A 112640-nucleotide genomic window follows, 5' to 3' on the forward strand; every position below is an offset into this window, starting at 1 on the left:
CTGGCCGCGTTCCACGACGCCTCCGAAATGCTGGTGCTGACCCTGTTCGGCGCCTATGCGCTGTTCATTGGCGGCGCCCAGGTGCTGCAACTGGTCTACCCCAACGAACTGTTCCCCACCGAGATTCGCGCCTGCGCCGTCGGCGTCGGGACTTCGCTGTCGCGCGTCGGTGCGGCCATCGGCACCTGGCTGGTACCCATGACCCTGGACAGCTACGGCATCGGTTTCACCATGTACGCCGCCGCCGCCGTGACCCTGGTCGGCCTGCTGTTCTCCCTGGCGCTGGCGCCGGAAACCCGCTCGCTCAACCTGCAGCAGGCGTCCTCGCTTACCTGAAAACAACCCGCCGCGCCTATGAGCGCGGCGTCTCAACCTGTGGAGGTTAACCCCGTGAAATTCGAAGGCATCTATACGCCCGCTGTCACCCCGCTCAAGGCCGACGGTTCGATCGACTCGTCGGCCTTTGCCGAGGTCCTGGAATACCTGATTGCCCAGAAGGTGCATGGCATCATCATCGGCGGCTCCACCGGTGAGTACTACGCGCACACCGCCCAGGAGCGTTTCGACCTGGCGGCCAAGGCCAGGGACGTGATCGGCGGCCGCCTGCCGCTGATCGTCGGCACCGGCGCGATCCGTACCGAAGACTCGGTGGCCTTCGCCGCCCATGCCAAGGACATCAAGGCCGACGCCCTGCTGGTCGGCACGCCGCCCTACGCGCTGCCCACCCAGCAGGAGATCGCCATCCACGTCAAGGCGGTGGACCGCGCTGCCGGGCTGCCGATCATGCTCTACAACTACCCGGGCCGCATGAGCGTGGCGATGGACGACGAGTTCTTCGATGCCGTGGCTGACGTGCAGAACATCGTGGCCATCAAGGAAAGCTCGGGCGACATGAACCGCCTGCACCGCACCGCGGTGAAGTACCCGAAGATCGCGCTGTCCTGCGGCTGGGATGACCAGGCCCTGGAGTTCTTCGCCTGGGGCGCGCAGAGCTGGGTGTGCGCCGGCTCCAACTTCATCCCGCGCGAACACGTGGCGCTCTACGAGGCCTGTGTGGTCGAGAAAGACTTCGACAAGGGCCGTCGCATCATGGCCGAACTCATGCCGCTGATGGATTTCCTGGAAGGTGGCAAGTTCGTTCAGTCGATCAAGCACGGCGTCGAACTCAACGGCCTGTCCACCGGTGGCGTTCGTGCACCGCTGCAAGGCCTGAGCGCAGAAGAACAGGACACCCTCGCCGGCGTCATCGCCACCCTCAAGCGCAACATCGCGCAGATCACCGGAGCTGCCTGACATGGCCGAATTGCTCAGCAAGGAACAGTACAAGGCCCTGGCCGCAGAACTGAAGTTCCCCACCCAGGCATTCATCGACGGTGAGTTCCGCGACGCGTTGTCCGGCGCCACCTTCACCACCACCAATCCGGCCACCGGCCAGGTACTGGCCAACATCGCCGCTGGCAGCAGCGCCGACGTCGACCTGGCGGTGGCCGCAGCCAAGCGTGCCTTCGACGACGGGCGCTGGAGCAAGCTGGCGCCGTCGGCGCGCAAGCACATCCTGCTCGACTTCGCGCAACTGCTGGAAGACCACGCCCACGAGCTGGCGGTGCTGGAAAGCCTGGACAGCGGCAAGCCGATCCAGGAGTGCCAGAACGTCGACGTGCCGGAAACCATCCACACCCTGCGTTGGCACGCCGAGCTGATCGACAAGATCTACGACTTCAGTGCGCCTACCGGTGCCGGTGCGGTGACCATGGTGGTGCGCGAGGCCATCGGTGTGGTCGGCCTGGTGTTGCCGTGGAACTTCCCGCTGCTGATGCTGGCCTGGAAGATCGGCCCGTCGCTGGCCGCCGGCTGCTCCATCGTGGTCAAGCCCGCCAAGGAAACCACCCTGACCGCCCTGCGCGTCGCCGAGCTGGCACACCAGGCCGGTATCCCGGCAGGCGTGTTCAACATCGTGCCGGGCGGTGGCCGTGAAGTCGGCGAGCCGATCGGTCGCCACCCGGACATCGCGGCGGTGAGCTTCACCGGTTCCACCGACACCGGCCGGCTGTTCCTCAAGTACGCGGCAGAATCCAACATCAAGCGCGTGGTGCTGGAACTGGGCGGCAAGAACCCCGCCGTGGTGATGAACGACGTCGAGGACCTCGACGAAGTGGCCCAGTACCTGGTGGCTGGCGCGTTCTGGAACATGGGCGAGAACTGCTCGGCCTCCTCGCGGCTGATCGTCCACGCCGACGTCAAGGACAAGCTGCTCGAACGCATCAAGGTGCATGTTCGCGACTGGCAGCTGGGCGACCCGCTGGACCCGGCCAACCGCCTTGGCGCGATGGTCAGCAAGGCGCACTTCGAGAAGGTGCGCAGCTACCTGGAATACGCCGTGCAACAGCAACTGCCGGTGGTCGAAGGCGGCAGCACCCGTGACGGCGTGTTCATCGAACCGACCATCGTCGATGGCGTGAAGGCCGACAGCAGGCTGTTCGTCGAGGAGATCTTCGGCCCGGTGCTGAGCGTCACCACCTTCCAGACCCTGGACGAAGCCATCGCCCTGGCCAACGACACCGTCTATGGCCTGGCGGCCTCGGCCTACACCAGCAACCTGCGCAACGCGCTGCGCCTGTCGCGCGAGATCCGCGCCGGTATCGTCACGGTGAACTGCTTCGGCGAAGGCGATGCCTCGACGCCGTTCGGGGGCTATGGCGAGTCGGGTTTTGGCGGTCGCGACAAGTCGCAATGGGCGCATGATCAGTACACCGAGCTGAAGACCATCTGGATCAACGCTCAATAAGGTTTCGGGCCTTCCGGCCCGATTCTGCCGCCCCCAGGCACCACGCGGCCCGAGGGCGGCAATGGCCGGTGTACTTCGGTACGCCGGCCAGCAATATTCTGGCGAACTTGCATCAAAGCTCAGGGAAGAGCCTTTCAATGTTGCGGCGCCATGGCACCAGGCTGTATCGGCTGCCAGACCAGCTTCCGAATGATTGAAATTAACCAGTGCGCAAGCTGGCACAGACCGGCTGCGTTCGCCTTTTATCTGAGTTGACTGCCATGATCGCTTCTTCCAATGTCGCGCAGCCCGCCTGCGCGTCAGTGCATCGCAACGCCCTCGTTTCGGCCCATGTCGCGGCCATCCTGTTCGGCCTCACCGGCATTCTCGGTGCCTTGATCCAGGCCGACTCCAGCATCATCACCTTTGCTCGTGCAGCCTTCGCCGTACTGGCCCTGGGCGCCTTCGCGCAGTTGCAGGGGCGTCCGGTGTTTCGCGGTCTGGACGGGCGCCGGCTCGCTGTGCTGGTCGCTTCCGGCGTGTTCCTGACCTCGCACTGGATCAGCTTCTTCATTGCCGTGAAGGTCGGCGGCGTGGCAGTGGCCACCCTCGGTTTCGCCAGCTTCCCGGCATTCATCGCGCTGATCGACCGGCTGGTGTTCCGCGAGCGCATCGCGTTCGGCGAGGCGTTGCTGGTGGCCATGGTCACCTTTGGCCTGGTGTTGGTGGTGCCGTCCTTCGACTTCGCCAACCAGGGCACCAAGGGCCTGCTGTGGGGCCTGGCCTCGGGCTTCTCCTTCGCCGTACTGGCGGTCATCAACCGCCGCTACATCAAGGGCCTGGACTCGATGCAGGTGGCCTTCTGGCAGAACCTCACGGTGTCACTGCTGGTCGCGCCGTTCGTGGTCAACAGCTTGGGTCAGCATGTACTGAGCACCCTGGACTGGATCTACCTGGCGGTCCTCGGGGTGTTGTGCACCGGGCTGTCGCAGTACCTGTTCGTGCGCAGCCTCAAGGTGCTCGACGCCCGCAGTGCCGGGCTGATCATCGCCCTGGAGCCGGTCTATGCCATCGCCTGTGCCTGGGCGCTGTTCAGTGAAGAGCCGTCGCTGCGCATGCTGCTGGGCGCGGCGATCATCATCTTCGCCACGGTGATTTCGGCGCGCGGCAAAAAGGCGGTGGAGGCAAGCACCCACTGATACGCACTGGATTGGTGCCAGCGCTGCGCAGTCGAGGTGCGTGGCGCGCTTATGTGTTGCAAGAAATATCGCGTGCCAGCCTGGGCAAGGATTCGCTCAAGGTGTCTGGCGCGCGCCTTGCATCTGTTCAGAGCCGCCACCCGGCAGATTTTGCGTGCAGGCAAGAGCCGGGTGGGGGCGACCTAACACATTGATTTTTATTTCGAACAGATTGTGCTGACACTAAAGCGCCACTATGTTGCGAGGCTGAGTTTTGTCGTCCGGCTAATCAAGGAGAGTGCCGTTGAAAATCGTTCATAAAGTCAGCATGGCTGCTGCCGCTGTATTGTTTCTGACCACCGGGCTGTTATCGGTCTATCAGGTCACCCAAGTGCGCAATTCGCTGGACCGCCAGGTCTCGGCCAGCATCGCCGAGTCGAGCAATGTCCTGGCCCGGCAGATCGAGAACTGGCTGGGCGCCAAGCTCAAGCTGATGGACCTGATGGTGCAGAACCTCGATACCGACTACAGTCCCGCCCAGGTGCAGCGGGTCATTCACAGCCCGATCCTCATCGATGAATTCATCATGATCTTCGGTGCCCTGCAAAGCGACGGAAAGCCCATCGCCAACCTGTCGTCATGGAAGCCCAAGGCCGACTGGGACGGCCGCACGCGACCCTGGTACGCGACCGGCAAGAACGCCGACAAGGCTGTACTGAGCGACCCCTATATCGACTCGACGACTCAGGAGACGCTGATTTCCGCCGTGGTACCGCTGCGTGACAAAGGCCAGTTCCTGGGCGTAATGGGCGGCGACATTCGTCTCAAGGCCATCAGCGACGCGATCAACACCCTGGATTTCAATGGCGCCGGTTACGCGTTCCTGCTCGACAAGAACGGCAACATCATTTCCCACCCTCGAACCGAGCTGAATGCCAAGTCCTACACCGAGCTGTTCGCCGGCCAGCAGCCCGCGCTGAGCGGCGGCCTGCAGTCGGTCAAGGTCGACGGCAAGACTTTGCTGGTGTCCTTCACCCCGTTGACCAACCTGCGCGGCGCCACCTGGTACATCGGCGTGGTGCTCGACGAGGACATCGTGATGGCCGAAGCCAACAGCCTGAGCCTGTGGGCCGCCATCGCCACGATGCTGGGCGTACTCATCAGCCTAGTGCTGCTGAGCACCTTCATGAAGCAGCTGCTCAAGCCTCTGGAACTGCTGCAGCGCTCGATCAAGGAAGTGAACAGCGGCGAGGGTGACCTGACCCGCCGCCTGCCTGCGCAAGGCAACGACGAAGTGGCGAGCGTTTCCCGCGAGTTCAACACCTTTCTGGAAAACCTGCAGGGCCTGATCGGCCAGGTGCTGGGCTCGTCCCGGCAGGTTCGCGAGAGCACCGTGGCGACCTCGCACGAAGCCGCCCAGGCCGACAGCCGACTGCAGCGTCAGTTGCAGGAGCTGGACCAGCTGGCCACCGCCATGCAGGAAATGTCCTCGACCGCCGACGACGTGGCGAGCAACGCCCAGGCCGCCGCCCAGGCCGCGCTGGCGGCCAACCATGAAGCCGAAAGCGGCGAGCACGTGGTACTGCGCTCCACCGAAGCGATCCGCCACCTGGCGGCGGAAATGGAAGAGGCCGGCCAGGCCATCCTCGACCTGGCACGCTTCAGCGACAACATCGAGTCGATCCTGTCGGTGATCACCAGCATTGCTGAACAGACCAACCTGCTGGCCCTCAACGCCGCCATCGAGGCCGCGCGGGCGGGTGAGTCAGGGCGCGGCTTCGCCGTGGTGGCCGACGAAGTACGTACCCTGGCTTCGCGTACCCAACAGTCGACCCAGGAAATCCGCCAGATGATCGACCAGTTGCAGTCCGGTGTGCACCAGGCCGAGACGCGCATGCAGAAGAGCCGTGACAGCGCGAGCAGAACCGCCGAACAGGCTGGTGCGGCCAACGACATGCTGGCGCGCATCCGCGAAGCGATTCTGCGCATCAACGACATGAACACGCAGATCGCCGCTGCCGCCGAGCAGCAGAGCGCGACCACCGAAGAGATCAACCGCAACACTACCAACATCCGCGACCTCAGCCACGAAGTGGCGGCCGGCACCGAGGAGCAGGTGCGTCAGTGCTCGATGATGGTCGAACAGGTTCAGCAGCAGAGCCACCTGTTGGGCCGCTTCAACGTCTGAGGCATCAGGGTCGAGTGCGGCGACGACGTTCCTGGGGACGTCATCGTCGTACATTCCTCGGCCTGCCGCAGGTGTTCGCACCGGGTTAGCCGTTCGGCAATCGTTACCTTGTCCAATCGCAGAGCTTAATTGCAGGCGTTTCCTACACGTTGTGGTGAGGGCGCCTGACATTCGTCTTTTCAGCCATCCCCGATCATAGCGATACCCGACTGTTTATAACCGTTTGTGTCCAGGTGTTCCCGTCTGTAAGCCGGTCAAGCCAGGCAAACGGTTAGGCGCTGTCTGTTTATCCATCGTGTACGAATGACCTGGGCGGTCTTTGCGGGCCGCGTCGCAGGTCAATGATCATTGCTTGGCTGGAACACTATGTCTTCATGCGTAAAGCCTGGTTTCACGCTTTGGCGAGACCTGGTCATCAATCTCGTCTTTAAAGAAATCAGAGTTCGTTACATGGGCGCGACCCTGGGATTCTTATGGTCCCTCGGCAATCCGCTGGCCGTAACCCTGACTTACTACCTGGTCTTCACTTACATCCTGCCCAGCGCTCAGGAGCGCTTCGCGCTGCACCTGATCACCGGTCTGGTGCATTGGATGCTGCTCACGCAGATGCTGTCGCAAAGTGGCGAGTGGCTGACCGGCAACGCCAACCTGATCCGCAAGCTGCGCTTCCCGCGCATCCTGCTGCCAGTGGCCGGTGCGCTGACCATCCTGGTGTTCTGGCTGGGGGTGATGCTGATCTACGCGGCGCTGTTCCCCTTGCTGGGTGGTGTTCCCAGCCTCGCCTTGCTGGTCTATCCACTGATTCTGGCGTCATTCATGGCCTTGCTGATGGGGCTGGGGCTGGCCCTCAGTGTCATCCAGATCACCGTGCGCGATGCCCGGCACCTAGTCGAGGTCTTCGTACCCCTGCTGTTCTGGATGACACCTATCGTCTGGGTCGCCTCGTCTTTGCCGACAGCGGTTGCCAAGTGGATGGCGTTCAATCCGCTGGCCCCTTATTTCAAGAGTTTCAAGGCCATTCTGCATGAAGGGGTGATGCCATCTGCCAGCGATATCGGTCTCTGCGTGATGCTGGGAGTGACCAGTCTGCTGGCCGGGCTGCTGGTGTTCAGAAAAGCCGACAGCCAGGTGGAGTACCTATGAGCCAGAGGGTCATCCAGGCGCGCAACCTGTCCAAGCAGTTTCTGCTACGGCATAACGGTGGTGGGCTCAAGCAGAAGTTCCTCGGGCTGTTCGACAGCCGTCATCGTGAGCGTCATGAACGATTCAACGCCGTGGATGACGTATCGCTGACCCTGAACAGGGGGGAGTCGCTGGCCTTGATCGGCCATAACGGTTCGGGCAAGAGCACCTTGCTGCAACTGTTGTCCGGCATCCTGCTGCCGACCTCGGGCACTGTCGTGATCAGCGGCCGCGTGGCGCCGCTGATCGAACTTGGGGTGGGCTTTCATCCCGAGCTGAGCGGTGCGGAAAACATCTATCTGAACGCCAGTCTGTTCGGCCTGAGCAATCGCCAGACCCGTTCACGCTTCAACGACATCGTCGATTTTTCCGGCCTCGACCGCTTCATCCATACCCCGGTCAAACATTATTCGTCAGGCATGTACATGCGCCTGGGCTTCTCCGTCGCCGTGCATGTGGAACCGCAGGTACTCCTGGCGGATGAGGTCCTGGCCGTGGGCGACGAGGATTTCCGAAACAAGTGCCATGAACGCATTCGGGCCCTGCAGAGCGAAGGCATGGCCCTGATTCTGGTGACCCATGCCATGGAGGAGGGGCGCAGTTTCTGCCAGCGCTACATCACGCTTGAGCACGGTCGGATGGTCGATCAGGGCTCTTTCTGAAACTCAACTTCCACAGGTTGAGCATTTAAAACCGCGCCGCTCAATGAGCGACAAAGAGTAATCCGCATGTTGCAAATCATCGTTCCCATGGCAGGTGCCGGAAGTCGCTTCGCGGCTGCCGGGTATCAGGATCCCAAACCGCTCATTCCCGTGCACGGCGTGCCGATGATCAAGCTGGTGATCGAAAACCTCACGCCCTCACGGCCCCATCGTTTCATCTTCGTCTGTCAGGCCGAACATGTCGCCGCCTATGGTCTTGAGGAACGACTCAAGGTCTGGGCGCCAGATTGCGCGATCGTCGAGCTGCACGGCCTGACCGAAGGGGCTGCGTGCACCGTGCATGCCGCCCGGGACGTGATCGACAGGTCCCAACCGGTGATGATCGCCAACAGTGACCAGTATGTGGACCTGACGATCGACGACTACCTCCAGGCCATGGACGACAAAGGTCTCGATGGCCTGATCATGACCATGCAGGCCGATGACCCGAAATGGTCCTTCGTAGGCTTCGACGGCCAGGGGCTGATCGACCGCGTGGTCGAAAAACAGGTCATTTCCGACGAGGCCACCGTGGGTATCTACAACTTCCGCAGTGGCGCCCAGCTGCTCGATGCCATCGAAGCGATGCTGCGCAAGAACCTGCGGGTCAACGGCGAGTTCTACGTGGCCCCGGTGTACAACGAGATCATCGCTCAGGGCGGACGAGTCAGTCATTACAGCGTGGGCCGTGAGGGCCAGGGCATGCACGGCCTGGGCATACCGGCCGACCTTGACCACTTCCTGAGCCTGCCCGTCAGCCGCCGGGCGACGGCCACGGAGGCGGACTGACATGCAGATCCTCAGCCATCGCGGCTATTGGCGACATCCCGCCGAGCGAAACCAGGCGATGGCCTTCAGACGCTCGTTCGACCTGGGTTTCGGCACCGAGACCGACGTGCGTGACCTGGCAGGCCAGCTGGTGATTGCCCACGACATGCCCGGCGGCGCCGAGATGACCCTTGATGAGCTACTGCAGCTCATGGCCGGCCGCAACCTGCCGCTGGCCATCAACGTCAAGGCCGACGGCCTGGCCGAGGCCCTGCAGGCGACCTTTGCCCGGCATGGTCACGACAACTGGTTCGCATTCGACATGGCCGTGCCCGACATGCGCCGCTACCTGCAGGCGCGCCTGACCACCTTCACGCGCCTGAGCGAGGTGGAACCGTCTCCTGCCTGGCTGGAACAGGCGTGCGGGGTATGGCTGGATGCCTTCGAGGACACATGGTTTTCCAGTGAATTGATCGACGACCTGCTGGCCGCCGACAAGCAGGTCTGCGTGGTGTCTGCGGAACTTCATGGTCGCGACCCGGAGCCGCTGTGGCGGCAACTGCGACCGCTCAACACCAGGGAGGGCCTGATGCTGTGCACTGACCGGCCCGAAGAAGCCAATCGTTTCATCAAGCAGGAGCGACAATGATCAAGGCCATCATCTTCGACATGGACGGCGTGCTGATCGAGGCCAAGGAATGGCACTACGATGCCCTGAACAAGGCCCTCAACCTGTTCGGCTACCACATCAGCCGCCACGAGCACCTGACCGCGTATGACGGGCTGCCGACCTCGCGCAAGCTCGACATGCTCAGCGTCGAGCACGACCTGCCAGTGGCGCTGCATCCTTTCATCAACGAAATGAAGCAGCAGTACACCATGGAAATCGTGCATGCCCAGTGCAAGCCGACCTTCGTGCACCAGTATGCGCTGTCCTCGCTCAAGCGCATGGGCTATCGCCTGGCGGTGGCCTCCAACTCGATCCGCCATACGGTGCAGGTGATGATGGACAAGGCCAACCTGGGCCAGTACCTGGACTTGCAGCTTTCCAACGAGGACGTCGCCAGGGCCAAGCCGGCGCCGGATATCTACCTCAAGGCCATCGAAACACTGGGGCTGACGCCACAGCAATGCCTGATCGTCGAGGACAACGATAACGGCATCAAGGCTGCCAAGGCCTCCGGTGCGCATGTGCTGGTAGTTGGCGAGACGACCGACGTCAACCTCAGCAACATCCTGGGCAAGATTGCCTCCATCGATCCTCAGCCGCTCAGGGAGGGCCGCGCATGAGCGCATTGAACATCGTGCTGTTATCCGCCCTCGCTGGTGAGAGCTGCGAGGAGCATGGTCCGTATCCCGACTACCTGGCCGAACGCAGCGGCAAGCCGCTGATCCAGTCATTGATCGACGACTGCGCCGGGCTGGAGCCAGCGCGGATCATCTGCACCTTCACCGATACCGATATCGCCCGGTTGCATCTGCGCAACATGGTTCAGCAGATGCACCCGGCGGCCAGTGTGCTGCCGGTTCATGGCATTACGCGTGGCGCGGCCTGCACCGTGCTGCTGGCCAGCGAGCAGATCGACAACCAGGATGAGCTGCTGATTCTCAGCACCAGCGACCGGGTGGAGATCGATCTCGAGGACGTACTGGGCGGGTTGCGTGGCAATGGCAACGACGCTGGCGTGGTGATCTTCCGCTCCCTGCACCCGCGCTACTCTTTCGTGCGCCTCGATGCCGACGACCGAGTCGTCGAAGCGGCCGAGAAGAACCCGATCAGCCCGCATGCGATAGCCGGTGTCTACTGGTTCCGCCACGGCGCGGCCTTCGTGGCGGCTGCCAAGGAAATGATCCGCAAGGATGCGCGGGTCAACGACAGCTTTTTCATCGCTCCGGTACTCAACGAGCTGGTGTTGCAGCATCGTCGTATCGGCGTCTATCGCATCGAGTCCGCTCGCTACCATCCGCTGAAGACCGCCAGCCAGCTTCAGGCTTTCGAAGCCGGGAGTGCCCGATGAAAACTGCCCATTTGCACGACATGGTAAAGGGCTGGTTCGTGGGTGATTTTCACCCCGTGGCCCTGCGTTCCAGTGCCTGCGAGGTCGCCATCAAGCACTACCAGGCCGGTGATCGCGAGGCGGCCCACTACCACAAGGTGGCGACCGAGGTGACGGCGGTGGTGTCAGGCTCGGTGCGCATGGCTGACCGCGTATGGACGGCGGGTGACATCATCGTGCTTGAACCTGGGGATGTCACGGCGTTCGAGGCGTTGGTCGATACCGTGACCGTGGTGGTCAAGGTGCCGGGCGTGCTCGATGACAAGTATGGGGTCTGACCGATGAAGACCATCCATCTCCACCATCATCGGCGTCTGGGATACCTGTCGACAGGGCAGTTGCGCGCTCTGCCGCAGCCCCTGTCACTGGAGCCTCCCTGTGCCCGGCTGGTGTCTTTTCGTCGGCCTGCTGCGGGCAAGCCCGATCAGGTCATCCGCAATGTCCATGCGGCCATGCGTGTGCAGATTCCTGGCGCCGGCAGTGTCTGCTTTCACAATGTGCAAAGCGACTCGCCACTGGCGCCCTTGCTGCTTTGGGATGCCGCGCATTTCCTGGCCGTTGGGGAACACATCACGCTCGTCGAAGACACCCCGACCGGGCATTACCTCGATCGCGCGTATTTCGCCGAGGGCCTCGAGCCGGTGGCGCGCTCGGCGTCGTCAGTGACCTACCGCAAGGTTGCCAGGCTGCTGGCCGAAGGCGACGATGACCTGGATCACTGGACCTTCGGCATTCCCGTCGGTCCCGAAGACGCGACCATCCTCAATGCGGTGGTCAGGCGCATCCTGGAGCTCGACATTCCTCACAAGGAAATCCTGCTCTGCGGCACCCCGGGCAGCAATTTTGCCTACCCTGACCAGGTGCGTCTCGTTGGGCAGGACATCGCCGCGCCACCTGTACAGATCTGCAAGAAGAAAAACCTCCTCGCTCGAGAGGCGCGCTACGGCAACCTGGTCATTCTGCACGACCGGGTATTCCTGCCACGGCACTTCGGCGACATGGTTCGCCGATTCGGTCCGCGCTATCCGCTCATGACCCTGCAGAGCCTGTTTTTCGACAATCCCTGGAGCCTGTATCCGCGACGCTATTCGGACCTTTGTGTGGGGATGGGGGATGTGGCTGGCGGCTTGCAAGGCTTGCCACGCCGTGGCAAGAGCACCGCCACTATCGTCCCAGCGCTGTTCGGTGAGGTCGAGAGAACGGGCTTTCCATACGCCAACCCGATGCGCTACAGCAAGGACCAGAGCTACCCCACCGGCAGCCTGTACATCTGCCGCAAGGACGTCTGGAATGCCTGCCCCCTGGATGAGGACCTGCACTGGACAGAGTTCGAGGATGTCGAACATGGGATTCGTGCTTCACGCATGGGCATCCCGAACCGGATCAATCCTTATGGGATCAGCCAATCGATAACTTCTCGTGCCTTGCTGGGTGGGGAAAACCTGGCACAGGGTATCGATGGTGGGTTCAGGAAGGCGGGTCCGTACAATCTTTCGCTGTTGAAGAAGAAACCCTTGCTCAGAGTGGCTACCGACGTGGCGCTGGCCAGGCTGCGTCAGTTCGAGTCGCGTTACACCTTCGATCCCGCCGTGCTGGTGACCCCCACCGGTTTGAAGCGTGTACCTGCCCGGGAGTGGGTCGAGCTGATCAATCGGGTGATCCAGCGTACCGCCTTCAGTAATGACCTGCAGGCCGTGCGGCAATTCATCGCCGATTTCGAGAGGCTGGTGCTGTTCGATCAACTGCCGGAGATTCGCCGGGAGTATCTGACTCAGCGCTTTCTGGAAGACCCCGTACAGGCCAAGCAGAACCTCATCTGCGAAAGCGGTGAAATCCGCAACATGCTCTGCCAGCGTGCCAGGCAGAGCTGGTTCGCCGACGACCTGCAGGATTTCTTCCACCCCCGGTGGCGGGCCTCCCCCGGCATCCTGATATCCGCCTTGCGCCTGTACTTCGATCGCAGCCGATTGTTCTATTTCCCTGGCTTCGGCTCGGCGATCAAGGCGATCTACAACTCCACCCCTTTCAGGTCCTACGGGCGGGAAAAACCGTGAACATTTTCGCTGTCTCGTATCCGGCCCCGGCTGTCCGCGATCTGGAACTGGTCCGCCAGTTGTCAGGTATCCGCTTCTCGCGCCACATCACCACTCCGGTGATCGTGGTCGACGACCGTCACGATCTGGAGAAACTCGAGGCGGACGGACCTGGTGTCAGCCATGTGCGTTTCAGCCTCGACCTGTTCATTTCCCGCCGACATCTGGAAACCGTATCGATGAACAGGATCGCCCGGCTCATGGACCTGGTCGACGTCGACTGGGTGCTGGTGGACCTGGGGCATCACCCTCCGGCAGTCTGCAGCGACTTCGTTCACAAGCTGGCGCGCTACAACTTTCTCAACACCGGCCTGCGCCAATGCAACCTGGTGTTCCTGATGCCGGGGCTGTTGCTCTGTGCCAATGCCCGGTTGCTCAACGAGACCTTCAACAACCGGCCGGGGCGCGGCGACGCAGCGTTCCAGGCGCGCCAGCTGCGTCGGTTGTTTCTGGTGACCGATGTGCAAAGGGTGCCCTGGCTGTCAGCTTGTGTGCGCAGGCTGAAGGCGCGTTGCCCCGGCCTGTTTCGACGTCTGCTTGGAGGTGGCTGATGGCCGCACCGGTCTCTCCTGTCGCGGTCGATTCTGCCCTGATCAGCGTGGTGATCCAGGGCCCCCTATGTCGCGAACTGGGCCAGGAACGCAATATCCTTGCCTGCATCGCCTCGGTGCGTCGGCATCTGCCCCAGGCCCGGATCGTCGTTTCGACCTGGCGGGGGGAGGACACCACGGACCTGGAAGTCGAGCAATTGGTGCTGCTGGACGATCCGGGTGGTTTGCGCGATGTCTCGGGCAACCCGGTGAACACCAATCGGATGATCCTTTCCACACGGGCCGGCATCCAGGCCGCCGACCGGCCCTACGTGATGAAGCTGCGCGCCGACCACAACCTGCGCAGTGCAGACCTGGCGGTGATCGGCCAGCCGATACCGGTCGCAAGCGATGGGCTGAGCCTGTTCGATGCGCCCATTACCCTGACCAACCTCTACATGCGTGACCCCGAGCGGGTACCCATGCTGTTCCACCTCTCCGACCTTGTGCAGTTCGGCACCCGGGAAGCGATGCTCGCCTTGTGGAACCAGCCGCTGTTCGCCGAGCACGAGCTGCTTCACCCCGGCCCGTCACGCAACCCGTTCGGCAACTTCCTGGGTTACTCGGCCCTGCGCATGATTCCCGAACAGGCGCTGCTGCTGGGCTGCTTGCGCCAGCGCGGTATACACCTGACGCTCACGCACCCCTGCCGGGTGCGCCTGGCCCCTTTGAAGTTGTGGGATACGCTACTGACGCGCAATTTCACCGTGCTCGACCATACCCAGGCCGGTGTGGACTTTCCCGAGCGATTCCTGGCCCATGAAGCGGTGCTCAGGACCCTGTACACCCCGCATGCCATCGCCCGGCTGGCCCGGCGCGAGGGCCAGGGCTGTCGGTGGAGGCTGCTGAAAATCTGGTTCAACCAGCACCTGCTCAGCTTCACGCGGCCCGGCTGGTGGGTGGCCCTGGCCTCCATGGTGCTGTTCAACATGTCGCCGGCCTTGGCGCGGCGGCTGCGAGCCGGCTGGCGCAAGGCCAGGGGCACGGGAAGCGACGCTGGATAGCGGGTCATGGGCAACGCGCTGTACAAAACCCAGCACATACCCTGCAAAACCCGGATAATGCCCGCCAAATGTGCTCGTTATTCTGGTAGTCCCGCATGGAAATCAAGGTCAACTTTCTCGACAACCTCCGCCTCGAAGCCAAGTTCGATGACTTCACGGTGATCGCCGACCAGCCGATTCGCTACAAGGGCGATGGCTCGGCACCGGGGCCGTTCGACTACTTCCTGGCGTCTTCGGCGCTGTGCGCGGCCTATTTCGTCAAGCTGTACTGCCAGACCCGCGACATTCCCACCGAGAACATCCGCCTGTCGCAGAACAACATCGTCGACCCGGAGAACCGCTACAACCAGATCTTCAAGATCCAGGTCGAGCTGCCCGCAGACATCTCCGAGAAGGACCGCCAGGGCATCCTGCGCTCCATCGATCGCTGCACAGTGAAGAAGGTGGTGCAGACCGGCCCGGAATTCATCATCGAGGAAGTCGACAACCTCGACGCCGATGCCCAGGCCCTGCTGCTGCCCAGCGGTGACGCTGGCGCCAGCACCTACATCCTCGGCAAGGACCTGCCACTGGAGCAGACCATCGCCAACATGTCCGGGCTGCTGGCCGGGTTGGGCATGAAGATCGAGATCGCCTCGTGGCGCAACATCGTACCCAATGTCTGGTCGCTTCACGTGCGCGACGCGCATTCGCCAATGTGCTTCACCAACGGCAAGGGCTCGACCAAGGAGAGCGCGCTGGCCTCGGCGCTGGGCGAGTTCATCGAGCGTCTGAACTGCAACTTCTTCTACAACGACCAGTTCTGGGGCGAAGACATCGCCAACGCGCCGTTCGTGCATTACCCCAACGAGCGCTGGTTCAAGCCGGGGCGCCAGGACGCCCTGCCCAAGGACATCCTCGACCCGTACTGCCTGGAAATCTACAACCCGGACGGCGAGCTGCGCGGCTCGCACCTGTACGACACCAACTCCGGCAACATCGAACGCGGCATCTGCTGCCTGCCTTATGTGCGCCAGTCCGACGGCGAGACGGTGTACTTCCCTTCCAACCTGGTCGAGAACCTGTTCCTCAGCAACGGCATGAGCGCCGGCAACACCCTGGCCGAAGCCCAGGTGCAGTGCCTGTCGGAAATCTTCGAGCGCGCGGTCAAGCGCGAAATCCTCGAAGGCGAGCTGGCTCTGCCAGACGTTCCGCAGGAGGTGCTGGCGCGCTACCCCGGCATTCTCGCCGGTATCCAGGGCCTGGAAGAGCAGGGCTTCCCGGTGCTGGTCAAGGATGCCTCGCTGGGCGGTGAATTTCCGGTGATGTGCGTGACGCTGATGAACCCGCGCACCGGCGGCGTGTTCGCCTCGTTCGGTGCGCATCCGAGCTTCGAGGTGGCGCTGGAGCGCAGCCTCACCGAACTGCTGCAGGGGCGCAGCTTCGAAGGCCTGAACGACCTGCCGCAGCCGACCTTCGAAAGCCAGGCGCTGATGGAACCGAACAACTTCGTCGAGCACTTCATCGACTCCAGCGGTGTGGTGTCGTGGCGCTTCTTCAGCGCCCGCGCGGACTACGAGTTCGTCGACTGGGACTTCTCCGCCGAAGGCGAAGACGCCAACGCGCAGGAAGCCGCGACGCTGTTCGGCATCCTCGAAGGCATGGGCAAGGAGGTCTACATGGCCGTCTATGAAGATCTCGGCGCCAAGGCCTGCCGCATCCTGGTGCCGGGCTACTCGGAAATCTACCCGGTGGACGACCTGATCTGGGACAACACCAACAAGGCGCTGTTCTTCCGCGAAGACATCCTCAACCTGCACCGCCTGGACGACGAAGCACTCGGCGACCTGCTGCAGCGCCTGGAAGAAAGCGAGCTGGACGAGTACGGCGACATCACCACGCTGATCGGCATCGAATTCGACGACAACGCCGCCTGGGGCCAGCTGACCATCCTGGAGCTGAAACTGCTGATCAACCTGGCCCTGCAGCGCTTCGAAGAGGCCAAGGAGCAAGTGGAGATGTTCCTGCAGTACAACGACAACACCGTCGAGCGCGGGCTGTTCTACCAGGCCTTGAACGTGGTGCTGGAAGTGCAGCTCGACAGCGACCTGGAGCTGGACGACTACGTGGTCAACTTCCGCCGCATGTTCGGCAGCGAGCGCCTGGACGCGGCGCTGGGTTCGGTGGACGGCAGCGTGCGCTTCCACGGCCTGACACCAACCAGTATGGCCCTGGAAGGCCTCGACCGGCATCAGCGGCTGATCGACAGCTACAAGAAATTGCATGCGGCGCGGGCGCGTGCCGCAGGGCTGGCCGGTTGATGGACGTTGCGTGAAGAATTCTTAATGCACCGCAAGGCCTGGTGACGGCTGCGCGTCTTTAGAATCAGGTTCTTTACCCCTAAAGGACCTGATGATCATGCTCAGAACGCTGTCTTGCACAGCCTTGCTGCTGGCTACCTTCACCGTTGCGGCGGCCGAGGCGCCAGCCGCGCAACCTGAAACCCTGACCATTCTCAGCTCCGGCGGCATCATGGGCGCCATCCGTGCCGTCGCCCCGGCCTACGAGAAAAGTCACGGCATCAAGCTGGATATCCAGGCCGCGCCGTCCATGGGCGATACGCCCCAGGCCGTGCCCAACCGCCTGGCGCGTGGCGAGAAGGCCGACCTGGTGCTGATGGTCGGCTCGGCCCTGGACAACCTGGTCGACAAAAACCTGGTCAACAAGGCCAGCCGCGTCGACCTGGGCGAGTCGTACATCGCCATGGCCGTGCGCAAGGGTGAGCCCAAACCGGATATCAGCGACATGAAGGCTCTGCGCAAGACCCTGCTCGACGCCAAGTCTGTGGCCTATTCCGACAGCGCCAGTGGCGTGTACCTGTCCAAGACCCTGTTCCCGAGCATGGACCTGGGCAAGGCCTTCGACGCCAAGGCGCACATGATTCCTGCCGAGCCGGTCGGCGCCGTGGTGGCGCGGGGCGAAGCACAGATCGGCTTCCAGCAACTGAGCGAACTCAAGCCGGTACGCGGCATCGACATCGTCGGCCTGATTCCCGCCAAGGCGCAGAAGATGACCCTGTACTCCGGTGGCGTGGTCAGTAACAGCACTCATCAGAGCCAGGCCCAGGCCCTGTTGGATTACCTGGCCTCGCGCCAGGCCGATGCAGCCATCGAAGGCAGCGGCCTGAAGCCCCTGGTGCACAAGACCGCGCAGTAACCGTCAGCGCGCCCTCTGTGACCTCCCAGCAGCCGGCTTCCCAGCCGGCTGTTTGGTGAGGGCCGTTCGCGTCGATGTATTGCGGCCCAAGGCGGTGTGGGCAAGGTGTATGGCGCGCGTCAGCATGGCTCGCTACAACCTCGTCTCGGCGCACCGGTTGTTAATGCTCAATTAATCCACGCCGGCTACCCTGCCTGTTTTTGACGTCTAGACCTACCGTCGCATTCGCTACGGTGACAGCGCTCCAGGAATTCAGCATGCGTGTACTGCTATGTGAAGACGATGCCTTGATCGCGATCGGCATCACCGAAGGGCTGCGGCTGCAGAGCCTGATCGTCGATCATGTGGAAACGGCTGCGGCGGCCTGGGGGTTGCTGACGACCACGGCATTCGATGTGCTGATCCTCGACCTGGGCCTGCCCGATGAGGATGGCCTGCAACTGCTGTCGCGAATGCGCCGCGAAGGGCATGACCTGCCGGTGCTGATCCTGACCGCCCGCGACAGTGTCAATGACCGGGTGCTGGGCCTTCAGGTCGGTGGCGATGATTACCTGCTCAAACCTTTCGACCTGCGCGAGCTGGCCGCACGCTTGCATACCCTGGTCAGGCGGGCGGCGGGGCGGGCGGCCAACGTCATCGAGCACGGCGCCTTGCGTTTCGATCCGGTTTCCCGTGATACCCGACTGGACGGACAGCCGGTGGAGCTTGCCCGACGCGAGCAGGCTCTTCTGCTGGCGTTGTTGAACAACCCGGGGCGCGTGCTTTCCGGCGACCAGATCAAGGATGCCATGTACGGTTTCGACGACGATGTCGGCAGCAACGCCCTCAACGTGCACATCCATCACCTGCGTCGCAAGCTGGGCAACGACATCGTCGAGACCATCCGCGGGGTCGGCTATCGCCTGGGGCCGCCGCTGGCGACGGCGGAGCGCCAGTCATGAGCATTCGTGCACGCCTTGCGCTGATTCTCAGCACGGTGTTTTTCCTGATGTGGGGGTTCACTGCCTTGTGCATCTCCAAGCAGCTCGACGGTCAGTTGAGCAGCCTGCTGGATCATCGGCTGATCGCCTCCGCGCGCCTGGTCGCGGGGTTGATGGACCATGTGCCGACCGCCGATGGTGCACGTAGCCGCACCGCGTCGCCTGCTCGCAACCTGGCGCTGAACGACCTCATCGCCTGTGAAGTCAGCTCGCTACAAGGCGATGTGATCGCCAGCTCCAACCTGCCCATCGACGCCAACTTCAACCTGAGCCACGAAGGCTTTGCCGACATGACCTATGCGGGCGAGCGATGGCGGACCTACACCACGGTGCATGGCCAATACCGCATCACCACGGCGGATCGGCTGCAAGAGCGTGATGCGCTGATCGGGGCCACGCTGAAGTCTGCCGGTTTGCCGATCATCATCGCCCTGATCGTGTGCCTGGTCATGCTCAGCCTGGCGATCAAGAACGGTCTCAAGCCGCTCAGGCTGATGAGCCACGCGCTCAAGGCCCGGCAGATCGACTCGGTGGAACCGCTGGACATCCACAAGGTGCCCCGGGAGTTGCAGCCATTGCTGAAGGCGCAAAATCAGCTGTTGCTCCGGGTCGCCAATGCCATCGAGCGCGAGCGGCGCTTTACCGGCGACGCGGCGCATGAACTGCGTACCCCGCTGACGGCGGTCAAAACCCATCTGCAATTGGCCGGCTTGTGCAGCGGTGAAGCTCAGGTGCGCGCGCTGCAGCATGCCGAGCAAGGTGCTGACCGGTTGCAGCACACCCTTGAACAATTGCTCATGCTGGCCAAGGTGGAAGGCTGCCTGTCGTTCGACGACGGCAATGACTACACGACCCAGCAGATCGCGACCTTCGCCATTCAGGATGCCGAGAACCCGTCGGCGTCACGGGTGAAATTGACATTGAGTGAGCCGACGCGCGACATCAGGCCAGCCATGCCTTCGGCGCTGGCCATCGTGGCGCTGCGCAATCTGCTGGACAATGCGCTGCGCTACAGCCCACCGGGCAGCCCGGTGGAACTGGACGTGGCGCTGCACGAGGGGCACCTGGTATTCGCTGTGCGCGACTACGGTGACGGGGTGCAGGACGCGGATCTGGTCCATTTGTCCGAACGCTTCTGGCGAAATGCCAGAAGCAAGGGCTGCGGCCTGGGCTTGGCGATCGTCGATGCGATCATCCGCCGCTGCGCTTGTCGGCTGGTCTTTTCCAATGTGCCGAATGGCTTCCTGGCCCGGCTCGAAGTTCCCATCAGAAAAGCGTCATGAGCCTGCATGACGCTCAACGGGCATGAAGTTTTCGGTTTTTCTGCGGGCGTCGAAGAGGAATTGGAGAAACGTTAATTCTGACTTAATTCCAGCTGCTGAAACTTGCCTGGAATCAAGTCGGGCTTCGGCATTGACTTGAGTTCATCAAAAGATGAATCGCCCACGACCCGATGATGGGTCCGGGCACATTCTCATTTCAAGCAGGAGTCCTTTATGAAGTATCTGCCGCAATCCCTCGCCCTGATCCTGGCACTGGCCGTTTCCCATGCTGCGCAAGCTGCCGATGGTGCTGCAGCACTGCAGCGTTTCCACGAGCGTGGCTGGCAGGCCAGCAACACTAAGGGGCAGCACGAGGCCAAGCCGGAAAAGCTGGCGCAGACGCCGGAAGACGCGTCTCGCAGCGCTGAGCAGAAGACCGTGGAGAAGCGTAAGTCCGACAGTTGATTCATCGTGCTGACGGCGGTTTGAAACGGATCGTTTGAATACGGTCGACCCGCGCCCTGCGCAGAACAATGCCAATAATCTGCGGGGCTGCTTTTGTGTCACAGCAGAACAGGTGAAGCATGCAATGGCGTAATACCAAAACCGGTTTTGGCCTGATTTCAAAATTCTTCCATTGGACCAGCGCGGCCGCCTTCATTGGCTGCTACCTCGTTGTTTATTACGTCATCTGGTTCATGAATGACAGCATGCCGACATTATTGCCGGTCCTTAACATTCATTGGGCACTGGGGCTGCTGGTGGGCTTTCTGGTTTTGCCACGCCTGGTCTGGCGCCTGTTGGAAAAGCAACCGGCCGAAGTACCGGCCCCCGTGTTTCAACAGCGTCTGGCCCATGTCGCCCATTGGGGGCTCTACGGGCTTTTACTCATCATGCCGCTGACCGGCTACCTGGGCACCGGGGCGCCGACCCGCTTCGGGCTGTTCAGCGTGCCAGGGTTCAACGAAACAGCGCTGTTCGACAGCATCAGTCGACGCTTCAGCCTCAGCTGGGAAGCCTTCGAGGCCCCGATTGACGTTGTTCATCACTTCATCGGCAAATGGGTGGCCTGGGGCGTTGTCGGCCTGCATGTGGGCGCGGCGCTTTTCCATCACTGGGTGCGTGGTGATGAGGTACTGACACGCATGCTGCCAGGCAAGTCCGGGCGGGCTGTAAGCCGTCGATAACGGCCAGCCCGGCGACTCAAGGCTCACAGTCGCCGCCCGGCCTGTTGGATCTGCAACTGCGCCAATCGGCGAATACCCGTGTGCTTCAGACCGCCAGAGCGACATCCGGGGTCAGCGCGGTTACGCGCCGCCGCAGCTTCGCCAGCGAGTGCTCCAGGCGCTGTTGCAGCTCTTCGGCCAGGCGGTGCCCGAGGTCGCCGTGCTCGATCTGGCGTTCCTCGGCAAACACGCTGTGGACGATTTCCTCGGCCTTGAGGAACGACAGCACCGGTTTGAGTGCGTAATCCACCGCCAGCATGTGCGCGAGACTGCCGCCGGTGGCCAGGGGCAGGACGACCTTGCCTTCCAGGGCGCGCTCGGGCAGCAGATCGAGAAGGGTCTTCAGCGCCCCGGAGATCGAAGCCTTGTACACCGGGGTGCCGATCAGCACGCCATCGGCAGCGGCGATGTCGCTGACCAGGCGTTTGATCTGTGGGCTGTCGAAGCGTGCATGCAGCAGGTCTTCGGCGTCGAAGTCGCGTACGCCGTAGCTGCGTACCTCGATACCGTGGCGTTCAAGCCATTTGCGCGAGTGTTCGAGCAAGGCGCCCGAGCGGGATTTCAGGCTGGGACTGCCAGCCAGTGCAACGATCAACATGACTAAATTCTCGTTCTGGGTGGGAGAGGGCCGAGCCTGTACCCGGCCGCTTCTGCGTCAGCGTGCGGTGATCACCGCCAGCTTGGTGATGCCGGCGCGTTCGATGGCCGCCATGGCGCGCGCCACTTCGCCATAGTTGACGCCGTCGTCGGCCTGCAGCTGCACGCGCAGCCCGGCGTCTTCGGCCTTGGCCTGGCTCAGCCGGGTTTCCAGCAGGTCTGGCTTGATCTCGTCTTTGTTGATGTACAGCTTGCCCTCGCCGTTGATGCTCACCACCAGCGGGTCTTTCTGGTCCGCCGGGGCGACGGCCTCGGTCTTCGGCAGGTTGATCGGGATCGAGTTGGTCAGCAGCGGCGCGGTGACGATGAACACCACCAGCAGCACCAGCATCACGTCGACCAGGGGGGTGACGTTGATTTCGGAAAGGACTTCGTCGTTGTCCTGGGTCGAGAAGGCCATGTCAGACGGCCTCCTTGGTCAGGTGGGCGGCATTGGCGCTCTTGCCAGGGTGCGGGTTGACGATGACCTTGAACGCGCTCTTCTGCGCCAGGCTGTAGAAGTCGTGGGCGAAGTCGTCGAGGTCGGCGGCGGTGAGTTTCAGACGCCGCAGGAAGTAGTTGTAGACCAGCACGGCCGGTACGGCGACGGCGATTCCCACGCCGGTGGCCACCAGCGCGGCACCGATGGGCCCGGCCACGGTTTCCAGGCTGGCGTTGCCGGCGGCGCTGATGCCCTTGAGCGCCTCCATGATGCCCCATACGGTGCCGAACAGGCCGATGAAGGGCGAGGTGGAGCCGATCGAGGCGACCACCGCCAGGCCCGACTCCAGCGAGCGGCGCTCGCGCTGGATCTGCTGGCGCAAAGAGCGCTCCAGACGATCCTGATGATTGATCGAATGGGCCAGGTCAGCGGGTTGGCCCCCTTGTACCTGGATGGCCGCGAAACCGGCCTGGGCCACTCGGGCCACGGCGCCGCTTCGTTCGGCGTTCTGTTCGGCGGCACTGTCGAGGCTGGTGGCAGCCCAGAAGCGTTTCTGGAACAGGCGGTCCTGATGGCGCTGGCGGGTGAACTGGATGACCTTGATCAGGGCCAGGCCCCAGGTGACCACGGAAAAGCCGATCAACAGCCAGATGACGGAGTGTTCGACCGATTGGAAGGGCGAGTCTGCAAGCAGGTTCATGGTGTGTTCCTCGAAGTCAGTCAGTGGGACGGCGTCTGCACCGCCCCTGTGGGCAATCAGTTCAGGCGAAATTCCAGCGGCACCGAGACCCAGCCGGCGATGGCCTCGTTACCCCGCTTGGCCGGTACGAAGCTCCAGCGCTTGACCGCGCTGATCGCGGCGTTGTCCAGCGCGTCGCGACCGCTGCTTCGCTGGATCTGGATATCGCTCGGCTTACCGTCGGCCTGCACATGCACACGCAACAGCACGGTGCCCTCCCAGCCACGGCGCTGGGCCAGGCTCGGGTACTCGGGGGCCGGGTTCTTCAGGTAGCCGGCATTGGCCGAGGGCGGGGTTTCCACCGGTGGCACGGGTGGCGCGGCCGCCGCCGGTGCAGCAGGCGCCGGGGCCGCAGGGGGTGGCGCCTCGACCGGCTTGGGCTGCGGCTTGGCTTCTTGCTTGGGCGGTAGCGGCTTGGGTTTGGGTTTGGGCTGTGGCTTGGGCGGCGGTTTGACGGCCAGCTCGTCCACCACCGGTGGTGGCGGCTCGACCACTGGCGGCGGAGCAGGCACCGGGGGTGGCGGCTCCACGGCGGGCGGCGCGGCGCTGGTGAATTCGATGGTCATCGGTGGGATTTGCACCGGCACCTCGGGCAACACCGGTTCGGGACGGCTGGCCAGCCAGGCAAGGGCGCCAACATGCAGGGCCAGGGCGAAGGCGCCAAGCAGTATCGCCTCACGGCGGCTCAGCGCGGGCTTGCCGGTGACTGGACTCAGACGCTGCAGGCCCAATGCCTGGCGTTGCGAAACGCCGATATCGAGGACGTCGCCTGATCGGCGCGGCTGCGACCAGGCCTCTAGCTGAGGCGCGGAGGATCGAAGACTGTTCATGACCAATACGTACCTGGAAATACCCGCCAAAGGCTGGTTTGAAAATGGGATTTCCAGTTGTCTGGTGCGCTGAGAATGACCGCTGCCAGATATTTCTCAAAATATCTTTTTCTTTGTTTTTTATTCGTTTTGGGGATATGCGAGATGCGGGCTGGGAGGAGAGGCGGGATGGGTAAGGAGGGCGAGTAGCCCGATCTAGAGGATTGTACGGGCTGGGCACTACAAGGAATCGCTGGGCCGATAAGCTGAGCCAGTGGCGCAGAGCGTCACCACGTCCATCGAAATGCCTGCACAAAGCGTGGCTTAGAGTCTTTACCACTCGCATGTAGGCCGTCGTTCAGGACGGCCTTACACGAACTCGTCAACCCTAGCCGCAGTGTTGCCGAGTAGCCGGCAGGTAGTTCTCTACCGTACGTGCCAGCCACTTGGATCGGGCTTCTGATCGCTAAGTTATTGAGCGTTTTTCAGCTTGATAACGTCACCGGAAACAGTCGTCGTGTAGCCGTTCAGAACCCATGCCCAGAACCACTTTTCTTGAACTTGGGTATTAATCAGCGCGTCGCCACCCTTCGCCTGAATCGCAGCGTTTTGCGCGCGAACAAACCGATCGTTCTGACGAATCGGGATCAGGCCAAATAGCATCAAACCGGTAGCTTTCGCTTCGCTATGACCAATGACGGTGTATTGATTGCTTTCGTACTGCTGAGTTTTCATGGGGGTGCCGGTGCAGCCGGCCAAGATCAGAGCACAGGTCGCAGACAGGATGGTTTTGCTGAGGTATTTCAAAGACGGCTCCTTAAAGTTGAGACCCGGATCCAATTCGCGGGCGGCAACACTTTACCGTTTTGAGTCGCATTTGTAATGCCAGCGATAAGCGCGTCACTGATCGCCATTATTTGATCTGACTAGTCTGACGCTCGAAGGATAAGTCCGGCTCGAAACGCTATAGCTGAATCCAGATATGAACTATTCAGCGCCTGCGTCTTGTGTGGCCTCAACCCTATACAGTTCGATTAAGCGCTTTGCGGCCGGTAAGAGCGGCTTCAGCCGCGAGGCGGCCGCCTGTTCACAACAGATGCAGTGAATTTCCTGGCGCTTTCGCGGCTAAAGCCGCTCCCACCGGGTCACATGCCGCTTGAGGGAACAGTATTGGGTCTGAACCAGGCGAGGAGTGAGTCATTGTCCAATTCGTTGGAGGTGTCGCTTGGCTCGACCGCGCTTTGCAGCCTGAATTTCGGACAATTAAAAAGCCGGCTTGTGGCCGGCTTCTCGTCGACGATTCTGACTTATTTTTGGTAAGCCGTAACCGCCTGCAAAAGGTGCATTCGCAAGGAATGCCAGTCTGGAATCCGGCGGGGTCGTGTGGACCCTGCCGAGGGCCGTGGCGCGGGGCGTCGCGGCCTGAAGTGGCGCACAGGATACCGGGATTGAGCGCCGATGCCCAGCCTTGAAATGCTTTGCAACAGGCCGAGATCCATCGATTCAGCGCAGCACGGGCGGGGTCTTGCGCTGGTTGAGGGTCGACCACCAGAACACCCAGCCCAGCACACGTATTGATTGCTGGTGGATCTGTTCGGCGCTGAACGATTCATCCGGGTACTCATGACCATTGTGGCTGCGCAGGCGCAGGCCGCCGTTGGGCAGGCGGTACAGGTAGCGAATGCGCAGCAGGCCGCCGTGTTCCAGGGCGTACATCTCGCCATCGATGACCTGGGTGGTGCGGCGGTCGATGCCCAGCAGCGAGCCGTTCTGCAGGCGCTCGGCCATGCTGTTGCCCTTCATGGTCAGGCAGATCGCGTCTTCCGGTTCGATGTTCATCTCTTCCAGCACCTGGCGCGGCAGGCGGATCTTGCGGCCCGGTACTTCCTGCAACGCGTTGTGGCCGTCCTGCGCTTCCTTGAACACTTGGATTTCCACGTCCGGGTAGTCACCCGTGCCGGCCTGCGAGGCCTGGCCTGAGGTGCGCTCGCCCACGGCATCGTTGGGGTGCTTGGGGCCTTCGCCGGTGCGCAGCCAGCGCGGCGTGACGCTGAGCAGTTCGGCGACCTCTTCGAGGCGCGCCATGGGAATACCGCGTTTGAACCAGTTGTTCACGTGCTGGGGCGTGACCTTGCGGTTGGCGGCGAAGTCGGTTGCGGAGAGATGACACTCGCGCAGGAGGGTACGTAGTCGATCACCTGATGTATTCATGGGCGCCGAGTGTACGAGGGGCTGCGCGGCGTTTAAATGAACGATGCGTTCAAATGTGCGCCATTTCCAGTCGCTGGTGTTTAGCGAGGTTGGTGAGTGATGGGTGGTTTTTGTAGGCGTTTTCCTGCATTTTCAGGAAGGGCATGAAGCGCGGAGGGGCTGCGCGCCGCCTGCGGTTGGCCGTGCGGTGTGTTTAACCGGGGCGGGGGATAAACACATTTTTAAACAGGCCGAACGGCCTCGGGCGGGATGCCGAAGCGCCCAGGCGGGCGCTTGGCAGGATGAAGCGCGATCAGCCCTTGAAGGCCTCGACCGACTTCTTGATCTCGGCGCGGGCGGCGTCTGCGTTGCCCCAGCCTTCGATCTTGACCCACTTGCCTTTCTCGAGATCCTTGTAGTTCTCGAAGAAGTGCTTGATCTGCTCCAGCAGCAGGGCTGGCAGGTCGGTGTATTCCTTCACGTCGACGTACAGCTGGCTCAGCTTGTCGTGAGGCACCGCGATCACCTTGGCATCGCCACCGCCGTCGTCGGTCATGTGCAGGATGCCGACCGGACGGGCACGGATGACCGAGCCTGGCGCGACTGGGTAAGGGGTGACCACCAGCACGTCCAGCGGGTCGCCGTCGTCAGCCAGGGTGTTGGGGATGAAACCGTAGTTGGCCGGGTAGAACATCGGGGTGGCCATGAAACGGTCAACGAACAGGGTGTCGGAGTCCTTGTCGATTTCGTATTTGATCGGCGCGTGGTTGGCCGGGATCTCGATCGCGACGTAGATGTCGTTTGGCACGTCTTTGCCAGCCGGAATCTTGCTGTAGCTCATTGGACAATGTCCCCGTGGTTGAACAGACAGAGTTTGGCGCTCACCGCCAAAAAGTGGCCCGGATTATAGGCATATTCGCTTGGCGTTGCCATGCGCGGGCCTGCAGGCGCCAGGCGGTGCGTGCAGGCGTCATGGTTTACCGGGGCAGTGAGCGCCCTTGGTCGCGAATAGACCTCGGAAAGCTGCGAATGTGCCGTCGCGGTGGCCGTTCAGTCTGCTTGGCCTGCGTTAGCCGCGATACTGGTCAGTTAGTCGTTATGGGGCTCGGTGGGAGCGGCTTTAGCCGCGAAAGCGTCAGGAAATTCACTGCATCTGTTGTGAACAGGCGGTCGCTTCGCGGCTAAAGCCGCTCCTACCCGGCCTGACTGACCCGTATTGGCGTTAGCCGCCGTGCGTCCAGCTCACCAGTGTTGCCGCTGATGTCAGCTGGCAGCCTCTGGCTGGTAGGCCGGGTGGTGGGCCTGCAGGTGGAGCAGGCGGGCCAGTGGGTCCTGGCGGTAGAACAGCTGCAACTGCGCGTAGACCGCCGGGTAGGCCTGGTGCAGCAGGTCCGGTGCGGTGAAGAAATACTCGCTGGTGACGGCGAAGAACTCCGCCGGGTTTTCCGCAGCGTAGGGGTCGATGGCGGTTTCGGCGTCGGGGTCGGCATCGAGCTGGCGGTTCATGTCGTCGAAGGCGCCCTGCATGGCGCTGGCCCAATCGCTGACGCGCATGTCGCGGTGCAGCGGCGGCAGGCCGTTGGCGTCGCCGTTGAGCATGTCGAGCTTGTGCGCCAGCTCGTGGATCACCAGGTTGTAGGCTTCCCAGCCGCCGCCGGCTTCCACGCCGGCCCAGGCAAGGATCACCGGGCCCTGGTACCAGGCTTCGCCGCTGTGCTCGGCATCATACTGATGCTCCACGCCGCTGGCATCGCGGTAGCGCTGCGGGCTGAGGAAGTCGTCGGGGTAGATCACCAGCTCATGGAAACCGCGGTACCAGTCCAGGTCGCCAAGGGCCAGCAACGGCAACTGCGCCTGGGCGGCCAGCAGCAGGCGCTGCTCGTCATCCAGCACCACGCCGGGCAGGGTGGTCAGGTGCTTGGCCTGCAGGAACAGCACGCTGGCGTCGCGCAGCCAGGCCAGTTGCGCATCATCCAGCCCATCGAGCAGCGGCAGGCGTTCCAGCACCCGCTGCCAGAGGCCGTCGGGTACCGGGTTGCGGCGCAGGGTGCGTTGCCGACGCCAGTTGGCGAACCACCCCATCGCTCAGCGGGCGTCCGCCGAGCGCGTGAAGCGGGTGCGCAGCAGGCCGATGATCATCGGCAGCAGCGACAGCAGGATGATCACCAGCACGCCGAGGGTCAGGTGTTTCTTGATGAACGGCACGTTGCCGAAGTAGTAGCCCAGGGTCACCAGGCTGCCGACCCAGACCACCGAGCCCAGCACGCTGAAACCGAAGAAGCGCAGATAGGGCATGTGCGCGATACCGGCGACGAAGGGCGCGAAGGTACGGAAGATCGGCAGGAAACGCGCCATGGTCACGGTCTTGCCGCCATGCCGCTCGTAGAACAGGTGGGTCTTGGCCAGGTAGTCGCGGCGGAAGACTTTCGAGTTCGGGTTGGTGAACAGCTTCTCGCCCATGGTTCGGCCGATCACGTAATTGGTGCTGTCACCCATGATCGCCGCGAGCATCAGCAGCCCCCCCAGCAGCACCGGGTCCATGCCGCCACCGGCAGCCACCGCGCCGGCGATGAACAGCAGCGAGTCGCCGGGCAGGAAGGGGAAGATCACCAGCCCCGTTTCGCAGAAGATTACCGCGAAGAGGATCGCGTAGATCCAGACGCCGTAGTTGGCTACCAGTACTTCCAGGTAGGCATCGAGGTGCAGAATGAGGTCGAACGGGTTGAAATCCATTGAGGTACCTGAACTGTCAGCATGGTTTTACAGCCGATCTCTAGGTTTTGTATGAAATGTGTCTGCGCTCGGCCATGCTGCGTTGAAAAACCGGTCGGAATGCTCATTTACTGCAGTAAAGTTGCCCGCGACTCCGACCGTTCCTCGCCTGTTCTGGCCTTGCCTGGCCTTCGCTCGCCGACTTTTCGTACAAAACCCAAGACGCGATCAAAGACAGACGCGCGGCATTATAGAGCCAGAACTGAGCCAGCGGGTGCGAGCAGGTGTGGCGACAGGTTACAGATTGATGCAAAGCGCAGGGCAGGCTGCGACAGCGGGCAGGCGCCGCCACAGCCTGTAGGCTGTCAGCTTTCGCTGATGGGCAGGACGTAGTTCTTGAACTGGCTGTCTTCCTTGAAGCCGATGGACTCGTAGACTTTCTGGGCGACCTCGTTGCTGATGCTGGTCGACACCCGCATGCGCACGGCCTGGGTCTCCTTGGCCATCTTCTTGGCGTGTTTCATCAGGTGGTCGGCGACCAGCTGACGGCGGGCGTCTTCGGCGACGTAGATGTCATTGAGGATCCACACGCGCTTGAGCGACAGCGAAGAGAAGCTGGGGTACAGCTGGCAGAAACCGAGCAGGCGGCCTTCATCGTCGTCCGATACCGCCAGGTAGATGACCGACTCGTCGCGGCGCAGGCGTTTTTCCAGGAAGTCCCGCGAAGAGTCCGGGTAAGGCAGTTCGCCGTAGAACTCGCGATATTTGACGAACAGCGGCGTGAGCTGGTCCAGATGGTCGAGCGTGGCTTTGATGATCCGCATGGTTGGGCCTCAACTTCAGTATGGGCTGGTGCGCACAGACAGGGCCGATGCTGCGGCCCCGGTTTAGAAAGCGCAATCTAAAGCTGGGATTGATGATAGGAGACCCTGGTAACCGGGGCGAGGCGCCGGGCGAAATGCCCCCGCAGCGATAAGTGTGTGGCCGGGGGGCATGCTGCAGGATCGGCTTGAGCCGCGAACGGCTTCATTCCCGGCTCAAACCGGTCCTGCAGGCGGCGCCGGCGTTTAGAAGAAGCCCAGCGGGTTGATGTCGTAGCTCACCAGCAGGTTCTTGGTCTGCTGGTAGTGGTCGAGCATCATCTTGTGGGTTTCACGGCCCACGCCGGACTTCTTGTAGCCGCCGAACGCCGCGTGCGCCGGGTACAGGTGGTAGCAGTTGGTCCACACGCGACCGGCCTTGATGCCGCGCCCCATGCGCCAGGCGCGGTTGATGTCACGGGTCCACACCCCGGCGCCCAGGCCGAACTCGGTGTCGTTGGCGATGGCCAGGGCTTCGGCTTCGTCCTTGAAGGTGGTGATGCTCACGACCGGGCCGAAGATCTCTTCCTGGAACACGCGCATCTTGTTGTGGCCTTTAAGCAGCGTCGGCTGGATGTAGTAGCCGGTCGCCAGGTCGCCTTGCAGGGCTTCCACCTTGCCGCCGGTGAGCAGCTCGGCGCCTTCTTCCTGGGCGATGTCGAGGTACGAAAGGATCTTGTCGAACTGCTGCTGCGAAGCCTGGGCGCCGACCATGGTGTCGGTGTCCAGCGGGTCGCCGCGCTTGATCTGCTGGATCTTCTTCATCACCGCCTGCATGAACTGCGGGTAGATGGATTCCTGCACCAGGGCGCGGGACGGGCAGGTGCATACCTCACCCTGGTTGAAGAACGCCAGCACCAGGCCCTCGGCGGCCTTTTCGATGAACGCCGGCTCGGCGTTCATGATGTCTTCGAAGAAGATGTTCGGGCTCTTGCCGCCCAGCTCCACGGTGCTGGGGATGATGTTCTCGGCGGCCAGTTTCATGATGTGCGAGCCCACCGGCGTAGAGCCGGTGAAGGCGATCTTGGCGATGCGTTTGCTACTGGCCAGGGCCTCACCGGCCTCGCGGCCGAAGCCCTGGACGATGTTCAGCACGCCGGGCGGCAGCAGGTCGCCGATCAGTTCGACCAGTACGGTAATGCCCAGCGGGGTCTGTTCGGCGGGCTTGAGCACGATGGCGTTGCCGGCGGCCAGGGCCGGGGCGAGCTTCCAGGCGGCCATGAGGATCGGGAAGTTCCACGGGATGATCTGCCCGACCACGCCCAGTGGCTCGTGGATGTGATAGGCCACGGTGCCGGCGTCGATCTCGGCGGCGCTGCCTTCCTGGGCGCGCAGGGCACCGGCGAAATAACGGAAGTGGTCGGCGGCCAGCGGAATGTCGGCATTCAAGGTTTCACGAATCGCCTTGCCGTTGTCCCAGGTCTCGGTGAGGGCCAGGGTTTCCAGGTTGGCTTCGATGCGGTCGGCGATCTTCAGCAGCACCAGGGCGCGGGCCTGGGCGCTGGTCTTGCCCCAGTCCTCGGCAGCGGCGTGGGCGGCATCCAGGGCCTTGTCGACGTCTTCGGCCGTGGAGCGGGGGAACTCGGCGATCGGCTTGCCGTTCACCGGCGAAGTGGTGGTGAAGTACTGACCCTTGACCGGCGGCACGAACTCGCCGCCGATGTAGTTACCATAGCGCTCCTTGAAGCTGACGATGGCGCCTTCGGTACCGGGATGAGCGTAACGCATGGTGTTGCCTCCTGAGCGGGTTCTTATTGTGGGTTTCAGTCAATCAGTCCCCAAGCGTAGGCCATAAAGGCGTGCCGGGTGAGCTGAACTTTAGGCGTAGAACCGGTCGAACGTGCCGACAAACACCGGGTGCGGTTTCAGCGTGTGTGGGCTACCCTGCGCGGATGATTTAAGAGGTGGTCATGCATATTCATATTCTTGGTATCTGCGGCACGTTCATGGGCTCGCTGGCGGTCCTCGCCAAGGAGCTGGGGCATCGGGTGACCGGTTCCGACGCCAATGTCTATCCACCGATGAGCACCCAGTTGCAGGCGCAGGGCATCGAACTGACCCAGGGCTACGACCCGGCGCAGCTGGACCCGGCTCCGGACCTGGTGGTGATCGGCAACGCCCTGTCGCGTGGCAACCCGGCGGTGGAGCACGTGCTCAACCGTGGCCTGCCTTATGTGTCCGGTCCGCAGTGGCTGGCCGACCACGTGCTGCAAGGCCGCTGGGTCCTGGCAGTGGCCGGCACCCACGGCAAGACCACCACCAGCAGCATGCTGGCCTGGGTGCTGGAGCACGCCGGCATGGCGCCGGGCTTCCTGATCGGTGGCATTCCGCAGAACTTCACCGTGTCGGCGCGTCTGGGCGGCACACCGTTCTTCGTGGTCGAGGCCGACGAGTACGACAGCGCGTTCTTCGACAAACGCTCGAAGTTCGTCCACTACCGTCCGCGCACGGCCATCCTCAACAACCTCGAATTCGACCACGCCGACATTTTTCCCGACCTGGCGGCCATCGAGCGGCAGTTCCATCACCTGGTGCGTACCATCCCCAGCGAAGGCCTGGTGATTCACCCGACCACCGAGACCGCCCTGCAGCGCGTGCTGGACATGGGCTGCTGGACCCCGGTGCAGACCACCGGTGAAGGCGGCCAGTGGCAGGCGCGGCTGCTGCGTGACGACGGCTCGCGCTTCGAAGTGCTGTTCGACGGCGAGGTGCAAGGCACCGTGGAATGGGCGCTGACCGGCCAGCACAACGTCGCCAACGCCCTGGCGACCCTGGCTGCCGCACGCCATGTGGGTGTGCTGCCGGCCCAGGGCGTGCAGGCGCTGAGCGCGTTCAAGAGCGTCAAGCGGCGCATGGAAGTGGTCGCCGAAGTACAGGGCATCACCCTTTATGACGACTTCGCCCATCACCCCACGGCCATCGCCACCACCCTCGACGGGCTGCGCAAGAAGGTCGGTGATGCCCCGATCATCGCGGTCATCGAGCCGCGCTCCAACTCCATGAAGCTCGGCGCCCACCGTGACGGCCTGCCCGAAAGCGTGCAGCAGGCCGACCAGGTGGTGTGGTACGCGCCGCCGAACCTTGGCTGGGACCTCGGCGCCACGGCGGCGCAATGCCCGGTGCCAGCGGTGGTCTGTGACTCGCTGGAGGCGATCATCGCGCGGGTCAAGAGCCAGGCCCAGCCCGGCACCCATGTAGTGATCATGAGCAATGGCGGCTTCGGCGGCCTGCACGGCAAGCTGGCCGAGGCACTGCAATGAGCGGCCCGGAGCGCATCACTCTGGCGGTGACCGGCGCCTCCGGGGCGCAATACGCCTTGCGCCTGCTCGACTGCCTGGTGCGTGAAGACCGCGAAGTGCACTTCCTGATCTCCAAGGCGGCGCAACTGGTCATGGCCACCGAGACCGACGTGCGCCTGCCGCCCAAGCCGGCGATGATGCAGACCTTCCTCACCGAGTACACCGGTGCCGAAGCCGGGCAGATTCGTGTGTATGGGCGTGACGACTGGATGTCGCCGGTGGCCTCCGGCTCCGGCGCACCCGGTGCCATGGTGGTGGTGCCCTGTTCCACCGGCAGCCTCTCGGCCATCGCCAGCGGCGCCTGCAACAACCTGATCGAACGCGCCGCCGACGTGACCCTCAAGGAACGTCGGCAGTTGATCCTGGTGCCGCGCGAGGCGCCGTACTCCAGCATCCACCTGGAGAACATGCTCAAGCTGTCGAACATGGGCGCGGTGATTCTGCCGGCCTCGCCAGGCTTCTACCACCAGCCGCAGACCATCGACGACCTGGTCGACTTCGTGGTGGCGCGCATCCTCAACCTGCTCAACATCCCGCAGGACATGCTGCCGCGCTGGGGCGAGCACCATATGGTCAGCGATGAATAAGCGCGGGCTGCTGCTGGTACTGCTGCTCAACCTGGGCGGCTGTGCCACGGTCGGCACCTTGAACGCGGCCCAGCCGGGCGCACCGGTGGTCTACGCCGGCACTCGGCTGGACCTCTATGCGCTGCAGGGGGGTTGTTGCCCGGCCGACCACTTCGGCGCCGAAGCGCCGCGCTACCCGGCGCTGGACCTGCCGGCCAGCGCCTTGCTCGACACCCTGCTGTTGCCGTTGTCGCTGCTGACTGCGGCGGGCTTCGGGGTGCAGGCGACTGGCGGGTTGTAGGGCTGGCGGCTGGCCCTAAGAGGCCAGGTGCTGTCAGCGACCTGGGGCATGTTAATCTCCCCGCCACTTCCCTCCCGCCGAGACGTTTTGCATGTCCATTGCCGATAACCTGCTCGCTTTCACCCTTGCCGCTACTCTACTGACCGTCACGCCTGGCCTGGACACTGCGCTGGTGCTGCGCACCGCCGCGGTGGAAGGGCGTGCCCAGGCGTTGCGGGCGGCGCTGGGCATCAATGCCGGGTGTCTGCTGTGGGGCGCGGCGGTGGCGTTCGGCCTGGGTGCGCTGCTGGCCGTATCGGAGCTGGCCTACAACCTGCTCAAGTACTGCGGCGCGGCCTACCTGTGCTGGCTGGGGCTGAACATGCTGTTGCGGCCACGCACGCAGATCGCCGCTTCGGCTGAAGCGGGCGGCAAGACCACCAACTGGTTTCTCAAGGGGCTGCTGGGCAACCTGCTGAATCCCAAGATCGGCGTGTTCTACGTGTCGTTCCTGCCGCAATTCATTCCCCAGGGCGCGCCGCTGGTGAGCTGGACCTTCGGCCTGGTGGGCATTCATGTGGTGCTGGGGCTGAGCTGGTCGCTGGCGCTGATCGGCGCCACCCGGCCGTTGGCCGGCGTGCTGCGGCGCCCGGCGGTGATCCGCTGGATGGACCGTACCACCGGGGTGATCTTCATGGCGTTCGCCGCGCGCCTGGCGCTGAGCCGGCGCTGAGCGCTCAGCGGCGCAGCCAGCGCTGGCGGCTCCAGGCGCTGAAGGCGTCCACCGCCAGTACCAGGCCGAGCATGGCGATGATCACCGTTGCAGCGCGGGCTTCCTGAAACAGGCTGAGGCTGACGTACAGCATCTGCCCCAGCCCGCCCGCGCCGACGAAGCCCAGCACACTGGCCATGCGAATGTTGTTTTCCCAGCGGTACAGGGTGTACGCCAGCAACTGCGGCCAGAGGTTGGGCAGCGTGCCGTAGCAGAACGCCAGCCAGGCACTGGCACCTTGCAGGCGGATTGCCGCAGCGGGCGCCGGTGGGGTGTTTTCCAGTGCTTCGGCGAACAGCCGACCGAGTACGCCGGTGGTATGCAGCGCCAGTGCCAGGGTGCCGGCATTCGGCCCCAGACCCGCAGCCAGGACCATCAGCACCGCCCAGACCAGTTCCGGAATCGCCCGCAGGGCATTGAGCAGCAGGCGGCTGGCGGCGTGCAGGGGCCAGCCCAGGCGCCCGGCGGCCGGGATGGCCAACAACAGACCGGCCAGTGCCGCCAGCAGCGTGCCGAGGGCGGACATCGCCAGGGTTTCCAGCATGCCGCGACCGATGGCTTGCAGGTGAGGCGCGCTGAAGTCTGGCTGCAGGAAACGCTGCGCATAGCTGCCCATCTGCCCCAGGCTGTGCGCGTCTCCCAGATCCAGTTGCAGGTAGGCGAATGACGCCATCACGGCCAGCAGCACGGCCAGCAGGATCAGGCCATTGACCGGGCCTCTCATGTGAACCTGCCGCGCAGCACGCGGCTGAGCTGGTCGGCGAGCAGGACCAGAAGCAGGAAGGTGAGCAGCATGCTGGCCACTTCCGCCCCGGCGAACATGCGCATCGATACGTCGATCTGCTGGCCCAAGCCGCCGGCCCCGACGAAGCCCATCACCACCGAGGCGCGTACAGCGCATTCCCAGCGGTACACCGTGTAGGAGGTCAGCTCGGCGGCAGCGTTGGGCAGAATGCCGTACAGCCAGGCACTGAGCCGTCCGGCCCCGGACTGCATCAGCGCCTGGGCCGGGCGTTGCTCGACCGATTCGTAGATTTCCGCGTAGACCTTGCCGAGCATGCCGGCATAGGTGATGGCGATGGCCAGCACCCCGGCAGTCGGACCCAGCCCGACGCCGCGCACGAACAGCAGGGCCCAGACGATTTCCGGCACGCTGCGCAGGAAGATCAGCAGGCCGCGCACCGGCCAGCGCACCCACTGCCCGCGCATTCGTGGGCGACCCTGGGCGGCGGCTGAAAGCGATAAGGCCCGGCTGGCCAACAGGCTGGCCGGCACTGCCAGCAGTAGCGCGAGGGCCATCCCGGCGGTAGCGATGGCCAGGGTCTGCAAGGTGGCATTGAGCAACAGGGTGAGAAAGTCGCGGTCGTGAGCCGGCGGCCAGAAGTCGCCGACGAAGCCGCCCATGGTGCGCAGGTTGTCCGCTTGCAGCAGCACGGCCGGGTTCAGCTCCGCCAGGCGGATGCCCGGCCAGATCAGCAGCAACGCCAGCAGGGTCAGCAACAGGCGCGGTAGCGCAGCAGGGTCGCGGTGCGGCGTGTTCAGCATCGCGGTGCCCAGATGGGCTGTGGGGCGGCAGGCGCGGCGCTGCCCAGTTGCTCGTTGGCATACAGGGCGTCGAGGCGCTGGCGGTCGACCTGCGCAGCCGGCAGGTCGAACAGCACGCGGCCTTCGCGCACGCCGATGATCCTGGGAAAGTGCGCCAAGGCCAGGTCCACGGCATGCAGGCTGACCACCAGCGTGACCTGCTGCTCGGCGGCATGCCGGCCCAGCAGACCGAGGGTGTGCTCGGCCAGGCGCGGGTCCATGGCGCTCACCGGCTCGTCGGCCAGCAGCAGTTGCGGTGCCTGGTACAGCGCCCGGGCGATGCCGACACGCTGCAACTGGCCGCCAGACAGCTGCTGGCAGCGGTCGAAGAGGCGTTCGCCGAGGCCCAGGCGCGCCAGTTCCCGGCGTGCGCCGGGGATATCCAGTGGGCGCACCAGGTTGAGCAGGCTCTTGGCCAGCCCCCATTGCCCCAGACGTCCGGCCAGCACCGCGGTGACCACGCGCTGGCGCGGCGGCAGGGGCGGGCTCTGGTGAATCAGCCCGATGTGCGCGCGCAGGCGCTGGCGCAAGCGCGGCGACAGCTGCCAGGGGGCGGTATCGAGTACCTGCAACTGGCCCTGGCTGGGCTGCAGCGCGGTGGCCAGCAGGTTGAGCAGGCTGGACTTGCCGGCACCGGACGGGCCGATGATCGCCACCTGCTCGCCGCGCCCGATGACCAGATCGATGTCGCGCAGCGCCTGCGTGCCATTGGCATGGCGCAGGCTGACGGCGGACAGGCGCAGGGTCATTTCAGCAGGTCGGCGGAGCGGGCGGCCTCTTCGAGGCTCTTGTAGTTCTCCGGGCGGGTTTCGATGAAGCGGCTGGCGGCCTGCAGGTCGAGAATGGCCTTGTCTTCCGGCTTGGCCGGGTCGAGGTCGAGGAAGGCCTGTTTGATCTTGGCGGCCAGGGTCGGGTCGAGGGTGCCGCGCACGGTCCAGTTGTAGTCGAAGTAGGTCGGGGTGGTGGCGAATACGTGCACCTTGTTGGTGTCGACCTTGCCGTTGGCCACCAGCTTGTCCCACACGCTGGCGTTCAGCACCCCGGCGTCGACCTTGCCGGCCTGCACCCAGGCGGCGGTGGCGTCATGCGCACCGGAGTAGGCCACGCGGCTGAAATAGGTTTCCGGCTTGATCTGCTCCTGCAGCATGAAATAACGCGGCATCAGGCTGCCGGAGGTGGAGGAGATCGAGCCGAAGGCGAAGGTCTTGCCCTTGAGGTCGGCCAGCGACTTCACGTTGGGGTCGCTGGTGATGAATTTGCTGGTGAAGCGAGCGTCCTGTTCGCGCTGCACCAGCGGTACGGCGTTGCCGGTCTTGAGGTTGAGCTGCACGAAGGTGAAACCGCCCAGCCAGGCCAGGTCCAGGCGGTCGGTGGCCATCGCCTCGACCACCGCCGGGTAGTCGGCCACCGGCACGAACTCGACCTTCATGTTCAGCTTCTGCTCCAGGTAGGCCCCCAGAGGCTTGAACTTGCGCAACAGCTCGGTAGGCGCTTCGTCGGGGATGGCCGAGACCCGCAAGGTGTCGGCGGCGAAGCTGGTGAGGGCGGAACAGGCCAGGGCGATGCCGGCGGCCAGCGCCAGGGTGCGCTTGAACATGGGGTGACGTCTCCGGTGGATGCAGCGGTGCTGCATGAATGCACGAGGCGCGATTATAGGTGAAGTGGCTGGCCCTGTGCCGACCCTTGGCAGCTTCCTGCCAGTGCCTGGCGGCTTTTGCTAGACTCGCCCCCCTGTTTCCTCTCTGTGCGAGAACCTTGCGATGAACGAGCCGATCCGTCTGACCCAATACAGCCATGGTGCCGGCTGCGGCTGCAAGATTTCGCCCAAGGTGCTGGAGGTGATCCTTGCCGGCAGCGGCGCGCAGAACCTCGACCCGCGCTTGTGGGTGGGTAACGCCTCGCGCGATGATGCCGCCGTGTATGCCCTCGACGAACAACGCGGCGTGGTCTCGACCACCGATTTTTTCATGCCTATCGTCGATGACCCGTTCGACTTCGGGCGCATTGCCGCCACCAATGCGATCAGTGACATCTATGCCATGGGCGGCGACCCGTTGATGGCCATCGCCATTCTCGGCTGGCCGGTCAACCTGCTGCCCCCTGAAGTGGCTCGCGAAGTGATTCGTGGCGGCCGGGCGGTGTGCGATGCCGCCGGCATTCCGCTGGCCGGCGGGCATTCCATCGACGCCCCGGAGCCGATTTTCGGCCTGGCGGTGACCGGCGTGGTCGATCGCCAGCACATGAAGCGTAACGACACCGCCCAGGTCGGCGATACCCTGTACCTGACCAAGCCGCTGGGCATCGGCATCCTCACCACCGCCGAGAAAAAGGCCAGGCTGCGCGAACAGGATGTGGGCCTGGCCCGCGACTGGATGTGCACCTTGAACAAGCCCGGTAGCCGCTTTGGCAAGCTGGCCGGGGTCACCGCCATGACCGACGTGACCGGCTTCGGTCTGCTCGGCCACCTGGTGGAGATGGCCGACGGCGCCGGCCTGACCGCGCAGCTCGACTACGCCGCCGTGCCGCGCCTGCCGGGCGTGGAGCACTACCTGGCCGAGGGCTGTGTGCCGGGCGGCACGCAGCGCAACTTCGACAGCTACGGCGAGCGCATCGCCGCGCTCAGCGAGGAACAGCGGCACTTGCTCTGCGACCCACAGACCAGCGGCGGGCTGCTGGTGGCGGTCAGCCCGGCCGGCCAGGCCGAGTTCCTCGCCGTAGCCGCCGAGCTGGGCCTGCACCTGGCGCCCATCGGCACCCTGGGCGAGCGACAGCGTCACGCGGTCGAGGTGCGGTAATGGCAGTCAACTGCAGTGATTACGCAAGCCTGTTCCTCAATGACCTGCCGATGATGGACACCCGCGCCCCGGTTGAATTCACCAAGGGCGCGTTCCCCGGCGTGGTCAACCTGCCACTGATGACCGACAGCGAGCGCCAGCGCGTGGGCACCTGCTACAAGCAGCAGGGCCAGCAGGCGGCCATCGAGCTGGGCCATCGGCTGGTCAGCGGCGTCATCAAGGAACAGCGCCTGGCCGCCTGGGCGGCATTCGCCGAGGCGCATCCCGAGGGCTATCTGTACTGCTTCCGAGGCGGCCTGCGTTCGCAGATCGTCCAGCAGTGGCTCAAGGACGCCGGGGTCGACTACCCGCGAGTGACCGGCGGCTACAAGGCCATGCGTACCTTCCTCATCGACACCCTGCAGGCGGCGGTGCGTGAGTGCGATTTCGTGGTGCTGGGCGGTATGACCGGCACCGGCAAGACCGACGTGCTGGCGCACCTGCCCAACGACCTCGACCTGGAAGGCCACGCCAACCATCGCGGTTCCAGCTTCGGCAAGCGCGCCAGCGGCCAGCCCAGCCAGATCGACTTCGAGAACCGTCTGGCCATCGACCTGCTCAAGAAGCGCCACGCCGGCATCGGCCAGTTCGTGCTGGAAGACGAGGGCCGCATCGTCGGCAGCTGCAACGTGCCGCTGGAGCTGCACCAGGGTATGCAGCAGTACCCGCTGGTGTGGCTGGAGGACCGCTTCGACAGCCGTGTCGAGCGCATCCTGCGCGACTACGTGACCAACCTGTGCGCCGAGTTCGTCGCGCTGCACGGCGAAACAGGCTTCGAGGCCTTTGCCCAGCGCCTGTGCCAGAGCCTGGACAACATTCGCAAGCGCCTGGGCGGCGAGCGCCACCAGCGTCTACTGGCGCTGATGCAGGCGGCGCTCGACGAGCAGCGGCGCAGCGGCGCGGTGGACCTGCACCGGGCCTGGATCGAGGGCCTGCTGCGCGAGTACTACGACCCGATGTACGCCTACCAGCGCGACAGCAAGGCCGAACGCATCGAGTTCGTCGGCGATCAACAGGCAGTGGTGGAATACCTGCTGGCGCGCCGGCCTCAGTAGAAGTCGTAGTACAGGAACCAGTCGCCGGTGGTCTTGTGCTTCCAGAACATCAGGCTGCCGTTGTCCACCACGTTGAGCTGGATCTTGTCATCGGTGGAAATCTGGAAGACGAACTCGTAGTCATCCAGCGGCTCGATGCCGGACTGGCAGAACGACGGGTAGCCGCCGATCTTGTGCTCGTAGCAGTGGGTGGTGAGGTCGTAGTAGCAACTGATAGTGCCGGCGTGCTCCAGCGCCAGTACCGCGTCTTCCACCTCCCGCGGCACGCCGCCGCCGTCCCATAGCGGGTAGTCTTCCTCGACCAGGCTGGCGCTGAGCGGGAAGGGCTTGAGGAAGGCATCCGGGGCCGAGAGGTCCTTTTCCACCAGTTCGTCGAGGTCGCGGTATTCGCGGATCAGCCAGTTTTCGCCCATGTCTTCTTCGGGGCGCGGAAACGGCCAGGCGACGAACAGGGTCAGCACCTTCACGCCGTCGAGCAGCGGGCTGACCCAGGGCAGGGCGGGCAGGTAGAACTGCGCATAGGGGTGCAGGGTCTTGCCCGCCTTGTTCACCGGCAGGCCTTCGTCCGGGCGGTACAGCGACACCCGGCCCAACCAGCTTTCCTCGCGCGCGTAGGTAGGGCGAAAGCCGCCGACGCTGAATCGGGTGGCGGGTCTGGCCAGGCGGCGCTTGATTTCCGGAATGTCCATGAGGCGTCCTGTGGCAGGGAAACGGGAGAATTGAGACAGGCTCGGTCTGCGGATGTTCGCGAGTATGGCCGAACGCGTGTGGCAGCGAGCCTGACTTTCGGGCAGCCTGGGCGTCAGGCGTCCAGGCGATCGAGGGTGTGGTTCAGTAGCGACTGCGCCAGCTCGATCAGGTGGTGGGTGGAAAATGCCAGGTCGCGCTGCTGGCCGTTGAGGCCGTCGGCGCATTCGTAGGCGGTGGCTGCGGCGCTGCGCAGCACGTTGAGGACATGCACCAGGGAGTCTTCGAGGCTGGGTGGATCGGGGACTATCTTCTTCATCGCAAGTTACTCGGTTGGGCCACCGCCTGCCCGCTGCTAAACGAGCAAGGGTGGCGGCTTCGACGCGGGTTAGCAGACCGGGAGAACATGCGAAAGACCGGCGCACCCAAGGGTGCCCCACGCGAAGCCGCCATGACAGGCTGCTTGCGTGTCGCACGTATCTCGCCGGGCTGCTAAACCCGATCGCTGGGTTTTCAGCGACGAACGCAGCCTAGTGTCCGAAATTGGCCCACGCAAGCGCTCGGGATTCTCTCGGAAATACCCCTCGAAATAAAGCGAAGCGACTGTAGGAAACGTCTTGGAACTAGCGTTTTTTGTCAGCCGAAGTAACCACGCCACGCCTGGCTATTGAGCAGCAGGCCACCCTCCCTGCTGAAGCCAATACTGTTCGATTAAGCGTTTTGCGGCCGGGTAGGAGCCAACTGTCTTTCACCGAAGATCGACCAACGGTCAAATTGCACCCTCTCGCCATGGTGCACCATCTCGCACCATGGCGTTTAACCTCACCAGCAGGACTCGCATGCACGCCGTCAGCGCCACCTTCGCGCACTTACCTCGGGCGCGAAGTTGAGCGTATCGGTTCTTGAAGTCCTCGTTGTAACGGACCATCACCAAGGTACTCATGTACATCGCACGGCGTAGCTTCGCGCGTCCGCCGTAAATGTGCCGGTTACCGCGCTTAGTCCCACTGTCGTTGTTGTAAGGCGCCACTCCTGCCAAGGCCGCCACCTGTCCACGACTCAGATCCCCCAGCTCGGGCAGATAGCAAAACAGGCTGGAGATCGACACCGCGCCGATGCCTTTGATCGCTTGCAGGCGGTCCACCAAGGCCCCATCGACCTGTCGAGTCTGTGCAGCAATGCGTCGGTCTGCTGCCTTGATCATCTCTTGGATTTTGGCATTGAGCTCCCGATAGGCCTGCTGCACTTCAGGTTCTTGCGCTTGTTGAATACGGCGACGGTTGTCATCACGCTGCTGAACGAAGGCGTCACGCTGGTTCACCAGTTCGGTCAACTTATCGCGCGCTTCATCGGCCACCACAAACTCTTTCTTTCGCAAGGCATGGGCGAACATGGCCAGCATCTGCGCATCGATCGAGTCGGTTTTGGCTTGCTTGCCCATGGCCAGAGCGAACTGGCGAGCACGCAGCGGATTGATACGCATGACCTTGAATCTGGCCTTGGCCAGGAGTTTGACCGATAACCTTTCATAGCCGCCTGTGGCCTCAACCAGTACCTGCTCGACCCGGTTATCACTCAACCATTGGATAAGCTGGTGGATTCCTTCAGAGGTGTTGGTGGTGCAGAAGCTATTGCTCTGGGGATACAGCGCAATCTGCAGGGTATCTTTGGCGACATCGATTCCGGCGTAGGCGGTCATAAGAAAAACCTCTAGGCTTAAGGGCGAGAGGTCACTCTGAACGGGCTCACGCTTGTTGTTCGAGGTCGGACTCAGTCAACTGTTCGAGCTTGGAGTCAGAGTAAAAGAGTGGATGGCAGTTGGGCTCCTACACGTGCTCCAGGGCACCGCGGCTTAACAGTTGCCATCCACCCCTCTCACCTCTGACTTTACCCTGTCGAAAGACACAAGCGGCTTCAGCCGCGAAGTGACCGCCTGTTCACGACAGATGCAGTGAGTTTCCTGGCGCTTTCGCGGCTAAAGCCGCTCGCACCTGTCATTCTCCGGCAGCGCGTTGATCCGCAGCGGCCAGGGCCTCCACCAGTTGCCGGGCGTAGCCGGGCAGGGCGGCGAAGTCGTTGGCGCACAGCAGCAATTGGCGGTTGGCCCAGGCATCCGCCAGAGGCACGGCTTCGAAGGTCCGTGCTCCCGCCCAGCGTTGCACCGCCGCCTGCGGCACGATGCCCAGCCCGGCGCCGTGGGCGACCATGCGCATCACCCCATCGAAGCCCTCGGCGCGCACGCGGATGCGCAGGCGCTTGCCGCTGTGCAGGGCCTGCTCTTCCAGGTAGATCCCCAGGGCGCTGCTGGCCGCCAGGGCAACGAACTCGTGGTCGAGGGTCTGGCTGAAGCGAAGGCTGGCGTTTGCCTGCAACGGATGCCCTGGAGGAATCAGCAGGGTCAGCGGGTCGGCGCGAAAAGCGCGGGTCTGCAGGTCGCTGGCGTCCACCGCGTCGGTGATGATGCCCAGGTCGGCGCTGCCGTGGCGCAGCGCATGCAGAATGCGCAGGCTGGGTTGCTCCTGCAGGTCGATGTCGACATGCGGGTGCTCGGCGAGAAAGTCCGCCAGTGGCTCGGGCAAGTGCTCGCTGAGGGTCGAGGTGTTGCACAGCAGGCGCACCTGACCCTTGAAGCCTCGGGCGTAGTCGGCCAGGTCGTCCTGCAGGCGCTCGACCTGCTGCAGGATCAGCCGTGCATGCCGGCCCAGTGCCTGGCCCGCTGGCGTTGGTATCACCCCGCGCCGTTCGCGCAGCAGCAACGGGCTGTGCAGCGAGTCTTCCATGGCGCGCACCCGGGCGCTGGCCGAAGCCAGCGACAGGTGGCTGCGCTGCGCGCCGGCGGTGATATTGCCGGTTTCCAGGATGTTGAGGAAAAGCCGCAGGTCGGTGAGGTCGAAATGCATGGTCAGTCGATACCTAGTGGGAGCCAGCCTCTGTCTGTGCCGAAGGCTGCCTGAGTGTATGGCAGATTTTCAATGTCGGCCGACTCGATCATGCTCACCCCCATGAACACACTCATCGATTTCTATCAGCAACTGGGCTGGGGCTTGAGTGCCCTGGTGATCGTCACCTTCCTGCTGGCCGGTACGGTCAAGGGGGTGATCGGCCTGGGCCTGCCCACCGTGGCCATGGGCATGCTGGGCCTGGCCATGGCACCGGCGCAGGCAGCGGCGCTGCTGATCATCCCGTCTACCGTCACCAACATCTGGCAGCTGGCCAACGGCGGTGGCTTGCGAGCCCTGTTGCAGCGCCTGTGGCCGATGCTGCTGATGATTGCCGCGGGGACCCTGCTCGGTGCCTGGTGGCTGGGGGATGTCGGCGGCGCGGCGATGACCCGTGCACTGGGAGCGGCACTGTTGCTCTATGCGTTGAGCGGCCTGGCGATGCCGACGCTGCGGGTGTCGGCGCGTGTCGAGTACTGGCTGGGTCCGCTGTGTGGCTTACTGACCGGCCTGGTGACTTCGGCCACCGGCGTGTTCGTGATTCCGGCGGTGCCTTACCTGCAGGCCCTGGGCCTGGAGCGTAACCAACTGGTGCAGGCGCTGGGCCTGTCGTTCAGCGTCTCGACCCTGGCGCTGGCGGCCGGGCTGGCCGGCAACGGCGCGCTGGGTGGCGCCGAGCTGGGCGCGTCCTGGCTGGCCCTGCTGCCCGCACTGCTGGGCATGCTGGCCGGCCAGTGGCTGCGTCAGCGCATCAGCGCGGCGCTGTTCAAGCGGGTGTTCTTCATCGGTATGGCTGGGTTGGGGCTGCATCTGCTGGTGCAGGGTTGAGTGCGCTGACGAAGCGAAATTCGAAGTCGCGGGTCAGGTAGTCCATGCGCTGTTCGAAGAACGCCTTCATATGCGGCAGCGCCGAGTGCACGTCCAGGTCGGCCTGGCTTGCCCAGGTTTCGAAGAAGATGAACAGGGTCGGGTCTTCCCGGTCGCGCAGCATGTGGTACTGGATACAGCCCGGCTCCTGGCGGCTGGCAGCCAGGTGACCACGGAACAGCGCTTCGAATTCGGCGGATTTTTCCGGGCGGGTGTAGGCGTGGAGGATGAAGCTGACAGGTTCGCTCATGGTGATCTCCAGATCAGGAAAGCCTTGAATGGTAATTCACTAATCAAGCGCTTATTCGTGACTATTGTTCAAAAGTCATTTGCCGCCGCCCCTCTTGGTCCGCCGTGTTCGGCTGTCTACTCTGCGCCCCATTGCTTATCGACGCCCGCAGGCGGGCAGACAGACCGAGGTTATCCAGCATGCAAAAGATCCTGTTCATCAATGGCGGCAAAGCCTTCGCCCATTCCAACGGCCGCTACAACGCCACCCTGCACGAAACCGCCGTGGCGCACATGGACCGCGCCGGTTTCGATGTGAAGGAAACCTTCATCGACGGCGGCTACGACGTGGCCGAGGAAGTGCAGAAGATCCTCTGGGCCGATGTGGTGGTCTGGCAGATGCCCGGCTGGTGGATGGGCGCACCCTGGACGGTGAAGAAGTACATCGACGAAGTGTTCACCGAAGGCCACGGCAGCCTGTACGCCAACGATGGCCGCACCCGCTCCGACGCTTCGCAGAAATACGGCAGTGGCGGCCTGTTGCACGGCAAGCGCTACATGTTGTCGCTGACCTGGAACGCCCCGCAGCAGGCGTTCGACGACCCTACCGATTTCTTCGAAGCCAAGGGCGTGGATGCGGTGTACTTCCCGTTTCACAAGGCCAACCAGTTCCTCGGCATGCAGCCGCTGCCGACCTTCCTGGCGGTGGACGTGATGAAACGCCCGAACATCGAAGCCGACGTGCAGCGTTACGAGCAGCACCTGAACGAAGTGTTTGGCCGCCAGGCCTGATTGCGAACCGGCCACCAGGCGCCTGTAGGGCGCGAGGGGGGCGCTGGCAGGCCGGTATTGCCGCTGAGTCCAATACCGTTCGCTTAAGCGGCATGTGGCGCGGTGGGAGCGGCTTTAGCCGCGAAAGCGCCGGTAAATTCACTGCATCTGTTGTGAACAGGCGGTCGCTTCGCGGCTGAAGCCGCTCCTACCCGGTCTAACTGACCCGCATTGCGGCTAAGCCAGGGTCACGACCTGGGCTACTATCGCGGGTTGTTCACTGAGGCGATGCGATGAAAACCCGCTCTGATGAATTGCAGGTGTTCGTGGCGGTGATCGAGGGCGGCTCGATTTCCGCTGCGGCCGAGCAACTGGGCCTGACGCCGTCCGGCGTCAGCCGCACCCTGTCGCGGCTGGAAAGCCGTCTGCAAACCACCTTGCTCAACCGCACCACGCGGCGCATGGAGCTGACCGAAGAAGGGCGCTTCTTCCTTGACCAGGCCCGCGACATCCTCGAACGCATGGGTGCCCTGGAAGAGCATCTGGTGCAAAGCCGGCAGCGACCGTCCGGGCGCCTGCGGGTCAATGCCGCTTCGCCTTTCATGCTGCACATGGTGGTGCCGCACATCGGCGAGTTCCGCCAGCGCTACCCGGATATCCAGCTGGAGCTGACCAGCAGCGACTGGAACATCGACCTGCTGGAGCAGAACACCGATGTGGCGATTCGTATCGGTGAGCTGAGTGACTCGTCGCTGCGCGCCCGGTCGCTGGGCTGCTGTGCGCTGAACGTGGTCGCCAGCCCGGCCTACCTGACGCGGCACGGCCGCCCCAGTTCGGTGGCTGACCTGGCCGGGCATACCCTGCTGGGTTTCACTCAGGTCGACAGCCTGAATGCCTGGCCATTGCGCCACACCGGCGGCGACCGTCTGCAGATCCGCCCGACCATTGCGGCCTCCAGCGGCGACACCCTGCGTCATCTGGCCCTGGCGGGCGAAGGCATCGCCTGCCTATCGCACTTCATGACCCACGAAGACATTCGTCTCGGGCACTTCGAGGTGCTGCTGGCCGATGCCAACAGCGGCTACCGCCGACCGATCAACGCGGTGTATTACCGCAATTCCCGATTGGCGCTGCGCATCGAATGCTTTCTGGATTTTCTGCAGGAAAAGCTGGAGGCGTATGCCTGTCGCTGAGGCGGGGCTTGATCGCGGCTGAAGCCGCGCCTACCGGTGGGCGGTAGCGGCTGTGACGGGTAGGACCGGCTTCAGCCGGGAAGCCTTGCGCGGCTTGGCCGCGCCTACCGATGGGGTAGGGCGGCGGCCAATGGATGGGATTTAGTGGTGCTCGCGGGTCGCGCGGAATTTCACGTCGGGCCAGCGTTCTTCCATCAGGCTCAGGTTCACGCGGGTCGGGGCGAGGTAGGTCAGGTGACCGCCGCCGTCCACCGCCAGGTTTTCCATGGCCTTGTTCTCGAAGTCTTCGAGCTTCTTCTTGTCATCGCACTCGATCCAGCGGGCCGACCACACGGTGATCGGCTCGTAGGCGCACTCGACCTTGTATTCCTCTTTCAGGCGGCTGGCCACCACATCGAACTGCAGCACACCGACGGCGCCGAGGATGATGTCGTTGCTGCGCTGCGGGAAGAACACCTGGGTGGCGCCTTCTTCGGCCAGCTGTTGCAGGCCCTGACGCAGTTGCTTGGACTTGAGCGGGTCTTTCAGGCGCACGCGGCGGAACAGCTCCGGTGCGAAGTGCGGGATGCCGGTGAAGCCCAGGTTCTCGCCTTCGGTGAAGGTGTCGCCGATCTGGATGGTGCCGTGGTTGTGCAGGCCGATGATGTCGCCGGCCCAGGCTTCCTCGAGCATTTCACGTTCCGAGCTGAAGAAGGTCAGGGCGTCGCCGATGCGCACGTCCTTGCCCAGGCGCACGTGGCGCATCTTCATGCCTTTCTCGTAGCGGCCCGAGCAGATGCGCATGAACGCCACGCGGTCGCGGTGCTTGGGGTCCATGTTCGCCTGGATCTTGAACACGAAGCCGCTGAACTTCTCTTCCACCGGCTCGACGGTGCGCTCGTGGGCGGCGCGGGCCAGCGGGCGCGGCGCCCAGTCGACCACGGCATCGAGCACGTGGTCGACACCGAAGTTGCCCAGTGCGGTACCGAAGAACACCGGAGTCATCTGGCCGTCGATGAAGGCCTGCGGGTCGAACTCGTGGCAGGCGCCCTGCACCAGCTCCAGCTGTTCGACGAAGTCGTCGTACTGGTCGCCCAGGTGCGCGCGGGCTTCGTCCGAGTCCAGCTTCTGGATGATGCGGGCCTCGGTGCGTTCATGGCCGTGGCCGGGGGTGTAGACGATGATGTAGTCGCCTGAAAGGTGGTACACGCCTTTGAAGTCGCGGTAGCAGCCGATCGGCCAGGTGATCGGCGCGGCCTTGATCTTCAGTACCGCTTCGATTTCGTCGAGCAGTTCGATGGGGTCGCGGATGTCGCGGTCGAGCTTGTTGATGAAGCTGACGATGGGCGTGTCGCGCAGGCGGCACACGTCCATCAGCGCGATGGTGCGCGGCTCGACGCCCTTACCGCCGTCCAGGACCATCAGTGCCGAGTCGACGGCGGTCAGGGTGCGGTAGGTGTCTTCCGAGAAGTCTTCGTGGCCCGGGGTGTCGAGCAGGTTGATCATGTGCTCGCGATACGGGAACTGCATGACCGAGGTGGTGATGGAAATGCCGCGTTGCTTTTCCATTTCCATCCAGTCGGAAGTGGCGTGACGGTCGGATTTGCGCGACTTGACCGTACCGGCCACGGAAATGGCCTTGCCCATCAGCAGGAGCTTTTCGGTGATGGTGGTCTTACCGGCGTCCGGGTGGGAAATGATGGCGAAGGTGCGGCGTTTCGCGACTTCGGCGGCCTGTTGGGTCATGGGCAATCGCCTGAAAAGGGAGTCAAAAAAAGGGTGCGGATTATAGCCCAAGTCAAGGGCAAATCCGAACCGCTTGGTCAATTCGGGGTGGCCAAATGATTTCCCACATGGGAACCTTTGCGCCCCCGGAGACGTCCATGCTCTTGTAACAGGCCATGTCAGCCTGGTTTCAAGAGCCTGATTCTTAAGCAATTCGGCTTGACGAAGCTGTGCTCATGGCATGTGTTTTTCGCCTTGACGGCGACCCACCTGCTGCTCTTCGCAAATCTCTGCCGTGACCGTTCGTTCGGTCGCACCAGGCGAGCTTTGCCGACTGAAAACAAGGAGTCCGCCCGTGGCAAATCGCTATGGCAAGGGGCTGTTGGGAGGCGCGGCGATCGTCGTACTCCTCGCCCTGCTGGTCCAGTGGATCGGCACTGAAACGTTCATGAAGTACAAGGGTGACCTGCTGTTCTACCTGCAGGCGCATCTGGTTCTGGTTCTGGTCTCCATGCTGGCGGCCCTGCTGGTCGGTATCCCCGCCGGCATTGTGCTTAGCCGGCCTTCCCTGGCTGGCAGCGCCGAACGCTTCATGCAAGTCTTCAACATTGGCAACACCATTCCCCCTCTCGCGGTCCTGGCCATCGCTCTCGGCATTCTCGGGATCGGCAGCGGCCCCGCCATCTTCGCGCTGTTCCTGGCCTCGTTGCTGCCCATCGTGCGCAACACCTACGAAGGCCTGAAAAACGTTCCCGCCTCGCTCAAGGAAGCCGCCACCGGCATCGGCATGACTCCGCGTCAGGTGCTGTTCAAGGTCGAGCTGCCCAATGCCGTGCCGATCATCGTTGGCGGCGTGCGCGTGTCGCTGGCGCTCAACGTCGGTACGGCGCCGCTGTCGTTCCTGATCGGTGCGAACAGCCTGGGCAGCCTGATCTTCCCCGGTATCGCCCTGAACAACCAGCCGCAACTGGTGCTGGGTGCGGTGTGTACGGCGCTGCTGGCCCTGGTGCTCGATGGCCTGGTCATCGTGACCAGTCGTGTCTGGCTGGAGCGCGGCCTGAGCCGCTGAGAGAAAGGAATTGCCATGAAAAAGCTAGCTTTGTTACTGAGCCTCGGGCTGCTGTTCAGCGGCGTTGCCCAGGCCGCCGAAAAGCCCCTGTTGCGCATTGGCGCACGGGTATTCACCGAGCAGACCGTGCTCTCGGAAATCACCGCGCAATACCTGCGCAGCAAGAACTACGACGTGCAGATCACCGGCGGTCTGGGCAGCAACCTGGCGCGCAGCGCCCAGGAAAGCGGCCAGCTCGACCTGCTGTGGGAGTACACCGGTGTGTCGCTGGTGGCCTACAACCACATCGATGAAAAGCTCGACAGTGAACAGACCTATGCGCGGGTGAAGGAGGTGGATGCCAAGAAAGGCCTGGTCTGGCTTTCGCCGTCGCGTTTCAACAACACCTACGCCCTGGCGTTGCCGAAGAAGGTGGCCGACCAGTACCCGCAGATCAACACCGTGAGCGACCTGACCCAGGTGCTCAAGGATGAAGCCAAAGAGGGTCATGTCGTAGCGCTGGATACCGAGTTCGCCAATCGCTCCGATGGCCTGATCGGCATGGTCAAGCATTACGACATGAATCTCGGCCGCGAGAACATCCGCCAGATGGACGCCGGGCTGGTCTACACCGCCTTGCGCAACGGGCAGGTCTTCGCCGGGCTGGTGTACACCACCGACGGCCGCCTGAACGCCTTCAAGCTCAAGGTCCTGGAAGACGACAAGCACTACTTCCCGGACTACACCGCCGCGCCGGTGATCCGCCAGGCGTACCTGGATGCCCACCCGGACATCGCCACGCTGCTCAAGCCGCTGGCCGACCTGCTGGACACCCAGACCATGATCGAGCTCAACGCTCGCGTCGATGTCGGACATGAAAGCCCGGCTGCGGTCGCCGCCGATTTCCTGCGCCAGCATCCACTCAATTAAGGAAGGAGACGATATGAGTTTCTTTGACGCCTTCTCCCACCTGGACTGGGCTCAGGTCATGCAACTGACCTGGCAGCACGTCATGCTGGTCGGCACTGCCGTGACTCTGGCGATTATCGTCGGTGTGCCCCTGGGCATTCTGATGACCCGCTTCCCGGTGGTCGCCGGGCCACTGCAGGCCAGTGCCACGGTGCTGCTGACCGTGCCGTCCATCGCGCTGTTCGGCCTGCTGCTGCCGTTCTACTCGAAGTTCGGCCAGGGCCTGGGCCCATTGCCGGCGATTACCGCCGTGTTTCTGTATTCGCTGTTGCCGATCATGCGCAACACCTACCTGGCGCTGACCGGCGTCGAGCCTGGCATCCGTGAGGCGGCCAAGGGTATTGGCATGACCTTCGGCCAGCGCCTGCGCATGGTCGAACTGCCGATCGCCGTGCCGGTGATTCTTGCCGGTGTGCGCACCGCCGTGGTGATGAACATCGGTGTGATGACCATCGCCGCCACCATCGGCGCCGGTGGCCTCGGCGTCCTCATCCTGGCCTCCATCAGCCGCAGCGACATGTCGATGCTGATCGTCGGCGCGGTCCTGGTCAGCATCCTGGCCATCATCGCCGACCTGCTTCTGCAGTGGCTGCAACGTTCGCTGACTCCCAAAGGACTCCTGAAATGATCGAACTCCAGAACCTCACCAAGACATTCCAGAGCAACGGTAAAGAAGTGAAGGCGGTCGATTCGGTCAGCCTCACGGTCAACGAAGGCGAAATCTGCGTGTTCCTCGGCCCTTCGGGCTGTGGCAAGAGCACCACGTTGAAGATGATCAACCGCCTGATCGAACCGACCTCCGGCAAGGTGCTGATCAACGGCGAAGACACCACTGCGCTGGACGAAGTGACCCTGCGCCGCAACATCGGCTACGTGATCCAGCAGATCGGCCTGTTTCCCAACATGACCATCGAAGAAAACATCATGGTGGTGCCGCAGTTGCTGGGTTGGGACAAACAGAAGTGCCGCGAGCGGGCTCGCGAGCTGATGAACATGATCAAGCTCGAACCCAAGCAATACCTGCATCGCTACCCACGCGAGCTGTCCGGTGGCCAGCAACAGCGTATCGGGGTGATCCGCGCCCTGGCCGCCGAGGCGCCGCTGCTGCTGATGGACGAGCCGTTCGGTGCGGTCGACCCGATCAACCGCGAGATGATCCAGAACGAGTTCTTCGAGATGCAGAGGGCGCTGAACAAGACTGTGATCATGGTCAGCCACGACATCGACGAAGCCCTCAAGCTGGGCGACAAGATCGCCATTTTCCGTGCTGGCAAGCTGATCCAGATCGACCACCCGGACACCCTGCTGGCCCACCCGGCCGACGAGTTCGTGTCCAACTTCGTCGGCCAGGACAGCACCCTCAAGCGCCTGCTGCTGGTCAAGGCCGAAGACGCCGCCGACAACGCGCCGTCGGTCAGCCCGGACACGCCGGTGGCCGACGCCCTGGAGGTGATGGACGACAACGACCGCCGCTACGTGGTGGTCACCGATGCCGAGAACAAGGCCATGGGCTATGTGCGCCGCCGTGACCTGCACCGCCAGACCGGCACCTGCGCGCAGTACCTGCGCGAGTTCAACGCCACGGCGGTGCATGACGAAAACCTGCGTATCCTGCTGTCGCGCATGTACGAGTTCAACCGCGCCTGGCTGCCGGTGCTGGACGCCGAGCGGGTGTTCCTCGGCGAGGTGACCCAGGAGTCCATCGCCGCCTACCTCAGCTCCGGTCGTTCGCGCGGCGCCAAGACCAGCATCGTCTCGCCCGCGGAGCTGGCGGCGTCCTGAGCCTGGCCGCTTGCCTGCTGCACCCTTGCGGTGTTCTCAGGCAAGCGGGTCGTCCATGGCGCTGGCCTGGATATCCAGGGCCAGGGTGATGGGCACGGTGTTGTAGGCCAGGTTCGGCTCACCTGGCCTGGCGCAGGAAATCCAGGCCCACCAGTCCGTGCCCTGGCGCTGGCGGTTATAGATACCCAGCGCGTTGCCATTCGGCGCGATGATCTTCACACCCTCCACTCGAGTGCCCGTCACCAGGGCTTGAGGGCCTATGGGCTTGTCGTTGTGCAGCACCTGCCACCCGCCGTTGCTGGCCAGTGACTGGTCGGGGCGAATGTACAACGGGATATCGATGAAGCTGCTGGGCGGCAGGCTCACGCGCTGGTTGGTAATCTTCAGATTCCCCAGCCAATGCCGCTTGGCGTTGTCCAAGAACATCGGGTGGCGGGCCTTTAGCTCATAGCTCTCCTTTCCGTCGTCCCAGCGTCGCAACAGAAACCAGAAACGCATGACACTTTCGTTCTCTACGCCCATGCGCGGGCGGGTGGTGGCAGTGAGATAGTCGTACTCCTCGGTGCCCTCGCTCGTACGGGTCTCCGGACCGCCCGTCGGCGCCTTGACGACGATTGAATCCTGAGTGAGTTTCGAAAGATCAAGCTGCGCGTCGTTCGGCGCCATCGAGCGCAGCGAGGCGACGAATGAGCGGTCCTTCATATAGGTGGGCATGACGATTCTCCTCAGTAAGGGGAATTGATCATGCGGGGCTGGGAGCATGGCTGTTACTGGCACAACCTGTAGGTGAGGCGGTGGTGGCCAGCGCATTTGCCCGGCGAGGGGAACATCTGCCTGTCATGTGGGTCGGTTACACAGGTGGGTGTGATGAACCGTCTGGAAATCTCGTGCGAAAACGCGACATTTTTAGTTGATCTAAAGCCCTTCAGGTCCTAAAGTTCGCGCCGAACGTCCATGCTGGAAACGATCCATCCGGCTCAAGTACTGACGACGAGACAGCAAGGCCAAGGGGAGCTGCCCCATGGCCTTTTTGCTTTCGGCGACATGCCTTGGGAAGTAGGCGAACCAAAGTGGGGATACGGAGGGCGTTCATATTCACCCATTTATTCACTTGTTTGCCCCCAGGAGTCCCTGAGCATGTCGATCAAGGTCGAAGACTATTTCGCACCCGAAACCTTCAAGAAGATGAAGTCCTTCGCTGACAAGCAGGAAACCCCCTTCGTGGTCATCGATACCCAGATGATCAGCCAGGCCTACGACGACCTGCGCGCCGGTTTCGAATTCGCCAAGGTCTACTACGCGGTCAAGGCCAACCCTGCGGTGGAAATCATCGAACTGCTGCGTGACAAGGGTTCGAGCTTCGACATCGCCTCCATCTACGAGCTGGACAAAGTGATGGGCACCGGCGTAGGCCCGGAGCGCATCAGCTACGGCAACACCATCAAGAAATCCCGCGACATCCGTTACTTCTACGACAAAGGCGTACGCATGTTCGCCACCGACTCCGAGGCCGACCTGCGCAACATCGCCAAGGCCGCCCCAGGCTCGAAGGTTTACGTGCGCATCCTCACCGAAGGCTCGACCTCGGCAGACTGGCCGCTGTCGCGCAAGTTCGGCTGCAACCCGGACATGGCCCTGGACCTGCTGATCCTGGCCAAGCAACTGGGCCTGGTGCCGTACGGCGTGTCGTTCCACGTGGGCAGCCAGCAGCGCGATATCGACGTCTGGGACGCCGCCATCGCCAAGGTCAAGGTGATCTTCGAGCGCCTCAAGGAAGAAGACGGCATCACCCTGCAGATGATCAACATGGGTGGCGGCTTCCCGGCCAACTACATCACCCGTACCAACAGCCTGGAAACCTACGCAGAAGAGATCATCCGCTTCCTCAAGGAAGACTTCGGTGACGAGCTGCCGGAAATCATTCTGGAGCCTGGCCGTTCGCTGATTGCCAACGCCGGCATCCTGGTCAGTGAAGTGGTGCTGGTGGCGCGCAAGTCGCGTACCGCCGTCGAGCGCTGGATCTACACCGACGTGGGCAAGTTCTCCGGCCTGATCGAAACCATGGACGAAGCCATCAAGTTCCCGATCTGGACCGAGAAGAAGGGTGAGATGGAAGAGGTGGTCATCGCCGGCCCGACCTGCGACAGCGCCGACATCATGTACGAACACTACAAGTACGGCCTGCCACTGAACCTGGCCATCGGTGACCGTCTGTACTGGTTGTCGACCGGTGCCTACACCACCAGCTACAGCGCGGTGGAATTCAACGGCTTCCCGCCGCTGAAGGCGTTCTACCTGTAAAGATTCCAAGCGTTAAAAAGAACCCATGAGCGATCATGGGTTTTTTTATGCGCGTCGATTAAGGGCGGATCCAATAAGGGGGAGGAGCAACTTTTGGGATCCGTTAGTTATAGATTTCATGAGGCTAGTTATTGTTGCACGCTTGCTGTGGCTTATTCCTACAGCGTCGGTCTGTTTCCTTTTCTGTTTATCGGTTTGTTCGTTTGTTAGTTTTTAATGGCCTTGCAAGGAAATGCGTCGGTCTAGATGACCACTTCAATAATAAGGACGTTTAACCATGACAAACGAAGCTTTGGAACAAACCCCCGATACGTCTGGGCACCACCTGGATGATTTGAGTCAGGTCGGCAAGGCATTCATCGATGCGGCCGCCGGGAGGGGCGAAGGTGCTGCCCGTGAGCCGGGCTTGCTGGTGACCAACGAAGATGTCCGGAAGATTCGTCGTTACGTGAACACCGGCCTGGCACTGCCCACCGACCTGGAGCAGATCCGTCAGTTGCTCGGTAATTACGATAGCGGCGTGGCCGGACTCAAGCCTGAAGACATCCAGCATTTGTACATGGATATCCGTGACCACGCCGCCAGCTGGAACGGCCTGGAAAACGACATGCGTGCCGTGGGCAGCGACTTGCATGTTTTTGCCGGCAACCTGATCAGTACCACCGAAAGCACCATCGACTTCATCCAGAGCCTGGACTCCTGGCGGACTTTGGGGCTTGACGACCTGACACCTGAGCAGATCGAGCAAATGCCACCCACCGAACTGGTCGAGGGTGACCGCAAGAAGCTGCCTGGGCTGCTGGCCCTGGTCGGCGAGATGAGGCAATACATCCAGGTGCACAGCGTCAGTACCGTGCGGGTGCGGGATAACGCATCGCAGTTCAAGGGCCGTCTCAGGGAAGAGATCGCCCCCGGTGTGGCCTTGAAGATCCAGCTCGCCAACTCGATGGAGGCCGGCAACGAAGTCGTGGAACTTAGGGAAGACCTGCGACGCCTCAACGAGCGTATCGAACAGAAGGTCAAGGAATACGAGGAGTATGCGAAGTATCGTTGGGTCGGTTTCTGGTGGGGACCTATCGGTGGCGCGATTTCCTTGTCGATCTACGGCCCCAAGGCGGCGGCGGTCCTCAAGGAGAAAGAACAGCTGGTCAAGGAAAGGAACAGCCTGGAAACCAAACTTCGGCGGCTCGACAAATTTCTCGCCGACCTTCATGAGTTCGAGACCCATCTGCAAGACCTGAAGATTCGTATCGACGGCGCCATCAGTGGTGCGGGGAACATCGAAAGTCTCTGGGTATTATTGAAAGACCTGGTGGATTCGTCGTATCGGCAACTTGAAAGTATTAATGACGTCAAGTTGCTGGTGATCTTCGTGTCCCGTTTCAAAATCATGATGACCAACTGGCGTGAAATTAAGGACCAGGCGCTCGATCTGTTGACCGCCTTCAATAAGGCCGTTGAAGACAGTCGACGCTGATGAAACATAATAATCAGAAGGAAGATAAAGCAATGACCGTACATGTTCTGGAAACACGCTTTCAGTTGCCGGAAATTGACCTGAGTGCCGTGAATACTCATCGCGCCCAGCTCCGCCACACGGCCGAGTCGCTCGCCGACATTTACCTGCCCGTCAAACGCGAGATCCTGTTGAGCCTGCTACAGGAGCTGGGTGGTGCGGATCAGGCGGCACTGGACGTGCTCACCGCGCTGCCGGGCACCCTGGATGGCGAAGGGCTCGAGGATCTGTTGACGGCCATCAAGCGGCTCAAAGGTGATCCGCCGGACGCGCCCACCCTGGAAACCATCAGCGCGATCGCGGCCGAGATCCAGACGCAAGTGCAACGGCAATTGGGCAACATCCGAGACAAGGCCGTATCGCTGGATGATGCGCTGGTCAACCTGGCCCATGTCAGCGTCGGTGAGGTCGATCACCTGATGACGGCGGTCGAGGCCGACATCGTCCATATCGATGAGCGGCTGGCGGCCGAGTCGGGGCCGCAGGCCAAGCTGTTGGAGCAAGAGGCTGCCGTCAACAAGCTGATTGCCGAGATCGAGGCCATCAGCTTGTGGGACAAACTCAAGCCGCTGGTCGAGTCGCTGACGGTACTGACCGACATCGACCCCAAGAACCCGTTGATCGGCTCGATCAAGGCCGGCATCGAGGGGCTTTCCAATATTCTCAACCTGGCCAGCAGCCAGCTGAGGTATGAGCACCTGGTCCGCCACCGTGATCGCCTGCAGGCGCAACTGGACGAACTCACCGGCAATGTCCGCGAGTTGCGTCAGCAGCGCCAGGCCGAGAGCCGCAAGCTGGAGCAACTCAAGCAGCTCAAGCTCATCGAGGCTCCGAAACAGGCCTACGGTGAAGAGCTGGGCAAGCTGTTGGATGCCCTGAAGCGCTTTCTCGGTCTTCATCCTGCGCTCCCTGACGACGACATCGAAGCGACTGCTTCGGCCTTCCTGGCTCATGGTCGGCTGTTCAGTGACTACTTGAACGACCTGCGCCGTGCCTGGCGTAACTGAGCCCGACTTGGCCGAAGCCGACATGGGCGTCACTCGCCCCGCGACGGCGCGCCGGTCCGGGGTGTGAGCTTCGGCAGCGCTGGCAAGGCGCAAGCCAGGACTTTTATCGGTTTTCCAGGAGGCCGCCCGTTTGGGCGGCTTTCCTGCTTCTTGCAGACTGTGCTCTTCACACAGGCGGAACATGGAGAAGTGAAAAAAACTTGCAAACGGCAATTCATCTCAATTGCTTGTGGCGCGCGTTTGCAATATGTTTCGCGACCGGCCTGACATGCCTCTGCATGAGGGATTTCGGGTCAGTACCTGCCACCCCAGCGGGCAGGCCGAGGCCCAAGGGGCGGAGGTAAACAGAACCAGTCGCGCAAGGTACCGGGTGCGCGCCATGACGCAAGTGAGGTGTGGTGGTGTTCAAGAAGGTCCTTTTCCAGCTGCACTGGTTCCTGGGTATCAGCGCTGGCCTGGTGCTGGCGGTGATGGGCGTGACCGGTGCGCTGTACGCCTTCGAGGACGAAATTCTCGACGCCCTCAACCCGGACGTGCTGCGGGTGGACAAGCGCGGCGAGACGCTGCCGCCGGCCGAGCTGGCGCGTCGGCTGGAAGCCGCCCAGGGCATGACCGTTGCCATATTGCGCGTAGAGTTGGACAGCGGTCGGGTGGCGACGGCCTATTTCCAGCCCAGGCCGGGTGAGCGACGCGGGCCGCGCGTGAATTTCGACCCGTACACCGCTGAGGTACGACCCGAAGGCGTGGGCGAGGATTTTTTCGGCGTGGTACTGGACCTGCACCGCTTCCTGGCCATCGGCCCCTTCGGCCGGCAAATCACCGGCGCCTGCACCTTGATCCTGATCTTCTTCTGTCTGTCGGGCCTGTACCTGCGCTGGCCACGCAAGGTACTGGACTGGCGGGCCTGGCTGACCCTGGACTGGGCCAGAAAGGGCCGCAGCTTCAACTGGGACCTGCATTCGGTGTTCGGCACCTGGTGCCTGCTGGCTTACCTGTTGTTCGCCTTCACCGGCCTGATGTGGTCCTACTCGTGGTGGAACCAGGGCATGACACGCCTGCTCAGCGATACCCCGCCGACCGGCGAGCCGCGTCGTGGGGGCGCGATGAACGGCAAAGGCGCGCCCCCTGCCGGCCCGTTGGTGGTGGACTACGACGCGGTCTGGCAGAGCATCCGCGAATCCGCCGGCCCGGGGTTGGCCAGCTACAACCTGCGCCTGCCCAACGGCGCCGGCCTGCCGGCCACGGTGTTCTACCTGCTCAAGGATTCGCCGCACCCGCGCGCCTTCAACACCCTCAACCTGGACCCGGCCAGTGGGCGTATCCATGCGCTGGACCGTTATGCCGACAAGTCCCTGGGCGACCAGCTGCTGACCAGCAACTACGCCCTGCACGTGGGCAGCTACTTCGGCTTGCCAGGGCGGATCATCCTGGCCGTGGCCTCGCTGCTGATGCCGCTGTTCTTCATTACCGGCTGGCTGTTGTACCTCGACCGGCGGCGCAAGAAACGCCAGGTTCTGCAGGCGCGCAGCGGGCTGCAGGACACCGGTGCGGACCACGCTTCGGCCTGGCTGGTGGGCTTCGCCAGCCAGAGCGGCTTCGCCGAGCAACTGGCCTGGCAGAGCGCCGGGCAGCTGCAGGCCGCCGGCCTGCCGGTGCGCGTGGAGCGCCTGGCCGACCTGACCGGCGAAGACCTGCAACGCAGCCACAATGCCCTGTTCGTGGTCAGCACCTTCGGCGACGGCGAGGCGCCGGACAGCGCCCGCGCCTTCGAGCGCCAGTGGCTTGGCCAGCCGTTGGCCCTGGAGCACCTCAACTATGCGGTGCTGGCCCTGGGCGACCGGCAGTACACGCAGTTCTGCGGTTTCGCCCGGCGCCTGCATGGTTGGCTGCTGGAGCGAGGCGGGCGCTCGTTGTTCGCGCCGGTGGAGGTGGACAACGCCGATCCGCAGGCCCTGCAGAGCTGGCAGCAGCAGCTGGGCCAGGCCACCGGCAGTCAGCCACTGGCGGCCTGGCAGGCGCCGGCATTCGAAAGCTGGACCCTGAGCCGCCGTGAGTGGCTCAACCCCGGCAGCCAGGGCGCCAAAGTGTTCCTGCTGAGCCTGGCCCCGCCCGAGTCCGTACGCTGGGCGGCCGGTGATCTGGTCGAAGTGCTGCCGCGCCATGGCGAAGCCGTGCTGCGGCGCCTGCTCGATGGCCTGGGCCTGACGGGGGACGAGCCGGTAAGCGTCGACGGCCTGCAGGAGACGCTGTTGCAGGCGCTGGGCAGTCGTCAGCTGCCGCAACACCGTGCGCACTTGGTCGGGCTGCATGCCCAGGCGCTGGTGGATACCCTGGTACCACTGGCAGCGCGGGAATACTCCATCGCCTCGATCCCTGAAGACGGCAGCCTGCAACTGATCGTGCGCCAGGAAATCCACAGCGATGGGGACTTTGGCGTGGGGTCTGGCTGGCTGACCGAGTACCTGCCGGTGGGCGCGCAGGTCAGCCTGCGCCTGCGTCGCAACAGCGGCTTCCACCTGCCCGAAGCGGGCGTGCCGATGATTCTGGTCGGCAATGGTACCGGGCTGGCCGGGCTGCGCAGCCTGCTCAAGGCGCGTATCCAGCAGGGCCAGACAGGTAACTGGCTGCTGTTCGGCGAGCGCAACCGTGCTCATGACTGCCTCTGTGGCGAAGAACTGCAGGGCTGGCTGGACAACGGCCAGTTGCAGCGTCTCGACCTGGTCTTCTCCCGCGATCAGGCGCACAAGGTCTACGTGCAGGACAGGCTGCGCGAAGCTGGCGACGAAGTGCGCGCCTGGCTGGCCGAAGGTGCCGCCATCTACCTCTGTGGCAGCCTGCAGGGCATGGCCAGCGGCGTGGACCAGGTGCTTCACGAGCTGCTGGGCGAACTGGCAGTGGCCGAGCTGATCGAAACCGGGCGTTACCGGCGCGACGTCTACTGACTCGGATTTGCTGGGACAAGCGGCTTTAGCCGCACTGCTGTTCGGTTAGGTGTCATGGGGCCCTGTAGGAGCGGCTTTAGCCGCGAAAGCGCCGGGAAATTCACTGCATCTGCTGTGAACATGCGACCGCTTCGCGGCTGAAGCCGCTACTACCCGGTCTAACTGGCCATGATGCCTTCAGAACTGGTACTCGACCCCCGCCCCGGCATACCACGAGCGGCCGGGAGCGGCTTCGTAGTAGCGGCCGTTGCCGTCGCCGACGATCACCGAACCGACGTACTGGCGGTCCAGCAGGTTGTCCAGGCGTACCAGTTGGTGGAAGGTCCAGGGGCCGGAGTGCTGCTCGAAGCGGGTCCGCCAGTTGAACACCGCGTAGCTCGGCGCGGCCTTGTCCTGATTGCTGTCCTCGACGTACACCTTGCTGCGGTACTGCCCCTCGACACCCATGCTGATGCCTTGTACCGGCCGCCATACCAGTTCGCCGAACAGGCTGCTGCCCGGCACGCCTGGCAGGTGGTTGCCCTTCTCGATGGTCTGCCCGCTGGCCACGAAGTCCTGAGCGTAGGTGGCTTGCAGGCGGGTGTAGGCCAGCGTCGCCTCCCACTGTTCGCTCAACTGGCTCTGCACGCCCAGCTCGAAACCGCGACGCAGGGTCTTGCCGGCATTCTGGTAGCTGGTGCGGCCATCGGTGGAACTGGCGACGACGATCTCGTCGTCGGTGCGGATTTCGAAGATCGCTGCGTTGATGCGGGTATTGCCGGCCACCTTGGCCTTCAGGCCGATTTCATACTGGGTGCTGGTGGCCGGAGACAAACCGAAGTTGAAGCTTTCCGCCAGGCCCGGCGCATAGGCCATTTCCGCCTGGGTGGGGGTCTCGAAGCCTTTGCCGGCGCTGATGTAGGCGTGCAGGTCGGGGGTGAAGGCGTACATCACCGACAGCGACGGGGTGTTGCGCTGGTAGGTCTTGGAACCGCTGGAGTCGCCATTGGCCAGGTAGTGGTCGTCGACTTCCATTTTCATGCTGCTGTGCCGCAGGCCGGCCTCGAAGGTCCAGTTGTCCAGCAGCCAGCGCGCCTGAATATAGGGGTCGAGGCTGGTGGCGGTGTCGATCTCGTCGCGGCGCAGTTCGCCTTTGACACCCAGTTGGTCGCCGCTGAAGTTCTGGAAGCCGCGGCGGTCGTCGCGGCTGCGGTCGTAGTCCACCCCGGTGGTAACGGTCAGCTCGCCGGGCACGCCCTGGATCGGCTGGATCCAGCGCAGGGTGCCGCCGTGGAACTCGCGGTCGAAGTCCACCACGCCACCGCCGCGCTGGCTGTTGGAGGCCACTGTGCGCGGAATCGACAGGTATTGCACCACGCTGCGCTGGCCGGCATAGAGGTTGAATTGCAGGGTCGCGTCGCCGAAGTGGCGCTCGTAGTTCATGCCCACCTGCTGGTGGTCGATGCTCTTGCGTGTGTCGTAGGTCAGCGCGGGCGCCGCTACCGAGCGAGGGTCGGCGCGGTAGCCGGCCCAGGTCTGGCCCAGCGGGTCCTGGGTGCCGTTCTGCTCCAGACTGCTCCAGGTCAGTGCCAGGCGGCTGTCTTCATCGGGCTTCACATGCACCTTGGCGAAGGTCTGGTCGCGGCGCGCGGCGCTGTGGTCGCGGTAGCCGTCGGTGTCCATGCGCGAGCCATCGACCAGAAAGCCAGCCTTGTCGTTGCCGCCTTCGGCATACAGGTGGTTCTTGTTATAGCCGTCGCTGCCGAAGGTGGTCTCGGCGCCGACCCTCGGGCTGCCCTGGCCATCGCGGGTGAACATCTGGATGACCCCGCCGGCGTTGCTGCCGTAGAGGGTCGAAGTCGGGCCACGCAGCACTTCGATACGGTCGGCGACATCCAGGTTGAGGGTCGCGGCCTGGCCCTGGCCGTCTGGGGTACTGGCCGGAATGCCGTCCATCAGCAACTTCAGCCCGCGAATGCCGAACGCCGAGCGGGCGCCGTAGCCGCGCGAGGAAATCTGCAGGTCCTGGGCGTAGTTCTGGCGGTTCTGGACCACCAGGCCCGGCACGCGCGGCAGCACCTCGGAGAGGTTGACGCCCAGTTGGCCGTCGCTGATCTGCTGCAGTTGTACGGTGTCGACGGAGAACGGCAGGTCGTAGCCTGACATCGGGGCGTAGCTGCCGGTGACTACTATGGGGGTGAGGATCTCGTAGCTCGCCGCCGGGCTGTCGTCGGCCAGGCTCAGCGCGCTGGCGCCCAGCCCGCAGGCGAGGGCGTGGATCTGCAGGGCCAGGCGGCCGGGGTGGAGTCGAACGGGCATGCGAACCTCTCGGTTGAACGGGACGGAAAAGCCCCGGCCAGCCGGACGTCGCGTGACGGATGTGCGAGGACGCTAGAGCAGACCGCGCCAGAGGCGGAACGTGCACATCCGCTGTGCGAAAGGGCCGGAGGCCCGGAGCGGCCCGCCCCGGAGGGCGGGCAAGAAGGGGATTATGGCAGGGCGTAGGCGATCACGTAGTCGCCACGCTGAGTGGCTTGGCGGGCGCCGCCAGCGGTGATGACCACGTACTGCTTGCCGGTCTTGGGCGACACGTAGGTCATCGGCCCGCCCTGGCTGCCGACCGGCAGGCGGGTTTTCCAGACTTCCTCGCCGTTGGCGCTGTTGAAGGCGCGCAGGTAGAAGTCCTGGGTGCCGGCGATGAACACCAGGCCGCCCTGGGTGGACAGGGTGCCGCCGAGGGTCGGCAGGCCGATCTTGATCGGCAGGCCCATGGCGATGCCCAGCGGGCCGGTGTCTTCGACGGTGCCGACCGGCACTTGCCAGGCGATCTGCTGGGTCTTCATGTCGATGGCGGTCAGGGTGCCGAACGGCGGCGCCTGGCACGGAATACCCGCCACCGAGAGGAAGCGGTTCTTGTTCACCGCGTACGGCGTGCCCTTGAGCGGTACCGCGCCCATGCCGGTGTTGATCGCTTCACCACCGCCCGCGGCCTGGCCCTTGTTCTGCGACGGGATCATTTCGACCCACAGGCCCAGGCGCATGTCGTTGACGAAGATGAAACCATGCACCGGGTCGGTCGACAGACCACCCCAGTTCATGCCGCCCAGCGAGCCAGGGAAGCTCAGCGAGCGGTCGGTGCCCGGTGCGGTGTACAGGCCGTCGTAGCGCATCTTCTTGAAGTCGATGCGGCACAGCAGTTGGTCATACGGGGTGGCGCCCCACATGTCCGACTCGGTCAGGGTCTGTGCGCCGATCTGCGGCATGCCCAGCGACTTGGGTTGGGTCGGCGCGTACGGTTCGTTGGGGATGTTGCCGGCCTTGACCGGAACTTCCTCGACCTGGGTCAGCGGCTGGCCGGTGGCGCGGTCGAGCACGTAGATCTGCCCGGCCTTGGTGCCGATCACCAGGGCAGGCACGGACTGGCCGTCCTTCCTGGTGAAATCGATCAGGCTCGGCTGCATCGGCAGGTCGAAGTCCCACAGGTCATTATGTACCGTCTGGTACACCCACTTTTCGTTGCCGGTGGTGGCATCCAGCGCCAGGATCGAGGCGCCGTAGGTATGGTCCAGGCGGCTGCGCTCCACACCGTAGAGGTCGGTGGACGAGCTGCCCATCGGCAGGAAGACCGTGTTCATCGCCGGGTCATAGGACATCGGCGCCCAGCTGTTGGGGGTGCTGCGTACGTAGGTCTGGCCGTCGGCCGGGGCCTGGCGGTCTTGCGGATTGCCCGGGTCGAAGGCCCAGCGCATCTGCCCGGTGATGACGTCGAAGCCGCGGATCACCCCGCCTGGCATGTCGGTCTGCACGTTGTCGGCGACGCGGCCGCCGACCACGACCGTGGTGCCGGCCATCAGCGGCGCAGAGGACAGCTGGTAATGCGAGTCCGGCACGTTGCCCAGGCCGGCCTTGAGGTCGACCTGGCCGTTGTTGCCAAAGCCCTGGCAGAACTCACCGGTGTCGGCGTCCACGGCGATCAGCCGGGCGTCGATGGTGTTGGTCAGCAGGCGGCGCTGGCAGTTGGCGCCGGGCGCCACAGTGGCGGCGATGATCGGCGAGTTGCCGGGCTGGCTGGGCTGTGCCAGGGGCGCCGTGGCGTCGAAATAGGCCAGGCCGCGGCAGCGCTGCCACACGGCGGACTTGGCGTTGATCGCGTTTTTCCACAGTTCCTTGCCGGTGTCGGCGTCCAGCGCGATGAGGTTGTTGTGTGGGGTGCAGATGAACACCTTGTTGCCGATCTGCAGCGGGGTGAGCTGGTCTTCGGCACCATTGCCGTTGCTCTCGGCGATGTCACCGGTGTGGTAGGTCCAGGCCACCTTCAGTTTGTCGACGTTGCCGCGGTTGATCTGGTCCAGCGCGGCGAAGCGGCTGCCGCCTTCGGTATTGCCGTAGTGCGCCCAGTCTTTCTGCGCCTTGGCCGGATCCACCGGGGTCAGGCCAGGGCCACTGCCGGTGGGCGCGACGCTGGGGTGGGCGACGAACATGTTGCCCACGGCGATGGCCAGGACGATCGCCAGTACACCGGCGATGCCGTAGGGCGCCTTGCCGGGTTGTGCACCGCTGGCGCGGACCAGTTGCGGATAGACCAGTGCGACCACCAAGCCCATGGCGCCGAACATGAACAGGCGCGAGAACAGCGGCCAGAACTGCAGGCCGACATCGGCCAGTGCCCAGACCGCCGTGCCGAGCAGAAACGCCGCGAACAGCCAGGCGCCGGCGCGCTTGCGTGCGGTGATGAGCAGGCCGGAAACGGCCATGGCCAGGCCGCCGAGCAGGAAGTACCAGCTGCCGCCCAGGCGTACCAGGGAGAAGCCGCCCGCTGCCAGGGCCAGGCCGAGCAGCGCGATGACGATACCCAGCCCGAGCAGGATGAACCTGGCCAGGCCGGAAAGAGGTTGTGGCTGTGTCATTTTGAAGCACCCATGTGTGAATGGGCGCGATTATAGAGCGCAAAATTAACTGGATGGTTAATTGTGCGAATATCGCCCGGTTTTTTTGGCCGAAATGCCCTGTCCGCATTTTTTGTTGCAGCGGTGGTGCTGTTGATCTTTTGAACGGCCAGTTAGACCGGGTAGGAGCGGCTTCAGCCGCGAAGCGACAGTATGTTCACAGCAGATGCACTGAATTTCCTGGCGCTTTCGCGGCTAAAGCTGCTCCCACCAAGCCTGTATTGCCCGTAAGGCCGACACCTTTGCTGCGCCCGTGCCGCCGCCTTCGCAGCTGGAATCGCCCTGGCAAGCGTCAGCCGAAGTCGTCAGTGGGCTTGCTGCAGCCAGTCGAGAATGCCCTGCGCGGCGGTGCGACCGCTGGCGAAGCAGGCGGTGAGCAGGTAGCCGCCGGTGGGGGCTTCCCAGTCGAGCATTTCGCCGGCGCAGAACACGCCGGGCAGGGCGTTGAGCATCAGATGCTCGTTCATGGCCTCGAAGCGCACGCCACCGGCGGTGCTGATTGCCTCGTCCAGCGGCCGTGTGCGCAGCAACTGCAAGGGCAGCGCCTTGATCGAAGCGGCCAGCCGCTGTGGATCATCGAACTGGCCGGCGGGCGCCAGTTCGCGCAGCAGGGCAGCCTTCACACCGTCGAGGCCGAGCTGGCCGCTCAGGTGACGAGCCATGGAACGCGAGCCCCTGGGCTTGGCCAGGGCCTTCTCGACCTGGGCCACAGACTTGCCCGGCAACAGATCGATCAGCAGCGTCGCGTGGCCGTCGCGCGCGATGCGTTCACGGATCGGCGCCGACAGCGCATACACCAGGCTGCCTTCCACGCCGGTCTCGGTGACCACGCATTCACCGGGCCGCATCTGTTCACGATGCAGGCCCATGGCGATGTTCTTCAGCGGTGCGCCGGCGAAGCGGCTGCGCAGCAGCTCGCTCCACGCCGTCACTTCGAAGCCGCAGTTGCTCGGCCTTAGCGTTGCTACCTCGACGCCTTTGGCTTGCAGCCACGGCAGCCAGGCGCCGTCGGAACCCAGGCGCGCCCAGCTGGCACCGCCCAGGGCCAGCAGCAGTGCGTCTGTACTGACTGCGCGCTCACCGTCGGGGCCGGCGATGCGCAGGCTGCCGTCGCTGTTCCAGCCCAGCCAGCGATGCCGGGTGTGCAGGTTCACCCCGCTTTCGCGCAGGCGCTTGAGCCAGGCGCGTAGCAGCGGGGCCGCCTTCATGTCGGTGGGGAAGACCCGGCCGGAGCTGCCGACGAAGGTCTCGATGCCCAGCCCGTGGATCCACTGGCGCAGGCTGTCGGCATCGAAGTCACGCAGCAGCGGCTCGACCTGCGCCGTGCGTTCGGCATAGCGCGAGATAAAGGCTGGCCAGGGTTCGGAATGGGTGATGTTCATGCCGCCGACGCCCGCCAGCAGGAATTTGCGGCCCACCGAAGGCATGGCGTCGTAGAGATCGACCTGCATGCCCGCCTGGCTCAGCACCTCGGCCGCCATCAGGCCGGCGGGGCCGCCACCGATGATCGCGATGGAGGAGGGCGTAGTGAGGTTCGAAGCGGTCATGGGCGAGCGTGCTGCGTGGTGGTCTGGGCCGGGCATTCTACCTGAGATTCAGGGTCAGGCCCGGCCCCTGTACCGGGTCGCGATCATTTGCCCAGCTTGCGCAGTTCATCCGACTCCACGATGCGCACGCCATCCTGCTCCTCCAGCGCCAGACGCCAGAGTGCGCGGGCTAGGCTGCACACTTCGATGGCGCCGTACTTGCCAGGCAGCAGCTTGGCGAAGGGCGCGGCGATCTGCTCGGCCCAGCGCGTTTCCGGGCGGCTGCCGACCAGCAGGGAGGGGCGGGCGATGGTCAGTTGTGGCCAGTCCTGATCCTTCAGGGCTTGTTCCATCTCGCCTTTGATGCGGTTGTAGAACACGCTGGACTTGGGGTCGGCGCCGATGGCGCTGATCACCAGCAGATGGCGGGCGCCCAGGGCGCGGGCGCGGGCGGCGAAGGCCACCACCAGGTCGAAGTCGACGGCGCGGAAGGCTTCCTGAGACCCGGCCTGCTTGATGGTGGTGCCCAGGCAGCAGAAGGCGATGTCGACCCGGCCACTGAGGTTCGGCAGCAGGCTGGCGAGTTCGCCGACCGGGTTTTCCAGGTGCGGGTGGCTGGCCAGTGGCCGCCGGGTGGGGGCCAGCAGCCGGCTTACGGTGGGTTCACTGAGCAGGCGATCAAGCAGGTGTTCGCCGGTCAGGCCTGTGGCGCCTGCGAGCAGGATGTGTTGCGGCGTCAAGTACATGATGTTTCTCCCTTGATACTGAAAGCCTAGGCCATGCGCAGCGACATGGGGTCTGGGCCTAGCGACTGCCGGAGGTTTTCGCGTCCTTGCGCGTCAACGTAGTATTAAGCGCACGTTCTGCCTGGTTCTTGCGCAGTTGCTGCCAGCGGGCGAGCACTGCCTTGGGGGCCCATATCTGGGGTTCGGATGCTTCGTAGTTGTCTTCTATCTCACGTTGCGCCACATAGGCGCTGGCTTGCTTGAAGGCTTGTTGCAGGTCATCGGTTTCGACCAGTGCCCGGGCGAATAGTGCGTCGCCGAAGTAGGTGAAGTCGGCTTCTTCCGAACAGCCGAAGGACACCCGGTCGGCCCGCGAGGCGGTCATGACCAGGGTGTGCTCGTCTTTCAGGGCCGGAATGAAACCGCCGGAATAGCAGGCCGAGATGACGATGATCTTGTCGCGGTTCTTCAGCGGCGCGAGTACCGACGCCAGCTCGTCGGCGGGCAGGTCCGACAGCGACAGGCGCGGTTGGTCCAGAACCAGTTCGTGGTCGTGGGTGCCATGGCTGGTCAGGTAGATGAACACCAGGTCTTCCGGGCCGCTGCGTTGCGCCAGTGCCTGGATGGCGCGGCTGATGCTTTCACGGGTGGCCAGGGGGCGGTCCTGCATGTGGTCGCGGTGGTTGACCAGACTGACCTGGCCGTAGGCGCCGAAACGGGTCTTGAGCAGGTTGCCGACGTAATCGGCCTCGCGCATGAATACGCTCTGCTTGCCGTCGCCGCCGACCACCAGGCTGTACAGCTCCACCGCCGGGGTCGAGGCGGGCAGGGCGGCCAGGGCGTTGTCGAGCAGCTTGCCCTGAGCCAGCAGGCCGGTTTCCAGGCTGTCGGGCAGCAGGTTGCCCTGGGCGTCGCGCACGCGCTGGCCGTTGGCCCAGACACCGCGCTGCACACTGCCGTCGGGCAGGGTCAGGGTGCCGTTGCCCTGGTAGGTGTCGTTGGCGAAACCGCCCACGTAGCTGCTGCCGTCGGCCAGTTGCAGGCGGCCTTCGCCGTTGAAGCGCCAGTTGTTGAAGTGACCCTGGTAGCGGCTGCCGTCGGCGCCGACCAGTTCACCCTTGCCGGTGAGCGCGCCCTGGCTGAACTGGCCGGTCCATACGTCACCTTCGCTGTTCTCGTAGCGGCCGCGGCCGCCCAGCTGGCTGTCGTGGAAGCCGCCGACGTACTGGTCGCCCTCGGCGCTGTTGAAGGTCCCGTTGCCCTGCAACTGACCGTGCACGAAGCGTCCGCTGTACTGGTTGCCGTTGGCGTCGCTGCGCACCCCTTCGCCATGCGGCTTGCCCTGGCTGAACTGGCCCTGGTACTGGGTGCCGTCGTCCAGCTCCAGGCGGCCGGCACCGTCGTACAGGTCGGCCTTGAACTCGCCGCGATACAGCAGGCCCTTTTCCTTGTAGGTGCCTTCGCCGTCGCGGCGGCCCTGCCTGAAGCCGCCGACGTAGCTGCTGGTGCGGGTGGTCAGCATGCCCTGGCCGTCGTACAGCCCCTGCTTGAAACCGCCCTTGTAGACGTCACCGTTGCTGGCGTGCCATTCGCCCTGGCCCTGCCACAGCCCGGCTTCGAACTGGCCCTGGTACCAGCTGCCGTTGGGGTAGTCGACACGCCCCTGGCCTTGCATCAGGCCGTTGACCAGGTCGCCCCGGTAGCGACCGCCATCCGGTAGGCGGCCATCGGGCGGCAGCAGCGACTCGCCGTCTCCGCAGCCAGCGATCAGTAAGGTCAGTGCCAGTGGAGCGAGCGCACGCATGTCCAGGTCTCGAGGAGGAGTGAATCCGGAGGGAACGGATACGGAGCCGTATCACGCTTGAGAAGAGTATGCCGCAGGCTGTCAGGTGGACGAAACAGTCTGTTACGACTGTTTCGTGTCAATCGCGGTCAGGTAAAACAGAGTGTGAGCGGCTCGGCAATATAGGCCGGCTTTTCCTGGCCCTCGATTTCCAGCGTGGCGGTACCCTTGAGCAGCCACTGGCCGGGTTTCTTCTCGGTGACCTCGGCGAGCTGCAGCTTCAGGCGCACCCGCGAGCCCACCGCCACTGGCTGGATGAAGCGCACGCTGTCCAGGCCATAGTTGACCACCATCTTCAGGCCTTCGGGCAGCACCAGCAGCTCGCCCATCAGCTTGGGAATCAACGACAGCGAAAGGAAACCGTGGGCGATGGTGCCGCCGAAGGGCGTCTTGGCGGCTTTTTCGGGGTCGACGTGGATGAACTGGAAGTCTTCGGTGGCCTCGGCGAACAGGTTGATGCGTTCCTGGTCGATGGTCAGCCAGTCGGAGTGGCCAAGGTCCTTGCCGATATAGCTTGCGAGCTGGTCTGCCGGTACATAGGGCATGTATCTCTCCTTGATAGGGACAACCTACTGCTGGCGCAGTGGACCGCAGAAGATCAGCAGACTCGGGCGGCCTGGTCAAGTCGTGCCAGGGGGCTTGGCTGGCAAACGGCCTGGCATGCTTATAATGGCCGCCGCTGAATGCTCATCCGGGAGAGTCTGCATGTTGCTACGAGGATTGACGGCGCTGGTGCTGTTCCAGCTGCTGGGCACCGCGCTCAATCACCTGTTCATCCCGATCCTGCCGGGGCCGATCATCGGCATGATCCTGTTGCTGGCCTTCCTGATGCTGCGTGGCGAGGTCGACGAGCCGCTCAACCTCGCGGCCAGCAGCCTGCTGCGTTATCTGCCGCTGCTGCTGGTGCCGCCGGCGGTGGGCGTAATGGCCTACGCCGGCGCCATTGCCCGTGACTTCTGGGCGATTTTCGGCACTCTGGTGGTGTCGCTGGTGCTGTCGATGGTGTTCGTCGGCGTGCTGATGCAGAAACTCATCGAGCGCCAGGCCCGGCGCCGGGAGGCGTGACGATGTTCGACTGGCAGGGCGCCTGGGCGTCGGTCATCCACCATCCGCTTTTCGGTATCGGTATCACCCTGGGTGCCTACCAGGTGGCGGTAGCCGCCTATGAGAAGACCCGCTGGTTGTTCCTGCAGCCGGTGCTGGTATCGATGGCGATCCTCATCGGCGTGCTGCTGGCCTGTGGCCTGAGCTATGACGAATACCGCGGCAGTACGCAAATCCTCGGCGTGCTGCTGGGGCCGGCCACCGTGGCGCTGGCGGTGCCGCTTTATCTGAATCTGCGCAGGATTCGCCAGTTGTTCTGGCCAACCTTGGCTACGCTGGTGCTGGGCGGCGTGTTCGTCACCGGGCTGTGCCTGATGCTCGGCTGGCTGCTGCGTGCCGAGCCGATGATCCTCATGACCATGGCGCCCAAGTCGGTCACTTCGCCCATCGCCATGCTGGTCGCCGAGCAGCTGGGCGGGGTGGCGGCGCTGGCGGCGGTGTTCGTATTGATTACCGGGGTGCTGGGGGCGATCTGTGGCCCTGCGCTGTTGTCATGGGCCGGCGTGAACGTCCCGGCGGCCAGGGGCATGGCGCTAGGCCTGACCGCCCACGCGGTGGGCACCTCCCAGGCGTTGCAGGAAGGTGAGGAAACCGGCGCCTTCGCTGCGCTGGCGATGAGCCTGATGGGAGTGGCGACTGCGCTGTTCCTGCCGTTGGCCGTTTCTTTGGTCGTATGAAGGAGCTTGTTATGACGTTGCCGCTGTTTCCGCTGAACACCGTGTTGTTCCCCGGCTGCGTGCTCGACCTGCAACTGTTCGAGGCGCGTTACCTGGACATGATCGGGCGCTGCATGAAACGCGGTGAAGGCTTCGGCGTGGTGTGCATCACCGAAGGCAGCGAAGTCGGCGTGGCGCCGGCGGGCCACTCGCTGATCGGTTGCGAGGCACTGGTGCGCGATTTCCAGCAGCAGGACAACGGCCTGCTGGGCATACGGGTGGTGGGTGGTCGGCGGTTCAGGGTGGTGAGCACCGAGGTGCAGCGTGACCAGTTGCTGGTCGCCGACGTGCACTGGCTGGAGGACCAGCAGGAACAGCCGCTTCAGGAAGAAGACGCCGATCTGCTGGCGCTGCTGCATGCCCTGGCCGAGCACCCCATGGTCGCCTCGCTGGACATGGGCCTGGATGCCGAGGGCCAGCAGTCACTGGCCAACCAGCTGGCCTACCTGCTGCCGTTTGACGAACAGGACAAGCTCGAGCTGCTGGAAATCGACGACCCTGAAGAGCGCCTGGGGGCGATCCAGAGCCTGCTCGACGAGATGCAGGGCGACTTGCAGGCCTGAGGAAAACCTACGTGCGTTGGCCAGCTCGCTTGGCAGCGTCACGTTCGCAACAAATGCGCTGACGTTACCGCCTTCTTCGCGGCCGAAGGCACTGCTAGCCGTTTTTCACTGCAAGTACTGGTAGCGCAGCACGGCGTGGGACAGGCCGTGAACGGCGAAGCCGCCCAGCAAGGCGGTCACCGCCGGAACCATCAGCCACCACACCCGTGGCGACATGGCCGGCAGTGGTTGGCGATGCTGCACCAGGGTCAGGCTGGCGGCGCAGACACTCAGGGCCAGCATCATGCCGGCGAGGATGTCGGTCGGCCAGTGCACCCCCAGGTAGACCCGCGACAGCGCGATGGCCAGCGCCGGGATGCCGCCCAGTACCAGCCAGGCCAGGCGCAGGCGCACCGGCTGGCTGCGACCGGCCAGTACCGCCAGGGTCATGAACAGCGCGAAGGCCGCTGAACTGTGGCCGCTGGGCATGCTGTAGCTGGTCAGTGGGTCGACCAGTACTTCAGGCCGGGCACGCGCGAAGAAGGCCTTCAGCGCGCCGTTGGCCAGCGCCGTGCCGAGCAGCGTGGCCAGGGCGAAAGCCGCATGCCGCCACTGCCGGGCGACCAGCAGCACCAGGACCACCAGGGCTGCGGCGAGAAACTGCACCTTGAAGTCGCCGATGCTGGTCACCAGCAGCACGATGTTCTGCGCCGCTTCGCTGCGGTGCTCCTGCACCAGGGTCATCAGGCCGTGGTCGAAGCGGTCCAGGTGCGGCCAGAAGACGAACAGCGCCACCATGGCCGCCAGGCACAAGGCGCTGATCAGCTTGGTCGCATGCCGTTGCTGGCGCAGGCTGCTCTGCACGCTCACGCCGGCCAGCACCGCCAGCACGGCGCCGACCACCGCCGCTTCGCTCCAGAAGCCTTCGGGCAGCGGCAGGCGCACTGCCGCACCGGCGGCCCAGCCCGGCAGCAGGTAGGCGATCGACCAGCCGATGGCGGCGACGATGCTGACGGCGAGAAAGCGCGGGAAGGGCATGTCGCACATGCCGGCGATCATCGGCAGCATGGGCCGCAGCGGGCCGATGAAGCGCCCGACCAGCAGGCTGGCGATGCCGTAGCGCTGGAAATACGCCTCGGCGCCGCTCATCCATTCCGGGTGGCTGCGCAGGCCGGGTAACTGGCGAATGTTCTGATGGAAGCGGCGGCCCAGCACGTACGACACCAGGTCGCCCAACAGGCCACCCGCAAAGCCCAGCAGCAGGACGGTGCTGAGGTCGAGAATGCCGCTGCCGGCCAGCGCCGCGATGGCGAACATCAGCACGGTGCCGGGCACCACGATGCCGGCGATGGCCACGCATTCGACGAAGGCGACGATGAAGATCGCCACGGCGACCCACGACGGGTTGGCACCCAGCCAGCCGGTAATGCTGTCGAGCCACTGGCCCATGCTCAGTTTCCTTGATCCAGAAGAAGGTAATCGCGGCCTTCGACTTGGCCGCGACGTAACGGGTTCCGCGTACAGAAACGTGCCTGTTCGGCGTCCACGAAGCGGTACATCAGGTGTTCGTCGCGCCCGGCAGGAATGCCCAGGCGCGTGGTCTGCACGATGCGCGGCGGGCGCAGGCCGACATCCTCGACATACAGACGCTGCGGGTCGAAGCGCTGGGCGTCCCACATCGGCACCTTCAGGCCCAGAGCCCGGCACAGCAGGGTCTGGCCGGCGCAGAGACGCTCGGGCGGGCGCAGCGCGCCGCTGGCATCGGGGTTGTTCAATTGCATGCGGGCCAGGGCGTTGGCGTCGCTCTGGGCGTCGACCCAAGGCATGCCGGACTTGATCAGCACCGCATTGCCGGGGCCCTCGGCGCTGAAGTTCAGCGAGTCGCCGCCGCGTGCGTAATACATGTAGATGTGCCCGCCGTCGAGGAACAGTGCCCGGCGTTTCTCGGTATAACCCAGCGAGGCGTGGCTGCCTTTCTCGGCCAGGTAGTAGGCTTCGGTCTCGATGATGCGCGCCGCCAGCCACAGATCGCCGACCTTGTGGCGGATGATCTTGCCCAGCAGGTCGCGGGCCAGCACCTGGGGATCGCGGTTGAAGAAGCTGTCGGGCAAGGCGTTGGGCATGGGCTGTCGCAGGCAGGGCAGGGATGCCGATCATAACAAGTGCGTGGCTGTCGTCATCCTGACAGCGGTGACGCTTTGTTGTTTCTGAAAATGACAACCGGTGTTACAGAATGCATCCGAGGTGCGATGCAGAGCCTCGCCGCAAGCGGTTGATGAAGTTTTTGCAAGGAACGCAACCATCCGCCTGTCTGCGCTGTCGTTCAGGCGGCCCGACAGCTATAATCGACCGCTTTCCTCGCTGCCAAGACCTCTGAGACCATGACTGAGTCCGTTCTTGACTACATGTCCCGCCTGGGACGCGCCGCCCGTGAGGCCTCGCGCGTGATCGGCCGGGCCAGCACCGCGCAGAAGAACCGCGCCCTGCTGGCCACTGCCGCCGCACTGGATGAGGCCCGCGCCGAACTGTCCGCCGCCAACGAGCAGGACCTGGCCAATGGCCGGGCGAACGGCCTTGAGCCGGCCATGCTCGACCGCCTGGCCCTGACCCCGGCACGCATCGACAGCATGATCGTCGGCCTGCGCCAGGTGGCCAGCCTCCCGGACCCGGTAGGTGCGATCCGCGACATGAGTTATCGGCCCTCGGGTATTCAGGTCGGCAAGATGCGCGTGCCGCTGGGCGTGGTCGGCATCATCTATGAGTCGCGTCCCAACGTGACCATCGACGCCGCGAGCCTGTGCCTGAAGTCGGGCAACGCGACCATTCTGCGTGGCGGCTCCGAGGCCATCCACTCCAACCGTGCGGTGGCCGCCTGCATCGCCAAGGGGCTTGAGGCCGCCGGCCTGCCGGCAGGCGTGGTGCAGGTGGTGGAAACCACCGACCGTGCCGCGGTGGGCGCGCTGATCACCATGCCCGAGTACGTCGACGTCATCGTTCCACGGGGCGGCAAGAGCCTGATCGAGCGCATCAGCCGCGACGCGCGGGTGCCGGTCATCAAGCATCTGGACGGCATCTGCCATATCTATGTCAGCGCCCATGCCGACCTGGCCAAGGCGCAGAAGATCGCTTTCAACGCCAAGACCTACCGTTACGGCATCTGCGGGGCCATGGAAACCCTGCTGGTCGACCAGGCGGTGGCGGCCGAATTCCTGCCGCCGATGGCCGCGCAACTGCGCGAGAAGGGCGTCGAACTGCGTGGCTGCGAACGCACCCGTGCTCTGATCGAAGCGGTGCCGGCCACCGAGGAAGACTGGCACACCGAGTACCTGGCGCCGATCCTGTCGATTCGTGTGGTGGCCAGCCTCGACGACGCCATCGAGCACATCAACCACTACGGCTCGCATCATAGCGACGGTATCGTCAGTGACCATCAGGGGCAGATCCGCCGCTTCATGGCCGAGGTCGACTCCAGTTCGGTGATGGTCAACGCGCCGACCTGCTTTGCCGATGGTTTCGAGTACGGCCTGGGTGCCGAGATCGGCATTTCCACCGACAAGCTGCACGCTCGCGGCCCGGTCGGCCTGGAAGGCCTGACCTGCGAGAAGTACCTAGTGATCGGTGACGGCCAGCTGCGTGGACAGGAGCCGGCCTGAGTTGACTGAGCCTGCGCTCGCCTTGCCCCGGCGTATCGGCCTGCTGGGCGGCACGTTCGACCCTGTGCACATCGGGCACTTGCGTGGCGCGCTGGAAGTGGCGGAGCTGCTTGCGCTCGATGAACTGCGCCTGGTCCCCAGTGCCCGGCCGCCGCACCGCGAGCGCCCCAGTGTCTCGGCGCAGGACCGCCTGGCCATGGTGCGCTGCGCGGTCGCGGGCGTCGCGCCGCTGACGGTGGATGACCTGGAGCTGCGCCGCGACCGGCCCTCGTACACCATCGACACCCTGGAGTCGATGCGCAGCGACATGGATCCGCGCTCGCCGTTGTTCCTGCTGCTGGGCTGGGATGCCTTCTGCAGCCTGCCGGCCTGGCACCGCTGGGAGGCGCTGCTGGAGCACTGCCACATCGTGGTGCTGCAGCGCCCCGACGCCGATGTCGAGCCGCCCGAGGCGCTGCGCGATCTGGTCGCGGCGCGCACGGTCAGCGACCCCAAGGCCCTGGACGGGCCGGGTGGGCAGATCACGTTTGTCTGGCAGACGCCGTTGTCGGTGTCGGCCACCCAGATCCGCCAGTCATTGGCCACGGGGCGCTCGGTGCGCTTTCTGGTTCCTGACGCGGTTCTGGCCTATATCGAAGCACACGGGCTGTACCGTGCGCCGAATACCGCAGGAACGCCTGGGACCGCTTCGCACGGCAAGCCCCCGAGTGCTTCCACCTTGAAGAGTGAATGAGTTTTTATGAGCAAGCAGAAACTGAACAGTGAAGAAGTCGTCCAGCTGGCCATCAGCGCCCTGGAAGACGTCAAGGGTACCGACATCCTCAAGATCGACGTCCGTGAAAAGACCAGCATCGCCGACTACATGCTGATCTGCACCGGTAGCTCCAACCGCCAGCTCAACGCACTGGCCGAGAACGTTCGCGAGAAGGTCAAGGCCGCCGGCCTGCAGCCGCTGAGCGAAGAAGGCAAAGGCGACAGCGACTGGGTGCTGCTGGACCTGGGTGATGTCGTGGTCCACGTGATGACCGCCGCTGCGCGCCAGTTCTACGACCTGGAGCGCCTCTGGCAGGGCGCCGAGCAGAGCCGTGCCGCCAGCGCCGCGCACCACACGCCAGGCAACGAATAAGGCGCTGTCGTGCGGATACGCCTGATTGCCGTAGGCTCGCGCATGCCCAAGTGGGTGGAAGAAGGCTGGCATGAGTATGCCAAGCGTCTGCCATCCGAACTGGCGCTGGAACTGGTGGAAATCCCGCTCAACACCCGTGGCAAGAACGCCGACGTGGCGCGCCTGATCCGTCAGGAAGGCGAAGCCATGCTGGCCAAGGTGCAGCCGGGCGAGCGTGTGGTCACGCTGGAAGTGCAGGGCAAGCCCTGGAGCACCGAGCAGCTGGCCGCTGAGCTGGACCGCTGGCGGCTGGATGCGCGCACCGTCAACCTCATGGTCGGCGGCCCGGAAGGGCTGGCGCCGGAGGTCTGCGCGCGCAGCGAGCAGCGCTGGTCGCTGTCGCCGCTGACCCTGCCGCACCCGTTGGTCCGTATCCTCATCGGCGAACAGATCTACCGCGCCTGGACAGTCCTGTCCGGTCACCCTTACCACAAGTAGTCCACCTCGAATGTCTCAGCCGATCCGCCTCAAAGATCACGAGAAAGACGCACGCCTGGTTCGCAGCCGTGTCGTGGTCGGTGCCGTGGCGGTCCTGCTGCTGGTGTGCGTGCTGATCGCCCGGCTGTACTACCTGCAGGTCATCCAGTACGACTACCACTCGACCCTGTCGGAGAACAACCGCGTCCACGTGCAGCCGATCCCGCCGAGCCGGGGGCTGATCTACGACCGCAACGGCGTGGTCATCGCCGACAACCGCCCCAGCTTCAGCCTCAGCATGACCCGCGAGCGGGCCGGCGACTGGGCCAAGGTGCTCGACACCATTGTCGATATCTTGCAACTGACCCCCGATGACCGGCTGATCTTCGAAAAGCGCATGAAGCAGGGGCGTCGGCCGTTCGAGCCGGTGCCGATTCTTTTCGAGCTGACCGAAGAGCAGATCGCCCTGATCGCCGTGAACCAGTTCCGCCTGCCTGGCGTGGAAGTGGTCGCGCAATTGGTGCGGCATTACCCGCAAGGGCCGCATTTCGCCCATTCGGTGGGCTATGTGGGGCGGATCAACGAGAAAGAACTCAAGAGCCTCGACCCGATCAACTACAGCGGCACCCACCACATGGGCAAGACCGGCATCGAGCGCTTCTACGAGGACGACCTGCATGGCCAGGTGGGTTACGAAGAGGTCGAGACCAACGCCCGCGGCCGGGTATTGCGGGTGCTCAAGCGCACCGACCCGATTCCCGGCAAGGACATCGTGCTGAGCCTCGACATCCAGCTGCAGGAAGCCGCCGAGGCGGCGCTGGGCGGGCGGCGTGGCGCGGTGGTGGCGCTGAACCCGAATACCGGCGAGGTGCTGGCGATGGTCAGCGCACCGAGTTTCGACCCCAACCTGTTCGTCACCGGCATCAGCTTCAAGGCCTATGCCGAGCTGCGCGACTCCATCGACCGGCCGCTGTTCAACCGTATCCTGCGCGGCCTGTACCCGCCGGGTTCGACCATCAAGCCGGCGGTGGCCATTGCCGGCCTGGACGGTGGCGCGATCACCCCGACGTCGCGGGTATTCGACCCCGGTTTCTACCAATTGCCCAATTACGATCACAAGTACCGTAACTGGAACCGCACCGGCGACGGCTGGGTCGACCTGGACACCGCGATCATGCGCTCCAACGACACCTACTTCTACGACCTGGCGCACAAGCTGGGCATCGACAAGCTGTCGATGTACATGAACAAGTTCGGTATCGGCCAGAAGGTCTCGCTGGACATGTTCGAGGAGTCGCCGGGGCTGATGCCGTCCCGCGAGTGGAAACGCACCACCCGGCGCCAGGCCTGGTTCCCTGGCGAAACGCTGATTCTCGGTATCGGCCAGGGCTACATGCAGGCCACGCCGCTGCAACTGGCCCAGGCCACCGCGCTGGTGGCCAACAAGGGCAAGTGGATCCGTCCGCACCTGGCCAAGACCATCGAAGGCCAGCCGCCGGTGGATCCCAATCCGATGCCGGACATCGTCCTGCGCGATCCCAACAACTGGGCGCGGGTCAACCATGGCATGCAGGAAGTGATGCACGGCGCCCGGGGTACCGCCCGCAAGGCGTCCATCGGCGCGCAGTACCGGATTGCCGGCAAGAGCGGTACCGCGCAGGTGGTGGCGATCAAGCAGGGCGAGAAGTACGACCGCAGCAAGGTCCAGGAGCGCCACCGTGACCACGCCCTGTTCGTCGGCTTCGCGCCGGCCGACAATCCGCAGATCGTCGTGGCGGTGATGGTCGAGAACGGCGAGTCCGGTTCCGGTGTCGCCGCGCCGGTGGTGCGCCAGGTGATGGACGCCTGGTTGCTCGACGCCAGCGGCCACCTCAAGCCCGAATACGCCAGTTCGTACAACCCAGAGCGCGGTAGCGCGCCTGCCGTGGAGTCCACCGCCCGTGAAGAGTAATTTCGACCGGGTGCTGTCCAGCGAAGACGTGATGCGCCGCCGCGCCACGCTGCTGCAGCGCATGCATATCGATGGCCCCCTGCTGGTACTGCTGCTGGTGCTCGCCGCCGGCAGCCTGTTCGTGCTGTATTCGGCCAGTGGCAAGGACTGGGACCTGCTGCTCAAGCAGGCCAGTTCGTTCGGCCTCGGCATCGTGGCGATGATCGTCATCGCCCAGTTCGAGCCGCGCTTCATGGCGCGCTGGGTGCCGGTGGGCTATGTGATCGGCGTTGCCCTGCTGGTGGTGGTGGACGTCATGGGCCACAACGCCATGGGCGCGACGCGCTGGATCAACATCCCCGGGGTGATTCGCTTCCAGCCGGCGGAATTCCTCAAGATCCTCATGCCGGCCACCATCGCCTGGTACCTGTCCAAGCGCACGCTACCGCCCCAGCTCAAGCACGTGGCGATCAGCCTCGGCCTGATCGGCATTCCCTTCGTGCTCATCGTGCGCCAGCCGGACCTTGGCACCTCCTTGCTGATCCTCGCCTCGGGCGCTTTCGTGCTGTTCATGGCCGGCCTGCGCTGGCGCTGGATCCTCAGCGTGGTGGTGGCGGTGGTGCCGGCCTCGGTGCTGATGTGGTTCTTTTTCATGCACGACTACCAGAAACAGCGCGTACTGACCTTCCTCGACCCGGAAAGCGACCCGCTGGGTACTGGTTGGAACATCATCCAGTCCAAGGCGGCGATCGGCTCCGGCGGGGTGTTCGGCAAGGGCTGGCTGCTCGGCACCCAGTCGCACCTGGACTTCCTGCCGGAAAGCCATACCGACTTCATCATCGCGGTGCTGGGCGAAGAGTTCGGCCTAGTCGGCATCTGCGCGCTGCTGATCATCTACCTGCTGCTGATCGGTCGCGGGCTGGTCATCACCGCCCAGGCCCAGACACTGTTCGGCAAATTGCTGGCGGGTGCGCTGACCATGACCTTCTTCGTTTACGTCTTCGTCAACATCGGTATGGTCAGTGGCCTGCTGCCGGTGGTAGGGGTTCCGTTGCCCTTCATTAGCTACGGAGGAACTTCGCTGGTGACCCTGCTGTCAGCGTTTGGCATTTTGATGTCGATTCACACCCATCGGAAATGGATCGCACAGGCTTGATTAAGGTGAACAATTCAATGCAAGCAGCCTTCAACCTGGCCCGCTGCGTACCGCTGGTCGGCCTGATGGGACTCCTCAGTTCGCTGCAGGATGCCGAGGCCGGCTCCTACGATGGCTCGCCCCAGGTGGCCGAGTTCGTCGGCGAGATGACCCGCGACTATGGCTTTGCCGGCGAACAGCTGATGGGGGTGTTCCGCGAGGTGGAGCGCAAGCAGGCCATCCTCGACGCCATCTCGCGGCCGGCCGAACGCGTCAAGCCGTGGAAGGAATATCGCCCGATGTTCATCACCGACGCGCGCATCGCCCGCGGGGTGGACTTCTGGCGCCAGCACGAGGCTGCCCTGGCCCGCGCCGAGCGCGAATATGGCGTGCCGGCGCAGATCATCGTGGCCATCATCGGCGTAGAGACCTTTTTCGGCCGCAACACCGGCAACTACCGGGTCATTGACGCGCTGTCCACCCTGGGCTTCGACTACCCGCCACGTGCCGACTTCTTCCGCAAGGAGCTGCGCGAGTACCTGCTGCTGGCCCGTGAACAGCAGGTCGACCCGCTGACCATCAAGGGCTCGTACGCCGGTGCCATGGGCCTGCCGCAATTCATGCCGAGCAGCTTCCGTGCGTATGCCGTGGATTTCGACGGTGATGGCCACATCAACATCTGGACCGACCCGGACGATGCCATCGGCAGCGTGGCCAGCTACTTCAAGCGCCACGGCTGGACGGCCGGGCAGCCGGTGGTCAGCCGTGCCAAGGTGTTCGGCGACCAGGTCGAGCAGGGCCTGAGCCCCGGGCTCGACCCGGTGATGAGCCTGGGGGAGTTGCGAGGCCTGGGCTGGTCAAGTCATGATGCGCTGCGCGACGACCTGCCGGTCACCGCGTTTCGCCTGGAAGGTGACAACGGCCCTGAATACTGGATAGGGTTGAACAATTTCTATGCGATCACTCGCTATAACCGGAGTGTGATGTACGCCATGGCGGTCTATCAGCTGTCCGAATCACTGGTTCAAGCTCGAGGCGTCAAGTAATGCGGGCAAGTACCTCTGTAAAACTGCTGCTGTGCGTCGGAATCGGCGTGATACTGGCCAGCTGCTCGTCGTCCAGCCGTTCGCCCCAGAAGGGCAACAGCCAGGCTGTGCGTTCGATGCCGGGCCTGGACATCAACCGTGCCCACAAGGATGGCGCGCCCTGGTGGGACGTGGATATCTCGAAGATTCCCGATGCCACGCCAACCCTGCACACCGGGGCCTTCAAGGCCAACCCCTACACGGTGCTGGGCAAGACCTATTTCCCGATGAACGACGGTCGGCGCTACGTGGCCACCGGCACCGCCTCGTGGTACGGCACCAAGTTCCATGGCCAGAACACCGCCAACGGTGAGGTCTACGACCTGTATGGCATGAGCGCTGCGCACAAGACCCTGCCGCTGCCGACCTACGTCAAGGTCACCAACCTCGACAACAACCGCAGCGTGGTGCTGCGCGTCAACGACCGCGGGCCGTTCTACTCCGACCGTATCATCGACCTGTCCTACGCTGCCGCGAAGAAACTCGGTTATGCCGAAACCGGCACCGCGCGGGTCAAGGTCGAGGGCATCGACCCGCAGGAGTGGTGGGCCCAGCGCGGCCGACCGGCGCCGCTGATGCTCAGTGAACCCCAGGCGACGCCGCAGCCGGCGGCGCCTGCCATCACCGCTTCGACCGGCAGCATCGAGCAGTACACGCCGCCGCCCCAGCAGCACGCGGCACCCCAGGTGCCCCTGCAGGCCGAGGCAAAAAAAAACGTTTCCGGATCAGCCGATGGGCTGTTTCTCCAGGTCGGAGCCTTCGCCAACCCGGATGCTGCGGAGCTGCTGCGCTCGAAGCTGAGCACGATGGTCCGGGCGCCGGTGTTCGTCAGCTCGATCGCGCGCAACCAGCAGACACTCTATCGCGTGAGGATGGGGCCGGTCGCGACGCAGGGTGAAGCCCAGCAGCTGCAGGACAGCGTGCGCTCCGCCAACCTGGGGCAACCCAGTGTGGTGACAGCCGACTGATCGCGCCACCCGCTTGCGGGTGGCGGTTTCTTCGCACCATCTCCGAACCTGCCGCGCAGAGCAGAAGAGGCGGTGCAGCCGGCAAGGCCTCGATGGCCTTGCCCGCCAGGTACGGCCTGGTATCACGGAGCCCGGAGGAAGGCGCGACCTTCGAAGGGTTCTTGAGTTTTGCCCGCGAGGGCAGGTTATGCCCATTTAGCAATTTCGAGAGACGGATGAACATCACAACCTTTGCAAAACGTTTGTGCCTGCTGGTGCCATTGATGATCGCCCCGGCAGCCTGGGCCGCTGAACAGATGACCCCGGCCGCACCGCAACTGGCCGCCAAATCCTACGTGCTGATGGATGCCTCCAGCGGCAACGTTCTGGTTGAGAGCAACGGTGACCAGCGCCTGCCGCCCGCGAGCCTGACCAAGCTGATGACTGCCTACATCGCGACCCTGGAAATCCGTCGCGGCCAGATCGGCGAGAACGACCCGGTCACCGTCAGTGAAAACGCCTGGCGCACCGGCGGCTCGCGGATGTTCATCAAGGTGGGTAGCCAGGTGAGCGTCAGCGACCTGCTGCACGGCATCATCATCCAGTCGGGCAACGACGCCAGTGTCGCCATTTCCGAGCACATCGCCGGCAGCGAAGACGCGTTCGCCGACATGATGAACAAGACCGTCGGCGACCTGGGCATGACCAATACCCACTTCATGAACCCGACCGGTCTGCCGAACCCCGATCACTACTCCTCGGCACACGACATGGCCATCCTGGCGCGAGCCATCATCCACGAAGACCCGGCGCACTACGCGATCTACTCGCAGAAGGAGTTTTTCTGGAACGGCATCAAGCAGCCCAACCGCAACCTGCTGCTGTGGCGTGACAAGACCGTCGATGGCCTGAAGACCGGCCACACCGACGAAGCCGGCTATTGCCTGGTGTCGTCCGCCGTGCGTGATGGCATGCGCCTGATCGCCGTGGTGTTCGGTACCAACAGCGAGCAGGCCCGTGCCGCGGAGACCCAGAAGCTGCTGACCTACGGCTTCCGCTTCTTCGAAACCCAGAACTTCTACCAGAAGGGCCAGGAACTGGCTCAGGCGCCGGTGTGGAAAGGCACCGCCCGTCAGGTCAAGGCCGGCCTGGCCCAGGACCTGAGCCTGACCATGCCCAAAGGTCAGATGAAGAAACTCTCGGCCACCATGACCATGAACCCGCAGCTGATGGCCCCCATCAACAAGGGTGACGTGATCGGCAAGGTCGAAGTGCGTTCGGAAGACAAAGTGGTACACACCGCCGACCTGATCGCCCTGGAAGGCGTCGAGGAAGGTGGCTTTTTCCGCCGCGTGTGGGATAGCATTCGCCTGTTCTTCTTCGGCTTGTTCAACTAAGCCGCTAAGTCATTACCGCCGACCTTCTCGCGGCCTGCCCTTACAAGGGGCGGGCCGCGTGTCCGTCGTCAGGGCTTGTGAGACCTTTACTGCCATGACCGATACCGACGTCCAGTCGCCCAAAATCGAATTCCCCTGCAACGACTACCCGATCAAAGTGATCGGCGACACCGGTGTAGGCTTCACCGATACCGTGATCGAGATCCTCAGCAAGTACGCCAAGGTGGACCTGAACACCCTGGCCGAGCGGCAGAGCAGCAACGGCAAGTACACCACCGTGCAACTGCATATCGTTGCCACCGGTGAAGAACAACTGCGTGACATCAACAGCGCCCTGCGCGCCACAGGCATCGTGCACATGGTGCTGTGATGGGCGATGTCCTGGGCATCCGCGAGCTGGGGCTGGTCGACTACACCCAGGCCTGGCACGCGATGCAGCGTTTCACCGACACCCGTGGGCGCGAAGCGGCCGATGAAGTCTGGCTGGTGCAGCACCCGCCGGTCTTCACCCAGGGGCAGTCCGGCAAGGCCGAGCATCTGCTGCTGCCGGGCGACATTCCGGTGGTGCAGGTCGATCGGGGTGGCCAGGTGACCTATCATGGTCCCGGCCAACTGGTCGCGTACCTGCTGCTGGATGTACGCCGCAAGGGCTGTGGTGTGCGTGAACTGGTGACGCGGATCGAGAACAGCCTGATCGATCTGCTGGCCAGCTACGGTGTGAAGGCCGTAGCCAAGCCCGATGCCCCGGGTGTGTATGTCGACGGGGCCAAGATCGCCTCGCTGGGCCTGCGCATTCGCAACGGCTGCTCCTTCCATGGCCTGGCGCTGAACGTCGACATGGACCTGGAGCCCTTCAGGCGTATCAACCCCTGCGGCTACGCAGGGCTGAAAATGACCCAGCTGAGCGAACATGCCGGGTCCATCGAATTTGCCGAGGTAAGTGCCCGGCTGCGTGCGCAGCTCGTCAGACACCTCGACTATGCTGAGCAGGCGACCCTTACGGGCGGAATAGACTGATATGACTGATACCGTGCAAACCCTGATCCCCACGCTCGACGTGTCCGAGCGAGCGCCCCGTCCCAAAGTCGAAGCCGGCGTAAAGCTGCGTGGCGCGGAGAAAGTCGCACGCATTCCGGTCAAGATCATTCCGACCGTCGAGCTGCCGAAAAAACCCGACTGGATCCGCGTGCGCATCCCGGTTTCCCCGGAGGTCGATCGTATCAAGCAACTGCTGCGCAAGCACAAGCTGCACAGCGTCTGCGAAGAGGCGTCCTGCCCGAACCTGGGCGAGTGCTTCTCCGGCGGCACCGCGACCTTCATGATCATGGGCGACATCTGCACCCGTCGCTGCCCGTTCTGCGACGTCGGTCATGGCCGGCCCAAGCCACTGGACGTCGACGAGCCAAAGAACCTGGCCGTTGCCATCGCCGACCTGGGCCTGAAGTACGTGGTCATCACCTCGGTGGACCGCGACGACCTGCGTGACGGTGGCGCCCAGCACTTCGCCGACTGCATCCGCGAGATCCGCGCGCTGTCGCCCAACGTGCAACTGGAAACCCTGGTGCCCGACTACCGTGGCCGCATGGACATCGCCCTGGAGATCACCGCCGCCGAGCCGCCGGATGTCTTCAACCACAACCTGGAGACCGTCCCGCGCCTGTACAAGGCTGCGCGTCCGGGCTCCGACTACCAGTGGTCGCTGACCCTGCTGCAGCGCTTCAAGCAGATGGTCCCGCACGTGCCGACCAAGTCCGGCCTGATGCTGGGGCTGGGCGAGACCGACGACGAGGTCATCGAGGTCATGCAGCGCATGCGCGAGCACGACATCGACATGCTGACCCTCGGTCAGTACCTGCAGCCGTCGCGCAACCACCTGCCGGTGCAGCGCTTCGTGCACCCCGACACCTTCGCCTGGTTCGCCGAGGAAGGCTACCGCATGGGCTTCAAGAACGTGGCGTCCGGCCCGCTGGTACGCTCTTCGTACCACGCCGATGAACAGGCCAAGATCGCCAAGAACATGCTCTGATCGAAACAGCGCAAACAGAAAAGGCCGGATAGCGATATCCGGCCTTTTTCATGTGCGCATGAAAAGCGTTGGGGGTCACCTATTCATTTCGCTCTTGTGGGAGCGAGCCTGCTCGCGAAGAGGTCGATGAAGGCGGCACATCTGCTGTGAGCGTGACGGCCACTTCGCGAGCGACGGGCTGGCGGTCTGCCAGCCGTCTTCAACAGCGCTGCAGAGCCCCTCAGGGCTGGCGCAGGCTGTTGAGCAGTTCATGGGTAGGGTAACCGTCGGCGGGCCAGCCAAGGGCCTGCTGGGCGCTGCGGATGGCCTTGCGGGTATTGGCGCCGATGATCCCGTCCGGGGCGCCGGCGTCGTACTGGCGTGCACTGAGCAGGGTCTGCAGCTCGATGCGTTCGGAACGGCTCAATGGCAGGTCGGTACGCGGCCAGCTGCCCACGATGTACCCGGCCCCCTTGAAACGGTCGGCCAGCAGGTTGATGGCCAGGGCGTAGGAGGTCGAGTTGTTGTACTTGAGCACGGCGCGGAAGTTGTCCAGCACCAGGAAGGCCGGACCCCGGTAGCCTGCCGGCAGTATCAGCGAGGCCTGTTGCTGGCTGGCCGCCACTGGCAATGGGGTGCCGTCAGGGAGTTTCAGGCCCAGCGCCTGCCACTGCACCAGGCTTTTGCGGATGCTCGGGTCGGCCAATGCATAGTCGAAGTTGCTGCCCAGCACCACTTCGTAGCCCCACGGCTGGCCACGCTGCCAGCCAGAGCTTTGCAGGTAGTGGGCAGCCGAAGCCAGAGCGTCGGTGGGGCTGGTCCAGATGTCACGGCGCCCGTCGCCGTCGAAGTCCACGGCATGGGTGTTGTAGGTGGTCGGCATGAACTGGGTCTGGCCCATGGCGCCCGCCCAGGAGCCGAGCATGCGCTCGGGCGTGATGTCGCCCTGCTGGAGGATCTGCAGGGCGGCCAGCAGCTGATTCTGTGCGAAGGTCGGACGACGGCCTTCATAGGCCAGGGTGGCCAGGGAGCGGATCACCGATTGCGAACCCTGGAACTGGCCAAAATTGCTTTCCATGCCCCACACCGCCACCAGCGCCTGGCGGTCGACACCGTACTGTTGTTCGATGCGCTGCAGCTCGGCGGCGTATTGGGTCAGCAGGCTCTGGCCCTTGCGTACCCGGGCATTGGAGATCGCACCTTCGAGGTATTCCCATACCGGGCGGCTGAACTCGGGTTGACTGCGGTCGGCCTTGACCACGCTCATGTCCGGGGTGACACCTGCGAACGCCTTGTCGAAGACATCGGCACGGATACCGGCCTGCAGGGCCTGGTTGCGAAAGCCCGCCTGCCACTCGTCAAAACTCATGGTGGGCTGGATGGCCAGGTTCTGGTCGATCTGCAGGGGCTGGGCGGGCGTCAGCACCGCGGGGGCATTGGCCTTGCTGGTCTGCAGGGGAGTGGCGTCGGCGGCAGTCGGTTTTTCGGCGCAGGCGACCAGGGCGACGAGGCTTGAAGCGGTGATCAGCTGGCGCAGTGGCCAGTGCCGGGTAAAACAGGAATGCATGCTGGGGTCCAGAAAGGAATACCGTTTAGATGCAGACCTTAACATGCCAGCGTTGTTGCAGGGGTGCCCAAGGTAACTGCATTTATCGATGGGCCAGAAAGCAAGAAGCCTCCCAGTTTTTCGACTGGAAGGCTTCGCGGCGGTAGCTGCCCTTGCCCTTGGCCGGGCGTTCCTGGCGGCTGCGGAACAATGGCTGGGCGATGATGGATTTGGCCTTGTTGGGCCGCTTCTGTTTGCTCATGGCGGTATCCCTTGGATGAATGGCGAGCGCATGATCGGACATGTTCCGACACGTGTCCAATAGGTCTCTACTATGGCCGGTGTCGTTACGGTGGGACCGGCTTCAGCCGGGAACGGGTGCTGCACTCATTCGGCCGGCAACCCCAGGCGCTGGCCGGACATCAGCACGGCCAACCGTGCCAGGCTGCTCCAGGCCGAGCCGGGCGCCTGGCCTTTGATCTGTTCGTCGATGCGTTGCGCTTCCAGCAGCAGCTGGCTCCAGCGCTTGGCGGAAAGCCGCTGCAGGGCCTTGCTCATCAGCGGCTTGCGTTTGTCCCACACCGGTGGCCGGGCCGAGCTGAACACCTTGTCCAGCGGCATGCCCTGGCTGTATTGCAAGGCCATGGTCGCCAGCGAGCGCAGCTCGCGGGTCAGCGCCCAGAGAATCACCGGCGTCTCCACTCCCTCGCCGCGCAGCCCTTCGAGCATGCGCAACGCGTGCGCGGCGTCGCCATTGAGAACCGCATCGGTCAGGCCGAAGACGTCAAAGCGCGCGCTGTCGGCCACCGCCGCCTGTACCGTTTCCACGGTGATCTGACCTTCTTCGGCCATCAGCTTGAGCTTCTCGATCTCCTGGGCCGCGGCCAGCAGGTTGCCCTCGACACGTGCGGCGATCAGTTCGACGGCGTCCTGGGTAGCGGCCAGGCCTGCCTGCGAAAGGCGCTGGCGAATCCACTGCGGCAGCTGGCCGGCGTCCACCGGCCAGATCTGGATGAACTGGCACTGCGCGCCTTCGATCAGCGCCTTGCCCCACTTGGTCTTCTGCGCGCTGCCATCGAGCTTGGGCAGGCTGACCAGCAGCAGGGTATCTTCGGCCGGCCGCGAACAGTACTCGATCAGCGCCGCGGCACCCTTGTCGCCAGGCTTGCCCGACGGCAGGCGCAGCTCCAGCAGGCGGCGTTCGGCGAACAGCGACAGGCTGGCACCCGCTTGCAGCAGCGTGCCCCAGTCGAAGTTGTTGTCGGCACTGAATACCTGGCGTTCGTCGAAGCCCTGCTGACGCGCGGCGGCGCGAATGGCGTCGGCGGCTTCCTGGCAGAGCAGCGGATCGTCACCACTGACCACGTAGACGGGTGCCAGCGGACCTTGCAGGTGTTTGGCGAGTTGCGCGGGAGCGAGTTTCATCGGCGGGCAGGAGCGGGGCCAGCGAGCTGGCCCCTTGCTGGCTTAGCGGCCAGGAATTTCGATGGGCGACTGTTGCGGGGTCTCGTCACGCAGGCGCTGGGCCTCCTGGCGAGCCTGCTCTTCGGCACGGGCCACGTCATCGGCACGGGCCTGCAGTTTCTCCAGGTACTCAGGCGTCATCTGTTGCAGGCGGGCCAGCAGGCGCTGGATCAGGTCGTGGCGCATTTCCTGACGAACCTGGGCGGCTTCCTGGTCGGAACCGGTCAGGTTGTTGCCGTCGTGGACGTACACGCGGTCGACGCTGATCTTCTCGCCCAGCAGGAAACGGTCCTGCATGCCGTGGATCTCGAAGTTCAGGGTCGAGGTCAGTTGGTACTCGGCGGAGCGACCCGAGCCGGAGTAGCTCGCGGTGCGCTGGGTTTCAGCCTCGTTGACCAGAATCAGCTTGTACTGCGCGCCAGGGTAGATCTTCACGCCACCCGCGGTCAGCAGACGGTTGAGCTGGGTCACGGTCTCGCCGTAGGCGTTGCGTGCGCTCAGGTCCAGTTCCTTGAGCGGCAACTCGTTGCTGCCGGTGCCGCGCAGCTGGAAGCCACAGGCACTCAGGAGCACGGCCAGGCCGACTACCAGCAGATTGCGTTTGATCATCTCGATACTCCCCTTGAATCCTTGAGGGCCGCGACGCGTACCCCGGAAATTGGTGGGCGCCCGCATGTGGCGGGCGCCCTGGTCTATCAGCTGGCGACGATGTTGACGAGCTTGCCGGGTACGACGATGACCTTGCGGATGGTCAGGCCGTCGACGAAGCGCTGCACGTTCTCGTTGACCCGTGCGGCGGCCTCGATGTCTTCGCGGCTGGCGCTGGCCGGCATTTCGATGTGCCCGCGCAGCTTGCCGTTGACCTGTACCACCAGTTGCAGGCTGTCCTGCACCAGCGCGCTTTCATCCAGCGCCGGCCAGCCGGCATCGATGGCGGCACCCTCGTGCCCCAGCTGTTGCCAGAGTACGTGGCTGATGTGCGGAGTGATCGGCGCCAGCAGCAGGACCACGGCCTCCAGGCCTTCCTGCAGCAGGGCACGGTCCTGTGCGCTGGCCTGCGGGGCCTTTTCCAGCACGTTCATCAGGGTCATCACCTGGGCAATGGCGGTGTTGAACTTGTGGAACTGACCGATATCGGTGCTGGCCTGCTTGATCGCCGCGTGGATGGCGCGACGCACGGCCTTCTGGGCGTCATCCAGCGCCGCGACGTCGAGCTGGCCGGGCAGGCCCTGGCTGACATGCGCGTGAGCCAGGCGCCAGACACGGCGCAGGAAGCGGTTGGCGCCTTCGACACCGGAGTCGGACCATTCCAGGCTCATGTCGGGTGGCGAGGCGAACATCATGAACAGGCGGCAGGTATCGGCGCCGTAGGCATCGATCATGGCTTGCGGGTCGACGCCGTTGTTCTTCGACTTGGACATCTTCTCGGTGCCGCCGATTTCCACCGGCTGGCCGTCGGTCTTCAGGCGTGCGCCGATGATCTTGGCCTTGGCATCGCGCTCGACCTCGACGTCGGCGGGGTTGAACCAGTCCTTGCCGCCGTTGCTGGCGGTGCGGTAGTAGGTCTCGGCGACCACCATGCCCTGGGTCAGCAGGTTCTTGAACGGCTCGTTGGAGCTGACCAGGCCCTCGTCGCGCATCAGCTTGTGGAAGAAGCGCGCATACAGCAGGTGCAGGATCGCGTGTTCGATACCGCCGATGTACTGGTCCACCGGCAGCCAGTGGTTGGCGGCCTGCGGGTCGACCATGCCGCCTTCGTACTTCGGCGAGGCGTAGCGGGCGAAGTACCAGGACGACTCGACGAAGGTGTCCATGGTGTCGGTTTCACGCTTGGCCGCAGCGCCGCATTTCGGGCAGCTGCATTCGTAGAACTCGGGCATGCGCGCCAGGGGCGAGCCGGCGCCGTCCGGCACGACGTTCTCGGGCAGCACCACCGGCAGTTGCTCTTCCGGCACCGGTACGTCGCCGCAGGACGGGCAGTGGATGATCGGGATCGGGCAGCCCCAGTAGCGCTGGCGGCTGATGCCCCAGTCGCGCAGGCGGAACTGGGTGCGCGACTTGCCGAGGTCTTTGCTGATCAGCGCCGCTTCGATGGCGTCGAAGGCACCCTGGAAGTCCAGGCCGTCGAAGGCGCCGGAGTTGATCAGCTGGCCATGCTCACCGTAGGCGGCCTGCCACTCGCTGCCGACCTCGTCGCCAGCGCTGGTGCGCACCACGGCCTTGACCGGCAGGTCGTACTTGCGGGCGAATTCGAAGTCGCGCTCGTCATGCGCCGGCACGGCCATCACCGCGCCGTCGCCGTAGTGCATCAGCACGTAGTTGGCGACCCAGACCGGCAGCTTCTCGCCGGTCAGTGGGTGCTCGACGAACAGGGAAGTGGGCATGCCCTTCTTCTCCTGGGTGGCGACGTCGGCTTCGGCGACGCTGCCGCTCTTGCACTCTTCGATGAAGGCTTGCAGCTCGGCGTTGCCCTGCGCGGCCTGGGTGGCCAGCGGGTGCTCGGCAGCGACGGCCACGTAGGTGGCGCCCATCAGGGTGTCGGGGCGGGTGGTGAAGACCTTCAGCGCGCCGGCATGGCCGATGCTCGCCTTGTCATAGGGGAACTGCACTTCCATGCCGCGCGACTTGCCGATCCAGTTGCGCTGCATGGTCTTGACCTGCTCGGGCCAGCCCGGCAGTTCGTCGAGGCTTTCCAGCAGTTCGTCCGCGTAGTCGGTGATGCGGAAGTAGTACATCGGGATCTCGCGCTTTTCGATCAGCGCGCCGGAACGCCAGCCGCGGCCGTCGATGACCTGCTCGTTGGCCAGTACGGTCTGGTCCACCGGGTCCCAGTTCACGGTGCCGTTCTTGCGGTAGATCACGCCCTTTTCGAACAGGCGGGTGAACAGCCACTGCTCCCAGCGGTAGTAGTCGGGCTTGCAGGTGGTCACTTCACGGGACCAGTCGATCGCCAGGCCCAGGCTGTTGAGCTGGGTCTTCATGTAGGCGATGTTTTCGTAGGTCCACTTGGCCGGAGCGACGTTGTTCTTCATCGCGGCGTTTTCCGCCGGCATGCCGAAGGCGTCCCAGCCCATTGGCTGCAGCACGTTCTTGCCCTGCATGCGCTGGTAGCGGGCGATCACGTCACCGATGGTGTAGTTGCGCACATGACCCATGTGCAGCTTGCCGCTGGGGTAGGGAAACATCGACAGGCAGTAGTAGGTGTCCTTGCCTGGCTGTTCACTGACTTCAAAAGACTTTTGCTCGTCCCAGAACGACTGGGCGGCGGCTTCGATTTCGCGGGGCTGATAGAGTTCGTGCATGGCTGCTTTTTACTAAGGATTGGTGACCCTTGGCCTCTTCATCGCTTCGCGAGTCAGGTCGGCACCGGGCGCGATGGCCTGGGCGGTGCGTTGGAGCTCTGCGGGGCGCAAGTGGAGTGACAGGAAACGCCGTAGCATACATGAGCGCCGACGATCGAGGGAAACCCTGATTGCGATGACGGCGGGCAAAAAAGGCCGCCTGCCAGCGCGCTTGCCGATTAGTTCCCGCCGTTGGTCGCAGTTTCGCGCCTGTTTCGGTGGCAGCGCTAAGCTCAAAGACGAGGATGTCCAATCTTCAGTGAGGTGAGCGGATGACAGAGTTGCAGCACACAGTAGTCACTCCTGAGCTGTATGAACGTTTGATCAATCGCCTCGGGCTTGCGCTGGAAACGGCAAGCACCGCAGGCCGGCTGCGCGACGAGATGCCCGAGGAGCTGGAGCTCGACGGGCTCAGCAACGCGGAGTTCGAATTGATCGAGGCCTACCTTGAGAAAGGCGCGAGGGCCGCAAACGGGGCTGTTGAGGGTATGTCACAGGGCAGTTGCATGGCTTCGCCGGAGCGTTCCGTGCCAGTCGAGGTGTCGCAGGATTTGGCCAGGGTCATCTGGCTCAAAGACAAGAGGCGAGCAAACACCGTGGCCAGACCGGGCCGTTACTCACAGAACACTTTCAAGTTCTGATCATCGCGGGCTGCGGGCCCGTTCAGCAGGCATTGTTGCCTGGCACCATTCAATTTAGGCTTCGGGCATCGATGGAGATGCCCAATGCCCTTGCGTTACCTGTTCAAGACCCTGCTGCTGCCGCCTGGCATTCTGTTCCTTCTTTTGCTGCTGGCCTGGTGGCTGCGACGCTCGCGGCCGCGCCTGGCGCTGGCGTGCTTCGCCTGCGGGCTGGGTGGTCTGTGGCTGATGAGCCTGCCGGTGGTGGTGGAGCATGCCGCGCGCCAGCTGGAACGCGTGCCGCCGTTGCCTCAGGCGCAGTGGGCCAGCCTGGCGCAGCGCGCCGATGCCATCGTGGTGCTGGGCAACGGTCGCGAGCGTCAGGCGCCGGCCTGGGGCGAGGATGTACCGACGCCGATGGGGCTGCAGCGTCTGCAGATGGCCGCGCACCTGGCCAGGGTCAGCGGCCTGCCGCTGCTGACCAGCGGCGGCTTGCATTACGGTGAACCGCCCAGTGAGTCGCGGATGATGGCCGACACCCTGCAGAGAGACTTCGGTGTTCAAGTGCGCTGGCTGGAAGAGCAGAGCCGTACCACCTGGGAGAATGCCCGGTTCAGCGCGCAGCAACTGCTGCCGCAGGGGGTCAGGCGCGTGGTAGTGGTGACCCAGGCCTGGCACATGCCCAGGGCTGTGTGGAGCTTCGAGCAGGCGGGCTTCGAGGTGATTGGCGCGCCGGTGGGCTTCCTGGGTGTGGACAACGCCACGCCCTTCGGTGGCTGGTTGCCGGAAGCCCGTGCCTTTGCCCACAGCGCGGTGTTGCTCAATGAGGCGGCGGGCTTGCTGGTCTATCCGTGGGCCTATGCCGACTAGCCTGTTCGACCGGTAGGGGCGGCTTCAGCCGCGAAGCGACCGGCTGTTCACCGATGCCGCGACTTCCTGGCCCTTTCGCGGCCAAAGCCGCTCCTACCGAGTCACATGACGCCTAACCGAACTGCGTTGCGGCTAAAGCGCCGCATCCAAGGCGATCAGTATTGGGCTTGCCTGGTGCGCCGTGCCGTCAGCAAGGCCCAGCCCAGCAGTGCGGCGCAGACGATGCCCAGTGGCCAGGAGCGCCAGCGCAGGTAGGGCGTCAGCTCATGCATTGGCACCACTTCGCCGTACATCACTGCGCGCTCGAACTGTGGCACCCGGGTGGTGATGCGGCCGAACGGGTCGATCAATGCGGTGACGCCATTGTTGGTGGCGCGGATCATCCAGCGGCCGGCTTCCAGGGCGCGCATCTGCGCCATCTGCAGGTGCTGCAACGGGCCGATGGAGGTGCCGAACCAGGTGTCATTGCTGATGGTCAGCAGCAGGTCGCTGCGGGCGGCCAGGCTGGCGGCGAATTCCGGGTAGACCACCTCGTAGCAGATGTATGGCGCGATCTGGTAACCCTTGGCCTGCAGCAGTGACTGGTCGTTGGGGCCACGGGCGAAGTCGGACATCGGCAGGTTGAAGAACTCGATCAGGCCGCGCAGCGCGTCCTGTAACGGCACGTACTCACCGAACGGCACCAGCTTCTGCTTGTAGTACAGGCCGTCGCCCTCGCCGGTCACGGTAATGCCGTTGTAGTAGCGGTACACACCGCGACCGCTGAGTTCACGCACCGGCACGCCGGTGATCAGCGCGGAGCGGCGTTCGCCGGCAAAGTTGCCCATCATGCTCAGGTAGCCTTCGGCGCTTTCCTTGAGCACCGGCACGGCAGTTTCCGGCCAGACGATCAGGTCGGCCGGCTGTGAGCGGAAGGTCATGTCGCGGTACAGCGCCAGTTGCGCATTGAGGTGCGTGGGGTCCCATTTCAGCATCTGTTCGACATTGCCCTGGATGGCCGCAACCTTCAGCGGCTTGCCGGAGGGCGAGGTCCAGGCGTGGTCCTTGAGCACCAGGGCAATCACCCAGGGGGCGACCAGCAGCACTGCTGCCATTCCCAGCCAGGCCGGCTGCTGGCGCAGGCGCGGCAGGTTGCACAGCAGCGCGGCGCTCAGGGCCAGGACGAAGGAAATCAGCCACACCCCGCCCAGCGGCGCCAGCCCGGCCAGTGGGCCGTCGAGCTGACTGTAGCCGGAATACAGCCACGGGAAACCGGTGAGGAACCAGCCGCGGAAGGTTTCTTGCAGCACCCACAGCGCGGCGAAGGCCACGGCATCGGCCAGCGGCCTGTGGCTGCGTCTCAGCCAGCGCACCCAGAGCCAGGCGGGCAGGGCGAAGAACAGCGCGATGGCGGCGATGAACGCCAGCATCAGCAGGCCGGCCAGTAGCGCCGAAGCGCCGCCGTAGGTGTGGATGCTGACGTAGATCCAGCTGGTGCCGGCACCGAACAGGCCGAAGCCGAAGCACCAGCCGCGGCCCAGCGCCTGGCGTGGGCTCAGGTCGCGCAAGCCAAGATAGAACAGCGCAGCGGCGAGCAGCGCCAGGGGCCAGATATCGAATGGCGCCAGGGCCAAGGTGGTGAGGCCGCCGGCCGCCACGGCCAGCAAGTTACCGGGCCAGCCGGGGCGGGTGATCCAGCGCATCGATTTTCCTTAGTACGGCTCGTTACATTCAGGCTTGCGGTCGGTGGGCATCGCTCAGACGCGTGAAACCGGGCTCAGGCGCAGCAGGTGGATGCGGCGGCTGTCGGCATTGAGAATGCGGAACCGGTAGGCGCCGATCTCGGTGGTTTCATTGCGCTTGGGCAGATGGCCGAAGGCGTTCATCACCAGGCCGCCGACGGTGTCGAATTCGTCATCGGAGAATTCGCTGTCGAAGAACTCGTTGAAGCTTTCGATGGGCGTCAGCGCCTTGACCAGGAAGTCACCGCTGGGCAGCGGTTTGATGTAGCTGTCTTCCTCGACGTCGTGTTCGTCCTCGATGTCGCCGACGATCTGCTCCAGCACGTCCTCGATGGTCACCAGGCCGGCCACACCGCCGTATTCGTCGATGACGATGGCCATGTGGTTATGGTTGGCGCGGAATTCGCGCAGCAGCACGTTGAGGCGCTTGGACTCGGGCACGAAGGTGGCCGGGCGCAGCAGGTTCTTGATGTCGGTCGCTTCGTCCTGCTGCAGGATCAGCGGCAGCAGGTCCTTGGCCAGCAGCACACCGAGCACGTCATCGTGGCTTTCGCCGATGACCGGGTAGCGCGAGTGCGCGGCGTCGATCACCGCAGGCAGGAATTCGCGTGGGGTCTGGTTGGCCTTGATGCTGATCATCTGTGAGCGCGGGATCATGATGTCGCGCACCTGCAGGTCGGCGACCTGGATGGCCCCCTCGACGATGGCCAGCGCTTCACTGTCCAGCAGTTTGTTCTGGTGGGCTTCGCGCAGCAGCTCCAGCAGCTCCTGGCGGTTCTTGGGCTCGTGGGCAAAAGCCTGGGTCAGTTTACCCAGCCATGACTTCTGCCCATTGCTCGATCGATCTTCGCTCATGGCCCTTACTCGTGGTCCTTGCGTGGTGTTTCTGAATGATGGGGGGCTTCGCTGTCGTCGTCCGCATAAGGATCCGGATAGCCCAGCTCCTCAAGCAACCTTCGTTCCAGCGCTTCCATTTCCTCGGCTTCATCGTCCTCGATGTGGTCATAGCCGAGCAGGTGCAGGCAGCCGTGGATGACCATGTGCGCCCAGTGTGCATCGCGGGCCTTGCCTTGCTCGGCGGCCTCGCGGTCGACTACCGGTACGCAGATGACCAGGTCGCCCAGCAACGGAATGTCCAGCAGGTCATCGGGGACGTCGGCGGGGAACGACAGCACGTTGGTGGCGTAGTCCTTGTGCCGCCAGGTGCGGTTGAGCTCGCGGCCTTCCGCTTCGTCGACCAGGCGAATGGTCATTTCCGAGTCGCCCTGGCGCTGGCGCAGGCCCATTTCGCACCACTGGCGGAACTGGGCCTCGCTGGGCGCGGGGGTGTCGCTGGCGATCTGCAGGTCCAGCTCAAGCATCGCGTTCGCCGCCCTTGGCGGTTTCGCCAGTGCCGGTGCGCTCGTCGAAACGCTCGTAGGCTTCCACGATGCGTTGCACCAATGGGTGGCGCACCACGTCTTTGGGGCGGAAATGCGTGAAGCTGATGCCCGGCACGTCCTTGAGCACCTCGATGACATGCGCCAGGCCCGACTTGGTGCCGCGCGGCAGGTCGACCTGGGTGATGTCGCCGGTGATCACGGCGGTGGAACCGAAGCCGATACGGGTCAGGAACATTTTCATCTGCTCGACGGTGGTGTTCTGACTCTCGTCGAGAATGATGAAGCTGTTATTAAGGGTGCGGCCGCGCATGTAGGCCAGCGGGGCGATCTCGATGATCTGCTTCTCGATCAGCTTGGCCACGTATTCGAAGCCGAGCATTTCGTAGAGGGCGTCGTACAGGGGGCGCAGGTAGGGGTCGATCTTCTGCGCCAGGTCGCCGGGCAGGAAGCCCAGTTTCTCGCCGGCCTCGACCGCCGGGCGCACCAGCAGGATGCGGCGGATCTGCTCGCGCTCCAGCGCGTCGACCGCGCAGGCCACGGCCAGGTAGGTCTTGCCGGTACCGGCCGGGCCGATGCCGAAGTTGATGTCGTTGTTGAGGATCGCCTTGACGTAGCGCTGCTGGTTGAAGCCGCGCGGACGGATCATGCCTTTCTTGGTGCGCAGGGCCACGCTCGGGTCGCTGGCCGAATTCTGGTTCAGGGCCTCGATGCCCGATTCCTGCAGGAACAGGTGAACCATGTCCGGGGTAAGCTCGGAGCCCTTGGTTTCCCGGTAGAGAAGGCGCAGCAGGTTTTCTGCCGAGGAGGTCTGCTTGGGATCGCCGATCAGTTCGAACTGATTGCCGCGGTTGCGGATCTCGATGTCCAGGCGCTGCTCGATCAGGCGCAGATGCTCGTCGAGTTGCCCGCACAGGTTGGCGAAACGATGGGCCTCGAAAGGTTCGAGGATAAAACGGTGAGGTTCTATGGGTGCGTTCAAGGTCTTTTTTGGCCGCCTGACGGCTGTTGAGGTGAGTTGCAGCATAACCCCAGCTTTCGCTGTGCGAAAGCTCTGACTTGCACCGCCGTGACGCGTTCCGCGAAAGGCCCGTGGTTGAGCCGTTCGCGGACGGGCGCCGGTTACATCAGCAGCGAGCCACGCAGGGAATGGGGCTGTGCGTCGTCAATGTGGACGTCGACAAACTGGCCGATGAGGCTCGGATTGTTGCAGGTGAAGTTGACGATCCGGTTGTTCTCGGTACGCCCCTGCAACTGGCCCGGGTCGCGGCGCGAGTAATCAGTGACCAGAATGCGCTGGGTAGTCCCCACCATCTGTCGGCTGATTTCGTAGCCCTGCTGGTTCAAACGATGCTGCAGGGCGTTGAGGCGCTGCTTCTTGACCTCTTCGGGGGTGTCGTCCTTGAGGTCGGCGGCCGGGGTGCCGGGGCGCGGGCTGTAGACGAACGAGAAGGAGAAGTCGAAGCCCACGTCCTGGACCAGCTTCATGGTGTTTTCGAAGTCTTTCTCGGTTTCACCCGGGAAGCCGATGATGAAGTCGGAACTGATGCAGATGTCCGGCACCGCCGCCTTGAGCTTGCGCAGCCGCGACTTGTACTCCAGCACGGTGTGGTTGCGCTTCATTGCCGCCAGGATGCGGTCCGAGCCGGACTGCACGGGCAGGTGCAGGTGCTTGACCAGCTCCGGCACTTCGGCGTGGGCCTGGATCAGGCTGTCGGAGAACTCCAGCGGGTGCGAGGTGGTGTAGCGGATACGCTCGATACCGTCGATGGCGGCCACCACACGGATCAGGTCGGCCAGGTCGGCGACGCTGCCGTCGGGGTTGGGGCTGCGGTAGCCATTGACGTTCTGGCCGAGCAGGGTGACTTCCCGCACGCCGTTTTCAGCCAGGTGGATGATCTCGCCGATGACGTCGTCGAACGGTCGGCTGACCTCCTCGCCACGGGTATAGGGCACCACGCAGAAGGTGCAGTACTTGCTGCAGCCTTCCATGACCGAGACGAAGGCCGTGGCGCCGTCGACGCGGGGTTCGGGCAGGTGGTCGAATTTCTCGATTTCCGGGAACGACACGTCGACCTGCGGTTCGCGGCTGACCCGCGCCGCGTCGATCATTTCCGGCAGGCGGTGCAGGGTCTGCGGGCCGAAGACCACGTCCACGTAGGGCGCGCGGTCGCGGATCGCGGCGCCTTCCTGGCTGGCCACGCAGCCACCCACGGCGATGACCATCTCCGGGTTGGCCTGCTTCAGCTCGCGCCAGCGGCCCAGTTGCGAGTACACGCGGTCCTGGGCACGTTCGCGGATCGAGCAGGTATTGAGGAGGATCACGTCGGCATCTTCGGCCCGGCTGGTCACTTCCAGGGCTTGATGTTCGCCCAGCAGGTCGACCATGCGCGAGCTGTCGTACTCGTTCATCTGGCAGCCGTGGGTTTCGATGTAAAGCTTCTTGGCCATGCTCGATCAGTCTGTCGTTGCGAAGAACCGCGCATTATAGGGATGACGGCGATGCTCTTCCAGGGTTGCCGGTCTGCTATAGTCTCTGCCTTTTTTCACCCTTGCGATCATCAGCTACCTGCCATGACCAAACGCGAATCTCCCATCTACAAGGTTATCTTCCTCAACCAGGGCCAGGTGTACGAAATGTACGCCAAGCAGATCTACCAGAGTGATCTGTGGGGCTTTCTGGAAGTGGAGGAATTCGTTTTCGGTGAACGCACCACTGTGGTGGTGGACCCCAGCGAGGAAAAACTCAAGGCGCAGTTCGAGGGTGTGGTGCGCAGCTTCGTGCCGATGCACTCGATCGTGCGCATCGACGAAGTCGAGCGGATGGGGACGCCGAAGATCAGCGAAGCTAAGGGTGGCAGCAACGTGATGCCATTCCCGATGCCGATGCCTGAAAAGTAAGCCCAGCGGGCTGGCGGGGGGCTACCGGTGTGGCCTGCCCGCGTTCAGGGCAGTGGTGAAAAGGGCGTACGCCCGTCGGCGCTCTGCAGTTCCAGCAGGTATTTGCGGAAGATCTGCCCCAGGACCTGGGTTGCAGCTTCCAGCTCCTTGCGGTCCATCTTCGCAGCCACCTCGTCGGCGGCGTCCAGTGCATCTTCTGCGCCGTTGACCGCCGCCATCTTCAGGACCACATAGGCCTGGATATTGTTGGCCGGTACCCCTTCGCCCGCAGCGAACATCGAACCGAGCCGGTACTGCGCCTGGGCATGGCCCTGCAGCGAGGCTTTTTCGAAGTAGTCCAGCGCCTGCGCCAGATCGCGGGGTGCCTGCTTGCCCTCGTAGTAGAACTCGCCCAACTCGTATTGCGCCTGGGCATCCCCGGCCTGCGCGGCCTGTTTGCAGGCGTCGAGCGCCGCTGGCAGGTTTTCCGGCAAGGTATTGAGGGTGCAGCGACCCATCGCTGGGATCAACAACGAGTTGCCACCTGCGGCTTGGGCCAGCAGGGGAAAGATAAGCAACAGGCAGCCCAATGCAAGGGTGCGGCCGGTGCGGTTCATGGGAGTCAACTTACCTCTGGAAAAAGGTGCGGGCGAAACACATAGAGCAAATGCATGCTGGCTGCGCATTATGAAATAAGCAGAGGCCACCTTACAAAGTGTTTACGGTTTTTCTGCTGCACGGCTTTAAAAAAGCTTGCTTTTAGAGGCTTGCGAACTAACCGCTGGCGCCGCCCCACAGGGAAGGACGGCGCCGTTGCGGGTCAGAGCGCAGCGAACGCCTGCTTCGCGGCTTCCAGCGTCAGTTGCAATTCTTTCTCGCCGTGGGCGATAGAGGTGAAGCCGGCTTCGAAAGCGCTTGGCGCCAGGTATACGCCGCCTTCGAGCATGAGGTGGAAGAACCGCTTGAAGCGCTCGACATCGCTGCTCATTACGTCCTGGAAGGTGACGATGTCCCGCTTGTCGGTGAAGTACAGGCCGAACATGCCACCGGCCTGGGTAGTGGTGAACGGCACGCCCGCCGCATCGGCGAGTGCCTGCAGGCCTTCGAGCAGGCGGGTGGTGAAGGCTTGCAGCTCGTCATGGAAACCGGGGCGGCTGATCAGGCGCAGGGTGGTCAGGCCGGCGGCCATGGCCAGCGGGTTACCCGACAGGGTGCCGGCCTGGTAGACCGGGCCCAGCGGCGCGATGTGCGACATGATTTCGCGCTTGCCGCCGAAGCAGCCGACCGGCATGCCGCCACCGATGATCTTGCCGAAGGTCGACAGGTCCGGGGTGACGCCGTAATAAGCCTGGGCACCGCCCAGGGCAACGCGGAAGCCGGTCATCACTTCGTCGAAGATCAGCACCACGCCGTGCTCGTCGCACAGCTGGCGCAGGCCCTGCAGGTAGCCCGGTGCCGGCGGCACGCAGTTCATGTTGCCGGCCACTGGCTCGACGATGATGCACGCCACTTCCTGGCCGACTTCGCCGAGCAGCTGGCGAGCGGCCTCCAGGTCGTTGAACGGCAGGGTCAGGGTGTGCTTGGCGAACGCTGCCGGTACGCCGGGAGAGCTGGGTACACCCAGGGTCAGGGCGCCGGAGCCGGCCTTGACCAGCAGGCTGTCGGAATGGCCGTGGTAGCAGCCTTCGAACTTGATGATGCTGTCGCGGCCGGTGTAGCCGCGTGCCAGGCGGATGGCGCTCATGGTCGCCTCGGTGCCGGAGCTGACCATGCGCACCATTTCCATCGACGGCACCAGCGAGCAGACCAGGTCGGCCATCTCGGTTTCCATGGCGGTCGGTGCGCCATACGACAGGCCGTGTTCCAGCTGGGCGCGCACGGCGCCGAGGACTTCAGGATGGCTGTGGCCGAGGATCATCGGGCCCCAGGAACCGACGTAATCGACATAGCGCTTGTCATCTTCGTCCGTCACATAGGCGCCAGCGGCATGCTTGAAGAACAGCGGCGTGCCGCCCACGCTCTTGAATGCGCGCACCGGCGAGTTGACGCCGCCGGGGATATGTTTTTGGGCATTGGCGAACAGTGTTTCGGAACGGGACATGGTCGGGTCTCTGCTTTGCAACGGAAAATCGGGAGCCCGCTGGCGCGGTACAGGAGCGGCACTATAGCAAATGGCTGTCGGCCGCCGGTTGTCGATGTCCGATTTCAGCCAGACTTTTGCCAGGCCCAGGGTTACAGTCGCGGCATGAACAGATTCGATCCCCAGACCTGCTATGCCGCGTTCGTCGCCCGCGACCGCCGTTTCGACGGCTGGTTCTTCATGGGGGTGTCGTCCACCGGTATCTACTGCCGTCCCGTGTGCCCGGTGCGCGCGCCGCTGGCCAGGCATTGCACGTTCTACGCGTCGGCGGCGGCAGCCGAGCAGGCCGGGTATCGCCCCTGCCTGCGCTGCCGCCCCGAGCTGGCCCCCGGCCATGCCACCATGGACGTTTCCGGGCGGCTGGCCCAGGCGGCGGCGCGGCTGATCGAAGAGGGTTACCTCAGCGGCCGTAGTCTGGAAGACCTGGCGCAACGGGTCGGTGTCAGCGGTCGCCACCTGCGACGCATCTTCGAGGCCGAGTTCGGCGTAGGGTTGATCGACTTTGCCCAGACCCAGCGCCTGCTGACCGCCAAACGGCTGCTGACCGACACCGGGCTGTCGATGGCCGAGGTGGCGTTGGCGGCAGGCTTTGGCAGCGTGCGGCGTTTCAACGACGTTTTCCAGGCCCGCTATGGTCTCAACCCCTCGCGGCTGCGCAAGGCCAGGCACTTGCCGGGCGCGCGCAGCCTGAGCTTCGAGCTGGCCTACCGGCCGCCGTTCAATTGGCCGGGTGTACTGGCGTTCCTGGCGCATCGCTGCGCCGCCGGGGTCGATCAGGTGGTGGATGACAGCTATAGCCGGGTGCTGGAAGTGGAGCGCGCCGGTGAGCGCTTCACCGGCTGGGTTTGCGTACGCCAGCGTGCCGCACGGCATGCCCTTGAGGTGCAAGTGAGCGCGTCGCTGCAGCCTGTCATCGCCCAGGTGCTGGGTGCCGTACGGCGGATCTTCGACACCGGTTGCCGCCCCGACCTGGTCGATGCGCACCTGGGCGAACTGGCCGAAGGCTTGCCGGGCATGCGTGTGCCGTCGGTGCCGGATGGCTTCGAGATTGCCGTGCGCGCGGTGGTCGGCCAGCAGATTTCGGTGCTCAGGGCGCGGCAGATCCTCACGCGAATCGCCGAGCGCTACGGCACCCCGTTGGCCGAGGGCCCCGACGGGTTGCAGCGGGCTTTTCCGACGGCCAGGGCGCTGGCCGAGCTGGCGCCGCAGGCGCTGGTCGCCACCGGGCTGATCGGCATTCGCGCCGAAGCGATCATCGCCGTGGCCCGAGAGGTGGCCGCCGGGCGCATCGTGCTCGAACCGCTGGTGCCCCTTGAACCCACGCTCACCGCGCTGCGGCAGATCCGTGGGATCGGCGAGTGGACTGTGCAGTACATTGCCATGCGTGCCCTGGGCTGGCCGAATGCGTTTCCGCAAGGCGATGCCGTGCTGAAAAAATACCTGGGTTGCGCCACGGCCGCGCAGCTCGACGACTATGCCAGCCGCTGGGCACCCTGGCGGGCCTATGCGGTGGTGCACCTCTGGCATCTGAGTGAGGAGGCGAAGCGATGAAACCGGGCTACCTGTTTACCAGCCCCTTGGGCGATATCGTCCTGCGTGCCGAAGACGAAGCCCTGACCGGGGTGTTCTTCGTTGGGCAGAAGCATTACCCCGACCTGCTGCGGGTCACTGATCAGCAACCGGTGCCGCGCATCATCGCCCTGGCTCGCGAGCAGTTGCAGGAGTTCTTCGCGGGCGAGCGGCAGGTCTTCGATCTGCCGCTGCGTGCGCGGGGAACGCCGTTCCAGGAGCAGGTGTGGCAGGCGCTGGCGCGGATTCCCTACGGCGAGATCATGTCCTACGGTGCGATGGCGCGCCAGATGGGCCTCAGCGCCGGGCATTCCAGGGCGGTTGGCACGGCCAATGGACGCAACCCGATCTCGATCATCGTGCCTTGCCATCGGGTAGTGGGCGCAGCCGGCGACCTGACCGGCTATGCGGGGGGCGTGGAGAGAAAACGCGCCCTGCTGGCCCTGGAGGCCGAGCAGGGCTTCAGGCTTGCCTGATCAGTGGCCAGCCAGCAGCGCGTTGAACGCCCGGGCGCGACGCGTGACCTCGGCGGTGCTGTCGGCCCCGAACAGGCCGTGCACCACTGCCAGCAGGTCGGCACCGTGGTCCACCAGGGGCGCGGCGTTATCCACGGTGATGCCACCGATGACCGCGATGGGCAGGTTGACCTGATTGCGCACGTTCTCCAGCAAGTGCAGGGGCACGCCCGGCGCGTCAGGTTTGGTCTGCGAGCTGAAGAATCGCCCGAAGGCCACGTAGCTGGCGCCTTCGGCCTTGGCCTGTTCGGCCAGCTCCAGGCGACCGTGGCAGGTGGCGCCGACCACTGCGTGGCGGCCCAGCAGGGCGCGGGCGTTGGCCAGCGAGCCGTCGGCCTGGCCCAGGTGCACACCGACACCCAGGCGTGCGGCCAGCTCGGCGTCGTCATTGATGATCAGGCGGGTGTTGTAGCGTTCGCAAAGCTGCAGCAGTTCGCTGGCTTCGCGCAGGCGGCGTGATTCGTCCTGGCTTTTGTCGCGGTATTGCAGCAGGGCTACTCCGCCTTCCAGGGCCGCCTCGACGTAGGGCAGGAAGCGCCCCGCAAGCAGTTGGGCATCGGTGATGGCGTACAGGCCGCGCAGCCGGGAGGCCTTGTTCATGAGCAGAAATCCAGTGGCAGGCGGCGCGGGACGAATTGCCCCTTGCCCAGCAGGTCGGCGTCGCGCAGCGTACGCCAGGTGTAGTCCAGGGCCGATTGCACGGCGCTGACCACATCCTGGCCGAGGGCCAGGCGCCCGGCCAGGGCACTGGCCAGGGTGCAGCCCGAACCGTGGTAGCTGCCAGGCAGGCGCTGGCAGGTGAAGGTGTGCAGGGCGCCGCTGCGCAGGTATAGACGGTTGTGCACTTGCTGCTCGTCGCCATGGCCACCGGTGATCAGCAGGTGCTCGCAGAATGGCAACAGACGTTCGGCGCACTGGTCGGCGCTGCCTTCCGGTAGTTCGGCGAGGATGCGTGCTTCAGGCAGGTTCGGCGTGGCGATGGTGGCGCGTGGCAGCAGGCGTTCGCGCATTGCGTAGCCGACCTCATCCTTGCCCAGCCGACCGCCGCCGCCAGCGCGCAGCACCGGGTCGCAGACCACCGGCAGGTGCGGGTGCGCGGCAAGCAGTTCGACCACGGTCTCGACCATTTCCGTCGAACCGAGCATGCCGAGCTTGACCGCCGCGACCGGGGAGTCGGCGAGCACGGCATTGGCCTGGGCCAGCACCCACTCGCGATCCAGTACACGGAAGTCGCTGACGTTCACGGTGTCCTGCACGGTCAGCGCGGTAACGGCCGGGGCCGCGTGGCAACCCTGGGCGAGCAGGGCTTCGATGTCGGCCTGCAGGCCGGCACCACCGCTGGGGTCATGGCCGGACAGACAGAGCACGATGGGGCGGGTGCTATGGATAGTGTTCATGGTCGGCGAGCTTACCACCAAATGCCGGGAAGACTGATGGGCGAGCGGGGCATTTTTGGCGGCCTCGCGCAGCCTGTGCTGGCCCGATGCAGTCAAATGAGTGCGCCTGGCGCCGATTAGCGGCTATGCTTGTGCGTCTGAGCAGTTGGTATACCCATATTCGCTGGTTTTCCGCTGGCCGGGCCCGCAAGGTCCGCCTGCGGCCATTGTGCCAATGGACTTTCTTCAGCCTGCTTCACGGATGGAAAACTGCAGGGCGTCGCTTCAGGGACTGATGGAACGCGACGGACTACCTTGGGGCTTTCATGCGCTATTTGCTGATACTGCTGGTAGGTTGGCTGCCATTGCTGGCCTTTGCCGTCGCGTTCGACGAAAACACCCGCAGTCTTTCTCTGGGCCCGTGGGTCCAGGTGTACGAGGACTCCAGTGGCCAGGCCGACCTCGACCAAGTCCTGCAGGTCGAGCGGGCCGGAGTGTTCCGCCCCTTGGGAGAACCCACGCTGAATGCGGGGTATTCGCGCTCCGCCTTCTGGCTGAAGGTCGATCTGGCGTACCTGCCCCGTGACCCGCAGCGACACGCCGACTGGCTGCTGGAGCTGGCCTATCCGCCGATGGACCATGTCGATGTGTATCTGCTCGACGCCCAGGGCGAGCGCCGCCTGGAATGGAAAACCGGCGACATGCTGCCGTTCGCCAGCCGGCAGATTCGCCAGAGCAACTACTTGTTCGAGTTGCCACTCGCGCCGGGGCAGGCCATGACCGCCTATGTCCGCGTCGCCAGCAACGGCTCGGTGCAGGCGCCGCTGAATCTGTGGTCCAGCCATGCCTACCTCGAAGAACAGCCGGCGCGCATTTATGTGCTCGGGCTGATCTACGGTGTGTTGCTGGGCATGCTGGTGTACAACCTGTTCATCTATGTCAGCGTGCGCGACATCAGCTACCTCTGGTACATCCTCTACATTGCCTCGTTCGGCCTCTATCAGGTGTCGATCAACGGTGTGGCCATCGAATACCTGTGGCCGGACAGTCCTTGGTGGGCCAATGCGGTGACACCGCTGCTGGTGGGTTGCGCGGTGTTCTTCGCCAGCCAGTTCACCCGCAGTTTCCTGCAGACCCGGCTGTTGGGGCGCTGGGTGGACAACCTGCTGATCTGGATAATGGCCAGCGCCCTGGTGGTGTCGGCGGTGGCGCTGTTCGCCGACTACGGCCTGGCCCTGCGTGCCATGACCCTGCTGGTGCTGGTGTTCACCCCGGTGGTGCTGGCCACCGGCATCCTGGCCTGGTTCCGGCGTGTGCGGGTGGCACGCTATTTCCTGCTGGCCTGGTCGGCCTTCCTGCTCGGCGGGCTGGTCAATGCGGTGATGCTGCTGGGTTACCTGCCCAATACCTTCCTGACCCTGTATGCCAGCCAGATCGGCTCGGTGGTGGAAGTCGCGCTGCTGTCCCTGGCCCTGGCCGACCGCATCAACCATGGGCGCGAGCAGCAGGCCCGGCACCTGCTGGAAGCCGGCAAGGACCTTGAGCGCCTCAATCGCCAACTGGCTACCAGCAACCGGCTGAAGGATGAGTTCCTCGCCACCCTGACCCATGAGCTGCGCACGCCGATGAACGGCATCATCGGCTCGCTGGACCTGATGCAGACCGTGCCGATGGACAGCGAGCTGCAGACCTACCAACAGACGGCATTCACCTCGGCCCAGGACATGATGCGCATGATCAACGGCATCCTGACCCTTACCGAGCTGCAGGCCGGTACCCTGCATGTCGACGAGCGGCCGGTCGAGCTGAGCGCCCTGATCCGGCGCCTGCACGAGCGGTTCATCGCTGCAGCGCAGGCCAAGGGCCTGATCCTGCGCTTCGAGGCCGAACCCTTCCTGCCGCAGGTGCTGCGCGGGGACCCGGACAAACTGTTCCAGTGCATCGAGTGCCTGATCGACAACGCCATCAAGTTCACCCGTCGCGGTTCGGTCACGGTCCGCCTGGAGGCTACGCGCTGGCAGCCTGATCGCTTCATTCTGCGCGTCGAGGTCATCGACACCGGCATCGGTTTCAAGCGCCTGGACGAAGCCGTGCTGTACCAGCGCTTCTTCCAGGTCGACAGTTCCATGACCCGCGAATACGGCGGATTGGGCATTGGCCTGGCGATCTGCCGACAGTTGATCGAACTGCAGGGCGGTAGCCTCAGCCATCATTCCGAGCCGGGCCATGGCAGTCGCTTCGTGCTCAGCCTGCCGCTGCAGGTGGCGACCGGCAGTGATGGGCAGGAGAAAAGCACCGACAGTTCGTCGGGTATGGCCCTGTTCAAGATCCGGGGGGCGTGATTCACTGATTCCTGACCGATGACCGCCTATTGTCAGGAGGTGCTCGATGGACATCCATTCATTGGCTGAAACCCACCAAGTCACCAATCAACCCCCGCCCCTCGAAGGTCTCAACCTCTATCGCTGCGACCTGCCACTGCAGGCCTGGGTCAGGCATTACGGTGCCGGCTGGGCGCAGATGCGCATCGATGCCTACGGCGCCCTGGCCGGCGGCCCGCTGATGGAGGCGGGTTTTCTTGCCAACCAGCACAAGCCCGTCTTCCACAGCCATGACCGTTACGGCCATCGCATCGACCTGGTGGAGTTTCATCCCGCCTGGCACCTGCTGATGAGAACCGCCATCGAGCATGGCATTCCCTCGCTGCCCTGGCGCGATCCGAAACCCGGCGCGCAGGTGGCCCGGGCGGCGATGAGCTACCTGCATACCCAGGCCGAGCCAGGCAGCGGCTGCCCCCTGACCATGACCTTCGCCAGCGTGCCGGCCTTGCGCCTGCAGCCAGAACTGGCGGATGTCTGGCTGCCAAAGGTGCTGGCCACCGAATACGACCCGCGTAACGTCGGCATGGCGCACAAGGCCGGGGTGACCCTCGGCATGGCGATGACCGAGAAGCAGGGCGGTACCGACGTCCGTGCCAACACCACGCGCGCCTTCCCCACCGGTGTCGGCGGGCCGGGGCAGGCCTATGAACTGGTCGGCCACAAGTGGTTCTGCTCGGCGCCGATGTGCGATGCCTTCCTGACCCTGGCGCAGACCGAGCACGGCCTGAGCTGCTTCCTGCTGCCGCGCCACCGGCCCGACGACAGCCTCAATGCGTTTCAGATCCAGCGCCTGAAGAACAAGCTGGGCAACTGCTCGAACGCCTCCAGCGAAGTGGAGTTTCGCGGGGCGCTGGCGTGGATGCTGGGCGAGGAGGGACGCGGGGTCGCCACCATCATCGAAATGGTCGCCATGACCCGCTACGACTGCATGATCGGTTCCAGCGCGTTGATGCGCCAGGCGCTGACCCAGGCCATTCACCATTGCGCGCACCGCCAGGTCAGCGGCCGCCTACTGAGCGAACAGCCGCTGATGCAGAACGTCCTGGCCGACCTGGCCCTGGAGAGCGAGGCAGCGCTGGCGCTGAGCCTGCGCATGGGGCATGCCCTGGACCACGCTGACGACGACCACCAGGCGCGTTTCATCCGTCTGGTCACGGCGGTGGGCAAGTACTGGATCTGCAAGCGCGCCCCGGCGATGATCAACGAGGCCGCCGAATGCATGGGCGGCGCCGGCTACATCGAAGACAGCATCCTGCCGCGGCTGTACCGTGAAGCGCCGGTCAACTCCATCTGGGAAGGCTCCGGCAACGTGCAATGCCTGGATGTGCTGCGCGCGCTGTCCCGCGAGCCGGGTATCGCCGAGGCGCTGTTCGCCGAGCTGGACGACGGCCGGGGCGACGCCGACCTGAGCCGCCACGTGCTGCAGCTCAAGCAGGCGTTCAGCGACCAGGACGAACTGCCTTACCGGGCCCGGCAACTGACCGAGGACATTGCCGTGGCCTTGCAGGCCCGTCTGTTGCTCGACGCCGGTGTGCCCGCGGTCAGCGATGCCTTCGTGGTCAGCCGCCTGCGCAGCCCGGCGCGGGTCTATGGCGGCCTGCCGCGTGGCGTGGATTGCCCGGCGCTGCTGGCGCGTGCCGCCCCGCATGCGGCCTGAAACCCAGGATGCCAAAGGGGCGCTGAGGTCATCACGGCTTGTGCTGTGACGACCACAGCCCCTAGGATGCAGCACTGCCCGTCAGACAGGATCCCCATCGTGACTCAAGCTTTTGTTGTCGTCGAAACCGCCGAACAGGCCGTCGAACAGTTGGCCGCCCTGCATGAGCGTGCCACTGGCGCGTTGAACCAGGCCCTCAAACGCTACCTGAAGGATCGCATCGAGCCTGACGCCGAGCAGCGCGCGCTGTTCCGCTACCCGGAGTTGCGCCTGACCTACGCGGTCAACGGCGAGGTCCCGGCAACCACCCGCGCCTACGCCAAGGTACAGCTGCCGGGCACCTACAGCGTCACCGTGACGCAGCCGGCGGCCTTTCGCAAATACCTGCTCGAACAGCTCAACCCGCTGATCCGCGACTTCAACGTGACCCTGGAAGTGGGGCTGAGCGACCAGACCATCCCGTACCCCTACGTGGTCGACCAGGGTGACGAGCTGGCCGGTTCCGGGGTGACTGCCGCCGCCCTGGCGCGGGTATTTCCCAGTACCGACCTGTCGGCCACCACCGACGGCATCGCTGACGGCCTGCACGACTGGGGCAATGCCGACCCGCTGCCGCTGGCGCTGTTCGACGCCGCGCGGGTGGATTTCTCGTTGCGTCGCCTGGTGCACTACACCGGTAGTGACTGGCGCCACGTGCAGCCGTGGATCCTGCTGACCAACTACCACCGCTATGTCGATCAATTCATCATGCACGGCCTGGAAACCCTGCGCAGCGATCCGCGCTTCGTGCACATGGTGCTACCGGGCAACGTCATCGTCGACAAGCACATGGATGCCGAAGAGGCGCAAAGCGTGGTGGCCGGTGTGGTCTGGCACCGCTACCAGATGCCTGCCTACCATCTGGTGGCCGAAGATGGCCACGGCGTGACCCTGGTCAACATCGGCGTCGGCCCGTCCAACGCCAAGAACATCACCGACCACCTGGCCGTGCTGCGCCCGCATTGCTGGCTGATGATCGGCCACTGCGGCGGCCTGCGGCAGTCGCAGACCATTGGCGACTACGTGCTGGCCCACGCCTACATGCGCCGCGACGGCATCCTCGACCGCGTACTGCCACCGCACATCCCGATTCCGGCCCTGGCCGAGGTGCAACTGGCGTTGCAGGAAGCCGCTGCACAGATCACCGGCGAGCGGGGCGAGGAACTCAAGAAGCGCCTGCGCACCGGTACCGTGCTGACCTACGACGACCGCAACTGGGAACTGCGCTGGGCCCAGGAGCGGCCACTGATCAACCTGTCGCGTGCCGTGGCCGTGGACATGGAAAGCGGCACCATCGCGGCCCAGGGCTATCGTCTGCGGGTGCCTTACGGGACCCTGCTGTGTGTGTCGGACAAACCGCTGCACAGTGAGATCAAGCTGCCCGGTTCGGCCAATGCCTTCTACAACCGCGCGGTCAGCCAGCACCTGAAGATCGGTATCGCGGCGCTGGACCTGCTGCGCGCCGAGCTGAATTCGCTGCACTCGCGCAAGCTGCGCAGCTTCGACGAGCCGCCGTTCCGCTGACAGCCTGCGGGTCAATACGAAGGGCCACTCTGGTAAAGTGGCCCTTTGTTTTTTCTGGCCAGATTCATGTCCCGCATCCCGCGCCCACCTTCCAAACCTCCTGCCGCACGCCGCCCTGCCCAGGGCAACGGCAGCGCGCCCCGGCGTGTCGCCAAGGCGCGCCCTGCCGAGCCGAAGCTGATCCTGTTCAACAAGCCGTTCGACGTGCTCACCCAGTTCAACGACGAGCAGGGCCGTGCCACGCTCAAGGACTTCATCGACATCCCCGGCGTGTACCCGGCCGGGCGTCTGGACCGCGACAGCGAAGGGCTGTTGCTGCTGACCAATGACGGACAGCTGCAGGCACGCATCGCTGACCCGCGGCACAAACTGCCGAAAACCTATTGGGTGCAGGTGGAGGGCGAACCCACTGAGGCGCAGCTGCAGCAACTGCGTGATGGCGTGACCCTCAACGACGGCCCGACCCTGCCGGCCGAGGCCCGTGCACTTGACGAGCCGACGCTATGGCCGCGCAACCCGCCGGTGCGCTTTCGCAAGAGCGTGCCCACCGCCTGGCTGGAACTGGTGATTCGTGAAGGGCGTAACCGCCAGGTACGCCGCATGACCGCTGCGGTGGGCCTGCCCACGCTGCGCCTGGTGCGGGTGCGGATCGGTCCGTGGAGCCTGGAAGGGCTGGAGCAGGGGCAGTACCGGCAGCTGGAAGACTGGCGCTTCTAGAAGCCAGGGGCCTGCTACGGTTGCCTTGTGGGAGCGAGCTTGCTCGCGAAGCGGACAGTGAGGTCACTGCATCCGCTGAGTGTCATGCAATTTTCGCGAGCAAGCGCGCTCCTGCAAAAAATCGTTCACTGACCTCTGCTGGCGTCAGTTGCGCAGGTGGGTCAGCGGCATTTCGGTGCTGGCCAGCACCTGGTTGAGCACGAAGCTGGATTTCACGCTGGTCACCCCTTCGATACGGGTCAGGTGGCCCAGCAGTAGTTTCTGGTAGTGATCCATGTCCGGCACCACCACCTTGAGTTGATAGTCGGCGTCCATCCCGGTCACCAGACAGCATTCCAGCACCTGGGGCAGGTTGCGAATGTGCTGCTCGAAGTTCTCGAAACGTTCCGGGGTATGGCGATCCATGCCGATCAGTACGTAGGCGGTGAGGCTCAGCCCCAGTTTCTTGCGGTCCAGCAGGGCCACCTGGCGCACGATGTAACCGTCGTCTTCGAGCTGCTTGACCCGCCGCGAACAGGGCGACGGCGACAGGCCGATGCGCTCGGCCAGTTCCTGGTTGGAGATGCGGGCGTCGCGCTGCAGTTCGGCCAGGATGCTCAGGTCATATCTGTCGAGCTTGCTCACAATGTTCTCCTTTATGTTTCAGATTGCGCCAAATTATTTGTCTTAAGTGAAAAATTGCGCAAGTGAAGTTTTATTGAGCAATATTCGCAATCCTTCGCCTCGGCTGCACGCCTATCATTTTCCACAGAATCACTGCCCGGACATCGCGTCCACGGCGACCCGCCCAATCAGGCGCGTCGCGGCCCGCTACCCAACAGGGTAAACCGAGGCCCCCGGGCTGCATCCTGTCCAGAAGACGGTATGAAGTGAGCCGGCGCCACAAGCGTCGAGCCAGGACGAAGTATCCCAAGGGGGCCATCTGGCCCCCTTTTTTGTTTCACGGGTCTGATACAGTGTGGGGCATGGCGCTGGCGCATGTGGCCACGACGTCTCCCGTGAAGATTCCTAGTGAGGAAAGCATGAAATCCGGCATCTGGCAGCTCGCGATCACCAGTCTGTTGTGCTTGAGCCTCACCTCCCACGTCTTGGCCGACGACCGGCGCGATGCCCTCGACGAATTACGCGACCCGCCGCGCCAGCCGAACCCGGCCGAGCGCCAGCAGCAGATGCAGATCCAGCAACAGCAGAACCAGATGCGCCAGGTCGAACGCCAGCAACAGTTGCAGATTCAACAGCAACAGCGTGACCAGCAACGGCAGATCCAGCAGCAGTACGACCAGCAGCGCGATGTGCAGCGCCAACAGGACCGGCAGATTCGCGAACAGCAGGCGCAACAGCGTCAGGTCGAGCGCCAGCAACAGCAGCAGATCCAGCAGCAACAGCGCGAGCAGCAACGGCAGATCCTCGACCAGCAGAATCAGCAGCGGCAGCAACTGCGCCAGAGCCAGAACAACCTGCCGATCCAGGGGCGCCCTGACCAGGTCTGGCAGACCCAGCCGCCGCGCCAGGGCTATTACCAGGACCTGCCGCGCGGCCAGCGGCCCCAGGACCACTGGGCCGGCCGCCCTGACGGACGCGGTGACGGCTGGGGGCCTGGCCCGCGCTACCGGCCGGGCTACTTCATTGACCGCGTGCCAGGCGACTATGCGCGCATTCCCTGGCGGGGGCAGAACTACTTCTATTCCGGTGGCTACTGGTATCAGCCGCAGGGTTCGCGCTATGTGGTGGTAACGCCGCCCTATGGCGCGCGCGTGCGCAGCCTGCCGGACTATTCCCGCGAAGTGTGGGTGGGTGGTTCGCTGCTGTTCCTCGCCGCCGGCACCTACTATGCCTGGCAGCCGGAGAGCGAAGAGTACGTGGTGG

The 112640-nt window shown here is 64.1% G+C and carries 108 protein-coding genes and 1 pseudogene (2 of these 109 cut by a window edge); 64 read left to right on the plus strand and 45 right to left on the minus strand.

Annotated features, from left to right (window positions below; genetic code table 11):
* From RRX38_RS19335 to RRX38_RS19435, 22 genes and pseudogenes are all read left to right on the plus strand, one after another.
* On the plus strand, nt 1-336 hold the 3' portion of the coding sequence (locus RRX38_RS19335; RefSeq protein ID WP_315960308.1) for an MFS transporter. The gene continues 993 nt to the left of window position 1, outside the view; 336 of the gene's 1329 nt are visible here — the last part of the coding sequence; the start codon falls outside the window, past its left edge; the stop codon is at nt 334-336.
* Nucleotides 337-390: 54 nt separating this feature from the next.
* Nucleotides 391-1293 carry a dihydrodipicolinate synthase family protein gene (locus RRX38_RS19340; RefSeq protein ID WP_315960309.1) on the plus strand — a complete coding sequence of 301 codons (903 nt, stop codon included), beginning with the start codon at nt 391-393 and terminating at the stop codon, nt 1291-1293.
* Nucleotide 1294: 1 nt separating this feature from the next.
* A complete protein-coding gene (locus RRX38_RS19345) occupies nt 1295-2785 on the plus strand; it encodes an aldehyde dehydrogenase (protein ID WP_295476561.1) in 1491 nt (496 codons plus the stop codon).
* A gap of 260 nt (nt 2786-3045) precedes the next feature.
* Nucleotides 3046-3963 (plus strand): DMT family transporter, encoded by a 918-nt coding sequence (locus RRX38_RS19350; RefSeq protein ID WP_295476560.1) that lies wholly within the window; start codon nt 3046-3048, stop codon nt 3961-3963.
* Between the two features lie 307 nt (nt 3964-4270).
* A pseudogene (locus tag RRX38_RS25105) lies at nt 4271-5272 on the plus strand (cache domain-containing protein); the annotation flags it as partial.
* Between the two features lie 63 nt (nt 5273-5335).
* Nucleotides 5336-6130 carry a methyl-accepting chemotaxis protein gene (locus tag RRX38_RS25110; RefSeq protein ID WP_410524920.1) on the plus strand — a complete coding sequence of 265 codons (795 nt, stop codon included), beginning with the start codon at nt 5336-5338 and terminating at the stop codon, nt 6128-6130.
* 366 nt (nt 6131-6496) lie between these two features.
* Complete coding sequence (locus RRX38_RS19360) at nt 6497-7273, plus strand: ABC transporter permease (protein WP_315962711.1); 777 nt, start codon at nt 6497-6499, stop codon at nt 7271-7273.
* Complete coding sequence (locus RRX38_RS19365; protein WP_315960311.1) at nt 7270-7974, plus strand: ABC transporter ATP-binding protein; 705 nt, start codon at nt 7270-7272, stop codon at nt 7972-7974. Before RRX38_RS19360 ends, RRX38_RS19365 begins: the two co-directional genes overlap by 4 nt.
* Before the next feature lie 66 nt (nt 7975-8040).
* Nucleotides 8041-8802 carry a glycosyltransferase family 2 protein gene (locus RRX38_RS19370; RefSeq protein ID WP_315960312.1) on the plus strand — a complete coding sequence of 254 codons (762 nt, stop codon included), beginning with the start codon at nt 8041-8043 and terminating at the stop codon, nt 8800-8802.
* Nucleotide 8803: 1 nt separating this feature from the next.
* Nucleotides 8804-9430, plus strand: coding sequence for a phosphodiesterase (locus tag RRX38_RS19375; protein ID WP_295476555.1), 627 nt, complete (start codon nt 8804-8806; stop codon nt 9428-9430).
* Nucleotides 9427-10071 (plus strand): HAD family hydrolase, encoded by a 645-nt coding sequence (locus tag RRX38_RS19380; protein ID WP_295476554.1) that lies wholly within the window; start codon nt 9427-9429, stop codon nt 10069-10071. Before RRX38_RS19375 ends, RRX38_RS19380 begins: the two co-directional genes overlap by 4 nt.
* Nucleotides 10068-10799 carry a glycosyltransferase family 2 protein gene (locus RRX38_RS19385; protein ID WP_295476553.1) on the plus strand — a complete coding sequence of 244 codons (732 nt, stop codon included), beginning with the start codon at nt 10068-10070 and terminating at the stop codon, nt 10797-10799. Before RRX38_RS19380 ends, RRX38_RS19385 begins: the two co-directional genes overlap by 4 nt.
* Complete coding sequence (locus tag RRX38_RS19390; protein WP_315960314.1) at nt 10796-11116, plus strand: hypothetical protein; 321 nt, start codon at nt 10796-10798, stop codon at nt 11114-11116. The genes RRX38_RS19385 and RRX38_RS19390 overlap by 4 nt, the downstream gene beginning before the upstream one ends.
* Before the next feature lie 3 nt (nt 11117-11119).
* Nucleotides 11120-12892, plus strand: coding sequence for a hypothetical protein (locus RRX38_RS19395; protein ID WP_315960315.1), 1773 nt, complete (start codon nt 11120-11122; stop codon nt 12890-12892).
* Nucleotides 12889-13482, plus strand: coding sequence for a hypothetical protein (locus RRX38_RS19400; protein ID WP_315960316.1), 594 nt, complete (start codon nt 12889-12891; stop codon nt 13480-13482). Before RRX38_RS19395 ends, RRX38_RS19400 begins: the two co-directional genes overlap by 4 nt.
* Nucleotides 13482-14525, plus strand: a complete 1044-nt coding sequence (locus RRX38_RS19405; RefSeq protein ID WP_315960317.1) for a WavE lipopolysaccharide synthesis family protein — start codon at nt 13482-13484, stop codon at nt 14523-14525. Before RRX38_RS19400 ends, RRX38_RS19405 begins: the two co-directional genes overlap by 1 nt.
* Nucleotides 14526-14620: 95 nt before the next feature.
* On the plus strand, nt 14621-16825 hold the full coding sequence (locus RRX38_RS19410; protein ID WP_315960318.1) for an OsmC domain/YcaO domain-containing protein: 2205 nt from the start codon (nt 14621-14623) through the stop codon (nt 16823-16825).
* A gap of 97 nt (nt 16826-16922) precedes the next feature.
* A complete protein-coding gene (locus RRX38_RS19415) occupies nt 16923-17720 on the plus strand; it encodes a substrate-binding domain-containing protein (protein ID WP_315960319.1) in 798 nt (265 codons plus the stop codon).
* 257 nt (nt 17721-17977) lie between these two features.
* On the plus strand, nt 17978-18661 hold the full coding sequence (locus RRX38_RS19420) for a response regulator (RefSeq protein ID WP_315960320.1): 684 nt from the start codon (nt 17978-17980) through the stop codon (nt 18659-18661).
* Nucleotides 18658-19983 carry an ATP-binding protein gene (locus RRX38_RS19425; protein ID WP_315960321.1) on the plus strand — a complete coding sequence of 442 codons (1326 nt, stop codon included), beginning with the start codon at nt 18658-18660 and terminating at the stop codon, nt 19981-19983. The genes RRX38_RS19420 and RRX38_RS19425 overlap by 4 nt, the downstream gene beginning before the upstream one ends.
* A gap of 213 nt (nt 19984-20196) precedes the next feature.
* On the plus strand, nt 20197-20427 hold the full coding sequence (locus RRX38_RS19430; RefSeq protein ID WP_315960322.1) for a hypothetical protein: 231 nt from the start codon (nt 20197-20199) through the stop codon (nt 20425-20427).
* A gap of 119 nt (nt 20428-20546) precedes the next feature.
* Nucleotides 20547-21149 (plus strand): cytochrome b, encoded by a 603-nt coding sequence (locus RRX38_RS19435; protein WP_295476543.1) that lies wholly within the window; start codon nt 20547-20549, stop codon nt 21147-21149.
* Between the two features lie 85 nt (nt 21150-21234).
* Here the strand turns inward: RRX38_RS19435 and ssuE are convergent, their stop codons facing one another.
* From ssuE to RRX38_RS19490, 11 genes are all read right to left on the minus strand, one after another.
* Nucleotides 21235-21786: an NADPH-dependent FMN reductase gene (gene ssuE / locus RRX38_RS19440; protein ID WP_410524838.1), complete on the minus strand. Its 552-nt coding sequence runs from the start codon at nt 21784-21786 to the stop codon at nt 21235-21237.
* A 57-nt stretch (nt 21787-21843) separates the two neighbouring features.
* Entirely contained in the window at nt 21844-22245 is a 402-nt protein-coding gene (locus tag RRX38_RS19445; RefSeq protein WP_295476542.1) for an ExbD/TolR family protein, read from the minus strand.
* 1 nt (nt 22246) lies between these two features.
* Nucleotides 22247-22966: a MotA/TolQ/ExbB proton channel family protein gene (locus tag RRX38_RS19450; protein WP_315960323.1), complete on the minus strand. Its 720-nt coding sequence runs from the start codon at nt 22964-22966 to the stop codon at nt 22247-22249.
* A gap of 56 nt (nt 22967-23022) precedes the next feature.
* Complete coding sequence (locus RRX38_RS19455) at nt 23023-23835, minus strand: energy transducer TonB (protein WP_295476540.1); 813 nt, start codon at nt 23833-23835, stop codon at nt 23023-23025.
* A gap of 450 nt (nt 23836-24285) precedes the next feature.
* Nucleotides 24286-24621, minus strand: a complete 336-nt coding sequence (locus tag RRX38_RS19460) for a hypothetical protein (protein ID WP_295476539.1) — start codon at nt 24619-24621, stop codon at nt 24286-24288.
* A gap of 696 nt (nt 24622-25317) precedes the next feature.
* The gene (locus tag RRX38_RS19465; RefSeq protein WP_315960324.1) at nt 25318-26025 is read right to left on the minus strand and encodes a helix-turn-helix transcriptional regulator; all 708 of its coding nucleotides are present in this window, start codon (nt 26023-26025) and stop codon (nt 25318-25320) included.
* Nucleotides 26026-26317: 292 nt separating this feature from the next.
* Nucleotides 26318-26845, minus strand: a complete 528-nt coding sequence (gene ppa, locus RRX38_RS19470; protein ID WP_295476537.1) for an inorganic diphosphatase — start codon at nt 26843-26845, stop codon at nt 26318-26320.
* 422 nt (nt 26846-27267) lie between these two features.
* The gene (locus RRX38_RS19475; protein WP_315960325.1) at nt 27268-28086 is read right to left on the minus strand and encodes a zinc-dependent peptidase; all 819 of its coding nucleotides are present in this window, start codon (nt 28084-28086) and stop codon (nt 27268-27270) included.
* Nucleotides 28087-28089: 3 nt separating this feature from the next.
* Complete coding sequence (locus tag RRX38_RS19480; protein WP_295476535.1) at nt 28090-28737, minus strand: DedA family protein; 648 nt, start codon at nt 28735-28737, stop codon at nt 28090-28092.
* Between the two features lie 344 nt (nt 28738-29081).
* Nucleotides 29082-29540 (minus strand): GNAT family N-acetyltransferase, encoded by a 459-nt coding sequence (locus RRX38_RS19485; RefSeq protein ID WP_295476534.1) that lies wholly within the window; start codon nt 29538-29540, stop codon nt 29082-29084.
* A 243-nt stretch (nt 29541-29783) separates the two neighbouring features.
* Nucleotides 29784-31304 (minus strand): aldehyde dehydrogenase family protein, encoded by a 1521-nt coding sequence (locus RRX38_RS19490; RefSeq protein WP_315960326.1) that lies wholly within the window; start codon nt 31302-31304, stop codon nt 29784-29786.
* Nucleotides 31305-31486: 182 nt separating this feature from the next.
* On the opposite strand from RRX38_RS19490, the gene mpl reads away from it, so the two are divergent.
* From mpl to RRX38_RS19510, 4 genes are all read left to right on the plus strand, one after another.
* The gene (gene mpl / locus RRX38_RS19495; protein WP_315960327.1) at nt 31487-32836 is read left to right on the plus strand and encodes a UDP-N-acetylmuramate:L-alanyl-gamma-D-glutamyl-meso-diaminopimelate ligase; all 1350 of its coding nucleotides are present in this window, start codon (nt 31487-31489) and stop codon (nt 32834-32836) included.
* The gene (ubiX, locus tag RRX38_RS19500; protein WP_295476531.1) at nt 32833-33462 is read left to right on the plus strand and encodes a flavin prenyltransferase UbiX; all 630 of its coding nucleotides are present in this window, start codon (nt 32833-32835) and stop codon (nt 33460-33462) included. Before mpl ends, ubiX begins: the two co-directional genes overlap by 4 nt.
* Nucleotides 33455-33742, plus strand: a complete 288-nt coding sequence (locus RRX38_RS19505) for a YceK/YidQ family lipoprotein (RefSeq protein WP_315960328.1) — start codon at nt 33455-33457, stop codon at nt 33740-33742. Before ubiX ends, RRX38_RS19505 begins: the two co-directional genes overlap by 8 nt.
* 91 nt (nt 33743-33833) lie before the next feature.
* Complete coding sequence (locus RRX38_RS19510; protein ID WP_295476530.1) at nt 33834-34454, plus strand: LysE family translocator; 621 nt, start codon at nt 33834-33836, stop codon at nt 34452-34454.
* Between the two features lie 4 nt (nt 34455-34458).
* On the opposite strand, the gene phnE is transcribed toward RRX38_RS19510, so the two are convergent.
* The 4 genes from phnE to RRX38_RS19530 are packed head-to-tail and all read right to left on the minus strand — an operon-like array spanning nt 34459 to nt 37674.
* Complete coding sequence (gene phnE, locus RRX38_RS19515; protein WP_315960329.1) at nt 34459-35217, minus strand: phosphonate ABC transporter, permease protein PhnE; 759 nt, start codon at nt 35215-35217, stop codon at nt 34459-34461.
* Nucleotides 35214-36038, minus strand: coding sequence for a PhnE/PtxC family ABC transporter permease (locus tag RRX38_RS19520; protein WP_315960330.1), 825 nt, complete (start codon nt 36036-36038; stop codon nt 35214-35216). The genes phnE and RRX38_RS19520 overlap by 4 nt, the downstream gene beginning before the upstream one ends.
* Nucleotides 36032-36826 (minus strand): phosphonate ABC transporter ATP-binding protein, encoded by a 795-nt coding sequence (locus RRX38_RS19525; RefSeq protein WP_315960331.1) that lies wholly within the window; start codon nt 36824-36826, stop codon nt 36032-36034. The genes RRX38_RS19520 and RRX38_RS19525 overlap by 7 nt, the downstream gene beginning before the upstream one ends.
* Nucleotides 36823-37674: a putative selenate ABC transporter substrate-binding protein gene (locus RRX38_RS19530; RefSeq protein ID WP_315960332.1), complete on the minus strand. Its 852-nt coding sequence runs from the start codon at nt 37672-37674 to the stop codon at nt 36823-36825. Before RRX38_RS19530 ends, RRX38_RS19525 begins: the two co-directional genes overlap by 4 nt.
* Before the next feature lie 163 nt (nt 37675-37837).
* On the opposite strand from RRX38_RS19530, the gene selD reads away from it, so the two are divergent.
* Nucleotides 37838-38872: a selenide, water dikinase SelD gene (gene selD, locus RRX38_RS19535; RefSeq protein ID WP_295476525.1), complete on the plus strand. Its 1035-nt coding sequence runs from the start codon at nt 37838-37840 to the stop codon at nt 38870-38872.
* Complete coding sequence (gene mnmH / locus RRX38_RS19540) at nt 38872-39966, plus strand: tRNA 2-selenouridine(34) synthase MnmH (RefSeq protein WP_315960333.1); 1095 nt, start codon at nt 38872-38874, stop codon at nt 39964-39966. Before selD ends, mnmH begins: the two co-directional genes overlap by 1 nt.
* On the opposite strand, the gene RRX38_RS19545 is transcribed toward mnmH, so the two are convergent.
* The 4 genes from RRX38_RS19545 to RRX38_RS19560 form a co-directional block, all read right to left on the minus strand.
* Nucleotides 39960-40655, minus strand: coding sequence for a DUF1963 domain-containing protein (locus tag RRX38_RS19545; RefSeq protein WP_315960334.1), 696 nt, complete (start codon nt 40653-40655; stop codon nt 39960-39962). The genes mnmH and RRX38_RS19545 overlap by 7 nt on opposite strands.
* 113 nt (nt 40656-40768) lie before the next feature.
* Nucleotides 40769-40972: a DUF6124 family protein gene (locus tag RRX38_RS19550; RefSeq protein WP_315960335.1), complete on the minus strand. Its 204-nt coding sequence runs from the start codon at nt 40970-40972 to the stop codon at nt 40769-40771.
* A 450-nt stretch (nt 40973-41422) separates the two neighbouring features.
* A complete protein-coding gene (locus RRX38_RS19555) occupies nt 41423-42352 on the minus strand; it encodes an IS110 family transposase (RefSeq protein ID WP_315959592.1) in 930 nt (309 codons plus the stop codon).
* A gap of 295 nt (nt 42353-42647) precedes the next feature.
* Nucleotides 42648-43553: a LysR substrate-binding domain-containing protein gene (locus RRX38_RS19560; RefSeq protein WP_315960336.1), complete on the minus strand. Its 906-nt coding sequence runs from the start codon at nt 43551-43553 to the stop codon at nt 42648-42650.
* Nucleotides 43554-43655: 102 nt separating this feature from the next.
* Here RRX38_RS19560 and RRX38_RS19565 point away from each other — a divergent pair, with 102 nt between their 5' ends.
* Nucleotides 43656-44420 carry a sulfite exporter TauE/SafE family protein gene (locus RRX38_RS19565; RefSeq protein ID WP_295476520.1) on the plus strand — a complete coding sequence of 255 codons (765 nt, stop codon included), beginning with the start codon at nt 43656-43658 and terminating at the stop codon, nt 44418-44420.
* Here RRX38_RS19565 and RRX38_RS19570 read toward each other — a convergent pair.
* Nucleotides 44374-44709: a putative quinol monooxygenase gene (locus RRX38_RS19570; RefSeq protein WP_295476519.1), complete on the minus strand. Its 336-nt coding sequence runs from the start codon at nt 44707-44709 to the stop codon at nt 44374-44376. The genes RRX38_RS19565 and RRX38_RS19570 overlap by 47 nt on opposite strands.
* 179 nt (nt 44710-44888) lie before the next feature.
* On the opposite strand from RRX38_RS19570, the gene RRX38_RS19575 reads away from it, so the two are divergent.
* Complete coding sequence (locus RRX38_RS19575; RefSeq protein WP_315960338.1) at nt 44889-45479, plus strand: NAD(P)H-dependent oxidoreductase; 591 nt, start codon at nt 44889-44891, stop codon at nt 45477-45479.
* A 272-nt stretch (nt 45480-45751) separates the two neighbouring features.
* Entirely contained in the window at nt 45752-46651 is a 900-nt protein-coding gene (locus RRX38_RS19580; protein WP_315960340.1) for a LysR family transcriptional regulator, read from the plus strand.
* A gap of 141 nt (nt 46652-46792) precedes the next feature.
* On the opposite strand, the gene RRX38_RS19585 is transcribed toward RRX38_RS19580, so the two are convergent.
* Nucleotides 46793-48376: a peptide chain release factor 3 gene (locus RRX38_RS19585; protein ID WP_295476514.1), complete on the minus strand. Its 1584-nt coding sequence runs from the start codon at nt 48374-48376 to the stop codon at nt 46793-46795.
* 334 nt (nt 48377-48710) lie between these two features.
* Here RRX38_RS19585 and RRX38_RS19590 point away from each other — a divergent pair, with 334 nt between their 5' ends.
* Genes RRX38_RS19590 through RRX38_RS19605 form a run of 4 tightly spaced genes read left to right on the plus strand, consistent with a single transcriptional unit; the run spans nt 48711 to nt 52154 of the window.
* Entirely contained in the window at nt 48711-49424 is a 714-nt protein-coding gene (locus RRX38_RS19590) for an ABC transporter permease (protein ID WP_295476513.1), read from the plus strand.
* Nucleotides 49425-49439: 15 nt separating this feature from the next.
* Nucleotides 49440-50333, plus strand: coding sequence for a glycine betaine ABC transporter substrate-binding protein (locus RRX38_RS19595; protein ID WP_295476512.1), 894 nt, complete (start codon nt 49440-49442; stop codon nt 50331-50333).
* A 13-nt stretch (nt 50334-50346) separates the two neighbouring features.
* Nucleotides 50347-51000 carry an ABC transporter permease gene (locus tag RRX38_RS19600; protein ID WP_295476511.1) on the plus strand — a complete coding sequence of 218 codons (654 nt, stop codon included), beginning with the start codon at nt 50347-50349 and terminating at the stop codon, nt 50998-51000.
* Entirely contained in the window at nt 50997-52154 is a 1158-nt protein-coding gene (locus RRX38_RS19605) for an ABC transporter ATP-binding protein (RefSeq protein ID WP_315960341.1), read from the plus strand. Before RRX38_RS19600 ends, RRX38_RS19605 begins: the two co-directional genes overlap by 4 nt.
* Before the next feature lie 36 nt (nt 52155-52190).
* Here RRX38_RS19605 and RRX38_RS19610 read toward each other — a convergent pair whose 3' ends face one another.
* Complete coding sequence (locus tag RRX38_RS19610) at nt 52191-52868, minus strand: hypothetical protein (protein WP_315960342.1); 678 nt, start codon at nt 52866-52868, stop codon at nt 52191-52193.
* Nucleotides 52869-53291: 423 nt separating this feature from the next.
* Between RRX38_RS19610 and RRX38_RS19615 the strand changes: the two genes are divergently transcribed.
* The 4 genes from RRX38_RS19615 (at nt 53292) to RRX38_RS19630 (ending at nt 59920) form a co-directional block, all read left to right on the plus strand.
* Entirely contained in the window at nt 53292-54455 is a 1164-nt protein-coding gene (locus tag RRX38_RS19615; protein WP_295476508.1) for a type III PLP-dependent enzyme, read from the plus strand.
* 277 nt (nt 54456-54732) lie between these two features.
* Nucleotides 54733-55932 carry an alpha-xenorhabdolysin family binary toxin subunit A gene (locus tag RRX38_RS19620; protein ID WP_315960343.1) on the plus strand — a complete coding sequence of 400 codons (1200 nt, stop codon included), beginning with the start codon at nt 54733-54735 and terminating at the stop codon, nt 55930-55932.
* Nucleotides 55933-55964: 32 nt separating this feature from the next.
* On the plus strand, nt 55965-56978 hold the full coding sequence (locus RRX38_RS19625) for an alpha-xenorhabdolysin family binary toxin subunit B (RefSeq protein ID WP_315960344.1): 1014 nt from the start codon (nt 55965-55967) through the stop codon (nt 56976-56978).
* 401 nt (nt 56979-57379) lie between these two features.
* Nucleotides 57380-59920: a sulfite reductase flavoprotein subunit alpha gene (locus RRX38_RS19630; RefSeq protein WP_315960345.1), complete on the plus strand. Its 2541-nt coding sequence runs from the start codon at nt 57380-57382 to the stop codon at nt 59918-59920.
* A 177-nt stretch (nt 59921-60097) separates the two neighbouring features.
* Here the strand turns inward: RRX38_RS19630 and RRX38_RS19635 are convergent, their stop codons facing one another.
* The 6 genes from RRX38_RS19635 to RRX38_RS19660 form a co-directional block, all read right to left on the minus strand.
* On the minus strand, nt 60098-62218 hold the full coding sequence (locus RRX38_RS19635; RefSeq protein WP_315960346.1) for a TonB-dependent receptor: 2121 nt from the start codon (nt 62216-62218) through the stop codon (nt 60098-60100).
* Nucleotides 62219-62388: 170 nt separating this feature from the next.
* Entirely contained in the window at nt 62389-64806 is a 2418-nt protein-coding gene (locus tag RRX38_RS19640; RefSeq protein WP_315960347.1) for a glucose/quinate/shikimate family membrane-bound PQQ-dependent dehydrogenase, read from the minus strand.
* Nucleotides 64807-65150: 344 nt separating this feature from the next.
* Complete coding sequence (locus RRX38_RS19645; protein WP_315960348.1) at nt 65151-66392, minus strand: TIGR03862 family flavoprotein; 1242 nt, start codon at nt 66390-66392, stop codon at nt 65151-65153.
* An 83-nt stretch (nt 66393-66475) separates the two neighbouring features.
* Nucleotides 66476-67117, minus strand: a complete 642-nt coding sequence (locus tag RRX38_RS19650) for an NAD(P)H-binding protein (protein WP_315960349.1) — start codon at nt 67115-67117, stop codon at nt 66476-66478.
* Between the two features lie 58 nt (nt 67118-67175).
* Nucleotides 67176-68900 (minus strand): C13 family peptidase, encoded by a 1725-nt coding sequence (locus RRX38_RS19655; protein ID WP_315960350.1) that lies wholly within the window; start codon nt 68898-68900, stop codon nt 67176-67178.
* 128 nt (nt 68901-69028) lie between these two features.
* Nucleotides 69029-69484, minus strand: coding sequence for a MaoC family dehydratase (locus RRX38_RS19660; protein ID WP_295476499.1), 456 nt, complete (start codon nt 69482-69484; stop codon nt 69029-69031).
* A 160-nt stretch (nt 69485-69644) separates the two neighbouring features.
* Between RRX38_RS19660 and RRX38_RS19665 the strand changes: the two genes are divergently transcribed.
* The 3 genes from RRX38_RS19665 to RRX38_RS19675 are packed head-to-tail and all read left to right on the plus strand — an operon-like array spanning nt 69645 to nt 71322.
* Nucleotides 69645-70004 carry a CidA/LrgA family protein gene (locus tag RRX38_RS19665; protein WP_315960351.1) on the plus strand — a complete coding sequence of 120 codons (360 nt, stop codon included), beginning with the start codon at nt 69645-69647 and terminating at the stop codon, nt 70002-70004.
* Nucleotides 70005-70006: 2 nt separating this feature from the next.
* Nucleotides 70007-70720: an LrgB family protein gene (locus tag RRX38_RS19670; RefSeq protein ID WP_315960352.1), complete on the plus strand. Its 714-nt coding sequence runs from the start codon at nt 70007-70009 to the stop codon at nt 70718-70720.
* An 11-nt stretch (nt 70721-70731) separates the two neighbouring features.
* Nucleotides 70732-71322, plus strand: a complete 591-nt coding sequence (locus tag RRX38_RS19675) for an LON peptidase substrate-binding domain-containing protein (protein WP_315960353.1) — start codon at nt 70732-70734, stop codon at nt 71320-71322.
* 105 nt (nt 71323-71427) lie between these two features.
* On the opposite strand, the gene RRX38_RS19680 is transcribed toward RRX38_RS19675, so the two are convergent.
* The gene (locus tag RRX38_RS19680; protein WP_315960354.1) at nt 71428-72750 is read right to left on the minus strand and encodes a bifunctional DedA family/phosphatase PAP2 family protein; all 1323 of its coding nucleotides are present in this window, start codon (nt 72748-72750) and stop codon (nt 71428-71430) included.
* A 2-nt stretch (nt 72751-72752) separates the two neighbouring features.
* Nucleotides 72753-73424 carry a DNA-3-methyladenine glycosylase gene (locus RRX38_RS19685; RefSeq protein ID WP_315960355.1) on the minus strand — a complete coding sequence of 224 codons (672 nt, stop codon included), beginning with the start codon at nt 73422-73424 and terminating at the stop codon, nt 72753-72755.
* A gap of 258 nt (nt 73425-73682) precedes the next feature.
* On the opposite strand from RRX38_RS19685, the gene RRX38_RS19690 reads away from it, so the two are divergent.
* From RRX38_RS19690 to lipA, 12 genes are all read left to right on the plus strand, one after another.
* Nucleotides 73683-74954 (plus strand): glutamate-5-semialdehyde dehydrogenase, encoded by a 1272-nt coding sequence (locus RRX38_RS19690; protein ID WP_315960356.1) that lies wholly within the window; start codon nt 73683-73685, stop codon nt 74952-74954.
* 22 nt (nt 74955-74976) lie between these two features.
* Complete coding sequence (gene nadD, locus RRX38_RS19695; RefSeq protein WP_315962712.1) at nt 74977-75687, plus strand: nicotinate-nucleotide adenylyltransferase; 711 nt, start codon at nt 74977-74979, stop codon at nt 75685-75687.
* Nucleotides 75688-75693: 6 nt separating this feature from the next.
* Nucleotides 75694-76080, plus strand: a complete 387-nt coding sequence (gene rsfS / locus RRX38_RS19700; RefSeq protein ID WP_295476492.1) for a ribosome silencing factor — start codon at nt 75694-75696, stop codon at nt 76078-76080.
* A 9-nt stretch (nt 76081-76089) separates the two neighbouring features.
* Nucleotides 76090-76557: a 23S rRNA (pseudouridine(1915)-N(3))-methyltransferase RlmH gene (gene rlmH, locus RRX38_RS19705; protein WP_295476491.1), complete on the plus strand. Its 468-nt coding sequence runs from the start codon at nt 76090-76092 to the stop codon at nt 76555-76557.
* Between the two features lie 10 nt (nt 76558-76567).
* Nucleotides 76568-78487 (plus strand): penicillin-binding protein 2, encoded by a 1920-nt coding sequence (gene mrdA, locus RRX38_RS19710; RefSeq protein ID WP_295476490.1) that lies wholly within the window; start codon nt 76568-76570, stop codon nt 78485-78487.
* A 31-nt stretch (nt 78488-78518) separates the two neighbouring features.
* Nucleotides 78519-79622: a rod shape-determining protein RodA gene (gene rodA, locus RRX38_RS19715; RefSeq protein ID WP_295476652.1), complete on the plus strand. Its 1104-nt coding sequence runs from the start codon at nt 78519-78521 to the stop codon at nt 79620-79622.
* A gap of 17 nt (nt 79623-79639) precedes the next feature.
* On the plus strand, nt 79640-80647 hold the full coding sequence (mltB, locus tag RRX38_RS19720; protein WP_295476489.1) for a lytic murein transglycosylase B: 1008 nt from the start codon (nt 79640-79642) through the stop codon (nt 80645-80647).
* On the plus strand, nt 80647-81654 hold the full coding sequence (locus RRX38_RS19725) for a septal ring lytic transglycosylase RlpA family protein (protein ID WP_315960358.1): 1008 nt from the start codon (nt 80647-80649) through the stop codon (nt 81652-81654). Before mltB ends, RRX38_RS19725 begins: the two co-directional genes overlap by 1 nt.
* A 215-nt stretch (nt 81655-81869) precedes the next feature.
* A complete protein-coding gene (locus tag RRX38_RS19730) occupies nt 81870-83030 on the plus strand; it encodes a D-alanyl-D-alanine carboxypeptidase family protein (protein WP_315960359.1) in 1161 nt (386 codons plus the stop codon).
* A gap of 94 nt (nt 83031-83124) precedes the next feature.
* On the plus strand, nt 83125-83400 hold the full coding sequence (locus RRX38_RS19735) for a DUF493 domain-containing protein (RefSeq protein ID WP_295476486.1): 276 nt from the start codon (nt 83125-83127) through the stop codon (nt 83398-83400).
* Nucleotides 83400-84047 (plus strand): lipoyl(octanoyl) transferase LipB, encoded by a 648-nt coding sequence (lipB, locus tag RRX38_RS19740; RefSeq protein WP_315960360.1) that lies wholly within the window; start codon nt 83400-83402, stop codon nt 84045-84047. Before RRX38_RS19735 ends, lipB begins: the two co-directional genes overlap by 1 nt.
* Before the next feature lies 1 nt (nt 84048).
* Complete coding sequence (lipA, locus tag RRX38_RS19745; RefSeq protein WP_295476484.1) at nt 84049-85056, plus strand: lipoyl synthase; 1008 nt, start codon at nt 84049-84051, stop codon at nt 85054-85056.
* A gap of 220 nt (nt 85057-85276) precedes the next feature.
* Here the strand turns inward: lipA and RRX38_RS19750 are convergent, their stop codons facing one another.
* The 5 genes from RRX38_RS19750 to leuS all read right to left on the minus strand — a co-directional run bounded on the left by RRX38_RS19750 (nt 85277) and on the right by leuS (nt 91347).
* Nucleotides 85277-86602: a lytic murein transglycosylase gene (locus RRX38_RS19750; protein WP_315960361.1), complete on the minus strand. Its 1326-nt coding sequence runs from the start codon at nt 86600-86602 to the stop codon at nt 85277-85279.
* Between the two features lie 82 nt (nt 86603-86684).
* The gene (gene arfA, locus RRX38_RS19755; RefSeq protein WP_295476482.1) at nt 86685-86843 is read right to left on the minus strand and encodes an alternative ribosome rescue factor ArfA; all 159 of its coding nucleotides are present in this window, start codon (nt 86841-86843) and stop codon (nt 86685-86687) included.
* Between the two features lie 125 nt (nt 86844-86968).
* Nucleotides 86969-88006, minus strand: coding sequence for a DNA polymerase III subunit delta (holA, locus tag RRX38_RS19760; RefSeq protein WP_315960362.1), 1038 nt, complete (start codon nt 88004-88006; stop codon nt 86969-86971).
* Between the two features lie 42 nt (nt 88007-88048).
* Nucleotides 88049-88654 carry an LPS assembly lipoprotein LptE gene (gene lptE / locus RRX38_RS19765; RefSeq protein ID WP_295476480.1) on the minus strand — a complete coding sequence of 202 codons (606 nt, stop codon included), beginning with the start codon at nt 88652-88654 and terminating at the stop codon, nt 88049-88051.
* 86 nt (nt 88655-88740) lie between these two features.
* Nucleotides 88741-91347: a leucine--tRNA ligase gene (gene leuS, locus RRX38_RS19770; protein ID WP_315960363.1), complete on the minus strand. Its 2607-nt coding sequence runs from the start codon at nt 91345-91347 to the stop codon at nt 88741-88743.
* A 311-nt stretch (nt 91348-91658) separates the two neighbouring features.
* Here leuS and RRX38_RS19775 point away from each other — a divergent pair, with 311 nt between their 5' ends.
* Entirely contained in the window at nt 91659-92027 is a 369-nt protein-coding gene (locus tag RRX38_RS19775; protein ID WP_295476478.1) for a hypothetical protein, read from the plus strand.
* Between the two features lie 84 nt (nt 92028-92111).
* Nucleotides 92112-92876 (plus strand): YdcF family protein, encoded by a 765-nt coding sequence (locus RRX38_RS19780; RefSeq protein WP_295476477.1) that lies wholly within the window; start codon nt 92112-92114, stop codon nt 92874-92876.
* 155 nt (nt 92877-93031) lie between these two features.
* On the opposite strand, the gene lnt is transcribed toward RRX38_RS19780, so the two are convergent.
* The 5 genes from lnt to miaB all read right to left on the minus strand — a co-directional run bounded on the left by lnt (nt 93032) and on the right by miaB (nt 98427).
* On the minus strand, nt 93032-94558 hold the full coding sequence (lnt, locus tag RRX38_RS19785; RefSeq protein ID WP_315960364.1) for an apolipoprotein N-acyltransferase: 1527 nt from the start codon (nt 94556-94558) through the stop codon (nt 93032-93034).
* A gap of 54 nt (nt 94559-94612) precedes the next feature.
* Nucleotides 94613-95452, minus strand: coding sequence for an HlyC/CorC family transporter (locus tag RRX38_RS19790; RefSeq protein ID WP_315960365.1), 840 nt, complete (start codon nt 95450-95452; stop codon nt 94613-94615).
* A gap of 5 nt (nt 95453-95457) precedes the next feature.
* Nucleotides 95458-95958, minus strand: a complete 501-nt coding sequence (gene ybeY / locus RRX38_RS19795) for an rRNA maturation RNase YbeY (protein ID WP_315960366.1) — start codon at nt 95956-95958, stop codon at nt 95458-95460.
* Nucleotides 95951-96958, minus strand: coding sequence for a PhoH family protein (locus RRX38_RS19800; RefSeq protein ID WP_295476471.1), 1008 nt, complete (start codon nt 96956-96958; stop codon nt 95951-95953). The genes ybeY and RRX38_RS19800 overlap by 8 nt, the downstream gene beginning before the upstream one ends.
* Nucleotides 96959-97098: 140 nt before the next feature.
* Nucleotides 97099-98427 (minus strand): tRNA (N6-isopentenyl adenosine(37)-C2)-methylthiotransferase MiaB, encoded by a 1329-nt coding sequence (gene miaB, locus RRX38_RS19805; protein ID WP_315960367.1) that lies wholly within the window; start codon nt 98425-98427, stop codon nt 97099-97101.
* A 123-nt stretch (nt 98428-98550) separates the two neighbouring features.
* On the opposite strand from miaB, the gene RRX38_RS19810 reads away from it, so the two are divergent.
* Nucleotides 98551-98877 carry a DUF1820 family protein gene (locus RRX38_RS19810; protein WP_295476468.1) on the plus strand — a complete coding sequence of 109 codons (327 nt, stop codon included), beginning with the start codon at nt 98551-98553 and terminating at the stop codon, nt 98875-98877.
* 44 nt (nt 98878-98921) lie between these two features.
* On the opposite strand, the gene RRX38_RS19815 is transcribed toward RRX38_RS19810, so the two are convergent.
* Together RRX38_RS19815 and hemL are read right to left on the minus strand one after the other, a co-directional pair.
* Entirely contained in the window at nt 98922-99473 is a 552-nt protein-coding gene (locus RRX38_RS19815; RefSeq protein ID WP_295476466.1) for a tetratricopeptide repeat protein, read from the minus strand.
* Between the two features lie 203 nt (nt 99474-99676).
* On the minus strand, nt 99677-100957 hold the full coding sequence (gene hemL, locus RRX38_RS19820) for a glutamate-1-semialdehyde 2,1-aminomutase (RefSeq protein ID WP_315960368.1): 1281 nt from the start codon (nt 100955-100957) through the stop codon (nt 99677-99679).
* A 144-nt stretch (nt 100958-101101) separates the two neighbouring features.
* Between hemL and RRX38_RS19825 the strand changes: the two genes are divergently transcribed.
* Both RRX38_RS19825 and RRX38_RS19830 read left to right on the plus strand, forming a co-directional pair.
* Complete coding sequence (locus RRX38_RS19825; RefSeq protein ID WP_315960369.1) at nt 101102-102547, plus strand: AlkA N-terminal domain-containing protein; 1446 nt, start codon at nt 101102-101104, stop codon at nt 102545-102547.
* Nucleotides 102544-103041 (plus strand): methylated-DNA--[protein]-cysteine S-methyltransferase, encoded by a 498-nt coding sequence (locus RRX38_RS19830; RefSeq protein WP_295476460.1) that lies wholly within the window; start codon nt 102544-102546, stop codon nt 103039-103041. The genes RRX38_RS19825 and RRX38_RS19830 overlap by 4 nt, the downstream gene beginning before the upstream one ends.
* Here the strand turns inward: RRX38_RS19830 and thiE are convergent, their stop codons facing one another.
* Together thiE and RRX38_RS19840 are read right to left on the minus strand one after the other, a co-directional pair.
* The gene (gene thiE, locus RRX38_RS19835) at nt 103042-103680 is read right to left on the minus strand and encodes a thiamine phosphate synthase (protein WP_315960370.1); all 639 of its coding nucleotides are present in this window, start codon (nt 103678-103680) and stop codon (nt 103042-103044) included.
* Complete coding sequence (locus RRX38_RS19840; protein WP_315960371.1) at nt 103677-104477, minus strand: hydroxymethylpyrimidine/phosphomethylpyrimidine kinase; 801 nt, start codon at nt 104475-104477, stop codon at nt 103677-103679. The genes thiE and RRX38_RS19840 overlap by 4 nt, the downstream gene beginning before the upstream one ends.
* Before the next feature lie 305 nt (nt 104478-104782).
* Here RRX38_RS19840 and RRX38_RS19845 point away from each other — a divergent pair, with 305 nt between their 5' ends.
* The 4 genes from RRX38_RS19845 (at nt 104783) to RRX38_RS19860 (ending at nt 110774) form a co-directional block, all read left to right on the plus strand.
* On the plus strand, nt 104783-106798 hold the full coding sequence (locus RRX38_RS19845; RefSeq protein WP_295476455.1) for a sensor histidine kinase: 2016 nt from the start codon (nt 104783-104785) through the stop codon (nt 106796-106798).
* Nucleotides 106799-106844: 46 nt separating this feature from the next.
* Nucleotides 106845-108494, plus strand: coding sequence for an acyl-CoA dehydrogenase family protein (locus tag RRX38_RS19850; protein WP_315960372.1), 1650 nt, complete (start codon nt 106845-106847; stop codon nt 108492-108494).
* Nucleotides 108495-108560: 66 nt separating this feature from the next.
* The gene (gene amn, locus RRX38_RS19855; protein WP_295476451.1) at nt 108561-110057 is read left to right on the plus strand and encodes an AMP nucleosidase; all 1497 of its coding nucleotides are present in this window, start codon (nt 108561-108563) and stop codon (nt 110055-110057) included.
* A gap of 66 nt (nt 110058-110123) precedes the next feature.
* Entirely contained in the window at nt 110124-110774 is a 651-nt protein-coding gene (locus tag RRX38_RS19860) for a pseudouridine synthase (protein ID WP_315960373.1), read from the plus strand.
* A 144-nt stretch (nt 110775-110918) separates the two neighbouring features.
* On the opposite strand, the gene RRX38_RS19865 is transcribed toward RRX38_RS19860, so the two are convergent.
* The gene (locus RRX38_RS19865; protein ID WP_295476447.1) at nt 110919-111398 is read right to left on the minus strand and encodes an Lrp/AsnC family transcriptional regulator; all 480 of its coding nucleotides are present in this window, start codon (nt 111396-111398) and stop codon (nt 110919-110921) included.
* A gap of 398 nt (nt 111399-111796) precedes the next feature.
* On the opposite strand from RRX38_RS19865, the gene RRX38_RS19870 reads away from it, so the two are divergent.
* On the plus strand, nt 111797-112640 hold the 5' portion of the coding sequence (locus RRX38_RS19870) for a DUF6515 family protein (protein ID WP_315960374.1). 254 nt of this gene lie beyond the right edge of the window; only the first 844 of its 1098 coding nucleotides appear in the window; the start codon lies at nt 111797-111799; its stop codon lies beyond the right edge, outside the window.

It is taken from the genome of Pseudomonas sp. DTU_2021_1001937_2_SI_NGA_ILE_001, from assembly GCF_032463525.1.
Classification (GTDB): Bacteria; Pseudomonadota; Gammaproteobacteria; order Pseudomonadales; family Pseudomonadaceae; genus Aquipseudomonas.

Coding starts and splice junctions, on each gene's coding strand:
- arfA (WP_295476482.1), bottom strand. CDS start 86,843: ATGAGCAAACAGAAGCGGCCCAACAAGGCCAAATCCATCATCGCCCAG.
- phnE (WP_315960329.1), bottom strand. CDS start 35,217: ATGAGAGGCCCGGTCAATGGCCTGATCCTGCTGGCCGTGCTGCTGGCC.
- RRX38_RS19635 (WP_315960346.1), bottom strand. CDS start 62,218: ATGCCCGTTCGACTCCACCCCGGCCGCCTGGCCCTGCAGATCCACGCC.
- ybeY (WP_315960366.1), bottom strand. CDS start 95,958: ATGCTTGAGCTGGACCTGCAGATCGCCAGCGACACCCCCGCGCCCAGC.
- RRX38_RS19860 (WP_315960373.1), top strand. CDS start 110,124: ATGTCCCGCATCCCGCGCCCACCTTCCAAACCTCCTGCCGCACGCCGC.
- miaB (WP_315960367.1), bottom strand. CDS start 98,427: ATGGCCAAGAAGCTTTACATCGAAACCCACGGCTGCCAGATGAACGAG.
- RRX38_RS19530 (WP_315960332.1), bottom strand. CDS start 37,674: ATGTTCAAGCGCACCCTGGCGCTGGCCGCCGGCATCGCCCTGGCCTGT.
- RRX38_RS19595 (WP_295476512.1), top strand. CDS start 49,440: ATGAAAAAGCTAGCTTTGTTACTGAGCCTCGGGCTGCTGTTCAGCGGC.
- RRX38_RS19815 (WP_295476466.1), bottom strand. CDS start 99,473: ATGAACCGCACCGGCCGCACCCTTGCATTGGGCTGCCTGTTGCTTATC.
- RRX38_RS19465 (WP_315960324.1), bottom strand. CDS start 26,025: ATGAATACATCAGGTGATCGACTACGTACCCTCCTGCGCGAGTGTCAT.
- RRX38_RS19360 (WP_315962711.1), top strand. CDS start 6,497: ATGTCTTCATGCGTAAAGCCTGGTTTCACGCTTTGGCGAGACCTGGTC.
- RRX38_RS19475 (WP_315960325.1), bottom strand. CDS start 28,086: ATGGGGTGGTTCGCCAACTGGCGTCGGCAACGCACCCTGCGCCGCAAC.
- leuS (WP_315960363.1), bottom strand. CDS start 91,347: ATGCACGAACTCTATCAGCCCCGCGAAATCGAAGCCGCCGCCCAGTCG.
- lnt (WP_315960364.1), bottom strand. CDS start 94,558: ATGCGCTGGATCACCCGCCCCGGCTGGCCCGGTAACTTGCTGGCCGTG.
- RRX38_RS19550 (WP_315960335.1), bottom strand. CDS start 40,972: ATGAAGAAGATAGTCCCCGATCCACCCAGCCTCGAAGACTCCCTGGTG.
- thiE (WP_315960370.1), bottom strand. CDS start 103,680: ATGAACAAGGCCTCCCGGCTGCGCGGCCTGTACGCCATCACCGATGCC.
- mrdA (WP_295476490.1), top strand. CDS start 76,568: ATGTCTCAGCCGATCCGCCTCAAAGATCACGAGAAAGACGCACGCCTG.
- mltB (WP_295476489.1), top strand. CDS start 79,640: ATGCAAGCAGCCTTCAACCTGGCCCGCTGCGTACCGCTGGTCGGCCTG.
- RRX38_RS19390 (WP_315960314.1), top strand. CDS start 10,796: ATGAAAACTGCCCATTTGCACGACATGGTAAAGGGCTGGTTCGTGGGT.
- RRX38_RS19735 (WP_295476486.1), top strand. CDS start 83,125: ATGACCGATACCGACGTCCAGTCGCCCAAAATCGAATTCCCCTGCAAC.
- RRX38_RS19570 (WP_295476519.1), bottom strand. CDS start 44,709: ATGAGCGAACCTGTCAGCTTCATCCTCCACGCCTACACCCGCCCGGAA.
- RRX38_RS19365 (WP_315960311.1), top strand. CDS start 7,270: ATGAGCCAGAGGGTCATCCAGGCGCGCAACCTGTCCAAGCAGTTTCTG.
- RRX38_RS19425 (WP_315960321.1), top strand. CDS start 18,658: ATGAGCATTCGTGCACGCCTTGCGCTGATTCTCAGCACGGTGTTTTTC.
- lptE (WP_295476480.1), bottom strand. CDS start 88,654: ATGATCAAACGCAATCTGCTGGTAGTCGGCCTGGCCGTGCTCCTGAGT.
- lipB (WP_315960360.1), top strand. CDS start 83,400: ATGGGCGATGTCCTGGGCATCCGCGAGCTGGGGCTGGTCGACTACACC.
- ppa (WP_295476537.1), bottom strand. CDS start 26,845: ATGAGCTACAGCAAGATTCCGGCTGGCAAAGACGTGCCAAACGACATC.
- RRX38_RS19655 (WP_315960350.1), bottom strand. CDS start 68,900: ATGCGTGCGCTCGCTCCACTGGCACTGACCTTACTGATCGCTGGCTGC.
- RRX38_RS19545 (WP_315960334.1), bottom strand. CDS start 40,655: ATGGACATTCCGGAAATCAAGCGCCGCCTGGCCAGACCCGCCACCCGA.
- RRX38_RS19640 (WP_315960347.1), bottom strand. CDS start 64,806: ATGACACAGCCACAACCTCTTTCCGGCCTGGCCAGGTTCATCCTGCTC.
- RRX38_RS19810 (WP_295476468.1), top strand. CDS start 98,551: ATGACCAAACGCGAATCTCCCATCTACAAGGTTATCTTCCTCAACCAG.
- RRX38_RS19575 (WP_315960338.1), top strand. CDS start 44,889: ATGCAAAAGATCCTGTTCATCAATGGCGGCAAAGCCTTCGCCCATTCC.
- RRX38_RS19585 (WP_295476514.1), bottom strand. CDS start 48,376: ATGACCCAACAGGCCGCCGAAGTCGCGAAACGCCGCACCTTCGCCATC.
- RRX38_RS19650 (WP_315960349.1), bottom strand. CDS start 67,117: ATGTACTTGACGCCGCAACACATCCTGCTCGCAGGCGCCACAGGCCTG.
- RRX38_RS19825 (WP_315960369.1), top strand. CDS start 101,102: ATGAACAGATTCGATCCCCAGACCTGCTATGCCGCGTTCGTCGCCCGC.
- holA (WP_315960362.1), bottom strand. CDS start 88,006: ATGAAACTCGCTCCCGCGCAACTCGCCAAACACCTGCAAGGTCCGCTG.
- RRX38_RS19485 (WP_295476534.1), bottom strand. CDS start 29,540: ATGCGGATCATCAAAGCCACGCTCGACCATCTGGACCAGCTCACGCCG.
- RRX38_RS19790 (WP_315960365.1), bottom strand. CDS start 95,452: ATGAGCGAAGATCGATCGAGCAATGGGCAGAAGTCATGGCTGGGTAAA.
- RRX38_RS19600 (WP_295476511.1), top strand. CDS start 50,347: ATGAGTTTCTTTGACGCCTTCTCCCACCTGGACTGGGCTCAGGTCATG.
- RRX38_RS19670 (WP_315960352.1), top strand. CDS start 70,007: ATGTTCGACTGGCAGGGCGCCTGGGCGTCGGTCATCCACCATCCGCTT.
- RRX38_RS19435 (WP_295476543.1), top strand. CDS start 20,547: ATGCAATGGCGTAATACCAAAACCGGTTTTGGCCTGATTTCAAAATTC.
- RRX38_RS19410 (WP_315960318.1), top strand. CDS start 14,621: ATGGAAATCAAGGTCAACTTTCTCGACAACCTCCGCCTCGAAGCCAAG.
- RRX38_RS19780 (WP_295476477.1), top strand. CDS start 92,112: ATGCCCTTGCGTTACCTGTTCAAGACCCTGCTGCTGCCGCCTGGCATT.
- RRX38_RS19615 (WP_295476508.1), top strand. CDS start 53,292: ATGTCGATCAAGGTCGAAGACTATTTCGCACCCGAAACCTTCAAGAAG.
- RRX38_RS19560 (WP_315960336.1), bottom strand. CDS start 43,553: ATGCATTTCGACCTCACCGACCTGCGGCTTTTCCTCAACATCCTGGAA.
- RRX38_RS19395 (WP_315960315.1), top strand. CDS start 11,120: ATGAAGACCATCCATCTCCACCATCATCGGCGTCTGGGATACCTGTCG.
- RRX38_RS19625 (WP_315960344.1), top strand. CDS start 55,965: ATGACCGTACATGTTCTGGAAACACGCTTTCAGTTGCCGGAAATTGAC.
- RRX38_RS19675 (WP_315960353.1), top strand. CDS start 70,732: ATGACGTTGCCGCTGTTTCCGCTGAACACCGTGTTGTTCCCCGGCTGC.
- RRX38_RS19490 (WP_315960326.1), bottom strand. CDS start 31,304: ATGCGTTACGCTCATCCCGGTACCGAAGGCGCCATCGTCAGCTTCAAG.
- RRX38_RS19680 (WP_315960354.1), bottom strand. CDS start 72,750: ATGGGCCAGTGGCTCGACAGCATTACCGGCTGGCTGGGTGCCAACCCG.
- RRX38_RS19375 (WP_295476555.1), top strand. CDS start 8,804: ATGCAGATCCTCAGCCATCGCGGCTATTGGCGACATCCCGCCGAGCGA.
- RRX38_RS19775 (WP_295476478.1), top strand. CDS start 91,659: ATGACAGAGTTGCAGCACACAGTAGTCACTCCTGAGCTGTATGAACGT.
- RRX38_RS19480 (WP_295476535.1), bottom strand. CDS start 28,737: ATGGATTTCAACCCGTTCGACCTCATTCTGCACCTCGATGCCTACCTG.
- RRX38_RS19620 (WP_315960343.1), top strand. CDS start 54,733: ATGACAAACGAAGCTTTGGAACAAACCCCCGATACGTCTGGGCACCAC.
- RRX38_RS19380 (WP_295476554.1), top strand. CDS start 9,427: ATGATCAAGGCCATCATCTTCGACATGGACGGCGTGCTGATCGAGGCC.
- RRX38_RS19445 (WP_295476542.1), bottom strand. CDS start 22,245: ATGGCCTTCTCGACCCAGGACAACGACGAAGTCCTTTCCGAAATCAAC.
- rsfS (WP_295476492.1), top strand. CDS start 75,694: ATGAGCAAGCAGAAACTGAACAGTGAAGAAGTCGTCCAGCTGGCCATC.
- RRX38_RS19450 (WP_315960323.1), bottom strand. CDS start 22,966: ATGAACCTGCTTGCAGACTCGCCCTTCCAATCGGTCGAACACTCCGTC.
- RRX38_RS19555 (WP_315959592.1), bottom strand. CDS start 42,352: ATGACCGCCTACGCCGGAATCGATGTCGCCAAAGATACCCTGCAGATT.
- RRX38_RS19830 (WP_295476460.1), top strand. CDS start 102,544: ATGAAACCGGGCTACCTGTTTACCAGCCCCTTGGGCGATATCGTCCTG.
- RRX38_RS19455 (WP_295476540.1), bottom strand. CDS start 23,835: ATGAACAGTCTTCGATCCTCCGCGCCTCAGCTAGAGGCCTGGTCGCAG.
- RRX38_RS19370 (WP_315960312.1), top strand. CDS start 8,041: ATGTTGCAAATCATCGTTCCCATGGCAGGTGCCGGAAGTCGCTTCGCG.
- hemL (WP_315960368.1), bottom strand. CDS start 100,957: ATGTCCCGTTCCGAAACACTGTTCGCCAATGCCCAAAAACATATCCCC.
- RRX38_RS19665 (WP_315960351.1), top strand. CDS start 69,645: ATGTTGCTACGAGGATTGACGGCGCTGGTGCTGTTCCAGCTGCTGGGC.
- RRX38_RS19750 (WP_315960361.1), bottom strand. CDS start 86,602: ATGCATTCCTGTTTTACCCGGCACTGGCCACTGCGCCAGCTGATCACC.
- mpl (WP_315960327.1), top strand. CDS start 31,487: ATGCATATTCATATTCTTGGTATCTGCGGCACGTTCATGGGCTCGCTG.
- RRX38_RS19415 (WP_315960319.1), top strand. CDS start 16,923: ATGCTCAGAACGCTGTCTTGCACAGCCTTGCTGCTGGCTACCTTCACC.
- mnmH (WP_315960333.1), top strand. CDS start 38,872: ATGGCAGTCAACTGCAGTGATTACGCAAGCCTGTTCCTCAATGACCTG.
- RRX38_RS19840 (WP_315960371.1), bottom strand. CDS start 104,477: ATGAACACTATCCATAGCACCCGCCCCATCGTGCTCTGTCTGTCCGGC.
- RRX38_RS19725 (WP_315960358.1), top strand. CDS start 80,647: ATGCGGGCAAGTACCTCTGTAAAACTGCTGCTGTGCGTCGGAATCGGC.
- ubiX (WP_295476531.1), top strand. CDS start 32,833: ATGAGCGGCCCGGAGCGCATCACTCTGGCGGTGACCGGCGCCTCCGGG.
- RRX38_RS19685 (WP_315960355.1), bottom strand. CDS start 73,424: ATGCCCAACGCCTTGCCCGACAGCTTCTTCAACCGCGATCCCCAGGTG.
- RRX38_RS19690 (WP_315960356.1), top strand. CDS start 73,683: ATGACTGAGTCCGTTCTTGACTACATGTCCCGCCTGGGACGCGCCGCC.
- ssuE (WP_410524838.1), bottom strand. CDS start 21,786: ATGTTGATCGTTGCACTGGCTGGCAGTCCCAGCCTGAAATCCCGCTCG.
- RRX38_RS19610 (WP_315960342.1), bottom strand. CDS start 52,868: ATGCCCACCTATATGAAGGACCGCTCATTCGTCGCCTCGCTGCGCTCG.
- RRX38_RS19350 (WP_295476560.1), top strand. CDS start 3,046: ATGATCGCTTCTTCCAATGTCGCGCAGCCCGCCTGCGCGTCAGTGCAT.
- selD (WP_295476525.1), top strand. CDS start 37,838: ATGAACGAGCCGATCCGTCTGACCCAATACAGCCATGGTGCCGGCTGC.
- RRX38_RS19845 (WP_295476455.1), top strand. CDS start 104,783: ATGCGCTATTTGCTGATACTGCTGGTAGGTTGGCTGCCATTGCTGGCC.
- lipA (WP_295476484.1), top strand. CDS start 84,049: ATGACTGATACCGTGCAAACCCTGATCCCCACGCTCGACGTGTCCGAG.
- RRX38_RS19505 (WP_315960328.1), top strand. CDS start 33,455: ATGAATAAGCGCGGGCTGCTGCTGGTACTGCTGCTCAACCTGGGCGGC.
- RRX38_RS19660 (WP_295476499.1), bottom strand. CDS start 69,484: ATGCCCTATGTACCGGCAGACCAGCTCGCAAGCTATATCGGCAAGGAC.
- RRX38_RS19605 (WP_315960341.1), top strand. CDS start 50,997: ATGATCGAACTCCAGAACCTCACCAAGACATTCCAGAGCAACGGTAAA.
- RRX38_RS19580 (WP_315960340.1), top strand. CDS start 45,752: ATGAAAACCCGCTCTGATGAATTGCAGGTGTTCGTGGCGGTGATCGAG.
- RRX38_RS19525 (WP_315960331.1), bottom strand. CDS start 36,826: ATGACCCTGCGCCTGTCCGCCGTCAGCCTGCGCCATGCCAATGGCACG.
- rodA (WP_295476652.1), top strand. CDS start 78,519: ATGCGCCGCCGCGCCACGCTGCTGCAGCGCATGCATATCGATGGCCCC.
- RRX38_RS19430 (WP_315960322.1), top strand. CDS start 20,197: ATGAAGTATCTGCCGCAATCCCTCGCCCTGATCCTGGCACTGGCCGTT.
- RRX38_RS19565 (WP_295476520.1), top strand. CDS start 43,656: ATGAACACACTCATCGATTTCTATCAGCAACTGGGCTGGGGCTTGAGT.
- amn (WP_295476451.1), top strand. CDS start 108,561: ATGCAGCACTGCCCGTCAGACAGGATCCCCATCGTGACTCAAGCTTTT.
- RRX38_RS19405 (WP_315960317.1), top strand. CDS start 13,482: ATGGCCGCACCGGTCTCTCCTGTCGCGGTCGATTCTGCCCTGATCAGC.
- RRX38_RS19850 (WP_315960372.1), top strand. CDS start 106,845: ATGGACATCCATTCATTGGCTGAAACCCACCAAGTCACCAATCAACCC.
- RRX38_RS19385 (WP_295476553.1), top strand. CDS start 10,068: ATGAGCGCATTGAACATCGTGCTGTTATCCGCCCTCGCTGGTGAGAGC.
- RRX38_RS19520 (WP_315960330.1), bottom strand. CDS start 36,038: ATGCTGAACACGCCGCACCGCGACCCTGCTGCGCTACCGCGCCTGTTG.
- RRX38_RS19645 (WP_315960348.1), bottom strand. CDS start 66,392: ATGACCGCTTCGAACCTCACTACGCCCTCCTCCATCGCGATCATCGGT.
- RRX38_RS19730 (WP_315960359.1), top strand. CDS start 81,870: ATGAACATCACAACCTTTGCAAAACGTTTGTGCCTGCTGGTGCCATTG.
- RRX38_RS19420 (WP_315960320.1), top strand. CDS start 17,978: ATGCGTGTACTGCTATGTGAAGACGATGCCTTGATCGCGATCGGCATC.
- RRX38_RS19510 (WP_295476530.1), top strand. CDS start 33,834: ATGTCCATTGCCGATAACCTGCTCGCTTTCACCCTTGCCGCTACTCTA.
- RRX38_RS19345 (WP_295476561.1), top strand. CDS start 1,295: ATGGCCGAATTGCTCAGCAAGGAACAGTACAAGGCCCTGGCCGCAGAA.